This window comes from Kitasatospora viridis, assembly GCF_007829815.1.
In the GTDB taxonomy this organism is placed as follows: domain Bacteria; phylum Actinomycetota; class Actinomycetes; order Streptomycetales; family Streptomycetaceae; genus Kitasatospora; species Kitasatospora viridis.
This window is the reverse complement of sequence record NZ_VIWT01000001.1, coordinates 3698269-3810908: the sequence shown is the minus strand read 5'-3', so window position 1 is coordinate 3810908 and position 112640 is coordinate 3698269. Positions and strand designations below refer to the sequence as shown.

Below are 112640 nucleotides of genomic sequence, written 5' to 3'. Positions count from 1 at the left end.
ACTCCGCGGCGGTGCCGAAGCCGGCGTACTGGCGCATGGTCCACGGCCGGCCGGTGTACATCGACGGGTAGACGCCGCGGGTGAACGGGTACTCCCCCGGCGCGCCGAGCCGCTCGACGGGCTCGGCGGGCCCGTAGAGCGGTTCGATCGGGAACCCCGACTCGCTGCGGCGTGGTTCGGGCGCCATGGAACCTCCAGAGAGTTCGACCTTCCGGAACCTTGCTTACCGGCTGCTGCGATGATGGCAGCGGACAGGACTCCAACCAGACACGACGGGGAGTACGGCGATGGGTACCGGTCAGAAGGTCGCGGTGGTCACCGGCGCGAGCAGCGGGATCGGCGCGGCGACCGCGCGGCGGCTGGCGGCCGAGGGCTTCTCGGTGGTGCTGACGGCGCGGCGCACCGAGCGGATCACCGAGCTGGCCAAGGAGATCGAGGCCGCGGGCGGCACCGCGAGCGCGATCACCCTGGACGTCACCGACCGGACGGCGGTGGACGAGTTCGCCCGCACCGTCGGCCGGGTCGACGTCCTGGTCAACAACGCCGGCGGCGCCTTCGGCGCGGAGTCGGTGGAGAAGGGCGACCCGGCCGACTGGCTGGCGATGTACCAGGTGAACGTGCTGGGCGTGCTGCACATGACCCAGGCGCTGCTGCCGGCGCTGCGGGAGAGCGGCGACGGCACCGTGCTGATCCTCTCCTCCACCGCCGCGCTGGCCGCCTACGAGGGCGGCGGCGGCTACGTGGCCGCCAAGCACGCCGCGCACACCATCGCCGCGACCCTGCGCCTGGAGCTGGTGGGCGAGCCCATCCGGGTGATCGAGATCGCCCCCGGCATGGTGAAGTCGGAGGGCTTCGCGCTCACCCGGTTCGGCGGCGACGAGGCCAAGGCCGCCGCCGTCTACCAGGGCGTGGCCCACCCGCTCAGCTCGGAGGACATCGCCGACACCGTCGCCTGGGCGGTCACCCGGCCCTCGCACGTCAACATCGACCTGCTGGTGGTCCGGCCGCGCGCCCAGGCCTCCAACTACAAGGTGCACCGGGACTAGCGGGTGTCCTCCGGGCCGCTGCGGCGGCGTCAGCTGCGGCGACTCGCGCCGGCCGTGCTGGCCGGCGCGCTGCTGCTGGCCGGCTGCACCAGCGGCCCGACCCCCTCGGCCGCTGCCGGCGCCGGCGCCGCCGGGGCGATCCGCTGGACCGACTGCGGCGGCGGCCTGCAGTGCGGCGAGCTGCGGGTGCCGCTGGACTGGAGCAGACCGGGCGGCGACACGCTGGAGCTGGCGCTGATCCGCCAGCCGGCCGCCGACCCGGCGCACCGGGTCGGCTCACTGGTCGTCAACCCGGGCGGCCCCGGCGAGTCCGGGGTCGCCATGGTCCGCGACGACGGCGCGCTCTTCACCGGCCCGCTGCACGACCACTACGACATCGTCGGCTTCGACCCGCGCGGCACCGGCGCCAGCTCGCCGATCCACTGCCTGACCGACCGGCAGCGGGACGCCCAGGACCAGCAGGACGACCCGGCCGACCCGAACGCCCGGGCCGCCCGGCAGGCCCAGAAGGCCGAGCAGTACGCGGCGGCCTGCGAGAAGGCGGCCGGCAAGCTGCTGCCGTTCGTCGGCACCCGCAGCACCGCCCGGGACATGGACGCGCTGCGCCAGGCCCTCGGCCAGCCCAAGCTGGACTACCTCGGCGTCTCCTACGGCACCTACCTGGGCGCGCTCTACGCCGAGCAGTTCCCGCAGAACACCGGCCGGCTGGTGCTGGACGGCGCGGTGGACCCGGCCGCCGACCGGCTGCAGACCTCGGTCAGCCAGCAGATCGGCTTCGAGAAGTCGCTGGAGGCCTTCGCCGCCGACTGCGCCACCCGGCACGCCGACCAGTGCCCGCTGGGCACCGACCCGGCCGCCGCCGGCGAGCGCGCCGCCGAGTTCCTGGACGGACTGCGCGACCACCCGCTGGCCACCGGCGACCCGGACCACCGCAAGCTCACCTCCACGCTCGGCTGGACCGGCACCCTGCTCTTCCTCTACGGCGACCAGAACACCGCCTGGCCCCAACTGCGTTCGGCCCTCGCCGCCGCGATGCAACGGGGCGACGGGTCCGAGCTGCTGGCCGCCGCGGACGGCTACAACGGCCGGCTGAACGGCCACTACACCGCCTCCGACGACGCGCAGACCGCGATCAGCTGCGCCGACTCGCCAGCCGTCGCGCCCGACCCGCAGCAGGTCCAGCAGGCGCTCACCGCGCTGAAGACGCAGGCCCCGCTGCTCAACCGGGACACCACCGCGCAGGACCTGGCGCTGCCGGGCTGCGCGGACTGGCCGTACCGGACCACCGAGCGCCCGCACACCGTCCGGGCCGAGGGCAGCGCGCCGATCCTGGTGGTCGGCAGCACCGACGACCCGGCCACCCCGTACCAGCAGGCCGTCAACCTGGCCGCCGGGCTCGCCGACGGGGTGCTGCTGACCCGTCAGGGCCAGGGGCACGCGGCCTTCGGCAGCGGGAACGCCTGCACCACGGCGGCGATCGACGCGTACCTGGTCAGCGGCACGCTGCCGGCCGAGGGCACCAGCTGCCCCGCCTGAACCGGAGTAGCCCGGGCCGGTCCCGTTCATGGTCCGGTCGCCCGCCGGTCACAACTTGATAGCTCGTCAGGGTGAATTCGGCCAGCACCCTCCCCAACTGATGAGCGCTCAACTACCGTGGTGGCGCTGCCCGGGAGGAGCACGGCCCCGCGTGGGCGACCCCGTCCGCGTCCTGCCGTGATCCATGCTGGTTACGACCTCACTGTGCTCACCCTCATGCCCACCCGCCCTCCTGAGGAGGACCCGCTGGCCAGCGACATCCCGACTGACCACTCCCCTGATCACGTCGGTATCCCCGCACCCCGCCCGACCGAAGCCGACTGCCCCGCACTCCCCGCGGTCGGCCTGCACCGCTTCAACGAGGCCGACCCCGGCGCGGCCGAGGAAGCCCTGCTCGCCTGTTGCGGCAGCCACCGCTGGGCCCTGCGGCTGACCGCCCACCGCCCCTACCCCGACCTGGAGTCCCTGCTCGCCGCGGCCAGCGAGGCCTCCTACGACCTGCGCCCCAGCGACCTGGCCGAGGCGCTGGCCGACGAGAGCTGGATGCCGCAGCCGCTGCTCGGCATGCGGGCACCCGGCAGCCAGGCCGCGCACACCGCCCTGCGGGCGGCGCACGCGGCCTACGAGTCCCGGTTCGGCCACGTCTTCGTGGTCAGCCTCTTCGGCATCGAACCGGAGGAGATGCTGGACACCGTGCTCACCTCGATCCGCACCCGGCTGACCAACGAGCCGGACGAGGAGCGCCTGGTGGCCGCCGAGGAACTGCGCCGGATCGCGCTGCACCGGCTGGAGCACCTGGTCGCGAGCAGCAGCTCCGCCTGACCGCCGGCGGCCCGGGCCGGATCGATCACCCCTGGGCCGCCCGCAGCCGGCGGGTCTGCGCCCGCACGGCCGCCGGGTCCGGCGCACCGGCCGGCTCCTTCGCCGTGCCGACCGTGGAGAAGACCGCCAGCACCGTGCCGACCCGGGCCACTTCGGCCCGCTGGGAGAGCGCGCCCGCCCCGTCACCACTCAGCAGGGTGAATCCGGTCAGCGCGTCGGCTCCCCCGTCCGTGGGCGTGTCGCCGCTCGGCTGCTCCGCCCGGGCCAGCTGGTGGTGCGTCCGCCCGGGCACGCCCGGCACACCCGAGGTGAACGAGGCGCACTGCGCCAGCACCTGGTCCAGCATCGACTGCAGCGCCGCGGCCCGGCCGGCCGGGTAGCCGAGCAGGCCGACGTAGAGGGCCGTCCGGGGGGCCGCCGTCCGGGTCAACGTCAGGTCGGACTCGGCCGCCGGGGCCGCCGCCGGGTCGCCCGGACCGATCGCGTCCAGCACCGGCTGACAGGCCGGCACGTCGGAGACCCGGCGCTGCACCGCCCCGGCCGGCGGGCCGCCCTGACCGGCCGGCAGCAGGCTGACGGTGTATCCGCCGCCCAGGTCGGCCGCCGTCACCGCGGCCGCCCGCAGCTCGGCCGCGGTCAGCACCCGCCCCGCCGACGCGGTGGCCGACGCGCCGGCCGCGTCGCCGGCCGGCCCCGGCCGGACCGTGGCGCAGCCGGCCAGCAGCAGCGGGAGGGCCAGCAGGGCCGGCAGGAGCGGACGGGGGCACAGCGGCATGGCGGCCTCGGGGGACGAACGGGGTCGGGCCCGTCACGCTACTCCGGTGCGCTGGTGACTGTGCGTCATCCGAAAGGCCGTTAAAGCCGAGCCATTAGCCCGTGCGTGCCTGATTGATCACACTCAAACCCCCCGGAGGCGGTTCACTCAGCGGCGTCGATAGGATGACCGCGGCCGGTGGACCGTACCCGGCCGGGCTGACCGACACCGAAGCCGGCCGAGCCCTTCAACCGCTTCCGGAGGGTTTTCCGTGCCGGCTGGAACGCTGTACCGCGGCCGCGAAGGCATGTGGTCCTGGGTGGCTCATCGAGTCACTGGCGTCCTCATCTTCTTCTTCCTGCTCGTCCACGTCCTGGACACCGCACTGGTGCGGGTCTCGCCACAGGCGTACGACTCGACCATCTCGACGTACAAGACCCCGCTGGTGAACCTGATGGAGTACGGCCTCACCGCCGCCATCCTGTTCCACGCGCTCAACGGTCTGCGCGTGATCGCGGTGGACTTCTGGTCCAAGGGCCCCAAGTACCAGAAGCAGATGCTGTGGAGCGTCGTCGGCATCTGGGTGGTCCTGATGGCCGGGGCGTTCTGGGGCATCCTGCAGCACACCCTGCTCACCTGGTTCGGGAAGTGATCCGGCATGTCCACTGACACCACCGACGTGGAGCTGGTCTCCTCCTCGCAGGCGCACACCGGCAAGGGCCTGGGCACCGGCAACCCCGCCGACGCCTTCGTCATCGAGCCGCCCCGGGTCCGCACCAAGAAGACCCCGCGCCGCACCCGGACCAACTTCGAGATGCTCGCCTGGCTCTTCATGCGCCTGTCCGGCGTGGTGCTGGTGGTCCTGATCCTGGGCCACCTGATCATCATGCTGCTCCTGGACGGCGGCGTGTCGAAGATCAACTTCGCCTTCGTCGCCGGCCGCTGGGCCTCTCCGCTGTGGCAGGGCTGGGACCTGCTGATGCTCTGGCTCGCCATGCTCCACGGCGCCAACGGCATGCGCACAGTCATCAACGACTACGCGGAGAAGGACTCCACCCGGCTCTGGCTGAAGACCCTGATGGGTGCCGCGACCGTCTTCACGGTCCTGCTCGGCACCCTGGTGATCTTCACCTTCGACCCGAACATCTAATCGGCGCAGGACCAGAGGCGAGTCAACTCTCATGCAGATTCACCAGTACGACACCGTCATCGTCGGCGCCGGCGGCGCCGGCATGCGCGCGGCCATCGAGTCCACGCAGCGCAGCCGCACCGCGGTGCTCACCAAGCTCTACCCCACCCGGTCCCACACCGGCGCGGCCCAGGGCGGCATGTGCGCCGCCCTCGCCAACGTCGAGGAGGACAACTGGGAGTGGCACACCTTCGACACGGTCAAGGGCGGTGACTACCTGGTCGACCAGGACGCCGCCGAGATCATGTGCAAGGAGGCCATCGACGCCGTCCTCGACCTGGAGAAGATGGGCCTGCCCTTCTCCCGCACCGAGGCCGGCCGGATCGACCAGCGCCGGTTCGGCGGTCACACCCGCAACCACGGCGAGGCCGCGGTCCGCCGCTCCTGCTACGCGGCCGACCGCACCGGCCACATGATCCTGCAGACGCTGTTCCAGAACTGCGTCAAGCACGGCGTCGAGTTCTTCAACGAGTTCTACGTCCTGGACCTGCTGATCAACGACGGCAAGACCGCGGGCGTCGTCGCCTACGAGCTGGCCACCGGCGAGATCCACGTCTTCCAGGCCAAGTCGGTGGTCTTCGCCTCCGGCGGCACCGGCAAGTTCTACAAGGTGACCTCCAACGCCCACACCCTCACCGGTGACGGCCAGGCGCTGGTCTACCGCCGCGGCCTGCCGCTGGAGGACATGGAGTTCTTCCAGTTCCACCCGACCGGCATCTGGCGCATGGGCATCCTGCTCACCGAGGGCGCCCGCGGCGAGGGCGGCATCCTGCGCAACAAGGACGGCGAGCGCTTCATGGAGCGCTACGCCCCGGTCATGAAGGACCTCGCGTCCCGTGACGTCTGCTCCCGCGCGATCTACACCGAGATCCGCGAGGGTCGCGGCTGCGGCCCCGACGGCGACCACGTCTACCTGGACCTGACGCACCTTCCGCCGGAGCAGCTGGACGCCAAGCTCCCGGACATCACCGAGTTCGCCCGCACCTACCTCGGCATCGAGCCCTACACGGACCCGATCCCGATCCAGCCCACCGCGCACTACGCCATGGGCGGCATCCCGACCAACGTCGAGGGTGAGGTGCTGCGCAACAACACCGACATCGTCCCGGGCCTGTACGCGGCCGGCGAGGTCGCCTGCGTCTCGGTGCACGGTGCCAACCGCCTGGGCACCAACTCGCTGCTGGACATCAACGTGTTCGGCAAGCGGGCCGGCATCGCCGCCGCGGACTACGCGAGCAACAACGAGTTCGTCGCGCTGCCCGCCGACCCGGCCGAGAAGGTGCAGGCCCTGGTCGACGGCCTGCGCGAGTCCACCGGCACCGAGTCGGTCGCGCAGATCCGCAAGGAGCTGCAGGAGACCATGGACGTCAACGCCATGGTCTACCGCACCGGCGCCACCCTGAAGCAGGCCAGCGAGGACATCGCGGCGCTGCGCGAGCGCTACAAGAACGTGGCGATCCAGGACAAGGGCTTCCGCTACAACACCGACCTGCTGGAGGCCGTCGAGCTGGGCAACCTGCTCGACCTGGCCGAGGTGCTGGTCGTCTCCGCGCTGGCCCGCGAGGAGTCGCGCGGCGGCCACTTCCGCGAGGACTTCCCGACCCGTGACGACGTGAAGTTCATGCAGCACACCATGGCGTACCAGGAGGTTGCCGAGGACGGCAGCACCTCGATCCGCCTCGACTACAAGCCGGTCGTCACGACCCGCTACCAGCCGATGGAGCGTAAGTACTGATGAGCGCCCCCACGATCGACGCGCCGCACTCGGCGGCGCTGGACGCGGCCGAGTCCGGCGCGGTCCAGCTGATCACCGTGACCCTGCGGATCCGCCGGTTCAACCCGGAGGAGCACCCGGACCCGGTGTGGGTGGACTACCAGCTCCTGATGGACCCGAAGGAGCGCGTCCTGGACGCGCTCAACAAGGTCAAGTGGGAGCAGGACGGCACCCTGACCTACCGCCGCTCCTGCGCGCACGGCATCTGCGGCTCGGACGCCATGCGGATCAACGGCCGCAACCGGCTGGCGTGCAAGACCCTGATCAAGGATGTCGACCCGGAGAAGCCGATCACCATCGAGGCCATCAAGGGCCTCACGGTCCTCAAGGACCTGGTGGTCGACATGGACCCGTTCTTCCAGGCGTACAAGGACGTCATGCCGTTCCTCATCACCAAGGGGAACGACCCGACCCGCGAGCGCCTGCAGTCCGCCGAGGACCGCGAGCGCTTCGACGACACCACCAAGTGCATCCTGTGCGCCGCGTGCACCTCGTCCTGCCCGGTCTTCTGGAACGACGGCCAGTACTTCGGCCCGGCCGCCATCGTCAACGCGCACCGCTTCATCTTCGACTCGCGCGACGAGGGTGCCGAGCAGCGCCTGGAGATCCTCAACGACCGCGAGGGCGTGTGGCGCTGCCGCACCACCTTCAACTGCTCGGAGGCCTGCCCCCGCGGCATCGAGGTCACCAAGGCGATCCAAGAAGTCAAGCGCGCCCTGGTGACGCGCCGCTTCTGATCCGTGGTCACGTACTGAGGGCCCGTCCGGTATCCACCGGACGGGCCCTCAGGCGTTCCCGCGGTTACTTCAGGACGCCGAGGTCCCTGGGGGCGGTCCAGCCGTTGAACACGTCCAGGTGACGGTCCGCGGTGACGGCCCACAGGTCGGGGTTGCCGTCGCCGTCCAGGTCGCCGGAGCTGCCGAGGGTGGGGTAGGCGGCGGTGGTGAAGAACGCGCCGGTGCCGTGAGCCGTCGGGTCCGCCAGCGCGGAGAAGTCGGCGATGCCGTTGGCCTTCAGCGGCAGCGGGTAGGCGTGCAGCTCGCCGGTGGCCCGGTCACGGGCCCAGAGCGAGAGGTTGCCCTTGGCGTCCTGGCCGGGGGCGACCAGGTCGTAGTTGCTCCAGTTGCCCGAGGTGGTGAGCTGCTGGGCGTTCTCGGTGCCGAACTGCAGCTGGCCGTCGCCGAAGAGCCACAGGTTGCCGTGCTCCACGGTGAGCAGCCAGGGTGCCTGCCCGCCGAACTTGTCCGCCGGGCCGAGCGCCACGAACTGCTCGACCGCCGACCAGTCCTGGGTGTAGTCGGCCGGGCAGCTGATCGGCTTCTCGTCGACGTCAGCACAGGAACTCGGCCGGTCCAGAACCTCCGCTCCGCCCGAGAAGTCCAGCGAACCGAAGTTGCGGTACACGTAGATCGTGCCGCCGCGGGTGTCCCGGGCGAAGACGGTGTCGGCCGGAGCGGTGTTGTCCCAGCCCCGGTGCGCGAACTGGAACGGCCCCCAGCCGGTTCCGCCCGGCGCCTGGTTCGCGGGGACCACCGTGGTCGGCGTGGTGCTGGTCGCCTGACCGCTGATCACCTGGAGGTTGCCCGCCCCGTCCGGCAGCACGATGTCCGGGATCCCGTCGTTGTCCACGTCGCCCGGGGCCTGCGGCGGGTTCGGGTTGGACAGCGCGTAGAACGAGTAGCTCGCCGCACCCACGTTCCCCGCGTTGTCCATCACCTGGACCTGAAGCACGTTGGTGCCCCACTGGGTCGGCTTGTAGGAAAGCTTCGCGGTCCCGTCCGCCCCCGGCACCACGGTCCCCGGGTCGCCGCAGTGGAAGACCGACGGAGAGCCGTTCAGCACCGGCCGGAAGCAGGCCACCCCCGAGGCCGCGCCGCCGGCCGGGGCCGGGTCGAGGCCGGAGAGGGTGAAGATGCCGGTCTGGCCCGCGTACTTGGTCGCTGCGGCAGTCGAGCCGGAGGCCGGGAAGTCGGTCGAGCTGACGCTGACGGTCGGCGCCGTGGTGTCCACCTTGAACGAGCAGAACGGTCCCACGGCGCGGCTGCCGTCGGCCGCGATCAGGTGTGCCCGCCAGGTGTAGGTGTGCCCGTTCTGCAGGCCGGTCAGGCCGAGCGAGGCGGTGCCGTTGACCACCGGCGCGGCCTGGTTCTCCACCAGCGTGACCGGGGTCGCGCCGGTCTCGTCCAGCACCCGGAAGCGCGGCTGCTCGGTGACCGAGGCCGGGGCCTGCACACCGACCGAGAGGGTCGGAGTGGCGCCGGTGGCACCGATCCAACCCGGGGTGCTGCCGTCGCAGGCCTGGGTAGTGGTGCCGTCGCCCGCGACCACCGGCGCGGGTGTGACCCGCGGGTCGGTCAGCGCCAGGGTGGTGCCGTCCGCGTAGGCCGCGGGCGCGACGGCCAGCCCGGCCGCCAGCCCCAGCACCCCGCCCGCGGCGAGCAGCCGGGAAGTAGCAGTGTTCAAGTCGAGTCCCCATCGATCGTGCGTACGACGCATGAAACAGGAGGACTCTGACAGCTGCTCAGGACTCGGGCAACGCGTTTCCTTCACGCGACACGCGCAGCCCCCGCACGCCCACCGAACCGACCACGAGCCCGAGCGCGAAGGAGGTGACGGCCAGCGCGAGGTGGATCCAGAAGAAGGCGGTGGGGTGGGAGTGGTTCCCGTCGGTGAAGGCCTGGTGGGCGGAGTCGGCCCAGAGGTTCTTGACGAAGGTGGTCCAGATGATGACGGACCAGACGCCGAAGGCGACGAGGAACCAGGAGGTGCGGCGGCTGAGCTTCATGGGTCCAGTATGGGCGGGCGGCCGTTCGGCCCAGTCGGGGGTACCCGTGCGGGGGATGGTGGCGGCGCGGCCGGGCGCCGGGCGTTGGACCGGGTATGGACACCGTGTGTATTCGAATGATCACCAGATGAGTCGTACGACCCGATGTGTGGTGGCGCTGACCGCGGCGCTGCTGCTGGCCGGCCCGGGCACCGCCGCCGCCGAGCCGCCCCCGCTGCCCGGGGCCCAGCCGGCCGCCGTCGGCGGCGCACGCCTGGGGCTGACGGACGTACAGGTCTCACTGGCCCAAGGGGCGCCCCGGCTGCCGGACGACCTGACCGGGAAGTCCTGGCTGGTCGCCGACGCCGACACCGGCGACGTGCTGGCCGCCTACCAGCCGCACCTGCGGCTGCCCCCGGCGAGCACCCTGAAGATGCTCTTCGCCGACACCGTGCTGCCCAAGTTCAACCGCGGCACCGTGCACCGCGTGGCGCCCGAGGAGCTGGCCGGGCTCGGCCAGGGCAGCAGCCTGGTGGGCATCAAGGAGGACCTGGACTACAAGGTCGAGGACCTGTGGCGCGGGGTCTTCCTCAGCTCCGGCAACGACGCGGTGCACGTGCTGGCCCACATGAACGGCGGCGTCGACGAGACCGTGCGGCAGATGAACGACGAGGCCCGGGAGCTCGGCGCGGCCGACACCCACGTGGTCTCGCCGGACGGCTACGACGAGGACGGACAGCTCACCTCCGCCTACGACCTCACCCTGTTCGCCCGCGAGGGCCTGCGCAACGCCGACTTCCGCTCCTACTGCGCCACCAAGGACGCCCAGTTCCCCGGCGCGGTGGACCGGACCACCGGCCAGCGCGGCACCTTCGGCATCCAGAACACCGACCGGCTGCTCGGCAAGTACCCCGGGCTGATCGGGGTGAAGAACGGCTACACCACCAACGCCGGCTCCACCTTCGTCGGCGCCGCCCAGCGCGACGGGCGCACCCTGCTGGTCGCCGTGATGCACCCGGACACCTACATGAAGGTGTACGACGAGACCGCCGAACTGCTCGACTGGGGCTTCGCGGCCGGCGCCCGGGCCCGCCCGATCGGCGCCCTGGTGGCACCGGCCGCGCTCTCCTCCGCCGCACCGGCCGCCCCGCCGAGCGCCGCCCCGGCCGCACCGCCGGCGCCGGACCAGGCGCGGACGCAGGCGCAGGCACAGGGCCGGCCGCAGGCGCTGCCGGCGCCCGGCCGCCCGGTGGCCGGCCGCTACCCCGGGCGCGGCGCCCGGGTGCTCGGGCCGGAGGGCTGGGCGGTGCTGGGCGCCCTGACGCTCTGCGCGGCCGCGGCCGGCTGGCTGCTCAACCACCGGCGCCGGGAGCTGGCCGCCGCGCTGGCCCGGCGCCGCCGCGCCGCACGCCGGACGGACGAACCCGCCCCCGACCCGCAGGCCGGCGGCGCCACCGCGGTGGGCCGGCGCTGATCCGCCGTCAGGCCGGCTGGCGCGGCCCGGTGCCCAGCTCGCCGGCCGCCCGGTAGGCGGCCTCCGCGGCGGCCCGGGCCCGCGCCCGGGCCGCCTCCGGGTCGCCCATCGCCGTCCAGGACACGCAGTACATCAGCAGCCGGCAGACGAAGTTGATCCACAGCAGCAGCGCCACCGGCACCCCGAACGCGCCGTACAGGCTCTTGCCGGCCACCGAGCCCAGGTACGAGGAGAGCCCGAGCTTCAGCAGCTCGAACCCGATCGCCCCGATCAGCGCGGCCCGCAGCAGGTCGCGGCGCCGCTCGTGCCGGATCCCCGGGAAGGGACCCAGCAGGTAGAGGAAGAGCAGCAGGTCGGCGCCGACCGCGATGACGAAGCCGGCCGCCGCCAGCAGCCAGTGCCCGGGCCCCCGGTCGGCCAGCCCGAGCGCGTCGGCCAGCCGCCCCGCCAGCTTGGTGGCCACCGCCGAGGCGCCCAGCGAGACCACCGAGACCAGGCCGAGCCCGAGCAGCACCAGGCAGTCGGCGAGCTTGTTCCGCAGGAAGTTGCCGTCGCCCTCGGGCAGTTGCCAGACGTCCCGGATCGAACCGCGCATGGTGTCGACCCAGCCCAGCCCGGAGGCCAGCAGCAGCACCCCGCCGATCAGCCCGACGGTGGCCGCGTTGGCGATCAGCGAGTCCAGCCCGAGCGCGTCGGCCAGCCCCGGCACCTGGTCGGCGATCCGGTGCTTGAGCGAGTCGACCTGGCCCGGGCTGAGCGTGGAGACGGCCACCGCCAGCGCCACCGTCAACAGCGGGAACAGCGCGAGGAACCCGAAGAAGGTGACAGCGCCGGCCAGCCGGTTGCCCTTGGCCGCCGAGAAGTGCAGGTACACCCGGAAGGGGCGGCTGCGCCGCACTGCGGCCACCGCCGGCCCGATCAGCGGCAGCCCGGAGAGGAATCCCATGGGCCAAGCCTGGCAGTCCGATCGGGCGGCGCGGCGCATTGCGGGCCCCGGGACCCGTTGTGCCAAAGGATAGGATTCCGGTAGTACGCCTGTGCCAGGCCACGCCCCGGTCGGCAGGTCGTCTCCGTTCGCCGATGAAAGGCCCGCGCAGCTGATGGCCCCCCGTCTCTCCGTCGTAGTCCCGATCTACAACGTCGAGCGATACCTCCAGGAGTGCCTGGAGTCCATCGCGGCCCAGACCATGAGCGACCTGGAATGCGTCATGGTCGACGACGGCTCAAAGGACGGCAGCGCGGCCATCGCCGAAGCCTTCGCTGCCCAGGACCCCCGGTTCCGGCTGGTCCGCAAGCAGAACGCCGGCCTCGGTGCCGCCCGCAACACCGGGCTGCTGCACCTGACCGAGGGCACCGAGTTCGTGGCCTTCGTGGACAGCGACGACACCCTGCCGCCCAGCGCCTACGAGCTGATGATCAGCACGCTGGACCAGACCGGCTCCGACTTCTGCACCGGCAACGTGCTCCGCTTCCGGGCCGTTGGCCACTACCCGTCCGGGGGCCACGCCAAGCCGTTCCGCGAGACCCGGCTGAAGACCCACATCACCGAGCTGCCGGCGCTGGTCACCGACCGCACCGCGTGGAACAAGGTCTACCGCCGCTCGTTCTGGGACATGGCCGACCTGCTCTACCCCGAGGGCATCCTCTACGAGGACGCGCCGGTCAGCGTGCCGCACCACTACCTCGCCAAGAGCGTGGACGTGCTCTCCGAGCCGATCTACCACTGGCGCGAGCGCGAGGTCGGCGAGATGTCGATCACTCAGATGCGCACCAACCCCAAGGGCCTGGTCGACCGGGTCACCTCGATGGAGCTGGTCCGCACCTGGCTGCTCAAGCAGACCGAGCCGAAGTACAAGGAGTACCTGGCCTCCTACGACGAGAACAACCTCGTCGAGGAGATCCCGATGTTCTTCTGGTCGGTGGTCGACGGCGAGCAGGACTACCGGGACGCCTACGTGAAGTGCGTCGGCCGGCTCCTGCGGGCGATCGGCCCCGAGCAGGTGCGCAAGCTGCGCGCCCCGCTGCGGCTGAAGTACCACCTGACCCTGCAGGGCCGGATCGACGAGCTGGTCGAGCAGATGCGCTTCGAGTCGGAGAGCAACGGCGCCGCCCCGGCCCGCGGCCTGCTCCGCCCGTACGCCGACTACCCGTTCCTGCGCGGCGGCCGCAAGAGCGTGCCCGCCGACGTGCTGCGGCTGGACAACGCGCTGGTGATGCGCAGCCGGGTCTACGACTCGGCCTGGGTGGACGGCAAGCTGCGGCTGAACGGCCACGCCTTCCCGGAGCACCTGGGCGCCGAGCACAAGCACGACCTGATGAAGATGATCGTGCTGCGCGAGGCCAAGGGGAAGCGGTTCGTCACCTTCTCGGCGCGCACCACCTACTCCCCCGAGGCCACCGCCTCCTCCCCGCACGACCTGTACAGCTGCGACTGGTCCGGTTTCAGCACCCTGATCGACCCGGCCCGGCTGAAGAAGCGCGGCCAGTGGCAGGAGGGCACCTGGCGGGTGCTGGTGGCCGGCGCCGGCAAGGCGGGCGTCTACAAGGGCCGGGTCACCGGCGGCTGGGCCGACACCGCGGAGAGCCTCCCCGCCCACTGGGTGGACGCCACCACCCGGGTGGTGCCGCGGCTGAAGGACAACTTCCTGCTGCTCTCGGTGGAGAAGCTGCGGGCCTCGGTCGACACGGTCGGCGAGCGGGACGGCGACATCGAGCTGACCGGCAGCGTGCGCGGCGGCGCCGACCCGGCCGGCATGCGGCTGGAACTCAAGCACGTCGAGTCCGGCAACACCACCGACTTCCCGGTGGAGTTCGGCACCCCGACCGGCCGACCGGTCCCGTTCACCGTGCGCTTCCCGGTCTCCGCGCTGGCCGCGATGCGCGAGCACTGGCTGGCCCTGGACCCGGCCGCCGACACCCGCACCAGCGACCACTGGCAGGTCCGGCTGCGGCTGGCCGACGGCAGCAAGCTGCGGGTGATCGTGGACGACCGGGTGGAGCTGACCCACCTGGAGCTGCCGCACGACACCCGCCAGGCCCCCGGCACCGCCCGCTGCCTGGTCACCTCCGCCGACCAGACCGGCCACCTGCAGTTCGAGGACCAGCTGGCGCAGCCGGTGATCGAGCAGCTGACCGGGGCCGACGAGGAGGGCTTCACGCTGACCGGCCGGTTCCCGCTGCCCGGTGAGCACGCCTACGAGCTGCTGCTGCGCCACCACTGGCGCGAGGAGGAGTACCGCGCCCCGCTGACCGTCCGGGACGGCCGCTTCGAGGTGGTCCTGCCGGCCGTGCCGCTGGGCGCCTCCACCGGCCGGGTGCCGCTGCACAAGGGCACCTGGCAGGTCTTCTTCCGGCCGATCGGCGGCGACCCGGAGTTCGCCTGGCCGATGGCCCGGGTCGCGGTCGAGGCGCACACCCGGCTGCCGCTGCGGGTCCGCGCCCGCGGCAAGGACGTGGCGCTGGAGCGCCGCCTCTTCGACACCCTGTCGCTGGAGGCGCACGCCGACCTCGGCCCGCACGAGCGCAGCGGCTACCGCCAGCGCCAGCAGCGCCGCGAGGCCTACCCGGCCGCCCAGCAGAAGCCGGTGCGCGACGCGGTGCTCTACATGACCAACGGCGGCGCCTACGCGGGCTCGCCGCGCGCCATCCACGAGGAACTGGCCCGCCGCGGGCTGCCGCTGGAGCACCTGTGGACGGTGGACGACGGCCAGAGCGAGCTGCCGGAGAGCGCCCGCGCGCTGCGCCAGTGGAGCCCGGAGTGGTTCGAGGCGCTGGCCACCGCGAAGTACCTGGTCACCAGCGCCCAGCTGCCGGACTTCTTCACCTCCCGGCCGGGCCAGACGGTGCTGCAGACCTGGGTCGGCACGCCGCTCAAGCGGATCGGGCACGACTTCGAGAAGATCTGGTTCATCGACAGCAACTACCTCAAGCACCTGGACCGCGAGGTCCCGCAGTGGGGCAAGCTGCTGTCCGGCAGCAGCTTCGCCTCCCCGGTGCTGCGCAACGCCTTCCGCTTCGAGGGCGACCTGGTGGAGTCCGGCTACCCGCACAACGACATCCTGTTCTCCGCCGACCGGGAGAAGCGGGCCGCCGAGGTGCGCCGCCGCCTCGGCCTGCCGGAGGGCAAGAAGGTGGTGCTGTACGCGCCGACCTACCGGGAGGACCGCAAGCGCCCGCAGGGCGGCTACCAGATCGACCTGCGGATCGACGTGGCGGCGGCCGAGGCCGCACTCGGCGACGACCAGGTGCTGCTGGTCCGCCCGCACAGCAACTGCTACGGCCCGATCCCGGGCGCGGGCGACGGCTACGTCCGGGACGTGGCCCGCTACCCCGACATGGCGGACCTGCTGCTGGTCGCCGACGTGCTGGTGACGGACTACTCGGCCTCGGTCTTCGACTTCGTCAACACCGGTCGCCCGGTGCTCTTCTTCGCCTACGACCTGGAGCACTACCGCGACAACCTGTGCGGGTTCACCTTCGACTTCGAGGCGGACGCGCCCGGCCCGCTGCTGCGCACCTCGGCCGAGCTGGTCGAGGCGCTGGGCCGGGTGGACGAGGTGGCCGCCGAGCACCGTGAGGCGTACCAGACCTTCCGGGCCCGCTACGCCGACCTGGACGACGGCCTGGCCGCCGCCCGGGTGGTCGACGACCTGCTGCGCTGACGGGCGCTGACTGACGGCACGCGAGAGGGCCCCCGCCGGTGGCGGGGGCCCTCTCGCGTGCTCCGACGGTGCGTCAGCCCGCCGCCACCGAGTGGCGGTCGGCCGGGCGGCCGGGCGCCGGCAGCGTGCCGCCGGGCTCGGGATCGTCCTCCTCGGCGCCGTCCTCCCCGTGGGCCGCGGGTGCCCCGTCCCGCTCGGCGGGCTCGTGGACCGGCTCCCGGGAGGCGGGTGCGGGCAGGCTGCGCTCCAGCGGGCCGGCCACCGGGAAGTAGTCCTGCAGGAAGACGGTGACCTGCCGGTCCTGCTCGGCCCTGGGCACCCGGTCGAGTTCGCCGTCGTTCAGGCAGAAGCTGTCCGCGTCCCGGTCGCGGAGCAGCGCGGGCAGCTGCTCCAGCGCGGCGAACCGGTCCACGTCCAGGTAGCGGTGGCCGAGCCGGCCCCAGGCGACCTTGCCGGTCAGGTAGCCGTGGCCGACCGCCAGGGTGATCGGGGCGATGTCGTCCCGGGAGCGGAACCGGGAGTGCGCGGTGGCGGCCAGGTCGGCGGCGAACAGCTCGGCGCTCTCGGCGAGCAGCGAGCGGGTGAGCGGGTGCGGGGCGTGGCTGAGCGCCTGGGCGGTGTCCCGGCCGTGCTCCCGGCGGACCAGGGCCCGGGTGTTCTTCTGCGGTGCGACGTATTCGTCGTCGTCGGCCGTGACCCCGCCCGGGGGAATCACCCGGGAGTCCAGGTTCAGCAGGGGCACGCCATTGCCTTGGAAGAACTGTTCGGGGCGGACCGATCGGCCGATGAAAACATCATCATTAAAATACAGAAAATGCTCGGAGAGGCCCGGAATTCGATGCAGCTGGGTTTCGATCGCGTGCGAGTTGAAGACCGGCAAAGCCCCTGGGTCGGCGAAGATCTGACCATGCGTCACCACCGTGACGTCCGGGTGGTCCACCGCCAACCAGTCCGGGCACTGGCCGTCGGTGAGCAGGAAGACGTGCCGGATCCACGGGGCGTACATGGCGATCGCCCGCAGGCAGTACCGCAGTTCGTCGCGGTTGCGGAAGCGCTCGGCGCCGTCCCCGGTGACCGGGCGCTCGGTCAGCGCGGCCAGGGTCTCGGCCCGCCGCTCCCGCCAGACCGGATCGGTGTCATCCACCCAGGTGACGACCGCGTCGATCGGAAAGGTGACATCACCGAGCAGGGGCTGCGCGAAGGCGGTCGGCGCCGGGTACTCGCGGCCGCCGACCAGCACCGAGGCGTCGGCCTCCAGCGAGGGCACCCACCAGCCGAACGGCGGCTCGTGGATCGCCGCGACCGCGCCGTCGTCGCCCTCCGCCGCGTCCCAGAAGTCCAGGTCGCAGCCGTGCCCGGCGCCGTAGGCCAGGGTCCGCCCGGAGGTCACCACCGGGCGGTACAGCCGCACGCCCTTGACCCGCGCCGGCTCCGCGCCGGGCTCCCCGGACGCCTCCAACCAGGCCACCGCGCCGGGCAGTTCCTCCGCCAGCACGGTCTGCAGGGTGACGTCGTGACCGAGCAGGTCGGCGTAGACCGGCAGGCCCTCGAAGGCCTCGGCGCAGGCCGCCAGCACCGCCTCCCGCTGCCCGGGCGCGATCGCCACCCACTGGCGCCGCCGCATCCCGTGCAGCGGCGCGAACCGCACCCCGGCGGCGGCCAGCACCTCGGCCGCCTCGGTGAAGCTGCGCAGGAAGGCCTCGCCGGAGAGCAGGTCGTCCCGCACCTCGGCGACCCGGCCGTAGGGGCCGCGGACCAGCGCGGGGTGGCGGTCCAGCAGCCACTGCTCACGAGCCGCGCGCAGCTCCTCGGGGGTGGGCGGCACGGGCTCCGGCTCGGGGAGCAGGGCGGGCGGCTCGGCCGCCCGCTGCGCCGGTGCGGCGGGCGCCGGCAGCAACCCGGCCCGATGGGCCACGGCGCGCAAGAGCCGCCGGACCGTTCGGGGACAGCGCATCATCTCTCCAGACGGTGTGCATTCTGGCCTCAGGCCCCCCGCAGCCCATGGGCCACGAGTATAACGTTCTGCACTCGCTGAAGTGAATAAGAAAGTAATGAAAGTTTATAGTGTTGGGAAAGCTGGGAGAATCCTGGGAATTCTCGTTCAAGAATTCGCGCAAGTATTCAGTGCCCGGTGAAGCGGTAGCCCTGCGCGGGGCGCCAGACCTGATCGTCGCCGAACCGGGAGAGCGTGAAGCCGACGACCGGGAAGGCGGCGTGGAACGACCGGGCGTCCGCCTGGGCCCGGTCCAGCACCTCGTCGGTCAGGCCGTGGGCCACCGTCACGTGCGGATGATAGGGGAAGGCCAGCTCCCGGGCCAACGGTCCCGACCGGACCTCGGCCTCCAGCTCGCGGCACTCCTGGGCGCCCTCCTCGACCCGGATGAAGACCACCGGGGAGACCGGGCGGAAGCTGCCGCTGCCGTGCAGGAGCATCCGGAACGGACGCCGGGCGGCCGCCACCGCCGCCAGGTGGGCGCGCACCCGCGGCAGCGCCTCGGCCGCCACCTCGGTCGGCGGCAGCAGGGTGACGTGGGTGGGTATCGCTCGCGCCAGCGGATCGCCGTGGCCGGCCCGGGTGTCCTGCACCACCGAGCCGTACGGCTCGGGAACGGTGACCGCGACCCCGATGGTCAGCACGGAGCCGGCGACGTCCGGTCGGCCGTCGCCGTCCCCCGGCGCGAGCGGCAGGGCCATCAGCGCTTGGCGGCCGGCACGAGGCCGATCCGGTCGTAGACCGTCTCCAGGGTCGCGCCGGCGATCTCGCGGGCCTTCTCGGCGCCGACCGCGAGCACCCGGTCGAGCTCGGCCGGGTCGTCCAGGAAGGTCCGGGTGCGCTGCTGGAACGGGGTCACCCAGTCGGTGAACAGCTCGGCCAGCTCGGTCTTGAGCGCGCCGTACATCTTGCCCTCGAAGTGCGCGACCAGCTGCTCCACGCTCTGGCCGCTGAGCGCCGAGTGGATCCGCAGCAGGTTGGCGACGCCCGGCTTCTTCTCCTCGTCGTAGGTCACCACGGTGTCGGTGTCGGTGACCGCGCTCTTGAACTTCTTCGCGCTCAGCTTCGGCTCGTCCAGCAGGCTGATCAGGCCCTTGGTGGTGGCCGCCGACTTGCTCATCTTGGCGGTCGGGTCCTGCAGGTCCATGATCTTCGCCGTCGCCTTGGGGATGTGCGGCTTCGGGACGGTGAAGGTGGGCGCGTACCGGGTGTTGAAGCGCTCGGCCAGGTCCCGGGTGAGCTCCAGGTGCTGGCGCTGGTCCTCGCCGACCGGCACCTCGTCGGCCTGGTAGAGCAGCACGTCGGCGACCATCAGCACCGGGTAGGTGAACAGGCCGACGGTGGCGGCCTCGTTGCCGTGCCGGGCGGTCTTGTCCTTGAACTGGGTCATCCGGGAGGCCTCGCCGAAGCCGGTGAGGCAGTTCATCACCCAGGCCAGCTGCGCGTGCTCGGGCACGTGGGACTGCACGAAGAGGGTGCAGCGCTCCGGGTCCAGGCCCGCGCCGAGGATCTGGGCCGCCGAGACCCGGGTGTTCTCGCGCAGCGCGGCCGGGTCCTGCGCAACGGTGATCGCGTGCAGGTCGACGACCATGTAGAAGGCGTCGGTGGTCTCCTGCAGCTCCACCCACTGGCGCACCGCGCCCAGGTAGTTGCCCAGGTGGAACGAGCCGGAAGTGGGCTGGATGCCGGAGAGCACCCGGGGGCGAGCCTTCGCCTCGGTGGTGAGCGCGTCGTTGACCATGCCCGCCATTCTTCCAGTTCCCGACCCGGCTCAGGACCCCGCTTCGGGATCCGGTTCCGCCGCCGCCCCTGCCGCCGTCCCCGCGGTCGGCGGCGCGCTGACCCGGATCCGGTCGATCCGCCGCCCGTCCAGCACCGCCACGGTGAGCAGCACCCCGTCCGCGGTGCGCACCGCGTCGCCGACCGCGGGCAGCGCGCCCAGCTCGGCGACCACGAAGCCGGCCACCGTCTCGTAGGGGCCCTCGGGCAGCTCCACCCCGGTCTCCTCGGCGAAGTCCGGCAGGTTGAGCAGGCCGTTGACCTCGACGCCGCCGCCGGCGAGGCGCCGGGTCGCGGTGGTCTCCTGGGCGTCGTACTCGTCCCGGATCTCCCCGATCACCTCCTCGACCAGGTCCTCCAGGGTGACGATGCCGGCGGTGCCGCCGTACTCGTCCACCACGATGGCCAGGTGGTGGCCCTCCCGGCGCATCTCGCTCATCGCCTCCAGCACCTTCTTGGTGGCCGGCAGCAGCTTGACCGGGCGGGCGATCTCGCGCACCCGCAGCGCCCGCTCGCCGCGGGCCCGGTAGAGGTCGCGCACGTGCACGAAGCCGACCACCGAGTCGTAGGAGCCGTCCACCACCGGGTAGCGGGAGTGCGGCGAGGTGCTGGTCTCCTCGCGGACCTCGCGCAGCGGCTGGTCGGCGTCGAGGAAGGTGACCTCGGTGCGCGGCACCATCACCTCGCGCAGCTGCCGCTCGCCGGCCGCGAAGACGTCGGCGATCAGCGCCCGCTCGTCGCTGCCCAGCTCGGTGTTGGCGGCGACCAGGCCGCGCAGTTCCTCGGAGCTCATGCTGCCCCGGCCGGCCTTGGGGTCGCCGCCGAGCAGCCGGACCATCAGGTTGGTGGAGCGGCCGAGCAGCCAGATCACCGGCCGCAGCACCACCGACATCACGTCCACCACCGGCGCGGCCAGCAGGGCGATCGACTCGGCCCGCTGCAGGCCGATCCGCTTGGGCGTCAGCTCGCCGAGCACCAGCGAGACGTAGGAGATCAGCAGGGTCAGCCCGACCAGCGCCACCGGGTCGGCGACGCCCTTGGACAGGCCCATCCGCACGAACACCGGGGAGAGCTTGCCGGCCAGCGTGTCGGCGCCGAAGGCGGCCGACAGGAAGCCCATGCAGGTGACCCCGACCTGGACGGCGGCCAGGAACCGGTTCGGGTCGGCGGCCAGGTGGGCGGCCCGCGCCGAGCGTTTCGTGCCGCGTTCGGCGAGCGAGCGGATCTGCCCCTCGCGCAGCGAGATCAGCGAGATCTCGGCGATGTTGAAGAGGCCGCCGAGCAGGATGAAGACCAGGACCAGGGCCGCGTCCTGGAGGGTTTCGTTCACGGTCGGCCAGTGTAGGCGGGTCGTGCAACGCCGGTGGCCCGGCGCCCCCGCAGGGGCGGCCGGGCCACCGGGCGGCCGCTCGGGCTCAGATCAGGCCGAGCTTGCTGACCTCGTCGCGCTCGGCGACCAGCTCGGCGACCGAGGCGTCGATCCGCGCACGGGAGAAGTCGGAGATCTCCAGGCCCTGGACGATCTCGAACTTGCCCTCCTTGGTGGTGACCGGGAAGGAGGAGATGATGCCCTCCGGCACGCCGTAGGAGCCGTCGGAGACGATGCCCATGGAGGTCCAGTCGCCCTCGGCGGTGCCGTTGACCCAGGTGTGCACGTGGTCGATGGCGGCGTTGGCGGCCGAGGCGGCCGAGGACGCGCCGCGGACCTCGATGATCTCGGCGCCGCGCTTGGCGACCTTGGGGATGAAGAACTCCTCCAGCCAGGCCTGGTCCGAGCCGATGGCCTCGAAGCCGGCCTTGCCGCCGACGACCGACTGGAACACGTCCGGGTACTGGGTGGCGGAGTGGTTGCCCCAGATGGTGACCCGCTTGACGTCCTCGACCGTGACGCCGGCCTTCTTGGCCAGCTGGGCGACGGCGCGGTTGTGGTCCAGGCGGGTCATCGCGGTGAACCGCTCGGCCGGCACGTCGGGGGCGTTGCGCTGGGCGATCAGGGCGTTGGTGTTGGCCGGGTTGCCGACCACCAGGACCTTGATGTCGTCCGCGGCGTTGTCGTTGATGGCCTTGCCCTGCGGGCCGAAGATGCCGCCGTTGGCCGCGAGCAGGTCGCCGCGCTCCATGCCGGCGGTGCGCGGACGGGCGCCGACCAGCAGCGCGACGTTGGTGCCGTCGAACGCGGTGTTCAGCTGGTCGGTGATGGTGATGTCGCGCAGCAGCGGGAAGGCGCAGTCGTCGAGCTCCATCGCGACGCCCTCGGCGGCCTTCAGCGCCGGGGTGATCTCCAGCAGGCGCAGGTTCACCGGCACGTCCGCGCCGAGCAGGTGGCCCGAGGCGATGCGGAACAGCAGGGCGTAGCCGATCTGGCCGGCCGCTCCGGTGATGGTGACGTTGACGGGGGTGCGAGTCATGGTTTCCTTCTCCAGCGATCGCCAGCATGCCCCAGGCACGTCGGCGCTCTGGAGCCGAGGATCGGTTGTCTCGACGTCGAGAGAACCGGCGTCAGGTTATCGCAAGGGCGGCCCGTGGAGCCGCGCGGCGCCGTGGCTGGTGCGTCACAGCCGGCGGCGGGGCCGCGGGACCCCCGTTCCGGGCGCCGGCGGCGTCAGTGCTGGCGGCCGACGTACTTGCCGATGTTCTCCAGCGCGGGCAGGTGCAGCCACGGGTTCTGCGGCGCCACCAGGGCGAGCAGCACGATCGCCGTGCCGAAGAAGAGCAGCACCAGGACGTCGGTGAAGCGGCTGCGCACCGCGAGCAGGCCGACCTCCGGCACCAGCAGCCGCAGCAGCGCGCCGATCCCGAAGCCGGCGCCGAGCACCAGCAGCCCGTACCGGAAGTCCACCGCCCAGGTGACGACCAGTCCGAGGCCGACGACGACGAACACCAGCGTTATCGGCCACTGCCGCACCGGCAGCGCGTGGTCGCGGTCCATCGCCGCGCCGGAGCCCTCGGGCGGCAGCGTGCCGCTGCTCCTGACGGTCCGTCGGCGGGCGGACCGGTTCGTGCGTACCGCGCTCATCTGCTGTTCCCTGCTGCGCTCGGCTGACCGGCGGGAGTCCGGACGCCCCATGGTCCCATCCTTCCGGAAAGGCGGCGCCGCCCATGATCCACGCGCGTAGCACCAGCAGGCCTTAACGGAACGTGTGGATCCGATTGCGGTTCCGCCACAGTTGCGTGCGGACCGCGCCAATGCGCTGGACACCGCGAGTCGGCGGCACCGACCATAGGCGCGAGCACCAGTCAGGGGGAAGTGGTCGTGAGCAATCCGTACCAGCAGCAGCCTGGGCCGTACGGCCAGCAGCCGCCGCCCGGATACGGGCCGAACCAGGCGCCGGGACCGTACGGCGCCCAGCAGCCCGGCTACGCCCACCCGCCCCAGGGCCCCTACCAGACCCCGCCGCCCTACCCGGTCCAGCCCGGCTACCAGACCCCGCCGCCCTACCCCGTGCCCGTGCCGCCGCCCTACCCGGGCGCGCCCGCGCCGGCCCAGCAGAACAACCCGGCCGTCGCCTCGGTCGCGCTCGGCGCGGTCGCGCTGGCCGGCATGTGCTTCTTCCCCGCCCTGCTGCTCAGCATGGTCGGCCTCGGCCTCGGCGTGGTCGGGCTCGGCCGGGCCAGGAGCACCGGGGTGGGCCGGGGCGCGGCGATCGGCGGGCTGGTGCTCAACTCGGTCGGGGTGCTGGTGCTGATCGGGCTGTCCGTCTTCTACGCCCTCGCCTACAAGAACCGCCTGTGACCGCCCCCGTCCGGGCCGCCCGGCCGGCCCCGGGCCCGCTGGGGGTCCGGCTGTCGCGGACCGCGCTGCGCCTGCTGCTGGCGGCCGGCGCGGCGGCCGGGGTCGCCGTCCTGCACGACGCGCACGACCCCGGGGTGCTCTGCCCGCTGCGCCGCCTCACCGGGATCCCGTGCCCGGCCTGCGGCAGCACCACGGTCTTCATCGAGGCCGGCCACGGCCACTGGCTGGCCGCCCTGACGGCCAATCCGGTCACCGTCCTGGCGGTGCTCGGCCTGCTCACCGCGCCGCTCGGCACCGGCGAGCGCTGGTGGCGGCTGACGGCGCGTCGGCGCACCGCGGTGATCGCCGCCGCCCTGGCCACCGCCTGGGTCTGGCAGCTCAACCGCCTCGGTGTCCACCTGTCCTGACGCTCCACTAGTCTCACCGTCCTGCCCAAAAGTCCCCGCAACACCTGACGTGCACGTCCGCCCGGAGGCTCGAAGTGTCCTACCCGCCCGACCCCAACAACCCGTACGGCCAGCCGCAGCAGCAGGCCCCCTACGGCGTCCCGCCGCAGCAGAGCCCGTACGCACAGCCGCCGACCTACGGCTACCCGCAGCAGCAGGCCATGCCGCCCTACGGCGGCTACCAGGCCCCGCCGGCCCCGCCGCAGTACGGGTACGCCCCGGTGCCGGCGCCGGTGCTGGCCAGCTGGGGCTCCCGGGTCGGCGCCTACTTCATCGACGGCCTGATCATGGGCCTGCCGGTGATCATCGCCTACGTGGTGGGCGGCGCCATGCTGGCGACCTCGATCCACACCACCACCTGCCCGCCGTACGACCCGAACGACCCGAACACCCTGAACTGCGTGCCGCAGGTGACCAGCTCGGGCGGCCAGACCGGCCTCGGCCTGGTGATCATCCTGTTCGGCATCGCGCTCGGCATCGGCCTGCTGCTCTGGCAGGTCGCCCGTGAGGGCAGCACCGGCCAGACGGTCGGCAAGAAGGCGGTGGGCATCCGCCTGGTCCGCGAGCTCGACGGCCGCCCGCTGGGCTTCGGCATGGCCTTCGTCCGCAAGCTCGCGCACTTCCTGGACAGCATGCTCTGCGGCCTCGGCTACCTGTGGCCGCTCTGGGACGACAAGGGCCAGTGCTTCGCCGACAAGGTGACCAGCTCGCTGGTGATCCGCGGCTGACGCCGGCTCCGCCCCGCCCCGCTCTCCCGGGGCCCGTACGCGCGGGCCCCGGGCGCACCACCCTCCGCACCACCGCCCAGCCCCGAGGGGAATGCCATGAGCAATCCGTACGAGCAGTACCCCGACCCCACCCGCGCCAACTCCCCGCAGCCGCAGGCACCGGCCCTGGCCGACTGGCCGCTGCGCGTCGGCTCCGCCCTGATCGACGGCCTGATCATCGCCGTCCCGTTCGCCATCGCCTACTACGCCATCGCCGCGGCGCTCGGCTTCCTCATCCTGCTGGCCGGGGTCGTCGGGTTCGGCTACCTGGAGGGCACCACCGGCCAGACGCCCGGCAAGCGGGTGGTCGGCCTGCGGACCGTCCGGCTCGCGGACGGCGCCCTGCTCGGCGCCGGCCTCGGCATCGCCCGCCGGCTCGCGCACGTCGTGGACGGCATTCCCTGCTACGTGGGCTACCTCTGGCCGCTGTGGGACGCGAAGCGGCAGACCTTCGCCGACAAGATCGTCAGCAGCGTGGTCATCCGCGTGCAGTGACGTTTCCTCGGCAGCCGAACGCCTGACGGGCCGTGGGATCGCGAGGATCCCACGGCCCGTCAGGCGTTCACACCGCGCCGGTCGGCGCGATCAGTGGAAGAAGTGCCGGGTCCCGGTGAAGTACATGGTCACCCCGGCCGCCGCGGCCGCCGCCACGACCTCCTCGTCACGGACCGAGCCGCCCGGCTGGACCACCGCGCGCACGCCCGCGTCCAGCAGGATCTGCAGGCCGTCGGCGAACGGGAAGAAGGCGTCCGAGGCCGCGAACGAGCCCTGCGCCCGCTCGCCCGCCCGGGCCACCGCCAGCTTGGCCGAGTCCACCCGGTTCACCTGGCCCATGCCGACGCCCACCGAGGCGCCGTCCTTGGCCAGCAGGATCGCGTTCGACTTGACGGCCCGGCAGGCGGTCCAGGCGAACGCCAGGTCGGCCAGCTCGGCCTCGGAGAGCGCGTCACCGGTGGCCAGGGTCCAGGTCGACGGGTCGTCGCCGGCGGCGTCCACCCGGTCCACCTGCTGCAGCAGCAGGCCGCCGCTGATCCGGCGGGCCTCCAGCCGCTCGCACGGCGCGCCGGGCGCGCGCAGCACCCGGATGTTCTTCTTGCGGGCCAGCACCTCGACCGCGCCGTCCTCGAAGTCCGGCGCCACCACGACCTCGGTGAAGATCGGGGCGATCTGCTCGGCCAGCTCGACGGTGACCGGGCGGTTGACCGCGATCACGCCGCCGAAGGCCGACAGCGGGTCGCAGGCGTGCGCCTTGCGGTGCGCCTCGGCGACGTCCGCGCCGACCGCGATGCCGCACGGGTTGGCGTGCTTGATGATCGCCACCGCCGGGGCCGCGTGGTCGTAGGCGGCGCGGCGGGCGGCGTCGGTGTCCACGAAGTTGTTGTAGGACATCTCCTTGCCGTGCAGCTGCTCGGCGGAGGCCAGGCCACCAGTGCCGTCGGTGTAGAGCGCGGCCTGCTGGTGCGGGTTCTCACCGTAGCGGAGCACGTTCGAGCGCTCCCAGGTGGCGCCGAGGAAGGACGGGAAGGCCTCCTCGCTCTCGGTGTAGCCGGAGGTCTCGAACCACTGCGCAACCGCGACGTCGTAGGCGGCGGTGTGGGCGAAGGCCGTCGCGGCCAGCCGCTTGCGGGTGAGCAGGTCGAAGCCGCCCTCGTTCGCGGCCTTGAGCACGTCGGCGTAGCGGGCCGGGTCCACCACCACGGCGACCGAGGGGTGGTTCTTGGCGGCCGCGCGGACCATCGACGGGCCGCCGATGTCGATCTGCTCCACGCACTCGTCGGGGGTGGCGCCGGAGGCGACGGTCGCGGTGAACGGGTAGAGGTTCACCACCACCAGGTCGAAGGGCTCGACGCCCAGCTCGGCCAGCTGCGCCCGGTGCGACTCCAGCCGCAGGTCGGCCAGCACGCCGGCGTGCACCCGCGGGTGCAGGGTCTTGACCCGGCCGTCCAGGCACTCGGGGAAGCCGGTCAGCTCGGAGACCTCGGTCACCGGCACGCCGGCGGCGGCGATCCGGCCGGCGGTCGAGCCGGTGGAGACGATCGCGACCCCGGCGGCGTGCAGGCCCTGGGCCAGCTCCTCCAGGCCCGTCTTGTCGTAGACGCTGATCAGCGCGCGACGGATCGGGCGGACGTTCTCTGAGACGGGAGGGGTGGCGTTGGGTGCCGCGCTCATGCGGGGATCCATACCTTTCGGTCTTCGATGCGGTGGCCGTGGCGGGCCAGCCGGCCCACGACCTCGACGAGCAGCTGGCGCTCGACGGTCTTGATGCGCTCGTGCAGCGCTTCGCCGCCATCGGCGTGGTCGGCGTCGAGCACCTCGACGACGCCCTGCGCGATGATCGGCCCGGTGTCCACCCCGGCATCCACCAGGTGGACGGTGCAGCCGGTGACCTTGACCCCGTACGCGAGCGCGTCGGTGACGCCGTGGGCGCCGGGGAAGGCGGGCAGCAGGGCGGGGTGGGTGTTGACGATCCGGCCCGCGAACGCCCCCAGGAAGGCGGGGCCGAGGATCTTCATGAAGCCGGCCGAGACCACCAGGTCGGGCTCCGCGGCGGCGGTGGCCGCGGTCAGCGCGGCGTCCCAGGCGGCCCGGTCCGGGTGGTCCTTCACCCGCTCGACGAAGGTCGGCACGCCGGCCCGCTCGGCCCGCTCCAGGCCGGCGATGCCGTCGCGGTCGGCGCCGACCGCGACGATCCGCACGCCGTAGGCGGGGTCGGCGGCGGCGTCGAGCAGGGCCTGCAGGTTGGTGCCGGAGCCGGACACCAGCACCACCAGGCGGGCGGGTCGGCCCGCCGGCGGCGGGGGGAAGGCGAGCGAGGAAGCGGCGGCCACGGGCTGCGGGTCTCCGTACGTTCGGGGTGCCCGCCCGCTGGTACATCCACCTGGTGGTGGGGCCACTACGGACAGGCGACGGGTCGGCGGTGCGGGCTCCGGGAACCCGTGGGAGCTGCCGACCGTCACCACGATAACGGCTGGCTGAACGGGGGCTGTACCTGGGATTCCGCTCTCCGCGCGTAGATCGTGAGCGGGCGGTGTGCGGCGTCCGCCCGGCTTCTTAACGGCAGGCCGACCGCGCTCGCCGGGCGGCCTGCGGGATCATGGGTCGCGGCACCCGCGCGCGGGCGCCGCCGACCCGGCACGGCCGCCCCACGACGATGAGGACCCCGACCGACATGAGCAGCGGAAACAGCAGCGACGAGCGCAACCCCTTCGCGCCGCCGCCGCAGGACGCCCCGGAGCAGCCGTGGCGCCCGCGGCTGCCGCAGCAGCCGGTCGGCCAGGAGAACGGCGGCGACCAGGACGGCGGGGCCCAGGGCACGGACGGCGAGACCGGCGGCGGCCGCCCGCCGGTGCCGCCGCCGCACCCGTGGAGCCCCAACTGGCAGGGCGGCGGCGGGCCCGGCTGGCCCACCCCGCAGGGCCCCCCGCCGCCGTCCTTCGACCCGACCGACCCCTCGCACCGGCGCTCCCGCTACGCGCTGGCCAGCGGCTTCGCCGCCATGTTCACCGGCTACTACAGCCTGCAGGAGCTCGCCCTGCTGTTCGGCGCGCTCGCCGTCTACTGGGCGATCAGCGCGCTGCGCGCCAAGCCGGCCGCCGAGCAGCCCGCGGCCGAGCAGCCGCCCGCCGCCGGGAACGGCGCCCCGCCCGCGGCCCCCGCCCCCTGGCCCTACGCCCAGCGCAGCCGCCCGCAGGTGCCCGCCGCGCTCGGCGGCCTGATCACCGGCGGCGTCGCGCTCGCCCTGGTGATCGGCTCCTTCGGCATCCAGCTCGCGTACAAGAACTACTACACCTGCATCAACGACGCCCTGACCACGCAGGCCTCGCAGAGCTGCAACACCCTCGCCCCGGCCTGGCTGGTGAGCGCGACCAACCCGCAGAACTGACGGTTCATCCGTCCGACCCGCCGTCAGCTTCGGCCGGCTGTTGCGTCGGCTGCTCCGCCGGGGTCGGCGGCCGACCGCGCAGCAGGTGCCGGCGCAGCGCCAGCGAGACCGGGAGCACCAGCAGCAGGAACCAGCCGCCCGCGGCCGGCCCGCAGAGCCCGGTCGGCCCGAGCTCGGTCATCCGGCCGGTCCCGACCGCGCCGCCGGACAGCCAGCCGAGCAGGGCGACCACCGCGGCGAGCAGGGCGGCCACCGCCGCCGCGGTGAGCCCGGTGGCGGTGGCGCTCCACGGCTGGTCGTCGGCCGGGCCCGCCGCCGCGTGGCCCAGCAGCACCGCGACCGTGCCGGCCGCCAGCAGCGGCCCCGCCACCACCAGGAACTGCCAGGCCGAGCCGCGGTCCGGGACCAGTGCCAGCAGCGGGAAGTCCGGCACCGCCCCCAGGTGCACCTGCCCCGGCGCGACCAGGGTGCCGGTGCCCAGCCGGAAGCCGGGCCCGAGCGCGTAGCCGACCGACCAGAGCACCGCGTTGGGCAGCAGCAGCAGGCAGCAGAAGAGCAGTTCCAGCTCGCCCGGGGGGCTGCCGCCGGCCAGTTCGCGGGCCGCCGCCTCGGTCACGTCGCCGCGCAGCACGCCCGCCGCGCCGACCAGCAGCGCCCCGCCGGCCAGCAGCGCGAGCAGCCCGGCCCCGGTGGCGGGCAGCAGCACGCCGGGCGGCAGCGGGCGGTGCCAGCGGCCGAGTCGGGCGACCAGCCGCCGGCGGGCGGGGGGCCACCAGCGCGGTCCGGTGCGGGCGCCGAGCGCGGCGCCGGTCCAGCCGAGCAGGGCGACGGCCAGCAGGTCCGGCAGCGGCTGCGAGCGCAGCGCCCCGGCGCCCCGGCAGCCGAGCGCGACCGGCAGCGCGACCGCCAGGTAGCCGGCGCAGAGCGCCCCGCAGGGCGCGCCGGCCCGCCCGGGCGCCCCGGGCACCGCGGTGCGGGCCCCGGCCCGGGCGAGCAGCAGCACGCAGAGCGCGGTGAGCGCGAGCGGGGTCACGGTGAGCGGCGCGCCGCCCGCGGAGCGGACCAGCGGTCCGCCGTGCGCGAGCAGCCAGAGCGAGCCGGCCAGCCGGGCGGCGTCGCCCACCCCGTCGCCGGGCGGGGCCGAGACCAGCCAGCAGGCGAGCACCGGGACGCCGGTGCAGGCGAGTCCGATCAGGGCCGCGGTGGCCCCGGCGAGGGCCGGCGCGGTGGCCGGCGCGCCGACGGGGCGCGCGAACGGACGGCCCGTCAGGTAGTGGGTCATGCCCGACATGGTCCAGCGTCACCCGTCCTGCCCTGTGCAGGAGCGGGCCGCCCGCCGTGTCTCTGATGATCTGACTATGCGCCAGGAGACCGTCCCCGCCTTCGACACCGTGCACGCCGCCTGCGCGCCCGACCTGCTCCAGCAGGCCTACCTGCTCACCGGCAGCCACCGCCGGGCCGCCCGCTCGGTGCGCCGGGCCTTCGCCGCCGCCTGGCCGCGCTGGCGCCAGGTGGCCGCCGAGCCGGACCCGGCGGCCTGGCTGCGGGCCCGCGCCTTCGACCACGCGCTGGCCCCGTGGCGCCCGCACCTGCCCCGGCCGCACCGGCCCAGCAGTCGGCAGCCGGCACCGGTGCCCGGCCCCGAGGACCCGGCGGGCCGGGACCGGGCGCTGCTGGCCGCGTTCGGCCGGCTCTCCGCGCCCCGCCGCCGCGCGGTGCTGCTGCACGACGCGCTCGGGCTGGAACCGGTGGAGATCGCCGCCGAGTGCGAGTCCAGCAGCCCGACCGCCGCCGCCCGGGTGGCGGCCGGCCGGGCCGAGCTGGCCCGGCTGGTGCCGGCCCTGGTCGGCACCGACCCGACGGCACCGGAGTTCGGCGAGCGGCTCGGCGGCCTGCTGCACCGCGCCGCCGAGCGGAGCTGCCCGCCCGCCGGGCCCCGCCCCACCCGGCTGCTGCGCGCCACCGGCCGGCTGCGCGCGCTGGCCGTGCCGACCGCCTGCGCCCTGCTGGTGCTGGCCACCGCGGGCGCCATCGGCACCCGGCTGACCGGGCACCCGCCGGTGCCGCCTGCGCCCTGCGCCGCCGGGTGCCCGGAGCAGTCCGCGCCCGAGCACTGACCCCGGGCACCGACCGCGCGCCCCGTTCGCACCCGCCCCACCGGCGGGCATCCCTGACGGTCCGTCAGCCCCCGGGGCCCGACGGTCCCGCACCGGTGCCCTGACCCGTCGCACGGGCGTGCCATAGACTCCGGCTGCCGTGCCGCCCCGGCACGCCCGTCACCCAGCGGTGGAGTGCTGCCAGTGAGTGCGATATCCAGCCCCTCCCAGCCGGACCGGGCACCCAGCCGCGACGAGGCCGGCGCCCCGCCGCCGGGAGCCGGCGGCTGGCCCGCCCTGCGGGCGGTCGGGCGGCGCGCCGCCCCGGCGCTCGCCGTGTTCACCGCCGCCAAGGCGAGCGGCTTCGCGGTCTTCCTGGCCCTGCTGGCCGGCAGCAAGTCGTACGCCGGCAAGAACGCCGCGTTCGGCGGCGGCGCGCACGCCTGGGAGGTGCTGGGCAGCTGGGACGGCAAGTGGTACCAGCGGATCGCGGTGCAGGGCTACCACCCCGAGTCGATCGCCGCCGTCGGCGGGATCCAGCACCTGCACCAGAACTCGGTGGCCTTCTTCCCGCTCTACCCGGCCCTGATCCGGCTGGTCGGCGAGTGCACCGGGCTCGGCGCGTTCGGCGCCGGCCTGGTGGTGGCGGTGCTCAGCTCGATGGTGGCCGCGGTGGCCCTGTACCTGATCGCCGAGAAGCTCGCCGGCCCCCGGACCGGCCTGATCACCGCCGCGCTCTGGGCGGTGCTGCCGGGCTCCGGGGTGGAGTGGGCGGTCTACTCGGACTCGCTGTTCGTCGCGCTGGCCGCGCTGGCCTGCTACTGCGTGATGACCCGCCGCTGGCTGCACGCCGGCGCGCTGACCTGCGTGGCCGGACTCAACCGGCCCACCTCGGCCGCGCTGATCGGCGCCGTCGTGCTGGCCGCCGCGATCGCGCTGGGCCGCCGCGAGGACGGCTGGCGGCCGCTCGGGGCGATCCTGATCGCCCCCTGGGGCCTGATCGGCTACCTCGGCTGGGTCGGCTACCGGATGGGCGCGCTGGACGCGTACACCACGCTGGAGCGCACCCAGTGGGGCCACTACTTCGACTGGGGCCAGTACACCTTCCACACCTCGGTGAGCCTGATGCTCGGCAAGCACCTGCTCTGGGCCGACTTCGAGGTGCCGAACCTGATCGCGCTGCTCCTGCTGCTCTCGCTGCCGGTGCTGGTCGTGCTGATGCTCCAGCTGCGGCTGCCGGCGGTGCTCAACGCCTACGCGCTGCTGACCATCGCGCTGGTGGTGCCGAACGCGGGCCTGTACTGCAACTACTCGCGCTACCTGCTGCCGGCCTTCCCGCTCTTCCTGGCGCTCGCCTACGGCCTGCGCCGGGTGCGGCTGCCCGCGCTGGCCGTCACGATCGGCGTGCTGGCGGCGGCCTCCGGCTGGTACGCCGGCTTCGCGCTCTTCGAGCTCGGCGCACCCTGATCCCGGGCGGCGAAACAGTCCGCCCCCGGACCGGGTGACCGGTCCGGGGGCGGACTGCTGTCCGGTTGACGGAGCGTCAGTCGTGCTGCTCCGTCAACCGTTCCGTGCTATCAGCCGATGAGCTCGCGCGCCAGGCGGGCGGTCTCCGACGGGGTCTTGCCGACCTTCACGCCGGCGGCCTCAAGGGCCTCCTTCTTGGCGGCCGCGGTGCCGGAGGAGCCGGAGACGATGGCGCCGGCGTGGCCCATGGTCTTGCCCTCGGGGGCGGTGAAGCCCGCGACGTAGCCGACGACCGGCTTGGTCACGTTCTCCTTGATGAAGGCCGCGGCCCGCTCCTCGGCGTCGCCGCCGATCTCACCGATCATCACGATGAGCTCGGTCTCCGGGTCGGCCTCGAAGGCCGCCAGGGCGTCGATGTGGGTGGTGCCGATGACCGGGTCGCCACCGATGCCGACGGCCGACGAGAAGCCGATGTCGCGCAGCTCGTACATCAGCTGGTAGGTCAGCGTGCCGGACTTGGAGACCAGGCCGATCTTGCCGGCCTTGGTGATGTCGGCCGGGATGATGCCCGCGTTCGACTTTCCGGGGCTGATCAGGCCGGGGCAGTTCGGGCCGATGATCCGGGTCTTGTTGCCCTTCTCACCCGCGTAGGCCCAGAACGAGGCCGAGTCGTGGACCGGGACACCCTCGGTGATGACGACCGCGAGCGGGATCTCGGCGTCGATCGCCTCGACCACGGCGCTCTTGGTGAACGCCGGCGGCACGAAGATGACGGTGACGTCGGCACCGGTCTTCTCGATCGCCTCGGCGACGGTGCCGAACACCGGAACCTCGGTGCCGTCCACGTCGACCGTGGTGCCGGCCTTGCGCGGGTTCACGCCACCGACGATCTTGGTGCCGGAGGCCAGCATGCGGCGGGTGTGCTTCATGCCCTCGGAGCCGGTCATGCCCTGGACGATGACCTTGCTGTCCTCGGTAAGGAAGATAGCCATGATTGAGTCCCCTTCCTTACTTCGCGTTGGCCAGCTCGGCGGCGCGCTCAGCGGCGCCGTCCATGGTGTCCACCTGCTCGACCAGCGGGTGGTTGGCGTCGGTGAGGATCTGGCGACCCAGCTCCGCGTTGTTGCCGTCCAGGCGGACGACCAGCGGCTTGGTCACGGCCTCGCCCTTGCTCTCCAGGAGCGCCAGGGCCTGCACGATGCCGTTGGCGACCGCGTCACACGCGGTGATGCCGCCGAAGACGTTGACGAAGACCGACTTGACGTCGGGGTCGCCCAGGATGATCTCCAGGCCGTTCGCCATCACCTCGGCGGAGGCGCCGCCACCGATGTCGAGGAAGTTGGCGGGCTTGACGCCACCGTGGTTCTCGCCGGCGTAGGCGACGACGTCCAGGGTGCTCATGACGAGACCCGCGCCGTTGCCGATGATGCCGACCTCGCCGTCGAGCTTGACGTAGTTCAGGCCCTTGGCCTTGGCCGCCGCCTCCAGCGGGTTGGCCGCGGCGTGGTCGACCAGCGCCTCGTGCTCCGCCTGGCGGAACTCGGCGTTCTCGTCCAGCGAGACCTTGCCGTCGAGCGCGACGATCCGGCCCTCGCCGGTCTTGACCAGCGGGTTGACCTCGACCAGGAGGGCGTCCTCCTTGATGAAGACGACCCAGAGCTTCTGCAGGACCTCGACGACCTGGTCGGCGATCTCGGCCGGGAACTTCGCGGCCTCGACGATCTCGCGGGCCTTGGCCTCGGTGCAGCCCTCGTTGGCGTCGACGGCGATCTTCGCCAGCGCCTCGGGGTTCTCCTCGGCGACGACCTCGATCTCGACGCCGCCCTCCTTGCTGGCCATCGCCAGGAAGGTGCGGTTGGCGCGGTCCAGCAGGAAGGAGACGTAGTACTCCTCCTTGATGTCCGCGGTCTGGGCCAGCATCACCTTGTGGACGGTGTGGCCCTTGATGTCCATGCCGAGGATGGCGCCGGCCTTGGTGACGGCGTCCGCCGGGTCGGCGGCGAGCTTGACGCCGCCGGCCTTGCCACGGCCGCCGACCTTCACCTGAGCCTTGACGACGGCACGGCCGCCGAAGCGCTCGGCGATCGCCGCAGCGTCCTCGGCCTTCTCGATGACCTCGCCGTCAAGCACGGGCACGCCGTGCTTGGCGAAGAGGTCCCTCGCCTGGTACTCGAACAGGTCCACGTGTGTTCGTCCTTGTTCGTGGTCGCGGATTGTGTCTCTACGAGCGTGCCACGGCAGGATCTTCGCTGCGGGTCGTCGGGGCGGTGCGGGTACGCAGAGATACGGCCTTGCGGCCCACACAGCCACGGGCGCACACGTCAATCAACACGCGCGTCACGTCCGCATGGCAGGTTATCCCCGCCGGACCGGACAGTTTCGCCCGGGACCGCCGCCGCCATGGTGAGAACCGTCACAACGGGTGGTAGCCGGGCGTGTCGTCCGCCCGCCGTTCACCCCGCGGACCACCCCTGCGGGTCAACCCGCCGTCCGTCCCGGCGGTGCCGCCACCGGCACCGGCAGCTCGCGCCGCTCCAGCGCGGCGGCCATCAACTCCGGGAAGGCGTCCGGCGGGCAGGCGAAGGCGGGGACGCCCAGCGCGGCCAGCTCGGCGGCCGTGGTCCGGTCGTAGGCCGGCGCCCCCTCGTCGGAGAGCGCCAGCAGCACCACCAGCTGCACCCCGGCCGCGGTCAGCGCCGCCGCCCGGCGCAGCAGCGCCTCCCGGGGGCCGCCCTCGAACAGGTCGCTGACCAGGACCAGCACGGTGTCGGCCGGGTTGGCGATCCGCTGCTCGCAGTAGGCCAGCGCGCGGCCGATGTCGGTGCCGCCGCCGAGCTGCGCGGCGAACAGCAGCTCCACCGGGTCGTCCAGCCGGTCCGTCAGGTCGGCCACCGCGGTGTCGAAGACCAGCAGCCGGGTGGCGAGCGCGGGCAGCGAGGCCAGCACCGCGCCGAACAGCGCGGCGTGCACCAGCGAGGCCGCCATCGAGGCCGACTGGTCCACGCAGAGCACCACCTCCCGCCGCACCCCCTGCCGGGCCCGCGCGCGCCCCAGCAGGCGCTCGGGCACCACCGTGCGCCGCTCGGGGACCCAGTGCCGCAGGTTCGCCCGAACGGTGCGGTCCCAGTCGATGTCCCCCGGCCGCGGGCGCTCCGTCCTGGCCCCCCGGTCCAGCGCGCCGCCCAGCACCGACCTGGTCCGCTCGGCCAGCCGGGCGGAGAGCTCGGCCAGCACCGCGGCCACCACCTGCCGGGCGCTCTCCCGGGTGGTCTCCGGGAGCGCGTGCCGCAGCGCGAGCAGCGCCGCCACCAGCGGCACGTCCGGCTCCACCGCGGCGAGCACCTCGGGCTCCAGCAGCAGCCGCTCCAGGCCCAGCCGGTCGATCGCGTCCTGCTGCATCAACTGCACCACACCGGTGGGGAAGTACTCCCGGATGTCGCCCAGCCAGCGGGCCAGCCGGGGCGCGCTCGCGCCGAGCCCGGCGGAGCGCCGGGCGCCCTCGGGCGCCGGGTCGTAGAGCGCGCCGAGCGCGCGGTCCAGGCCGGCGTCGCGCCCGGTGGGCGTCCAGCCGGTGCCGCCGCCGGGCTCACCGGGCTGTGCGCCGAGCACCAGCCGCCAGCGGCGCAGGCGCTCCTCGGTCTGACGGGTGCTCACGGGAGGCTCCTGTTCGTGTTCCGGTGCTGCGGGTTCAGGGGTTCCAGGGGTTCCAGGGGTTGCGCTGACGGGCGCTCAGGCCGCGGGCCTGCCGAGCAGCCGCAGCACGGTGGGCAGCGCCGCGTCGGCCCGGGCCTCGTCCAACTCCTCGGCCGTCCCGGCCCGCCCGGCGCGGCCGCCGGGCACCGGCCCGGCCGCGATCCGCTCGCCGATCCCCCGGCGCACCGCCGGCTCCAGCCCGGCGAAGGCCCGGCGCAGCAGCGGCAGCAGGTCCGTGAAGGCCGGCTCGGGCAGGCCGGCCAGCCAGTCGTCCAGCAGCGCGAGCAGCCGCGGATCGTGCAGCAGCAGCGCGCCGCCGCCGGCCAGGAAGCCCTCCAGCCAGCCCGCCGCGTCGGCCGGCACGGCGGCCCGGGAGAGCGCGGGCCGCAACCGCAGCAGGGCCTGCGCCGAGCCGATCCGCCCGTCGTCCAGCAGCAGCCGCACCGCCCGCCCGCGCAGCAGCCCCGGCACCGCCCCGCTCAGCGACAGACCGTCCAGCGCGGCGGCCCAGCGCTCGGCCAGGGCGGCCCCGCCCTCCCGGGCGAGCAGCCCGATCGCCGGGTGCGCGGCCTCCAGCCGGTCCCGCATCGCCGCCGCGCCGTCCGCCGCCAGGCCGGTGCAGGCCGGGGCCAACCCGAGGCAGAGCCGGTCGGCCAGGCTGCGGGCCACGTCGGCGAGCGCGCCGCGGTCGGTGCCCCGGACGTCGCCGTAGCGCAGCGCCCGGGCCAGCGCGGGCAGCGCCTCGGCGAGGTGGGCGACGTCGGTGTCCAGCGCGGCCCGCTCGGCCAGCGCCCGCAGCACGGCCGGCAGCGCGCCCGGGAGTTGGGCGGCCAGGCAGCGCTCGGCCAGGTCGGTCAGCTCGGCCAGCCGCCCGGCCTCGGCGGCCAGCGCCGCCGCCCGGGCGGTGGCGGCCCGCTCCACGGTGGTGCCCCAGGGCGCCGCGGCGACCACCCGGACCGCCGACTCCGGCTCCCAGCGCAGCTGCCAGCGCTCCCGGAAGGTGCCGCTGCCCGCCTGGGCGGTGGCGCAGCGGGCGGCGGGGCGGCCCCACTCCACGCCCAGCAGGCGCAGCCGGTGCAGCAGCCGGGAGCGCCCGGCGTCCAGCTCGCGCCGCAGGTCCAGGGCGAGTTCGCGCTGCTCGGCCTGCGGCTTGAGGCGCAGCGAGCGGCTCAGCCGGTCCAGGTCGCGCTGCAGCGGCACGACGGGCGAGGCGGCCGGCACCCGGCCGACCGCCTCGCCCACCACCAGCCGCTCGCGCACCAGGGCGAGCGCGACCTCGGAGCCCTGGCAGAGCACGCTGAGCACCGCGTCCATCGTCTCGGCCAGGCCGGGGCCCGGCCGGCCGCGCAGGGCGGCCAGCGCCTCGGCGGTGCGGACGGCATCGATCAGTTGGGCCGGCGGCACCGGGTGGTCGGCCGCGCGCAGCAGGGCGGCGGCCCGGGCCAGCCAGCCGGGCAGCACCCGCTCGGGCTCGGTCTCGAAGAGGTGCTGGTACCAGCCGGGTGCCTGGACGCCGGCGCCGTAGCCGGAGCGCTGGGTGAGCCGGCGGTTGGTCCACGGCACCCAGGCGGCCGCGGTGCGCGGCCCGCGCGGCAGGCCGGCCAGGAGTTCCCGGTCGACGCGCGCGGCGCCCGGCGCGTCCACCGCGGCGAGCGCGGGGACGTGCCAGGCGCCGCAGACCACGGCGATCCGCCGGTGGCCGGCCCGCCGGGCGGCGCGCAGCCGCTGGCGCATGTGCGCCTCGCGCAGCCGCTCGCGCCGCCCGGCGGGCCCGGTGGGGGCGGCCCCGGGCGAGCCGGGGGTGCCGACCCGGTCGTCCCGCACCGCCGTCATCGCCTCGGCGATGGCGGCGAACCGGGCGAGCGGGTCCGCCTCCGCGCCCCGGTGCTCCACCACGTCCTCCCACCAGGCCTCGGAGTCGGTCCGGCCGGCGGCCGCGGCGAGCCGGGCGATCGGGTCGTCACCGGACGGCTCGTCGACTGACGCTTCGTCAGTTTCCTTGTCCAGCGCGAAGCCCGCGCCGGCCGGCAGGTCGGCGAACCGCACCGGCACCCCGGCGTCCAGCGCGTGGCGGATCGCCACCCACTCCGGCGACCAGGCGGCGAACGGCCAGAAGGCCGCCCGTGCCGGGTCGTCCGCCGCGTGCACCAGCAGGGCCACCGGCGGCTCCATCCCCGCCGTCCCCGCCAGGCCGACGATCGGGTCGGCCTCCGGCGGCCCCTCCACCAGGACCGCGTCGGGCCGCAGTTCGGTCAGTGCCGCCCCCACGGCGCGGGCCGATCCCGGCCCGTGGTGCCGGATGCCCAGCAGTGTCACCTCTCCAGTCATCTTCGTCGTCCTCTCCCCCTCGGTGTTCCGTTCCCCCGGTTCGGTCCGCCGGGGTTCAGTCCGTGCAGTCGCGGGCCGCCCGGTAGAAGTCCTGCCAACCGTCGCGGTCACGCAGCACCCCCTCCAGGTAGTCGCGCCAGACGGCACGGTCCGCCGCCAGGTCGCGGACCACCGCCCCGTGCACCCCCACCGCCACGTCCGCCGCGCGCAGCACGCCGTCCCCGAAGTGCGCGGCGAGCGCGAGTCCGTTGGTCACCACCGAGATCGCCTCGGCGGTGGAGAGGGTGCCGGACGGGGTCCGGACCCTGGTCCGGCCGTCGGCGGTCAGGCCGTCGCGCAGCTCGCGGAAGACCGTCACCACGCGACGGATCTCCTGCGCGCCGCCCGGCAGCTCGGGCAGCTCCAGTGCGCGGCCGAGCTGGCCCACCCGCCGGCTGACGATCTCGACCTCCTCGTCGAGGGTCGCCGGGAGCGGCAGCACCACCGTGCTGAAACGGCGGCGCAGCGCACTGGAGAGTTCATGGATGCCGCGGTCGCGATCGTTGGCGGTGGCGATCAGGTTGAACCCGCGGACAGCCTGAGTTTCGCCACTCAACTCCGGTATCGGCAACGTCTTTTCCGACAGGACGGTGATCAGGCTGTCCTGGACGTCGGCCGGGATCCGGGTGAGCTCCTCGATCCTGGCGAGCTTGCCCTGGGCCATCGCCCGCAGCACCGGCGAGGGCACCAGGGCCGCCCGGCTCGGCCCCTCGGCGAGCAGCCGGGCGTAGTTCCAGCCGTACCGCAGCGACTCCTCGCCGGTCCCCGCGGTGCCCTGCACCAGCAGCGTGGAGTCGCCGCTGACGGCGGCGGCCAGGTGCTCGGACACCCAGGTCTTGGCCGTGCCCGGGACGCCGACCAGCAGCAGCGCCCGGTCGGTGGCCAGGGTGGCCACCGCGACCTCGACGATCCGGCGCGGGCCCACGTACTTGGGGCTCACCAGCGTGCCGTCCGGCAGCTCGCCGCCCAGCAGGTAGACCGCCACCGCCCACGGCGAGAGCCGCCAACTCGGCGGCCTGGGACGGTCGTCCCACTTCGCCAGGGCGGCCAGCTCGCCGGCGAAGGCCTCCTCCGCATGGGCTCGCAGAACCGGGAGTCCGGTCATCTCATCACTCATTCGGGGGCTCCTTCTGGTCGCCCGCGACGGCACACGGCGGTACCGGGGCGGTGGCATGGCAGGGAGCATCGGCGCAGATGGCAGGGCGTCCCGCGGGAGCCGCGGCGGCCTTGCGAGAACAACTCTGCCCGGGACCACTGACAATCGGCCGGCCCATGGCAAGCCCTGGCTACCATGAAGACGGACGAGAGAAGGTGCAGCGATGAGCTCAACGGTGCCGACCGACGCACACGGCCTGGTGCGCCTGCTCGAATCGCTCCCGGAGTTCGACGCCTACCGCGTCGAACTCATCGACGGAAAGATCGTGCTGCTCCCGTCCGCCACACCGTTCCACAACCTGATCCAGGTCTCGGTCTCCGCCCAACTGCACCAGCAGGGCTGGGCGGCCATGACCGAACAGGCCCTCTGCTCGCCGGACCGCTCCTTCGAGCCCAAGCCGGACGTCATCGCGACCGGCTTCGAGCAGATCGAGGACAACGCCAACCCCCTCCCTGCCGAGCGGGTCCTGCTCACCGTCGAGATCGTCTCCACCGACCGGGACAGCGACTACGCCAAGAAGCGCCTCTGGTACGCCGCGAGCGGCGTACCGCTGTACCTGATCATCGACCCCAACGACGGCCTTTGGGAGCTGCACTCGGGCCCTCGCGGCGCTCTCTACCGGATCGTCGAGCGAGGGGAGTTCGGCGAGGCGGTCGAGCTGCCCGCACCGTTCACGTTCGCGCTGGACACTGCGCAGTTCAAGCTCTACCCGCCCCGCCCCGGGTTCTGACCGCCTGTCAGTGCGCCGCCCTAGCGTGGCGGGCATGGTGGATCGCAGCAGCAGGCGGGCCGAACAGCGCGCCGCGCGGGTCGCGGCCGGCGCGCGGGAACTGCGGCTGCGGCTGGCCGACCGGGTGCGGCGCGGGCTGGCCGAGGGCGGTGCGGGCGACTGGGCCGAGGTGGCGGCCCGGATGGTGGACGCACAGGCCCCCGGACTCGCCGCCGGAGCACGGGAGTTGGCCGACCTCACCGGCGAGCGCCAGCTGGCCGGCTACGCCCTGCTGGACCTGCTGGCCGCCGCCTGCGAGCGGATCGACGAGCTGCCCGGGCCGCTCGCCGCCACCGTGCGCACCCGGGTCGGCTACACCGTCGAGGCGGCCGACCTGCTCGCCGGGCCGACGGTGCGGGACAGCTGGCTGGTGCTCGGCGGCGACCGCAGCGAGACGCCGGAGAAACTGACCCGCCGTCGGACCTGGCTGCTCGGCGCCCGCACCGGCCGCACCGCCCTGCTGCTCGACTACGCGCGCCCGGACGCCCCCGCCGGCCCCGCCCTGCCGCCCGGCACCCGGCTGGACGCCGAACTCGCCTTCCACCCGGCCGCCGTGCCGCTGCGCGCCGTGCTCGGCACCCGGCACGGCGAACCCGCACCCGGCCCGCCCTTCCCCCCACCCGGCGCCGGCCTGCTCGACGCCACCGCCCGCTACGGCGAGGCGGTGGCCGCCGACCCGTGGACCGAGGCGGTGCCCGTGCTGCTCGACGCGGTGGTGCCCGTGCCGGGCGAGCTCCCAAAGGACTGGCTGCTGACCGACGGCCACCACGCGCTGCCGGTGCACCCCGCGACCACCGGGCCCGCCCGCTGGCTGCTCGCCGCCGTCTCGGCCGGCCACCCGGTCACCGTCTTCGGCGAGTGCGGCCACCAGGGCTTCGCGCCCGTCACCGTCTGGGACGAGGCCGGCGACCCGGTACCGCTCGGAGCCGCCCGGTGAACCCGCACACCGACCCGTGGGCCGACCTGCAGCGCACCGCACTGCTCGGCACCGACCGCCTCCCGCACCCCGGGCCCGCCGAGCCGGACCCGGCCACCGCCCTGCTGGAGCGGGCCGCGCTGGCCACCGTGCGGCGCCGGGCCGGCCTGCTGCCGCTGCCCGCGCCCGAGCCGGCCCCCGGCCCGGCGGCCGACCCCGACCCGCGCCCGCCGCTGCCGCCCGCCGCCGCCCGCCGGCTCGACCTGCTGCTGGCCGGCCCGGTCGGCGGCCCGGCCAGCCCGGCCGAGCTGCTGCCGCAGTGGCTGACCGAGGCCCGGCAGCGGGGCTACCGCCCGCCGGCCGCGCTGGTGCCCGCCCTGCTGGCCGCCGGCCGGGCCCGCACCGAGCTGCGCGGCGACGTGGCGGCGCTGGCCGGGCCGCTCGGCCACTGGCTGGCCGAACGCAACCCGGACTGGCGGTACCTGCTGCGCACGGCCGGCGCGGACCGCCCGGCGGGAGCCGAAGACCCTTGGCAGCACGGGCTGTTCGCCGAACGGGTCACCCACCTGACCCGGCTGCGCCGACGCGACCCGGCCGCCGCGCTGGCCCTGCTGGAGTCCACCTGGGCCGGCGAGCGCGCCGAGGACCGGCTGCTCTTCCTGGACGCGCTGCAGGAGCGCCTCGGCCCCGCCGACGAGGCCTTCCTGGAGGCCGCGCTGGACGACCGCAGCCGGGGCGTGCGGGCCACCGCCGCCGAGCTGCTCTCCGGCCTGCCCGGCTCCGCGCTGGGCGCCCGGATGGCCGGCCGGGCGCTGACCGCCGTCCGGCTCGCCCCCGGGCGGGACCGGCTGCTGGTCAGCCCGCCGCCGGCCGTCACGGCCGACCTGCGGCGGGACGGGGTGGCGCCCAACTCGCCCACCGGGCGCGGCGAGCGGGCCTGGCGGCTCGGCGAGGTGGTGGCCGCGACCCCACTGGCGAGCTGGACCGACGGGTTCGGGCTGACGCCGGCTCAGCTGCTGGCGCTGCCGGTGGTGGGCCCCGGGGAGGGCGGGGAGCCGTGGCGGGAGGAACTGCACGAGGCCTGGGCCCGGGCGGCGGTGCGCCAGCGGGACGCCGGGTGGGCCCGGGTGCTGCTCGGCCCGGCCCCGCACGGGGGGAGCCGGCCGCTGCCCCGGGCCGGCGCGCCGGCCCGGCTGCTCGCCGTGCTGCCGGCCGCCGAGCGGGCGCGCTGGACGGCGGCGTTCCTGCGCGGCCACGGCCTGGGCGACGCCTTCCAACTGCTGGGCGCCTGCGCGGTGCCGTGGACGCCGCCGCTCTCCACCGCGGTGGTGGCCGCGCTGGAGCGGGCGGCCGCCTCCGGGTCGTACCCGTGGAGCCACAGCGGGGTGCTCGGGCTCACCGAGCGCTCGCTGGCGCCGGCCACCGCCCCCGCCCTGGCGGCGCTGGCGGCCGACGCGGCGCCCGACTCGGCCTGGGCCGAGACCTTCGACCGGCTGGCCCGGACCCTGCGGTTCCGGGCCGAGATGCTGGCCGAGCTGGCGGGCTGAGCGGTCAGCCGGCCTGGCGCAGGTTCGCCTCGACCCAGGCGATGACCTCGCTGGTCGGGGTGCCGGGGGTGAAGATGTCCGCGACGCCCATCGCCTTCAGCTCGGCGATGTCCTCGTCCGGGACGATGCCGCCGCAGAACACCTTGATGTCGGCCGCCTCGCGCTCCTTCAGCAGTTCGATCACCTTGGCGCAGAGCGTCATGTGCGCGCCGGAGAGGATGGACAGGCCGATGCCGTCCGCGTCCTCCTGGATGGCGGTGTCGACGATCTGCTCCGGCGTCTGGTGCAGGCCGGTGTAGATCACCTCCATGCCCGCGTCGCGCAGCGCGCGCGCGATGACCTTGGCGCCCCGGTCGTGGCCGTCGAGCCCCGGCTTCGCGACCACGACCCGGATCGGGCCAGACACACCCATCACTGCCTCCACGTTAACCAGCGATAACCGATCTGAGGGGAGGTTAGCGCCCCGCCCCCGGGGTCCACGCGTCCCGGGCCAAAGTGACGGAAAAATCACAGCCCGGGCGCCTCGAACGAGGTCCCGGGCCGTGCTTCGAGCGACGGTCGGTCAGAGCTTCTCCACCGGCGCGTAGCGCAGCAGCAGCACCTTGCGGCCGGAGGACCCGAAGTCGATGGTCGCCTTGGCGTTGTCGCCGCTGCCGGCCACCTCGGCCACCGTGCCCAGGCCGAACTTGTCGTGGCTGACCCGGTCGCCGACCGCCAGGCTGACCACCGGGCGGTCGGTGGCGGCCCGGGCCGAGCGGCCCCAGCCCGCCTTCGGCCCGGCCGTGCTGCTCAGCCCGCCCGAGGACGAGCCGCCGGAGCGCGAACCGGAGGCCGACAGCCCGCGCGAGACGGGCGCGGCGGCGGCGCCGGTGCGCTTCCACTCGACCAGCTCGGCGGGGATCTCGTCGAGGAACCGGGAGGCCGGGTTGTAGGCCGGCTGCCCCCAGGCGCTGCGCAGCACCGAGCGGGTCAGGTAGAGCCGCTGCTCGGCCCGGGTCAGGCCGACGTAGGCCAGCCGGCGCTCCTCCTCCAGCTCCTTGACCTGGCTGAGCGCCCGCATGTGCGGGAAGATCCCGTCCTCCATGCCGGTCAGGAAGACCACCGGGAACTCCAGGCCCTTGGCGGTGTGCAGGGTCATCATCGTGATGACGCCCTGGCCCTCCTCGTCGTCGGGGATCTGGTCGGAGTCGGCGACCAGCGCGACCCGCTCCAGGAAGTCGGCCAGCGAGCCGACCGGCGGCGCGCCGTCCTCCCCCGCGTCCGGCCGCTCGCCCGGGTCCTGCTCGTACTCCAGGGCGACCGAGGCGAGCTCCTGGAGGTTCTCGACCCGGGTCTCGTCCTGCGGGTCGGTCGAGGCCTGCAGCTCCGCCAGGTACCCGGTCTCCTCCAGCACCGCCTCCAGCACCGCGGCCGGACCGGCGCCCGACTCGACCACGGCCCGCAGCGAGGCGAGCAGCGCGTTGAACTTCTTCACCGCGTTGGCCGAGCGCGCGGCCATGCCGTACGCCTCGTCCACCCGCAGCAGCGCCTGGGCGAACGAGAGCCGCTCCCGGGCGGCCAGCGACTCGATCATCGCCTCGGCCCGGTCGCCGATCCCGCGCTTGGGCACGTTGAGGATCCGGCGCAGCGGCACGGTGTCCTCCGGGTTGGACAGCACCCGCAGGTAGGCCAGCACGTCCCGGACCTCGCGGCGCTCGTAGAAGCGCACCCCGCCGACCACCTTGTACGGCAGGCCGACCCGGATGAACACCTCCTCGAACACCCGGGACTGCGCGTTGGTCCGGTAGAAGATCGCCACGTCGCCCGGTCGGGCGTCGCCCGCGTCGGTCAGCCGGTCGATCTCGTCGGCGATGAACTGCGCCTCGCCGTGCTCGTCGTCGGCGACGTAGCCGATCACCTTCTCGCCGTGGTCGCCGGCCGTCCAGAGCTTCTTCTCCCGGCGGCTGGTGTTGCGCTCGATCACCGCGTTGGCGGCGGAGAGGATGGTCTGGGTGGAGCGGTAGTTCTGCTCCAGCAGGATCGTGACGGCGTCCGGGTAGTCCTCCTCGAACTGGAGGATGTTGCGGATGGTCGCGCCGCGGAACGCGTAGATCGACTGGTCCGCGTCACCCACCACGCAGAGCTCGGCGGCCGGCAGCTCGGCCAGGCCGGCCTGCGCCGGGTTCACGAACTCGCCGTCCACCGTCCGCTTCGGCGCGCTGCCCGCGGCGCCGCCGGTCAGCTCGCGGATCAGCATGTACTGGGCGTGGTTGGTGTCCTGGTACTCGTCGACCAGGATGTGCCGGAACCGGCGCCGGTAGTGCTCCGCCGCGTCCGGGAAGGCCTGCAGCAGGTTGACCGTGGTCATGATGATGTCGTCGAAGTCCAGCGCGTTGGCCTCGCGCAGCCGGGCCTGGTAGAGCGCGTAGGCCTCGGCCAGCTTGCGCTCCATCGGGTTGGCCGCCTGCGCCGCGTAGCTCTCCTCGTCGACCAGCTCGTTCTTGAGGTTGGAGACCTTGGCGCTGAACGACTTCGGCGGGAACTGCTTCGGGTCCAGGTCCAGGTCGCGGCAGACCAGCGACATCAGCCGCTGCGAGTCGGCCGAGTCGTAGATCGAGAAGCTGGAGGTGAAGCCGAGCCGCTTGCTCTCCCGGCGCAGGATCCGCACGCAGGCGCTGTGGAAGGTGGAGACCCACATCGCCCGGGCCCGCGGGCCGACCAGCTGCTCCACCCGCTCGCGCATCTCGCCGGCGGCCTTGTTGGTGAAGGTGATCGCCAGGATCTCGCCCGGCTGCACGCCGCGGGCGCCCAGCAGGTGGGCGATCCGGTGGGTCAGCACCCGGGTCTTGCCGGAGCCGGCGCCGGCCACGATCAGCAGCGGGGAGCCGGAGTGCAGCACCGCCTCGCGCTGCGGGTCGTTCATCCCGGCCAGCAGCTGGGCCGGGTCGATCACCGGCCGGTGGGCGCCGTTGCGGTAGAACGCGTCCCGCTCGGCCTGCGCCGCGTAGTCGGTGCGGAAGAGGTCCGCGGGGAGGTCCTCCTCGTAGGCGTCCTCGCCGCCGTAGTACTCGGGCGGCGGCTCCTCGCCCGGCTCGGCGGGCAGCGGATCGACGGACTTGGCCTGGGAGCCGACCCGGACGGGGTCCGGGAGGGGCTCGAAGCCGGGCAGCGGCAGGTCGTCAAAGAGGCTACTCATGGCCCTTCGAGTCTATGGCCCGCCGCCGACAGCCCGGACCGGCCGGGACCGGAAAGGCGAACGGCCCGGCTCCCCTTCGGGGAACCGGGCCGGGCACGCGTCAGCGGGGCGTTCCGGGGCGGGCCCGCGGGCCCGGGCGTCGGGTCGGCTCAGACGCCGACGTCCACCCGCTCGTCCTGCTCGGCGCCGCGCGGCCGCGCGACCTTCGCCGAGTCGTAGCCGATGAAGAAGGTCGGGCGCTTCTGCACGGCGGTGTAGATCCGGCCGATGTACTCGCCGAGCAGGCCGACGCAGATCAGCTGGATGCCGCCGAGGAAGAGCATCGCGACGAAGAGCGAGGTCCAGCCGGGCACCGTGTGGCCGCCCAGGTAGATGCCCACGGTGGCGGCCAGCATCGCGAAGCAGCCGAAGAAGCTGGCGACGCCCAGCCAGGTGGCGATCCGCAGCGGCGAGGCCGAGAAGTTGGTGATGCTGTCGATCGCCAGCCGGATCATCTTGCTGAGCGGGTACTTGGTCTCGCCCGCCACCCGCTCCTCGCGGAAGTAGGTGACCTGGCCGCTCGGGAAGCCCAGCCACGGCACCAGCAGGCGGTAGACCTGCTGCTGGTCCGGCAGCGACTTGAGCGCCTCGACGGCCTCCCGGCTCAGCAGGCGGAAGTCACCGGCCTGCGAGGGGACCCGCTTGCCGACCATCCGGCGCATCAGCCAGTAGTAGGCGCCGGCGGTCCAGCGCTTGAAGCCGGAGTCGGTGCTGCGGTCGTTGCGGACGCCGTAGACGATGTCCAGGTTGTCCTTGCGGGCCAGGTCGAGCATCTCCGGAATCTTCTCCGGCGGGTCCTGCAGGTCCGCGTCGATGCTCGCCACGTAGTCGCCGACGGAGCTGTGCAGGCCGGCGGTCAGCGCCGCCTGGTGCCCGGAGTTGCGGCGCAGCTTGACGATGCGCAGCTCGGACCAGCCGAGCCGGATCTCCTCCAGCAGCTCGGCGGTGCGGTCGGCGCTGCCGTCGTCGACGGCGACGACCTCGTAGGAGACACCGGTACCGTCCAGCGCCGGACGGAGCCGGGCGACGAGGGCAGGCAGCGCGGCCTCCTCGTTGTACATGGGTATGACGACCGACAGCGTCGTCGGAGCTGGTGCAGCCACCACTGGATATCCCGCCCGCTTTGAGGAGTTGAGAAAAACGGTCAACGAGGTTTAAACCGGCAGAGCGAATCCTAGCAACAGCCGTTGTCGGGAAGTCGCATGGAACGATCAGCGAATGATCATTACGGGGTGCCGAGCTCGAACATCACGTAGCCGGCGTACCAACCCGAGATGGCGCCCACCAGCACCAGCGTCGGCAGCAGCCAGCGCCAGCTGACCCGCTTCAGCACCAGGGCCGGGGCGATCAGCAGCGGGAAGGCCGGCAGCAGGTAGCGCGGGATGTTCGAGAAGATCTGCTGGCTGGTGGTGGTCGAGGCGATGGTCAGCAGGGTGAAGACGATCAGCACCAGCGGCGGGCGCAGCCGGAAGAAGAAGATCAGCAGGATCGGCACCGCGAGCAGCATCACCAGCGCGACCACGTCGGCGATCGGCGAGGGCCACAGGTAGTTGAAGCGGCCGATCATGACCTCGGGCACCGCGTGGACGGTGAACTTGCCCCAGTCGAAGTAGTGCGCCCAGGACTTCTGGATCAGGAAGTAGCCGTTCGCGTTGTGCATCTTCATGCCGACCCAGGCGATGTAGCCCAGCATGAACCACGGCGCGACCAGCATCGCGAACAGCGGCTTGGCGATCCCGTCGCGGCGCTTGACGAGCGCGATCAGCGCGGCCAGCCCGACCGCCCCGATCAGCGCCGCGGAGGTCGGCCGGCTCAGGCCGGAGAGCAGGGTCAGCAGGCCGGCGGCGATCCACTGACGGGTCATCACGCAGTAGCAGGCCCAGGCGACGATCGCCACGAACACGGTGTCGGAGTAGACCGCCCACTCGGCGCCGGAACCCGGCACCACCGCCCACAGCGCACCGGCGATCAGACCCGCGCGGTGACCGCCCATCAGCGTCACCACGGCGTAGATCCCGGCCACCGCGACGAACGCGAACACCACCGAGACCAGCAGGCCGGCGCCGAAGCCGCCGATCCCGGTGGTCTTCATCAGCAGGCGCATCAGGCCGGGGTAGAGCGGGAAGAACGCGGCCGAGTTGGTGTGCACGTCGGCCACCGTCGCGTTCGGCGGGAGCACCTGCGGGTGGTACCACTGGCTCGCCAGCTGCTGGTACCAGCGACCGTCGTAGGTGCCGAGCACCTCCCAGATCCGGTGGCCGCCGCCGAAGCCGATGTTCTTCTTCTTGTAGTCGCCCGAGTAGTGCAGCAGCCCCATGAAGACGGTCAGGCCGGCCAGCTTCACCAGGCCGTACAGCGCCAGGACCGGGCCGAACCGGCGGACCTGGGCCGCCATCCGGTGCTTCAGCTCGCGGCCCGCGGCTGCGGGTTCGGGAGCCGGGTCGTCGAGGCGCGGACTGTCGCCCGCGACCGCACCGGATATCGTTCCCATGAACTGGTCCCCTTGGTCTGCGTCGTGGCCGAGGCGTACGGATTCAATGCAGCCGCGAGCTTACGGCATGGCCGGATCCCGCCTGCCATCCGCGCTCGCGGCACCGGCGCGCGGACACCGGATCCTCACGGCGAGTAGCCGCTCACGTAGACCAGGTGGACGCCGTAGACGCCCGAGCAGACCGCCAGCGAACCGAGCACCACCCAGAGCGAGACCGCGGACCGGATCCGGGAGAGCCCGGCCGCCACCGGCAGCAGCAGCACGAAGGCCGGCAGCAGCAGCCGGGCGCGCGGGGCGTCCGCCGAGCCGTCGCCGAGCGCGATCACCAGCATGGCGCCGCCGTACACCAGGGCCGGCAGCGGCTGGCGCTGGACCACGGCCAGTACGAACAGCACCAGCGAGGCGGCCACCACCCCGGCCGCCACCACCTGGGCCAGCGTGGTGGCCGTCCCCTGGCGCAGCGTCAGGTCGGTGAACCACCGCAGGGTGGCGCGGCCGAAGTCGAACTGGCTGCCCCAGGCCGACTGCACGTCGAAGTAGCCGCGCGGGGTGCCCCGCACGTAGCCGACGTAGGCCACGTACCCGATCCAGCCGGCCGGGGCCAGCAGCACCGCCACCGGCAGCTGCGGGTCGAGCGGGCGCCGGGCGCGCAGCAGCCGCACCGCCTCGGCGGCGGCCGCCGCGGCCACGGCCGCCGCCACGGCCAGGCCGCTCGGCCGGGCCAGGCAGCTCAGGCAGCTGAGCAGGCCCGCGGCGATCCAGCGCCGGCGGACCACCGCGGCCAGCGCCCAGGCGGCGAAGGCGGTGAAGACCGGCTCCGAGTAGGCCAGGCTCTCCACCACCCCGTAGGGCAGCGCGGCCCAGACCACCACCGCGATCACCCCGGTCCTGGGCTTGTACACGTAGGCGGCGAAGCTGTAGATCCCGGCCGCCGCCAGCACCGCGAAGCACCAGGCCACCAGCAGCGCGGCGTGCGCGTAGGAGAGCGGGAGCACGGTGTGCGCGGCCCGGATGCACGCGGGGTAGAGCGGGAAGAAGGCCCGGGACGAGTAGGGCACGCCGTTCTGGTAGCCGCCGATGCCGAGGTCGTCGGAGTACCCGTGCTCGGCGACCCCCTGGTAGTAGGGCGCGTCCCAGAGGCCGGCGAGCCGGGCGAGCACCGACCCGTGGCCGGGGTGCAGCCACATCATCGCCAGCCCGGTCGCGCGCACCGCGACGAAGGCCAGCAGGGCCGGCAGGGCGGGGCCGAGGCCCCGCCGCAGCGTCCGGACCGGACCGGACGGCGAACGGCGTGCGGTCGTGGAACCGACCGGAACCGGACCCCCCGGCGCTTCCCCCGCCACCGCCCGCTGGCTCACGCCCTGGTCACCTCCCCGGCAGCGGCCGCCCGGGCCCGCTCGTCCGCCTCGGTCACCGAGGCGAAGGCGGCGCCCAGTCCGCGCTTGAGCAGGCCGGAGACCGGGGTCTCCACCAGCCGGTGCACCAGGTAGGAGAGCAGCAGCACGCCCAGCACGACCAGGGCGAGCGTGGTGCGCGGCGCCAGCCACTGGCGCAGCCAGTGGATGCCGGTGACGCCGAGCTCCTGGTGCAGCAGGTAGACCGGGTAGGTGAGCGCGCCGGCGACGGTCAGCCGGCGCCACTGGATCCGGTCGAAGAGGCCGAGCGCGGCGCCGAGCACCTGCAGGAAGCAGAGCGTCATCAGCGCGGTCGCGACGGTCCAGGAGATGTGCTGCGGCAGCCACTGCTGGTACATCTCGACGGTGCTCTGCAGCCGGTACTGGGCCACCATCCAGCAGAACCCGAGCATGCACCAGAGCAGCAGGTTCGGGCCGAACCGGTACATCAGGAACATGGTGATCCCGGCCGTGAAGAAGGGGGCGTAGTCGGCCTGCGCCAGGGTGCTGAGCAGCGGGAGGTCCACGGCCGGCGCGAGCACCGCCAGGAACATCCAGATTCCGCAGAACGCCACCACCCGACGGTACGTCAGGCCGACCACCACGACGACCGCGAACAGCACGTAGAAGAGCATTTCCACCCAGAGCGTCCAATAGCTCGGGTCCACCGAGGGCGCGCCGATCGGCGCCTGCAGCATCGTCAGGTTGGTGATCACCGCCCGCGGCGTCAGGTCCTTGGCGGTGGTGAAGGAGTAGCCGGCCGCGGCCACCACGCCGGTGGTGATCAGCACCGCCGTCCAGTACGCGGGGTAGAGCCGGACCACCCGGGAGACGAAGAAGTCCTGCGGCCGCTTGCCCCAGCAGGACATGCAGATGACGAAGCCGCTGATCAGGAAGAACAGCTCGACGCCGACCCAGCCGTAGATCGCCGCGTCGTGCAGGCCGGGCAGCAGCCGGTCCGGGCGCCCGCGCCAGGTCTGGTCCCAGCCCACCGGCTTGCCCACGTAGTGGAAGAGCATCACGCTCAGCGCCGCCAGCAGCCTTATGCCGTCGAGCACGTAGAGCCGCGGCCGCTTGCTGGTCCGGGTGGCGTCGCGGTCGGGCTCCCCCCCTTCCTGCGGGGCGCGGCTCGGCAGCAGGGACAGCGGCATGACGACGCCTTCCTTCGCGACGCGTGGCTCCTCGGCCTACGCGCTGGCGGGCTGGAGGGGGCCGGAACGACGCCGGCACCGCTCGTCGGATGACGAGCGGTGCCGGTGCGGTCCGGGGACGGGAGCCGGGCTCCCGCGGGTCAGGGCTTGGTGACCTTGATCAGGTCCTCGCCCTGCGGACTCGTGGTGACCACCTGGAACCCGGGGCCGGTCGGCACCACGCCGTCCTCGGGCCTGATGATCACCCAGCCGACGTGGTACTTGTCGATCAGCTGCCACTTGGTGTCATCGGTGGCCTCCTTGGAGAAGAAGACCCAGGTGTCGTGCGAACGCTCGTCGAGCACGCTCTGCGCCACCGCCGGGTCCGGGTAGCCGGCCTGCACGGTGAAGTAGCCGTAGGCGGGGAGCTGCGCGAGCGGGCGCTCACCGGTGGTCATGACTATGTCGCCGTACTTCAGGTACTTGGCGGTCCACTGGTAGCCGGGCCACGGGTTCCAGGTCTGGACGTTGTCGACCATGCCCTTGGGGAAGTCCGACTTCGGGATCAGGTAGAAGACCGTGCCGGCCTGCACCCACATGCCGAAGACCAGCGCCACCGAGACCAGCACGGTGTACTCGCGCTTGAACCACTGCTTCCACGGGACGTTCGCGGCCTCGATCGCGGTGGCGATCTGCAGCATCGCGATCAGGCCCGGGTAGGCCCGGCCGAAGCTGTAGTGGCCGCTGACCCAGCCGTAGCCGACGGCGGCGGCCACCAGCAGGAAGGTGAGCACCAGCGGGTCGAGCTTGTTGCGCCGGAACCGCATCACCAGCGCGGGCAGGCCGATCACCACCGCGAAGCCGAACCAGTTCAGCGGGTGGCTGTACAGGCCGCGGTGCATCGCGTCGAGCGCGGCGGACTGACCCTGGTTCAGCAGGTCCCAGTACGGCCAGGCCAGCACGGCGACCAGCACGACCAGCGCCGAGAAGGCCCAGAGCAGCCAGTTGCGCAGGGCCAGCCCGCGCAGCGAGCCGATCATGATGCCGGCCATGCCCATGCAGATCACGATGCCGGTGAACGGGTGCGAGAGCAGCACCACGAAGAGCCCGAGCCCGAGCACCAGGTGGAGCGGGACCCGCACCGCCAGGCTGTCGGAGAGCGGCGCGCGCTCCGGCACCCGGCCGAGCAGCCGCAGCGTGCCGGCCCAGATCCAGAACATCAGGCCGGCCGCGAAGGCACTCGGGTAGGACAGGCCCAGGCAGAAGGAGAGCCAGGACTCGTACCCGCTCCACACCGAGACGTCGACGCCCCAGAGGAAGAAGTAGCAGAACAGCGCCAGCACCGGGGCCCAGCGGCGCGGGGTCAGCGCCCGCACGAAGGCCCCGAGGCCGGTGATGATCAGCAGCGAGTTCATCACCGCGAGCAGGTGCAGCGTCTTCAGCGGCACCAGGCCGGTGGCCAGCGACACCAGGGCGCCGAACACCTGGTAGGGCGAGAAGTACGGGCTGCCGTTGCCGGGCACGTCGATCATCGGGCTGGTCGGGTGCGAGAGGTTCTCGCGCAGCCGCCATATGGTCGAGGCGTGCTGGCCGATGTCGCCGGACCAGGGCAGCCTGGCGGCCATCGGGACGAGCACCAGCATGAAGATGAACCCGGTCACCCGGTAGGGGGTGATCCGGAAGAGCCGGCGCAGGAAGGACTGCGGAGGAACGGCGCTGCCGTCACCGCCTGCGGCGGATTCGCCGGCCGGGTGGACGTCGGCGGACGTCCCGGGCGCGGGGGGGCTCGAAGCGGCGGTGTCGGTCACGGTGCTCCACGATACGGCAACTCTGGGACCCGGCTTCCCGGGTCCGGGGCGGCCTCCGGCCTGGTGGCCGGAGGTCTGGCAGCGGATGAGGCGTCAGCCGGACGGTTGTGGGAGCCCGCCGATCACCCGGCTGGTCGTACTGGAGCTCCCCCGGCGCGCTCAGTGCGCGCATATTATCCGCACATAATCACTAACTCCCCGGCGCCCCCGCCAGGTTCACCCGCCCCGCGCGGTCCGGTCAGACCAGCCGCCGCGCCGTCGCCCACCGGGTCAGCTCGTGACGGTTGCTCAGCTGCAGCTTGCGCAGCACCGCGGAGACGTGGCTCTCCACCGTCTTCACCGAGATGAAGAGCTGCTTGGCGATCTCCTTGTAGGCGTAGCCGCGGGCGATCAGCCGGAGCACCTCGCGCTCGCGCTGGGTCAACCGGTCGAGGTCCTCGTCCACCGGAGGAGTGTCCGTGGCGGCGAAGGCGTCCAGCACGAAGCCGGCCAGCCGGGGCGAGAAGACCGCGTCGCCGTCGGCGATCCGGAAGATCGCACCCACCAGGTCGGCGCCGGTGATGGTCTTGGTGACGTAGCCCCGGGCACCGCCGCGGATCACCCCGATCACGTCGTCGGCCGCGTCCGAGACGGAGAGCGCGAGGAACTTCACCCCGCCCGGCTCGCCCATCACCGCGGTCGAGCGGCGCAGCACCTCGACGCCGCCGCCACCGGGCAGGTGAACGTCGAGCAGCACCACGTCCGGGCGGGTCTCGGCGACCACCCGGACCGCGGACTCCACGTCGTCGGCCTCGCCGACCACGTCGATCCCGGTCACCTCGGTGCGGCCGATCTCGGCGCGCACGCCGGTGCGGAACATCCGGTGGTCGTCCACCAGCACCACGCGGGCGGTCCTGTCGGGCACGGACTCAGCGTCAGTCATCTGCGGCTCTCTCCATCTCCAGCTCGACCTCGGTACCGCCGTCCGGCGCGGGGCGGACCCGGGCGGTGCCGCCGTGCCGCTTCATCCGCCCGATGATCGACTCGCGGACGCCCATCCGGTCCTCGGGCACGGTGTCCGGGTCGAAGCCGGGGCCGTGGTCGCGCACGAACACCAGCACCGTCCTCCCCTCCACCTCGGCGTACACCTGCACCGGTGCCCCGCCACCGTACTTGGCGGCGTTCACCATCGCCTCGCGCGCGGCCTGCATCTGTGCGGCGATCCGCTCGTCCATCGGGCAGTCGCCGACGCAGACCAGCTCGATCGGCACCCCGTGCCGGTCCTCGACCTCGGCGACCACCTCGCGGATCCGCTCCGCCAGGGTATCGGGCGCGGCCTCGGCGGCGGCCTCCGGACGGTAGAGCCAGAGCCGCAGCTCGCGCTCCTGGGCCCGGGCCAGGCGCTGCACCTCCTTCGGGTCCTCCGCCCGGCGCTGGATCAGGGTCAGCGTGTGCAGCACCGAGTCGTGGATGTGCGCGGCGATCTCGGCCCGCTCCTGGGCCCGGATCCGGGCCGTCCGCTCGGCGCCCAGGTCCTGCCACATCCGCAGCGCGTACGGGCCGGTCAGCACCAGCACCCCGGCCAGCACCGCGAGCGACGCCTCCACCACCGAGCCGACCGCCGAGCCGGTGCCCTGCAGGATCAGGAACCCGACGATGCCGGCGGCGACCAGCAGCACGCCCGCGCCGACCCGGGCCACCGCGCTGCGCCGGCGGCCGCCGGTCAGGCCGAACCAGCGGGCCCAGCGGGAGTCGTCGGCCTGCCGCCAGACCAGCGCGACGCCGACGCCGATCGCCAGCAGCGGCCAGGCGTAGGGCTGCGAGGACTGCAGGTGCAGCGCGTTGAGCAGCCACATCACGCCGACCACCAGCATCAGCAGGGCGGCCAGCTGCCCGGCGTTGCGCCGGCTGGCGGCGGCCGGCGGCTCGCCCGGCACGGCCTGCTCGGCGATCACCGGCTCGCCCTGGAAGGTGCCCTGCAGCAGGTCGCGCAGCCGGCCGAGCCGGCCCCGGCGGCCCTTGCGCAGCGGCTCCGGGGTGACGCCGGAGGCGCCGGCCGGGACGAACTGGCCGCCCGCCCAGACCCATTCGGAGCCCAGCGCGGGCTCGCCGATGCCGATCGGCACCACGAACCAGAAGGCCGCGTAGAGCAGCACGCCGATCCCGTTGGCGAAGAAGAGCAGCACGAAGGCGGCCCGCACCCAGGTGACGGGCAGGCCGAGGTGGACCGCGAGGCCGTGCGCGACTCCGCCGAGCATGCGCGAGTGCGGGCTGCGGTAGAGCTTGCGGAACGGCGGGCGGTCGGGTTGCTCGGCGGCGGTGTCGCCGCCGGCCGGTCCGTCGGCGCCGGTGCTGGTCACGGGGTCGGGGCTTGCCACGCCACAGATGGTCACACGGCCGCAGGTCCGAATGCATCAGGGTCTTCCCCCTAGGTGCTGAACGGGGCCGGACCGGCGGTGTTTCGATCCGTCAGATCATCTGACTTTTTGACACAGTCACCTCCCCGGCACGGCCGCACCCGGTCCTGACCGGACGTCACACCCCTCGACCAGGGAGGTCCCGACGTGCCCCGACTCCTCCACCGCTCCCTCGCCGCCGTCCTCGGTGCCCTCTGCGGGCCGCTCCTGCTCACCGCCGCACCGGCCGCCGCCCGCACCGGACCACCGGTCGTGCGGGTGATGCCGCTCGGCGACTCGATCACCGCCGGCGTCGGCAGCCACGACGGGGCCGGCTACCGGTTGCCGCTGCGGCAGGACTGCGCCGAACAGTCCCGGTTCACCCTGCGGCTGGTCGGCTCGCAGCACGACACCCTCTTCCCCGGCGACCGGCACGAGGGCCACAGCGGCTGGATGGTCGCCGACCTCACCGCCCGGATCGACGGCTGGCTGGCCGCCGCCCGGCCCGACGTGGTGCTGCTGCACATCGGCATCAACGACCTGGACCGCGGCCCGGACAAGCCGCACGCCGCCGACCGGCTGGCCGCCCTGCTGGACCGGATCTACACCGACCGGCCCGGGGTGAGCGTGCTGCTGCTCGGCCTGCTGCCCACCACCGAGGGGCTGGAGCAGCCGGTCCGGACGTTCAACCGGCGGGTCGAGGACCTGTCCGCCACCGAGTGGCGGCTCGGCCGGGACTTCGACTACCTGCGGCCGCCCGAGCTGACCCCCGCCGAGTTCGCCGACCGGCTGCACCCCGACGACCTCGGCTACCAGCGGATCGCCGACCGCTTCTACCACGCGCTGACCGACGCCGTGGCCCGCCGGGCGGCCCGCCCCTGAGCCCGTCTCAGGGAGACTTCAGGGTCCGGCCGGGGGCCGCCCCGGTCCCCCGGCCGCCCCGCAGCCAGCAGGATAGGAACATGACCGAGGAGCAGAGCACACCGCCCGACCAGCCGGGCACCCAGGAGGGCGCCGCCGACGGCCGGCCCCCGCTCGCCCGCAGCGAGCGGCACCGCGTGGTGGCCGGGGTGTGCGGCGGGCTCGGCCGGCACCTGGACATCGACCCCGTGGTCTTCCGGGTGGTCACCGCGGTGCTCTGCCTCACCGGCGGCCTCGGGCTCTTCGTCTACGGGCTGGCCTGGCTGATCGTGCCCGACGAGCGGGAGGACCCCAAGCACGGGCGCACCGAGCTGCAGCGGGTGCTGACCGGGCGGGTCGACGGGCAGTCGATCGGCGCGGTGCTCATGACGGTGATCGGGACCGGCGTCTTCTTCTCCTGGATGGGCAGCGGCGACTCGATCCTGCCGCTGCTGCTGCTCGCCGCGATGGTCTTCTTCGCCGTCCGGCACGACCCGGAGCGCCGCCGCCGGGCCCGCGGCCAGGCCGCCCCGCCCCGCCCCGCCGGACCCTACGACCGGGCGACCGCCACCGCCGGCGGGCCCGGCGACGGCCCGGCGCTGACCGACTGGGACACCTGGCGGCAGGACTTCCACACCCAGTGGACGGCCCGCAAGGCCGAGTTCCACACCCGGGTCAACCTGGCGAAGGAGGGCTTCACCGCCCCCCTCCCGCCGGACGCCCCGACCAACGGCACCGACCGGCCCCCCACCGACGCGCCGCCGACCGGCCGCGGCGGCTACCACTGGGACCCCCGGCACCCCGAGCGCAACCCCTGGGGCGCCGGCCCCCCGCCCGGCATGCCCGCGCAGCCCTGGTGGCAGCGGACCGACCTGCCGGCCGGCGACCCGCTGCGCAAGACCACCCCGGACCTGCCGCCGAGGGCGCCGCGCCCCCGCCGGGAGCGCCGGCGGGGCTCCGGACTCGGCCTGCTCGGGCTGCTGCTGGCCGGCGGCGCCGGCTGGGCGGTCTGGGCCGGCGGGCACCAGGGCCGCACCGTGCCGGCCACCACCGTGCTGGCCACCGGCCTGCTGGTGCTCGGCCTGACCATGCTGGTCGGCTCCCGCTGGGGCCGGGCCCGCTGGCTCGCCGTGCCCGCGCTGGCCCTCACCCTCGCCCTGGCCGGCCTGGGCGACCAGGCGCGGATCTCCAACTTCGCGCTGGGCGACCGGAACTGGGCCCCGGCGACGGCGGCCGAGCTGCAGCCGAGGTACGCCCTGGGGCTGGGCGACATCCACCTCGACCTGACCTCGCTGGACCCGGCCGGCGCCACCCTGCGCAGCCAGGTGCAGCTCGGCGCGGGCAACGTCGAGGTGCAGCTGCCGCCCGGCACCGCGGCCGACCTGAACCTGCGGGTGGTGGCCGGCGACATCCAGACCCCCGACGACGACGGCTCGACCTCGGGCGGCCTCGGCACCCGCCGCACGGTCCACCTGGACCCGGTGGGCGGCGGCCCGGCCCACGGAACCATCGACCTCACCATCGAGGTCGGCTTCGGCGAGATCCAGGTGGTGCAGTGATGCGACGACACCGGTTCGACCTCTTCTCCTTCCTCGCGGGCGGCCTGTTCACCGTGCTCGCGGTGCTCTACCTGGTCGCCTCGCTGAACGGCTTCCGGCTCGACGGGCGGATCGTGCTGCCGATCACCTTCATCGTGCTCGGCACCGCGGGCCTGGCCGCGGCGGTCGCCGCGATGGCCCGCCGGCGCCGTCCCGACGACGATCGCTGATCCCCCGGGCGAACCGAATTCCCTGGTCAGGGGCGTGCCGGCCGTGGTACTCATACGCCGTGACGATCATGGGGGATGACGCCGTCCTGCGGCTCGAACAGGTCCAGCGCGGCTACGGAACCGGACCCGACGCGGTCCGGGCGCTCGCGGGGGTGGACACCGCCTTCGCCCGCGGCAGCTTCACCGCCGTGATGGGCCCCTCCGGCTCCGGCAAGAGCACCCTGCTGCAGTGCGCGGCCGGACTGGACCGCCCGGACGCGGGCCGGGTGGTGCTGGACGGCGTCGAGCTGGGCGGCCTGACCGAGACCCAGCTGACGGTGCTGCGGCGCGAACGGGTCGGCTTCGTCTTCCAGGCCTTCAACCTGGTCGGCTCGCTGACCGCCGAACAGAACGTCGGCCTCCCGCTGCGGCTGGCCGGGCGCCGCCCCGACCGCGCCGAGGTGCGCGCCGCGCTGGAGCAGGTCGGCCTCGGCCACCGCACCGGCCACCTGCCGGCCCAGCTCTCCGGCGGGCAGCAGCAGCGCGTGGCGATCGCCCGGGCGCTGATCACCCGCCCGAAGGTGCTCTTCGCCGACGAGCCCACCGGCGCGCTGGACAGCTCCAGCAGCCGCGAGGTGCTGAAACTGCTCCGCTCGCTGGTGGACCGCGAGGGCCAGAGCACCGTGATGGTCACCCACGACCCGGTGGCCGCCGCCCACGCCGACCGGGTGCTCTTCCTGGCCGACGGCCGGATCGTCGGCGACCTGGCCGCGCCCGGCGCCCAGCTGATCGCCGAGACGATGACCGCGCTGGAAGCGGAGCCGGTCGCGTGACCGACCTGCTCACCCTGCTGCCGGTCGCCACGGCCGGCCTGCGCCGCCGCAAGGCCGCCTTCGCCGGCGGCTACGTCGCGCTCACCCTCGGCGTCACCCTGGTCGCCACCACCGGGGTGCTGCTGAACGACACCATGGGCGACGACTCCCCGCTCGGCGCCCCCTCGCTGCACAAGGTGCTCACCTTCGCCGCCGGCATGGCCGCCTTCGTCGCCGTCTTCGTGGTCGCCTCCACCTTCGCCTTCGCGGTCGCCCAGCGGCAGCGGGAGACCGCCCTGCTGCGCGCCGTCGGGGCGACGCCCCGTCAGGTCGGCGCGCTGGTCATGGGCGAGGCCACCGTGGTGGCCCTGGCCGCGGCGGTCTCCGGCTGCCTGCTGTCGCTGCCCGCCGCGCCCGCGCTGGCCGCCTGGCTGGTCGCCCGCGGCGCCGCACCGGCCGGCTTCACCGCCCGGACCACCGCGGCGCCGCTGCTGCTGGCGGCCGCCGTCGGCCTGCTGGTCGCACTGCTCGGAGCCGGCGCCGCCGCGCTGCGGGCCACCCGGGTCCGCCCGGTGGCGGCGCTCGGCGAGGCCGCCGTGGACCCCGGCGGCATGACCCGGGTGCGCTGGGTCTGCGCGGCGCTGCAGGCCGCCGGCCTGCTCGGCGCGGTCGGCTACTACCTGCTCGCGCCGCTGCTGCCGCCCGCCCCCGGCGGCGGGGACCAGACCGGCGACCCGCAGTTCGCCTCCCAGTGGGTGATGGCGGTGGACCTGATGGCGATCGTCACGCTCAGCCTGTTCGCCCCGCTGCTGGTGCCGCACCTGGTGCGGCTGCTCACCCTGCCGCTGGGCCGGGCGGCCGGCGCCACCGCCCTGCTGGCCCGGCAGAACGCGCTCACCGCCGTGCGCCGCACGGTCTCCACCGCCACCCCGGCCTTCCTGGTGATCGCCCTGCTCGGCACCGCGATCGGCTCCACCACGGCCTTCGCCGAGGCGATGACCGCCCAGGGCCGGGCCGCCACCGCCGCCCGCTTCGTGCTGCGCCCCGGCGCCGCGCCCCTGCCGGCCGACGCGGCCCGGCGGCTGACGGCCGGTCAGCCCGGGCTGCGGGCCACCGCCACCCTCCCCACCGTGATCACCGGGCTGGGCGCGGACACCCCCTCGTTCGCCGACCACTCCGAGGACTCGGCCGCCTCGGTGCCGTCCGCCGCCACCGTGGTCGAGGGCGGGCTGGCCGACGCGCTCGCCCTGCCCGCCGCCCAGGGCTCCCCCGCCGACCTGCACGGCGCCACCCTGGCCGCCGCCAGCGACCAGGTGCGGGCGCACGGCTGGCACCTGGGCGACCAGGTGAACCTGCGCCTCGCCGACGGCACCGTGACGGCGCTGCGGCTGGTGTTCGTCTTCCGCACCCAGCTCTCGCTCGACGAGGTGCTGCTCTCCGGCGACGCCGTCGCCCCCCACCTGGCCGGCGCCGGGCCGACCGCGGTCTACCTGAGCGACCGGCCGGCCGACCTGATGGGCGGTCGGCTCACCGACGCCAGCGCCCCGGGCCCGGACCCGAACGCGCACTACGCCTGGATCGCCACCAGCACCATCCTCGGCCCGGCCGTGCTCTACGCGCTGATCGCGATCGTCAACACCATGGTGATGGCGGCGGCCGACCGGCGGCGCGACTTCGCGGTGCTGCGCCTCGCCGGCGGGGTGCGCCGACAGGTGCTGGGCGTGGTCGCGCTGGAGGCGGTGCTGGTGGTGGCCGTCGCCGCGGTGCTGGCGCTGGCGGTCACCGCGGTCACCCAGCTGGGCACCACGCTGCTGCTGAACCACCGGATCCTGGCCGGCCAGGCGACCGTCGCGCTGCGGCTGCCGTGGGGCTGGCTGGCCGGCGGCGGGGCGGCCTGCCTGCTGCTGGCGCTGGCCGCCTCGCTGCTGCCCACCGGCCTGGCGCTGCGTCAGGGGGCCGCCCGGGCCTGAGGCCGGGTCAGCTCTGCTGCGGGCCGAGGTCGAGCCGGTCGCCGTTCCGGGTCACCGTGTACTTGGGCAGCGGCGTGACCGCCGGGCCGGCCAGCACCGCGCCGGTGGCCGCGTCGAACCGGGAGCCGTGGCACGGGCAGAGCAACTGCCCGCCCTGCGGCGGGTTCACGGTGCAGCCGGAGTGCGTGCAGATCGAGGAGAGCCCGCAGTACTGGCCGGCCGAGGGCTGCACCAGGTAGACCGCGTCGCCGGTGGCCGGGTCGGTCACGGTGGCCGAGCCGCCCACCGGCACCTGGCCGACCGCCACCGAGACGGCGCCCCCACCACTGGCTGTCGGGGCGCCGGCCTTCGGGGTGCCGGCCACCGCCGGCTTCGGCTTCCTGCGCAGGAAGGTCGCGGTCAGCGAGCCGAGCAGCAGCCCGCCGCCGCCGAGCGCGACCGCCGCGATCGAGCCGTCCACGAAGGTCCGCCGGCGCACCGCGTCCTCGGTCATCCCGCGGGTCCGGTCCCGTTCGGCCCGCCGGGCCAGGTAGCCGTCCACCGAGAGGTAGGGGGTGCCGGCCAGCAGCAGCGCGGTCCAGGCCATCAGGTAGGGCAGGTCGTTGCCCAGGTAGTAGGGCGAGACGTTGTAGCTGACGGTCAGGAAGAGGGTCAGGCTGAGCGCCGCGCCGCCCAGCGCGGCCACCCGGCCCCAGAGCCCGAACAGCGTGCCGAGCCCGACCGCCAGCTCGCCGAAGGCGATCAGCAGCGCGAAGAAGGTGGGCGCGTGCAGCGCCGGCTGGAGGAGCGCGCCGACCGGGCTGTGCGCCTTGGCGGCCAGCGTCTGGGCGTAGAAGGACTGCAGGTCGCCGCGGCCGGCCAGGTAGTGGCGGTCGGCCAGCTTGTCCAGGCCCGCGTAGCTGAAGGTGACACCGAGGAAGAGCCGCAGCGGCAGCAGCGCGTACCCGCTCGCCAGGGCGCGGCGCCGGGCGGCCCGCTCCCGTCGGCCGGGCGGTGCGGGGGGCTGTTCGGAGCCGGAGCCCTCGGACTCCACCGAGTCCCGGGTGCCCTCCATCATCGCGTCACCTTCCCGTTTCCCGTCACCGCGTCGCTTCCCGACCGGTCCGATCCGCATTCTGCCCGCTCCGGCTTGCTTTCGACGGTATCCGGTGCCGTCCGCGTCACCCCCGACCGCACCCGCGACCCGGCCGGAACCGACGCGAACGGCCGCACCGCCACCCACGGGTACGCGGGCGGCGGTGCGGCCGTTCAACTCGGTCTGCGGGAGGTCACTCCCACTCGATGGTGCCCGGCGGCTTGCTGGTCACGTCCAGCACCACGCGGTTGACGTCGCGCACCTCGTTGGTGATCCGGGTCGAGATCCGGGCCAGCACCTCGTAGGGCAGCCGCGACCAGTCGGCGGTCATGGCGTCCTCGGAGGAGACCGGACGCAGCACGATCGGGTGACCGTAGGTGCGGCCGTCGCCCTGCACGCCGACGCTGCGGACGTCGGCCAGCAGCACCACCGGGCACTGCCAGATCTCCCGGTCCAGGCCGGCCGCGGTCAGCTCCTCGCGGGCGATCGCGTCGGCCTCGCGCAGCAGGTCCAGGCGCTCCTTGGTGACCTCGCCGACGATCCGGATGCCCAGGCCCGGGCCCGGGAACGGCTGCCGCTGGACGATCTCCTCCGGCAGGCCCAGCTCCTGGCCGACCATCCGGACCTCGTCCTTGAACAGCTGGCGCAGCGGCTCGACCAGCTGGAACTCAAGGTCCTCGGGCAGGCCGCCGACGTTGTGGTGCGACTTGATGTTGGCGGTGCCGGTACCGCCGCCGGACTCCACCACGTCCGGGTACAGGGTGCCCTGCACCAGGAACTCCACCGCCGGACCCTCGTCCGCGATGATCTCGGCCTGCGCCTGCTCGAAGACCCGGATGAACTCCCGGCCGATGATCTTGCGCTTCTCCTCCGGGTCGCTGACGCCCTTGAGCGCGTTCAGGAACCGCTCCTCGGCGTCCACCACCTTCAGCTTGACGCCGGTGGCGGCCACGAAGTCCTTCTCGACCTGCTCGGTCTCGCCCTTGCGCATCAGGCCGTGGTCCACGTACACGCAGGTCAGCTGGTCGCCGATGGCCCGGGCCACCAGCGCGGCCGCGACCGCGGAGTCCACCCCGCCGGACAGGCCGCAGATCGCGCGCTTGTCGCCCACCTGGGCCTTGATCAGCGCGACCTGCTCGTCCACCACGTTGTGGGTGGTCCAGGTCGGCGCGATGCCGGCGCCGCGGTAGAGGAAGTGCTCCAGGATCTGCTGGCCGTGCGTGGAGTGCAGCACCTCGGGGTGGTACTGGACGCCGTACAGCCGGCGCTCGTCGTTCTCGAACGCGGCGACCGGCACCACGTCGGTCGAGGCCGTCACGGCGAAGCCCTCGGGGGCGGCCGAGCAGGCGTCGCCGTGCGACATCCAGACCGACTGCTCGTCCGGCGTGCCCTCGAAGAGGGTCGAGCCGGACCGGCTGACGTGCAGCGGGGTCCGGCCGTACTCGCGGGCACCGGAGTTGTCCACGGTGCCGCCGAGGGTGATCGCCATCAGCTGGAAGCCGTAGCACATGCCGAAGACCGGCACACCGGCCTCGAAGATCGCGCGGTCCAGGCGCGGCGCGCCCTCCTCGTAGACCGAGGACGGCCCGCCGGAGAGGATGATCGCCTTCGGGTTCTTGGCGAGCATCTCGGCGACCGGCATGGTGCTCGGCACGATCTCGCTGTAGACCCGCGCCTCACGCACCCGGCGGGCGATGAGCTGGGCGTACTGGGCGCCGAAGTCGACCACCAGGACGGTGTCGACCGACGGTGCGGACTGGTCGGGGGTAGCAGGGGACACAGACGGCCTTCCGGCGGCGATGTGGGGAGTCACCCCCGAGTCTACCGGGAGCGGCGTTCACCCCTTTGCCACGGCGCCCGTGTCCGCGCGGCCCGCCGGCTCGTTCTCCCGGCGACCGCACGACCGCGGCCGCACCCGCCAGGTGCGACGGCAGCCGGCGCCCGGGCCCGCGCCCGTGCGGTCCGCAGGACCACGCGTGGAAACTCCAGTCCGCCCGTGCGCGAGGCGCCCCGATCCCGGCCGGTGGCCGGGGGCGGACGTGCCGTGGGACCGCGCACGGGGTCAAACGGCGCCGGCGGCAGGGGACAGCGGCCGGCCCGGGACTGAGCCGTGGAGGTGCGGTGGCCGGCTCCGGGGACGCCCGGCCGACCGCCGCGCCGCCCGGCGACGGTTGTACCCCAACTACGTTCCGTCACCGGATATCGGACCGCCCGCAGGCCCGCGCCGGCCTGCCGGAAGCCGGCCGCTAAGCGGACCGGCAGGAACCGGACTGCGGCAATGTCCGCAGAATCGCTTGCACAGCAAGGCCTCCGTCCACCACGATGCAGGGGTACGGGGTTCGCCGGCGGCCTGGACAGGTCGGTGTCCCCGCCGACTACCTGCTGGCGCCCACCGGTGGCCGCAGCGGTCACCTCCTCACGCTCAGTGAGACTCGGCGTCAACTGGCCACCCGCCGGACGCCCCCGGCACTGCTCCCGGGCGACCCGGGAAGCCGAAGAAGCCAACCGAATAGCGACGGCGCTCCTCCCCCGGCGCCGTCCATCCAGCACCGGCGCAGCCCTGACGCCGCGTGCTGAGCGACAAAGGGCCCCGTTCCCCCGCGGGGCCCTTTGCCCTTGCCCGGCCGGGCCGCGCTCAGCGCAGCCGCAGCTCGGCCACCGCGCCGCCCTCCGGATGGTTGGCCAGCCGCAGCCGCACGCCCAGCACCGCCGCCTGGCCCTGGGCGATGGTCAGCCCCAGGCCGTGGCCGTGCCCGCGCGCCGCGTCCCCGGTGCGGAACCGCTGCGGACCGTCCGCCAGCAGCTCGGCCGGGAAGCCCGGCCCGTGGTCCCGCACGGTCACCACCGGACCGTCCACCGTGACCAGCACCGGCGGCGCGCCGTGCCGCTCGGCGTTGGCCACCAGGTTGGCCAGCACCCGGTCGAGCCGGCGCGGATCGGTGCTCACCTCGGTGTCCGCACGCACCTCCAGCCGGGCCGACTCCGGCAGGATCCGGCGCAGCAGCGCCCCGAGCGGCAGCACGGACAGCTCGGCCCGCTCCGCCCCCGCGTCCAGCCGGGAGACCTCCAGCAGGTCCTCGGTGAGCCGGCAGAGCACCCGCACCCGGTCCTGCACCAGCTCGGTCGGCCGCCCCGGCGGCAGCAGCCCGGCCGCCGTGAGCAGACCGGTGAGCGGGGTGCGCAGCTCGTGCGCGACGTCCGCGGTGAACCGCTGCTCGCGGGCCAGCCTGCTGCTGAGCACGGCCGACATCGAGTCCACCGCGGCGGCCAGCTCCGCCACCTCGTCCCGGGCCCGGCCGAGCGGCCCGATCCGGGCCGCCAGATCGCCCTGCGCGATGGTCCTGGCGGTCCGCGCGGCGGTGCGCAGCCGGCGGCTGATCCGGTGCGCCACCAGCACCCCGGCCAGCACCGTGACGGTCACCGAGAGCGCGGCCGACACCGTGATGGTGCGGTCCAGGTCGGCGATCGCCCGCTGGTCGGCGGTGAAGTCGATCGAGACCGACAGCACCTGGCCGTCCGGCCCCGGCGCAGCCGCCCACATCCGCCCGCCGGTCAGCAGCGACCCCTGGTGCCCCTGGCCGGCCAGCCGGACCAGTGCCGGCGGCGCCGCCGAAGGGTCGAGCGAGGCGTTCCAGGCGTTGCTGGGCAGCTGGTCGGTGTTGTCGTAGTAGTCCCGCACCGCGTCCAGGGCGGCCTCGGCGTTGGCCCTGGACTGCCCGGTGTGCTGGGCCGCCGAGGCCCGGTGCACCAGCAGCCCGACCGAGAGCGCGACCAGGAAGGAGACCGCGGCGACGGTGACCGCGATCTGCCGGCGCAGGTTCATCCGGCGCTCCCGCGCGGCCGGCGCAGCTTGTAGCCGAAGCCGCGCACCGTCTCGATCCGGTCGGCGCCGATCTTCGCCCGCAGCCGCTGCACGTGCACGTCCACCACCCGGGTGTCGGCGTCCCAGCCGTAGTCCCAGACCCGCTCCAGCAGGCCCTGGCGCTCCAGCACGATGCCGGGCGCGGCGGTGAACTCCAGCAGCAGCCGCAGCTCGGTCGGCGTGAGCAGGACCGGGCGGCCGTCGACCCGCACCTCCATCGCCTCGGGGTCCACGGTCAGGCCGTCGATCTCGCGCAGCGGCCGGACCGGCTCGGCCGGTGGCACCGGCCCCACAGGCCCCACAGGCCCCACAGGTTCCGGCGCGGCCGGGGAGGCCGGAAGCACGGGCGGCAGGCCGGCGCGGCGCAGCACGGTGCGGATCCGGGCCACCAGCACGGACGTCTCGAAGGGCTTGGTGACGTAGTCGTCCGCGCCCGCCTCCAGGCCGGAGACGACGTCGATCGGGTCGGTGCGGGCCGACATCATCAGGATCGGCAGCTGGCTCTCCTCGCGGATCCGCCGGCAGAGCCCGACCCCGTCCAGCAGCGGCAGCATCACGTCGAGCAGCAGCAGGTCCGGGCGGTCCGCGCGGAACAGCTCCAGCCCCTCCAGCCCGTCGGCCGCGGTCCGCACCGGGAAGCCGTAGCGCTCCAGCGCCATCCGGGTCGCCTCCCGGATCACCTCGTCGTCCTCGACCAGCAGGATCCGGGCCGCCGCCGTCACCGGGCCGCCCCGCTCGGCGAGGCCTGCGGCGGGGCCGGGCTGGGCACCGGGCGCGGCCCCACGGGCACCGGGGCGGCCGACACGGCCGGCCCGGTGCCCGGGGGCTCGCCCTTCGGGGGCGGGCTGCTCGGCACCACCATGCCGGGCAGGCAGCCGTTCGCCGCCCCGCTCGGGCCGCTGGCGGCGGTCTGCCGGTCGAAGGCGGCCCGTTCGGGGTTCCAGTGGTAGGTGGTCCTGGTGTCGCCGCCCGGCGCGGACGGCTCGTCCACCACCAGGTCCTGCCCGACCGTGTCGGCCTGGAAGTCCGGCTGCACGACCAGCGCGAGCAGCGACACCACCCGGTGCTCGCGCAGCCGGTAGACGTGCAGGTAGCTGTGCTGGTCGGCGTCGCGCACCGCGGTGACCAGCTCCTCCTGCCCGTCGCCGGTCAGCTCCGGGTACTGCGGCTGGTAGACCCGGCAGCCGGTGCAGCCGCGCAACGCCGACAGCTCGGCCGCGGACACCTGCGGGTCCTTGGCCAGCACGGTGGCCGGGTCCAGGCCGCGGATCGAGTCGCCGGGGGCGACCAGGCCGGGGATCGGCTCCGCCGGGGCGGACGGCGTGGCGGTGGCGCTCGGCGACTTCACCGTGTCCGCGACCGGCCAGAGCGGCACCGGGCTCGGCCGCTGGTGCAGCGGCCGGGCCGGGCCGGCGTCGTGCACCCCGTCCGGGCCGCCGCACCCCGCCACCGACACCACCGCGGCCACCGACAGCAGCGCCGCCACCGCGAGTCCGAGCCGGCGGAGCACCCTCCGCACGCCGTCCATCCGTTCCTCCGTCCGTCGTCCTGCCGGCCCCGGGCCGGGCCTCCCGAGAGAGGAACACGGGGCACCGGCCGTGTCCGGTTGCGCTACGAACCGGCCGGGTCGGCGAAGACGATGATGTTGTCCGAGTAGTGGCCGTCCGCCTCCAGCACTCCCCCGCAGGTGATCAGCCGCAGCTGCGGGCCGGGCGTGTCCCCGTAGACCGCCGCGGTGGGGAAGGCGTCCTTGGGCGCCTTGCGCAGCTCCCGGACCCGGAAGAGCACGGTGCTGCCGTCGGCGCGGCGGATCTCGATCGGGTCGCCCGGGTGCAGCTGCGGCAGCCCGTGGAAGACGGCGTCGCCGGCCCGGGTGTCGTAGTGGCCGAGCAGCACGGCCGGTCCGGCCTCGCCCGGCCGGGGGCCGCCGTCGTACCAGTCCACCTCGGCCGGGCGGCTCAGCGGGGGCACCGGAACCGTGCCGTCCGGGTTGATCCCCGCGGCGACCACCGGGGCGGCCACCTTGATGCTCGGGATCAGCAGCTCGACCGGCGGCGCGACGGACGCGGCGGGCGCCGCGCTGGAGCCAGCCCCGGGCGCGCTCGCCGCTGTGCCCGCCGGAGTGCTCGCCGGAGCCGCCGCCACCGGCGCGATCCCCGCCCCCACCGGCGGCGGGGCGGACTGCCGGCTCAGCAGCAGCCCGGCCAGCCCGAGGGCCAGCACGCCGCCGACCGCGGCCGGCGCCCGCAGGGGGCGCCGGCCGCGACGGCGGTCAGTTCGCCGCGCCGACACGGCGCTTGCGGACCGCGTAGCCCACACCGCCCAGGCCGATCAGCGCCAGCACGGAGCCGCCGGCCAGCTCCGCGGTGGACGGGCCGCCGGTCGTGCCCTCACCGGTCTGCGCCCCGCCCTTGGGGATCACCTTGACCTGGCCGGAGTCCGGCGCCTTGCCGGGCACCGGGCCGACCGCCGGAGCGCCGTCGGACGCCACCGGGCTGGGCACCGCGCTGACGGCGGGCTTGCCGGGGACGGGGGCCGCGCTGGGCGCCGCGCTGACCGCGGGCTTGCCGGGGACGGGGGCCGCGCTCGGCACCGGGCCGTCGGCCTGGGCCGCCGTCGAGGACAGCAGCAGAGCCGCCGCGGCCCCGAGGCCGAGCACCGACCAGCGCACGGTCCTGATCGCACGTGACATGGGAAAACCTCCCGCTACAGCGCCCGGACCCGGTCGGTCCGAGCAGGCTGCGCCCACGCTAGGAAGCCCACCGCACTGCCGACCGGCGGTCGTGTAACGGCCACCGGCCGGCTCCGTAACAGTCCGCCCCGGTCAGTCCTCCCGCTTGGCCGGCACCTTCGGCACCGGCAGCAGCAGTTCGCCGAACGCGCCGGCCGGCACGGCGGGCCGCGCGGGGGCCACCGCGGCCACCCGGCGGTAGTCGGCGCCCTGCTCGGGGCGCGGGTCCGCCTCGCCCTTGTTCGGCCACATCGACATCGCCCGCTCGGCCTGCGCGGTGATCGTCAGCGACGGGTTGACGCCCAGGTTGGCGGAGACCGCCGAGCCGTCCACCACGCTGATCCCCGGGTGCCCCCAGAGCCGGTGGTACGGGTCGACCACGCCGTCCTCGGGCGTGTCGGAGATCGGGCAGCCGCCGAGGAAGTGCGCGGTCATCGGGATGTCGAAGACGTCGCCGACGGTGGAGCCGGCGAAGCCGTTGATCTCCGCGGCGAGCATCTTGGCGCCCTGCTCGGCGGCCGGGATCCAGTTCGGGTTGGGTTCGCCGTGCCCCTGGGTGGAGGTCAGCTTGCCCTTGCCCAGGCCCTTCTGCTTCAGCGAGACGGTGATCGAGTTGTCCAGCGACTGCATCACCAGGCCGATGATGGTCCGCTCCGACCACCGGTAGTTGCTGAGCGAGCGGGCGAGCACGGTCGGGTGCTTGACCGCCTCGGCGCCGGCCCGCAGCCAGCGCGGGCCGCTGCCGCCGCCCGGCACCTGGAGGATCGACAGCAGGCCCATGGCGTTGGAGCCCTTGCCGTAGCGCACCGGCTCGATGTGGGTGTTCTCGTCCGGGTGGATCGAGGAGGTGATCGCCACGCCCTTGGTGAAGTCCACCGGGCCGCCGTACCGCCGGGGCGTGGTCTGGGCGCCGACCAGGGCCTCCGAGTTGGTCCGGGTCAGCTCGCCGAGCCGGTCCGAGAGCCGGGGCAGCCGGCCCTGCTCGCGCATCCGGTGCAGCAGGGTCTGGGTGCCGTAGGTGCCGGCCGCGACCACCACCCGGGCGGCGGTCAGGGTCCGGGCGCCGGCCTTGCGGGCCTGCGCCGAGCGGGCGTTGGTGCGCTTCACGTCCACCGCGAAGCCGCCATCCAGCTCGCGGATCCGGGCCACCGTGGTGAGCGGGTGGATCTCGGCGCCGTTCGCCTCGGCCAGGAAGAGGTAGTTCTCGGTGAGCATGTTCTTGGCGCCGTGCCGGCAGCCGGTCATGCACTCGCCGCACTCGGTGCAGGCCTTGCGGCGCGGCCCGGCACCGCCGAAGTACGGGTCCTCGACCTCGCTGCCGGGCGCGGCCTTGGCGGTGCCGTCGCCGTCCCGGCCGTCGCCGAAGAACACCCCGACGGGGGCCGGGTGGTAGCTGTCGGCGACGCCCATCCGCTCGGCGGCCGCCTTGAGGTGGACGTCCGAGGGGGTGGTGGTGGGGTTGGTCCGCACGCCCAGCATCCGCTGCGCCTGGTCGTAGAAGGGGGCCAGCTCCTGCTGCCAGTCGGTGATGTGCCGCCACTGCCGGTCCTCGAAGAAGGCCTTCGGCGGCACGTAGAGGGTGTTGGCGTAGTTGAGCGAGCCGCCGCCCACCCCGGCGCCGCCGAGCACCACCACGTTGGCCAGCAGGTGGATCCGCTGGATGCCGTAGAGGCCCAGGCCCGGCGCCCAGAGGTAGTTCTTGACGTCCCAGGAGTTCTTCGGCAGCTCGTCCCGGGTGAACCGGCGGCCGGCCTCCAGCACCGCGACCCGGTAGCCCTTCTCGGTCAGCCGCAGCGCCGAGACGGAGCCGCCGAAGCCCGAGCCGATGACGATGACGTCGTAGTCGAAGTCCGCGTCCACATCCACGTCCACGTCCGTTTCCCCGCTCACTTGACGCCCATCGCCTTGAGCAGCTTCAGGCCGCTGGTGAACATGGCGGCGAACCGCTCCTCGGTCAGCCCGAAGGCGGGGGCCAGCGGCATCACCCGCTGGCTGGCGATGCTCTGCGCCTCGGTGAACCGCAGGATGCCCTCGGCGCCGTGCCGGCGGCCGAGCCCGGAGTCGCCCATGCCGCCCATCGGCGCGGCGATCGAGCCGTAGGCGGCCGCGTAGGCCTCGTTGACGTTCACCGTGCCGGTGTGCAGCCGGGCCGCGACCGCCCGGCCGCGCCGCAGGTCGCGGGTCCAGACGCTGGAGTTGAGGCCGTACGGGGTGGCGTTGGCCGCCTCGATCGCCTCTTCCTCGGTGTCGAAGCGGTAGATCGAGACCACCGGTCCGAAGGTCTCGTCGGCGCAGACGGACATCTCGGGGGTCACCCCGTCCAGGATGGTCGGCTCGTAGAAGAACGGGCCGATCTCCGGCCGGGCCTGACCACCGGTCAGCACGGTGGCGCCCGCCTTGACCGCCTCCTCGACGTGCCGGACCACGGTCTCCAGCTGCCGGCGCGAGGTGAGCGAGCCCATGTCGGCGCCGTAGGCGAGCCCGCTGCCGAGCCGCATCGCCTTGGCGCGGGCGGTGAACCGGGCCAGGAACTGCTCGGCCACCGAGCGGTGCACGTAGAGCCGCTCGATCGAGATGCAGAGCTGGCCGGCCGAGCGGAAGCAGGCCCGCACCGCGCCCTCGGCGGCCCGGTCCAGGTCGGCGTCGGGCAGCACCAGCATGGCGTTCTTGCCGCCCAGTTCGAGCGAGGCGCCGACCAGCCGGGCGGCGGCCCGCTGGGCCACGTCGCGCCCGGTGCGGGTGGAGCCGGTGAACGACACGTAGTCGGCGCGCTCCACCACGGCCGGGCCGATCACGGGGCCGTCGCCGACCACGATCTGCCACAGCTCGGCGGGCAGCCCGGCCTCGATCAGCAGCTCGCGGGCCCACAGCGCGGTCAGCGCGGTCTGCGTGTCCGGCTTGTTGACCACCGCGTTGCCGGCCGCGAAGGCGGGCAGCGCGTCGCTGACCGAGAGCTCCAGCGGGAAGTTCCAGGGCGAGATCAGGCCGACCACGCCCTTGGGGCGACGGCCCTCCACGGTGTGGGTGAGCACCGGCACCGCTCCGCCGCGCCGCCGGTCCCGCAGGTAGCCGGCCGCGCCGCGCCCGTAGTGCCGGGCCGCCATGGCGGTGGCCAGGATCTCGTCGAAGGCGTGCAGCCGGGCCTTGCCGGTCTCCGCCTGGATCAGGTCGAGCACCTCGTCCTGCCGCTTGAGCAGCAGGTCGTGGAAGCGCAGCAGCACCGCGGCCCGGCGCTGGACCGGCACCGCCGCCCAGGCCTGCTGGGCCTGCCGGGCCCGTGCGAAGGCGGCCTCCACGTCGGCGACGGTGGACTGCGGGAGCTCGGCCAGCGGCTCGCCGGTGAACGGCGCGAGGTTCTCCTGCCGCTCCGCCTCCTCCCCGGCGACGATGCCCCGGGTCAGCCGGGCGACCAGGGACTGGGGCACCGCCGACGCGACCGTACGGCCGGCGCCCGGGGCCACGGGATTGCGGCCGACGCCGCGGTTTTCTGCCGTGATGTCCGTCATGGGCGAAGCCTAGGACTTCCCGGGCCAGTTGTGTACCCGTCGGTAACAGGCTGTCGGCTCAGCCGCCGCCGGGGTGACCGATGACCTTGAAGTTGTTGACGATGGCGGTGAACCGCTGCTCCATCGCGGTCGCCTCGGACAGCGGGCCGGAGACCAGCATCGCGTAGGCGGTCCCGTCGGAGCCCTTGAACTCCTCCCAGAACACCTTGCGCGGGCCGGGCGTGCCGCAGGTGCCGCAGGTGAAGGTCCACACCCACTTGGCGGCCGGCTGACCGTAGAGCTGGGTCTCCCCCTCGCTCAACACGTGGTAGTCCTTGCGCAGGGACTCCGTGACCTCCATCGACTTCAGGTGGTCCAGCGGGGTGCCCAACTCGCCGGCGGTGACGGAGAACTGGATCAGGTGGTACTGCTTGTCCGCCGTGTAGTAGACGTTGTTGCCGTTGCCCACCGTGCGGACCCAGTTCTGGCCGTCGGCGGGCAGCGGGAAGCGGAAGCCCTGCTCGTCGTCGACCCACTTGTAGCCGACCGGCGGGGTGCCCGGGCTGTCCTGGGTGCCGGTGCTCGGGCTGGGCGCGCTCGAACCGCCGGGCTGCGGGGTCGGCGTGGAGTCGGCGACCGGCGCCGGCTGGTGGCGGTCGCGCTCCAGTCCGTAGACCACGCCACCGGCGGCCAGCAGCACGACCACCAGGCCGACCAGGCCGAGCCGCAGGCCCCGCCGGCGGCGCGGGGCGGCGGGCGGCACGGCGACCGGCGCGGTCACCGCCTCCGCGGCCAGCGGGCCGTGCGCCCCGGTGGCCGCGGACGGGTCGACCGGCTCCATCGGCAGCACCGGCACGCCGACCGGCTCCGGGGCCGGCTCCTGCTCCTCGACCAGCGGCCGCCGGTCCACCGCCGGCACCGCCTGGGTCGGCACCCGGTGCGGCTGCTGCGGCACGGCCATGCCGAGGGTGTGCCCCTCGGTCACCGCGCGTAGCATCCGCAGCGCCTCCTCGGCGCTCGGCCGCTCGGCCGGCTCCTTGGCCATCAGCGCGGCCAGCACCGGGCCGAGCGCGCCGGCCCGGCTGGACTCCGGCAGCGGCTCGTCCACCACGGCGGCCAGCGTGGAGAGCGGGGTGTCCCGGCGGAACGGGGAGCTGCCCTCGACCGCCGCGTACAGCGTGGCGCCCAGGCCCCACAGGTCGGAGGCCGGGCCGAACCGCTCGCCCTGGGCGCGCTCGGGCGCCAGGTAGTCGGGCGAGCCGACCAGGTCGCCGGGGCGGGTCAGCTCCGAGGAGCCCTCGAACTTGGCGATCCCGAAGTCCAGCAGCACGACCCGCCCGGTGCCGTGCTCCAGCAGCACGTTGGCCGGCTTGACGTCGCGGTGCAGCACGCCGAGCTGGTGCCCCCGGTGCAGTGCGGCGAGCACCTGGGCGCCGACCTCGGCGGCGGAGCGCGGCGAGACCGGCCCGTCCTGGGCGATCACGTCGGCCAGCGAGCGGCCGTCGATCAGCTCCATCACGATCCACGGCCGGCCGTCCTGCTCCAGCACGTCGTGGATGGTGATCACGCCGGAGTGCTTGATCCGCGCGGCGGCTCTCGCCTCCTGCTTCATCCGGGACTGGAGGATCGCCAGGTCCTCCTCCGGCAGGTGATTGACGGTCAGTTCCTTGACCGCCACCTCCCGGTCCAGCATCAGGTCCTGGGCCCGCCACACCGTGCCCATGCCGCCCCGGCCGAGACGCTCCCCCAGGGCGTAACGGCCGGCCAGCATGCGGCGTTCGGTGCCCTCCTGCTGCTGTGCGCTCACGGCGACCGCTCCCCCTCTTCGGTGCACCACGCAACTGATCACCGTTCGGACAATGTTCCGGGACCAAGCCTAGGCGGACTCCGCCGCACCACCCAGCGCGACCCGGGCACGTGACCGCCTCGTGACCCGGAACTGGCTGTTCCGCACGGGATTCAGTGAGCGAACGCCACCACGGCGGCCATCGCCAGCGCCATCGCCGCCAGCACCCCGCCGACCAGCAGCACCGGCAGCAGCTTGGACGGCCGCCGGGCCGCCGCCGCGTGCCGGTGGTGCGGTTCGGCGCGCGCCGGGCGCCCGGCGCGCGGGCGCGCCGCCGGGAGCCGGCGCGGCCGGGGCACCGGCAGGGTGCCGGCAGCCGGCTCGCTGCGGAAGGGCTCCGGCGCCTCGGCCAGCAGGCCGGCCAGCCAGGCCCGGGTCTGGGCCGCGGTCGGCCGGGCCGCCGGGTCGGGCGCGAGCAGCCGGTCCACCAGCGGGCCGAGCGGCCCGCACCCCGCGCGGTCGCCCCGGTTGCCGGAGCGCACGGCGGCGAAGAGCACGGTCTGGCTGTGCTCGGGGAACGGGCCGCGGCCGGTGAGCACCCGGTGCAGCAGCACGCCGAGCGCCCAGAGGTCGGCGGGTGGCCCGGCCGCGCCGAGGTCGGTGAGCAGTTCGGGCGGCCAGCGTTCGGCCCGGTCGCCGACCAGGCCGGCCCTGGCCTGCCCCCAGCGGCGCGGGTCGCCGCCGCCGAGCTCGCGGGCCAGTGCCTCCTGGGCGGTGCCGACGGCCAGTCCGCCGAGCAGCGCCGCGCCGTCCTCGCAGATCAGCACCTGCTCGGGCAGCACGTTGCCGTGCACCCGCCCGGCCCGGTGCACGGCGGCCAGTGCGCCGGCCAGGTCGGCGGCCAGCTCGGCGGCCCGGTAGGGCGAGGGCGGCGGCCCGCCGGCGAGCAGTTCGGTCAGCCGCACGGCGGCGGGCCGCTCGACGGCCAGCCAGACCACGCCGTCCTCGGCCACCGCCTCGAAGGACTGGCCGAGCCTGGGGTGTTCGGGCACGGCGGCGATCGCGGCGGCCAGTTCGGCCAGCACCGGCTCGGGGTCGAGCCAGCGGCTGGCCGCGAAGTCGTTGCTGCCGGTCAGTTCGGGCACCAGGAGCTCGGGCAGTTCGACCGGTTCCAGCAGCACCCGCACGCCGCTGCGCGCGTCGACCGCGACCCTGGCGAGCGCCTCGTCGCCCGCGGGCGGACGGTCCGTCACCTGGTACCGGCCGGCCACGGTCTGACCGGGGCCAGCTCTCATGGCCGTTCCCCTCTCGCTGGGCTCAGTTCGCCGGCTGGAAGCTGTCGAACGCGGTCTGCCGGGCCTGGCTGAGGTCGGCGGAGTTCCAGTCGCTGTCGTTCGCGGTCCAGTAGAGCGCGTAGCCGTACTTCCCGGTGACGAACCCCCGGTTCAGCGAGTGCTTGACGGTTCCCGTGCCGAAGGTCCACTCCCAGTCGGCGGCGTTGCTCCACCGCCAGCCGGTGACCGTCTGCAGCTGGATCCGGTGGTAGTTCGTCAGGGTCGGGGCGACCTGCCCCTCCTCGGCCTGCCAGGCCCCGACCGCGCTGGTGCCGGGGTGGTCGGTCCAGTCGATCTGCAGCCGCACGTTGTTGCCGGAGAGCACGTGGCTGTCCGGGCCGGAGGCGGCCGCGTCGTAGGCCAGCCAGCTCGGCAGTTGGAGGCTGAACCCGGCGGGGTCGGTGTAGAGCTGGTACCCGGCCGGCACCGTCGGGCCGGCCGGCGGCGCCTGGAGGCTGGCGGGCGCCGCGCTGCTGGGCGCCGCGGGGCTGCTCGCGGCGGCGGGGCTGGAGGGGGCGCCGCCGGCGGGGGCCGTGCCGGGGGCGGCGGGGCCGGACGGGGCGGGGCCGCTGCTCGCGGCGGTGGGGCTGCTGGGCGCCGCGCCGGTGGCGGGGGCGGCGGCCACCGAGCCGGCCGCCTTGGTGCTGTCCGAGCCGGGCTTGGCCCGGGAGTCGTCGCCCGAGCCCTGGGCCGCGGCGATCCACACCCCGCCGGCCACCAGCAGGACCAGGACGAGGACGGCGACCAGGAGTTGACGCCGCTTCGACCAGCGGCGGGCGGCGCCGAGGGTGGCGCTGCGGGTCCAGCCGCCGTGCGCCTGCGCCGCGGGTGCGGGCGCCGGTGCCGGGGCGGCGGGCTCCTCGGCGGCGGCCGCGGTGCTGCCCACCCGCACGGTGCTGAGCCCGGGTATCTTCTCGGTCGCCTTCTTCGGCTTCTTGGGCTTCTTCGGCCCGGCGGCCTGCTCCACCGCACCGTCGACGGCCGGCTGCTCGGCCGTGGCGGCGGTCGCGGCGACCGCCGTCTGGGTGGTGGACTCGGCCCGCAGGGTGGAGCCGGCGATGATCCGCTTGAGCATCGAGCGGGTGGCGGAGGCGTCCAGCCGCTTGGCCGGGTCCTTCTCCAGCAGGCCCGCGATCACCGGCTGCAGCGGCCCGGCGTTGGCGGCCGGCGGGAGTTCCTCGGTCATCACGGCGGTGAGGGTGGCCAGCGCGGAGCCCCGGTCGTAGGGCGGCTTGCCCTCCAGGGCGGCGTAGAGCGTGCCGCCGAGCGACCAGAGGTCGGCGGGCGGCCCGGGCTTCTGGCCGCGGGCCCGCTCGGGCGAGATGTACGAGGGCGCGCCGACCAGCATCCCGGTGGAGGTGACGGAGGCGTCGCCCTCGACGCTGGCGATGCCGAAGTCGGTGAGCACCACCCGGCCGTCCTCGCCGATCAGCACGTTGGACGGCTTGACGTCGCGGTGCAGGATGCCCTGGGCGTGCGCCGCGCCGAGCACTCCGAGCAGTTCCAGTCCGATCTCGGCGGCCCGCACGGGGGTGACCGGCCCGTCCTGCTTGACCACCTCGGCGAGCGAGCGCCCGTCGACCAGCTCCATCACGATCCACGGCCGGTCGTCCTCCTCGACCACGTCGAAGACGGTGACGGCGGCGGTGTGCCGGATCCGGGCGGTGGCCTTGGCCTCGCGCAGCGTGCGGACGATCAGCCGGTGCCGCTCGTCCTCGTCCACGCCGCCGTGCATCCGCAGTTCCTTGACCGCCACGATGCGGCCGAGCATCTCGTCCTCGGCCTTCCAGACGGTGCCCATGCCCCCGCTGCCGAGCACCGAATCGAGTCGGTAACGATCGGCCAGGACTCGGCCGGACGTGCCCTGCGGCTGGGTCATCTCGGGCGTTCCCCCATGTGCTGCTGCCGGTCAGGTGACGGACCGTCCGCTCGCGGCGCGCGGACCTGCGGAACGGTCGAACCCCCATCATCCCCTGTGCCGCGCGGTCCTGTTCACGCGACCCCGAAATAACCGTCAGCCGGGGTTCCGCCTCTCGGACGGCACCCCGGCTGACGGTGGTTCAGCTTCCGGTTCAGCGGGTGCTGACCGTGACCTCGACCCGCTGGAACTCCTTGAGCTCGGAGTAGCCGGTGGTGGCCATCGCCCGGCGCAGCGCGCCGAACAGGTTCATCGTGCCGTCCGGGGTGTGCGAGGGGCCGGTGAGGATCTCCTCGGTGGTGCCGACGGTGCCCAGGTTGACCCGCTTGCCGCGCGGCAGCTCCTCGTGGACCGCCTCCATGCCCCAGTGGTGGCCCTTGCCGGGCGCGTCGGTGGCCCGGGCCAGCGCGGCGCCGATCATCACCGCGTCGGCGCCGCAGGCCACCGCCTTGGCGATGTCACCGCTGTAGCCCACGCCGCCGTCGGCGATCACGTGCACGTAGCGGCCGCCGGACTCGTCCATGTAGTCGCGGCGGGCGGCGGCCACGTCGGCGACCGCGGTGGCCATCGGCACCTGGATGCCCAGCACGTTGCGGGTGGTGTGGGCGGCGCCGCCGCCGAAGCCGACCAGCACGCCGGCCGCGCCGGTGCGCATCAGGTGCAGCGCGGCGGTGTAGGTGGCGCAGCCGCCGACGATCACCGGCACGTCGAGCTCGTAGATGAACTGCTTGAGGTTGAGCGGCTCGGCGGCACCGGAGACGTGCTCGGCGGAGACCGTGGTGCCGCGGATCACGAAGACGTCGACGCCGGCGTCGACCACGGCCTTGGAGAACTCGGCGGTGCGCTGCGGGGAGAGCGCGGCGGCGGTCACCACGCCGGACTCGCGCACCTCCTTGATCCGACGGCCGATCAGCTCGGCCTGGATCGGCGCGGCGTAGATCTCCTGGAGGCGGCGGGTCGCGGCGGCCTCGTCCGGGATCTCCGCGATCTCGTCGAGCAGCGGCTGCGGGTCCTCGTACCGGGTCCACAGGCCTTCCAGGTTGAGCACCCCGAGGCCGCCCAGCTTGCCGATCGCGATGGCCTGCGCCGGCGAGACCACGCTGTCCATCGGGGCCGCCAGGAACGGCAGCTCGAAGCGGTAGGCGTCGATCTGCCAGGCGATCGAGACCTCCTTCGGGTCCCGGGTGCGGCGGCTGGGGACGACGGCGATGTCGTCGAAGGAGTACGCCCGGCGGCCGCGCTTGCCTCGCCCGATCTCGATCTCAGTCACTTCGAGCCTCTCTGCTGTGCTGCTCACGAACGCCCACCAGTATCCCGGACGGACGCGCGAAGGCCCGCCACCGGGTTGGTGGCGGGCCTTCGCGTCAGCTCAGCGGCTGGTGTAGTTCGGCGCCTCGACGGTCATCTGGATGTCGTGCGGGTGGCTCTCCTTGAGGCCCGCCGAGGTGATCCGGACGAACCGGCCCTTGGACTCCATCTCCGCGACGGTGGCCGCGCCGACGTAGCCCATGGTCTGGCGCAGGCCGCCGACCAGCTGGTAGAGCACGGCGGACAGCGGGCCGCGGTAGGGCACCTGGCCCTCGATGCCCTCGGCGATCAGCTTCTCGTCGGAGCTGACCTCGCCCTGGAAGTAGCGGTCCTTGGAGAAGGACTTGGCCTGGCCGCGGGTCTGCATCGCGCCCAGCGAGCCCATGCCGCGGTAGGACTTGAACTGCTTGCCGTTGATGAAGAGCAGCTCGCCGGGCGACTCCTCGCAGCCGGCCAGCAGCGAGCCGAGCATCACCGTGTCGGCGCCGGCGGCCAGCGCCTTGCCGATGTCGCCGGAGTACTGCAGGCCGCCGTCGCCGATCACCGGCACGCCGGCCTCCCGGCAGGCCAGCGCGGCCTCGTAGATCGCGGTGACCTGGGGCACGCCGATGCCGGCGACCACCCGGGTGGTGCAGATCGAGCCGGGGCCGACGCCGACCTTGACGCCGTCCACGCCGGCGTCGATCAGCGCCTGGGCGCCGTCCCGGGTGGCCACGTTGCCGCCGACCACGTCGACCCGCACGGCGGACTTGATCTTGGCGATCCAGTCCAGCGCGTTGTGGCTGTGGCCGTGCGAGGTGTCCACCACCAGGAAGTCCACGCCCGCCTCGACCAGCGCCTGGGCCCGGTCGAAGGCCTCGGCGCTGGCGCCGACGGCGGCCGCGACCAGCAGCCGGCCCTCGGAGTCCTTGGCGGCGTTGGGGTACTTCTCGGCCTTGACGAAGTCCTTGACCGTGATCAGGCCCTTGATCCGGCCCTGGTCGTCGACCAGCGGGAGCTTCTCGATCTTGTGCCGGCGCAGCAGGCCGATGGCCTCCTCGCCGGAGATCCCGACCTTGCCGGTGATCAGCGGCATCGGGGTCATGATGTCGCGGACCAGGATCGACCGGTTGGACTCGAAGGCCATGTCGCGGTTGGTCACGATGCCCAGCAGCTTGCCGTCCGGGTCGGCGACCGGCACGCCGCTGATCCGGAACTTGGCGCAGAGCGCGTCGGCCTCGGCCAGCGTGGTCTCGGGGCCGACCGTGATCGGGTCGGTGACCATGCCGGACTCGGAGCGCTTCACCAGGTCGACCTGGTTGGCCTGGTCCTCGATCGACAGGTTGCGGTGCAGCACGCCGACGCCGCCCTGGCGGGCCATGGCGATCGCCATCCGGGACTCGGTGACCTTGTCCATGGCGGCGGAGAGCAGCGGGATGTTGATCCGGACGTTGCGGGAGACCCGCGACGAGGTGTCGACCTGGTTGGGCAGGACGTGCGACTCCCCGGGCAGCAGCAGAACGTCGTCGTAGGTGAGTCCGAGCATGGCGAACTTCTCGGGTACGCCTGCGGCGTTGAGAGACATGTGGGGGGCTACCTTCCCGTGGCCGGCCGTGTCGTTCCATGCGCGCCCTCAGAGGGTCGCGGGGCGCGTTCACCGGCACACGCAGGAGAGCCAGAAGCACCGCCATTTGGATGAACCTACGAGGTGACGCCGCTCATCCGGGCGGATCTTTGGCAACCTGTCCAGGCGCCGATACCCCATGGTACTGGCACTCGGAGCGCGTGCGACGCGCCCTCTTGACAACCGCGCCCCCGGCCTACCGATTCCACCGGCCCGGGGTCACGGCCTCAGGCCGACTCCTCGGCCAGCGCACGCAGCCGGCTGAGCGCCCGGTGCTGGGCCACCCGGACCGCGCCCGGCGACATGCCGAGCATCTCGCCGGTCTCCTCGGCGGAGAGTCCGGCGGCGATCCGCAGCAGCACCAGCTCGCGCTGACGGGCCGGCAGATTGGACAGCAGCTCGCGCATCCAGGCCGCGTCGCTGCTGAGCAGCGCCCGCTCCTCCGGGCCGAGCGCCTCGTCCGGCACCTCGGGCATGTCGTCCGGCGGGATCACCGTGGAGCCGGGCCCGCGCATCGCGGCCCGCTGCAGATCGGCGATCTTGTGCGCGGCGATGGAGTAGACGAAGGCCTCGAACGGCCGCCCCTCGTCCCGGTAGCGCGGCAGCGCGCAGAGCACCGCCACGCAGACCTCCTGGGCCACGTCGTCCACGTGGTGCCGGGCGCCGCCGGGCAGCCGGACCAGCCGACCGCGGCAGTAGCGCTGCACCAGGGGGTGGACGTAGGCCAACAGTGCGTCAGTCGCCGGGCCCTCTCCGCGCACCGCCGCCGAGACCAGCTCGGCGACCAGCGGCGATGTCCCCGTGCCCGCCGACCGGCGGCGCCCACCCGTTCGGGGCTCCGGCTCGGCCGACGGCAGATCGCTCGTTCCGCGGTCGTCGTCGGGCTCGTCGTCACGCATCGGTCCATGGTGCCTGGTCGAGTCGGGAAACGTCGCACCGCGTCCGGAGTTGTGCACCGGAACGTTATCCGCTGCCGCGTCGTCCGTCGCCGTCACCGAGCCACCCCCGCTCCCGCCGCCATCGTGCTCCACCCCTCCATGGTGCAGCCTCCACCGCCGAACGACCTAGGCCCTCCCCCGTGAATCGCCACCGGTTCGGGAACCGGCGCGCCCCGCTCCCCGGCCGACCGGGGAAGGGGCGCGACTCCCCCGTGCGCCCGCCGTCAGCGGACCAGGCCCCAGCGGAAGCCCAGGGCCACCGCGTGCGCCCGGTCGGACGCGCCCAACTTCTTGAACAGGCGTCGGGCGTGGGTCTTCACGGTGTCCTCGGAGAGGAACAGCTCACGACCGATCTCGGCGTTGCTGCGACCGTGGCTCATCCCCTCCAGCACCTGGATCTCACGGGCCGTCAGGGTCGGTGCGGCGCCCATGTCGGGGCTGCGCAGCCGGCGCGGCGCGAGCCGCCAGGTCGGGTCGGCCAGCGCCTGGGTCACGGTGGCCCGCAGTTCCGCCCGGGAGGCGTCCTTGTGCAGGTACCCGCGGGCGCCGGCGGCCACCGCGAGGGCCACCCCGTCCAGGTCCTCGGCGACGGTGAGCATGATGATCCGGGCGCCGGGGTCGGCCGACAGCAGCCGGCGCACCGTCTCCACCCCGCCGAGCCCGGGCATCCGGACGTCCATCAGTACGAGGTCGGAACGGTCGGCCACCCAGCGGCGCAGGACCTCCTCACCGTTGGTCGCCGTGGTCACCCGGTCGACACCCGGCACGGTCGCCACCGCACGGCGCAGCGCCTCCCGGGCAAGCGGTGAATCGTCGCAAACGAGAACGGAAGTCATGACCGTCCTCCGCAGCTGATCCGCGTCACGTTGAGCCTCCTGGCTGGTACGAACACTCTCCGCACTTCCAACGACCGTCACTCGAATGAGTTACGGCCTTCAGGGCCATCTCCACCACTGTACGTGGCCGACCCATCACTGATCAGCCGCATCGCGGGGTGCACACCGCTCTTTTGCGCTCATCGACCGGGGAGGGCGCACAACCCAGCGCGCCACCGCGGACCGCTGCCACCCGATTGCCACAGCCCGGCCGACTTCCTTCTTGCCCGGTTCGTCCGTTTTTATAGCTTTTGTACGATCATTGACTGTTACGTGAGTCTGTGGGTGACTTGTCCCGTAGACAGCCGTAAGTCATATTTCCAGGTGTCCACCCCGGCGCCTCGCAGCCTCGCCGCACGGAACCCTCTTCGAAGGGAAATGAGCCATGGCAGATTTCTCCCGACTCCCCGGTCCGAACGCTGATCTATGGGACTGGCAGCTCTCCGCCGCGTGCCGCGGCGTGGACAGTTCGCTCTTCTTCCACCCGGAGGGCGAACGCGGCGCCGCCCGCAGTTCGCGCGAGCAGAGCGCCAAGGAGGTGTGCATGCGCTGCCCGGTCCGCACCCAGTGCGCGGCGCACGCGCTGGCGGTCCGCGAGCCGTACGGCGTCTGGGGCGGGCTGACCGAGGACGAGCGCGAGGAGCTGCAGGGCCGCGCCCGGCACCGCGCGGTCGAGGTCCCGCTGACCGTCCGTCAGTGAGGCGGGCCTGACGAAACGTTCCTGCTTGCGGGCGCCCCCGCCGCTACCGACCGGCCGCCGTTTCGGCGAGCCGGTCGAGCATGAGCGCGACGGCCGGCACCTCGGCCAGGTCCGGCAGGGTCAGCGCCACCACCTCGCGCCGGGCCGGCCCGCCGGCCGCCGTGTGCACCGGCACGGCCGCCACGGTGCCGGGCCGCACCGCCGAGAGCGCCAGCCCCGGCAGCACCGCCACACCGAGCCCGGCCGCCACCAGGCCGACCACCGCCGGGTAGTCGTCGGTGGCGAAGTCGATCCGCGGCTCGAAACCCGCCTGGCCGCACAGCTCCACCAGGTGCCCGCGGCACTGCGGGCAGCCCGCGATCCACTGCTCGCCGGCCAGCTCGTCCAGCCGCACCGGCTCGGCGCCGTCCCGGCCGGCCAGCGGGTGCCCGGGCGGCAGCAGCCCGACCATCGGATCGTCCAGCAGCGGACGGACCACCAGGTCGGACCAGTCCCCGGCGGCACTGCTCTCGGCCGCCGCCAGCACCGCCTGGGCCCGGGCCGCCCGGGAGGCCCCGTGCGCCGGCACCGCCGGCCCGGCACCGTCCGGGTAGCGGAAGGCCAGCGCGATCTCGCACTCACCGCCGCGCAGCATCGCCAGCGACTCGGGCGGCTCGGCCTCCACCAGCGACACGCGCACCCCCGGATGGGCGCCCCGCAGCCGGGCGACGGCCGGCGGCACCAGGGTGGAGCTCGCGGTCGGGAAGGAGACCAGCCGGACCCGGCCGGCCCGCAGCCCGGCGATCGCGGCCACCTCCTGCTCGGCGGCGCTCAGCCCGGCCAGGATCCCGGAGGCGTGCTTGAGCAGCACCTCGCCGGCCTCGCTCAGCTGCACCCCGCGCCCGGAGCGCACCACCAGCGGCAGCTCCACGGCCTTCTCCAGCGCCTTCATCTGCTGACTGATCGCCGGCTGGGTGCAGCCGAGCTCGCGGGCCGCCGCGGAGAACGAGCCGGTGCGCGCCACCGCGCGGAGGACCCTCAGATGCCGTGCCTCGATCATGCGCCCCAGGGTAGACGGCCCGCGCCGAACGGCCGGACGGCCCGGCGCCGCCCGCCGAAGCGGGGGCGCCGGGCCGTCCGGAGCCGTGCTCTGCCCTGCTGTGCCGTGCGTCAGTGCGAGTGGCCGTGGCCGCCGTGCGAGTGGCCGTGGCCCGCCTCGGCGTCGTCCTCGGGCTTCTCGACCACCAGGGTCTCGGTGGTGAGCAGCAGCGAGGCGATCGACGCGGCGTTCTCCAGCGCCGAGCGGGTGACCTTGACCGGGTCGATGACGCCGGCCTTCACCAGGTCGCCGTACTCGCCGGTGGCGGCGTTGAAGCCGAAGCCCGACTCCAGCTCGGCGACCTTGTGGGTGATGACGTAGCCCTCAAGGCCGGCGTTCTGGGCGATCCAGCGCAGCGGCTCGTGCAGCGCCTTGCGGACCACGGCGACACCGGTCGCCTCGTCGCCGGACAGGCCCAGGCCGCCGTCCAGCACCTTGGCGGCGTGCACCAGCGAGGCGCCACCGCCGGCCACGATGCCCTCCTCGACCGCGGCGCGGGTCGCGGAGATGGCGTCCTCCAGGCGGTGCTTGCGCTCCTTGAGCTCCACCTCGGTGGCGGCGCCGACCTTGATCACGCAGACGCCGCCGGCCAGCTTGGCCAGGCGCTCCTGCAGCTTCTCGCGGTCCCAGTCGGAGTCGGTGTTGGCGATCTCCGCCTTGATCTGGGCGACCCGGGCGGCGACGGCCTCGGAGTCACCGGCACCGTCGACGACGGTGGTCTCGTCCTTGGTGATGGTGACCCGGCGGGCGGTGCCGAGCACGTCCAGACCGGCCTGGTCGAGCTTGAGGCCGACCTCCTCGGAGATCACGGTGCCGCCGGTCAGGGTGGCCAGGTCGCCCAGGATCGCCTTGCGGCGGTCACCGAAGCCGGGGGCCTTGACGGCCACCGCGTTGAAGGTGCCGCGGATCTTGTTGACCACCAGGGTGGACAGCGCCTCGCCGTCCACGTCCTCGGCGATGATCAGCAGCGGCTTGGAGGCACCGGCCTGCAGGACCTTCTCCAGCAGCGGCAGCAGCTCCTGGATCGAGGAGATCTTGCCCTGGTTGATCAGGATGTACGGGTCCTCCAGGACCGCCTCCTGGCGCTCCTGGTCGGTCACGAAGTACGGCGACAGGTAGCCCTTGTCGAACTGCATGCCCTCGGTGAAGTCCAGCTCCACGCCGAAGGTGTTCGACTCCTCGACGGTGATGACACCGTCCTTGCCGACCTTGTCGATCGCCTCGGCGATCAGCTCGCCGACCTGCGGGTCCTGGGCGGAGAGGCTGGCGACCGCGGCGACGTCGTCCTTGCCCTCGATCTCCCGGGCGACCGAGAGCAGGTGCTCGGAGACGGCGGCGACGGCCTTGTCGATGCCCTTCTTCAGGGCGGCCGGGCCGGCACCCGCGGCGACGTTGCGCAGACCCTCGTTGACCAGCGCCTGGGCCAGCACGGTGGCGGTGGTGGTGCCGTCACCCGCGACGTCGTTGGTCTTGGTGGCGACCTCCTTGACCAGTTGCGCGCCGAGGTTCTCGTACGGGTCGTCCAGCTCGACCTCGCGGGCGATGGTGACACCGTCGTTGGTGATGGTCGGGGCACCGAACTTCTTGTCGATGACGACGTTGCGGCCCTTCGGACCGATGGTCACCTTGACGGTGTCGGCAAGCTTGTTGACACCGCGCTCCAGCGAGCGGCGGGCGTCCTCGTCGAACTGCAGGATCTTCGCCATGATTCCGTTCCTCGGGGTATCTGCGTTACGTGACGTGCGTGGAGCCAAACAGCCGCGCCCCGGGCCCCTGTCTTTGCGGACACGGATCCGGGGCGGGGCCGGGTGACGGACTATCGGTCCGCCGGGACGCTTACTTCTCGATGATGGCGAGAACGTCGCGGGCCGAGAGCACGAGGTACTCCTCGCCCTGGTACTTCACCTCGGTGCCGCCGTACTTCGAGTACAGGACGACGTCGCCGACGGCGACGTCCAGCGGAAGGCGCTGGCCGTCCTCGAAGCGGCCCGGGCCGACGGCCAGGACGACGCCCTCCTGGGGCTTCTCCTTGGCGGTGTCCGGGATAACCAGGCCGGAGGCCGTGGTGGTCTCGGCGTCGAGCGGCTGGACCACGATGCGGTCCTCAAGCGGCTTGATGGCAACCTTGCTGCTGGTGGTCACGTCCGAGCTCCCCTTCGGAGATTACGGGGTTGTCTAACAGGTAGGGGCGAAGCTCCGAGCCTGCCGTCGCGGGGGTCAGACCGGTATCGTCGCGTTAGCACTCCCCCAGGGGGGAGTGCCAAGAACGACCATAGGCGGCGGTTAGCACTCAGTCAACCAGAGTGCCAACGGCGCGCCCGGCGATTTCACCAGCCGGACCACCGGGACAATCATCTGGTGGACACCGAGAACTTCGACGCACTGCTCACCGACGAGGGACGCCAACTCCTGGACGAGGTCCGGGGATTGACCCCGAACGCGGAACTCGCCGCGGCCACCCGGCTGCGCCGGGCGCACCCGCCGGAGCTGGTGTCCGCCGCGATCGGCCAGGAACGGCTGCGCCAGCGCGCCCGCGCGAAGTTCGGCGCGGACGCCGAGCGGATGTTCTTCACCCCCGACGGCGTCGAACAGGCGACCAGGAGCAGCGTGGCCGACCTGCGGGCCGCCCGGTTCGCCGCCCTCGGGGTGCGCCGGCTGGCCGACCTGTGCGGCGGGATCGGCGGCGACGCGATCGCGCTGGCCCGGGCCGGCATCTCCGTGCTGGCCGTCGACCGGGACCCGCTCACCTGCGCGGTGGCCGCCGCCAACGCCGCCGCGCTCGGCCTGGCCGACCGGATCGAGGTGCGCCGCGCGGACGTCACCGAGACCGACACCAGCGGCTTCGACGCGGTCTTCACCGACCCGGCCCGGCGCGGCGCCCGGGGCCGGATCTTCGACCCCGAGGCCTACTCCCCGCCGCTCTCCTGGGCGATCGGGGCCGGCCGCTCCGCCCGGTTCGGCGCGCTCAAGGTGGCCCCCGGCATCCCGCACGAGGCGGTCCCCGAGGACGCCGAGGCCGAGTGGGTCTCGGACGGCGGGGACGTCAAGGAGGCCGTCCTCTGGTTCGGCACCGGCGCCGAACACCCGCACCGCGCCACCCTGCTGCCCGGCGGCCACACCCTCACCGGCGGCCGGCTGCCCGACGTCGCCGCCGGCCCGGTCCGCCGCTACCTCTACGAGCCGGACGGCGCCGTGATCCGCGCCCACCTGGTCGCCGAGACCGCCGAACTCCTCGGCGACGCCACCCTGCTCGACCCGCACATCGCCTACCTGACCTCCGACACCCTGACCCGCACCCCGTTCGCCACCCCGTACGAGATCACCGACGTGCTCCCGTTCAACGTCAAGAAGCTCAGGGCCCTGGTCCGCGAGCGCCAACTCGGCACCCTCACCATCAAGAAGCGCGGCTTCGCCGTCGAGCCCGACGAGTTGCGGAAGAAGCTCCGCCCCGAAGGGGTGAACTCCGCGGTGATCGTGCTCACCCGGATCGGAACGGCTCCGATGATGCTCCTGGGGCGCGGGCTGCCGGTCTGACCCCGGCTCAGCTCGGCGGCTGGATGTAGTCGTCCAGGCGGGCCACCGCGAAGCCCTGTTCCTGGATCCGGCTGAGCAGTTCGCCGAACATCTCGGTCATGGTCTCGCCCTTGAGGTCCTTGGGGCCGCGGAAGTGGACCAGGATGATGTCGCCAGGGTGGAGCTGCTTGGCGCCCTGGTACTGCATGTCGTGGATCTGCATGGTCTCGCGCCAGAGCACGACGGCGCGCGGACCGCACTGCTGCACGGCGTTGTTGAGGTTGGCGGTGTTGGCCCCGTCGCCGTAGGGCGGGCGGAACAGGAACGGCGCGGTGCCGTACTCCTTGGTCAGCACCTGCTGGTCGCCGCAGACCTCCTGCTTCTGCTGGTCGAAGGTCTTGGTGCTCATCGCCGGGTGGTGCAGGGTGTGGTTCTGGATGGAGTTGCCGGCGGCCTGCAGCGGCTTGAAGTAGCCGTAGTCGCTCTTGATCGCGTCGTCCATCAGGAACATGGTGATCGGGATCTTCAGGTCGTTCATCATGTCGATGAACTTGGGGTCCTTCTCCTGCCCGTCGTCGATGGTCACGAAGACCACCTTGTCGGTGGTGGGGACCGAGCTGAAGACCGGGACCTGGCCGGTCTTGGTGAGCTTGATCGGCTTGTCGGCGGGCGGGGCGGGCGGGGCCGGCAGCGGCTGGAGCTTCCACTTGGCCCAGGCGGCCGCCGAGACGGCGCCGCCGGCCGCCGGGCTGCCCGGGGCGGCCGGGGAGGCGCCCGCTGACGGGTTGTCGGCTGCGGCGCCGGTGGGCGCCGGGGCGGCGTTGGCCCCGCCGCCGGACGAGCTGCTGGAGCAGCCGCTCACCACGGCGATCAGCGCGAGGGCGCCGGCGGCGACGGCCGTGGCACGGCTCCTGGACTCGGTCTTCACGGTGCCGTGCTCTCCCCGGTGCTGTTGTCTGGTGATCTGACGAGCGGTCACCTGTCCGATTCGGCAGGCTGCTCCGAGACTACATACTCGCTGCGGAAGGACCAGCGGTGGACCGGACGCGCCAGCAACTCGGCCGGCGGCTCCACCGGTGCGCCCGGCTGGACCCCCTCCGGCCACCAGGCGATCACCAGCACCCGGTCACCGGGCGCGCTGAGCAGCTCCAGCCGACTCGCCCCGGCCAGCGCCGGCAGCAGCCGCTCCCGGGCCCAGCCGAGCAGTTCGGCCCCGCGCCCGTCGACGGCCCGGGCCTCCCACATCGCCGCCCGCACCGCTACTTCCCCAGCGCGCGGTACGCCTCGCCGTGCACGTCGGTGTGGACCGGCGCGGCGATCGACACCTCGGTGAGCGGCAGCGAGGAGTCGGCCGACAGGTCCAGCGCGGACGGCTCCCGGTTGCGCCACACCATCTCGGCGCCGAGCGCGGCCACCATCGCCCCGTTGTCGGTGCACAGGCCCGGGCGCGGCACCCGCAGCCGGATGCCGGCCCGCTCGCAGCGCTGCTCGGCCATCGCCCGCAGCCGGGAGTTGGCCGCCACCCCGCCGCCGATCATCAGGTGGTCCACGTCGTTGTCCTTGCAGGCCTTGACCGCCTTGCGGGTCAGCACGTCGGTGACCGCCTCCTGGAAGGAGGCCGCGACGTCCGCGACCGGCACGTCCTCGCCGGCCCGCCGCTTGGCCTCCACCCAGCGGGCCACCGCGGTCTTCAGGCCGGAGAACGAGAAGTCGTACTCCGGGTCCTTCGGTCCGCTCAGGCCGCGCGGGAAGTGGATCGCCTTGCGGTCGCCCTCGCGGGCCATCCGGTCCACCACCGGGCCGCCGGGGAAGCCCAGGCCCAGCACCCGGGCCACCTTGTCGAAGGCCTCGCCGGCCGCGTCGTCGATGGTGGCGCCGAGCGGGCGCACGTCGCTGGTGATGTCGCTGGTGAGCAGCAGCGAGGAGTGGCCGCCGGAGACCAGCAGCGCCATGGTCGGCTCGGGCAGCCGGCCGTGCTCCAGCTGGTCCACGCAGATGTGCGAGGCGAGGTGGTTGACCCCGTAGAGCGGCTTGTCCAGGGCCCAGGCGTAGGCCTTGGCCGCGCTGACCCCGACGAGCAGCGCGCCGGCCAGGCCGGGGCCGGCGGTGACCGCGATGCCGTCCAGGTCGCTCGCCTTGATCCCGGCGGTGTCCAGCGCCCGCTGGATGGTCGGGACCATCGCCTCCAGGTGGGCCCGGCTGGCGATCTCCGGCACCACCCCGCCGAACCGCGCGTGGTCGTTGACGCTGGAGGCCACCGCGTCGGCGAGCAGCGTGGTGCCGCGCACGATGCCGACGCCGGTCTCGTCGCAGGAGGTCTCGATGCCCAGGACGAGCGGTTCGTCAGCCATGGTCTTCCTCGGTGTGGTTCGTCGTCTGGTGGTCGAGGCGCATCACCAGCGCATCGACGTTGGCCGGCTGGTAGTAGCCGCGGCGGATGCCGACCGGGGCGAAGTCGTACCGCTCGTAGAGCCGCTGGGCCCGGGTGTTGTCCACCCGCACCTCCAGCAGCAGTTCGGCGCAGCCGCGCCGGGCCGACTCGGCGATCAGGTCCTCCAGCAGCAGCGCTCCGAGGCCCCGGCCCTGCTGCTGCTCGGCCACCGCGATGGTCTGCACGTCGCTCTCGGCGCCGACGGCCATCAGGCCGGCGTAGCCGACGATCGCGCCGTCCCCGTCGGTGGCGACGGTGTAGTGCCGGCTGCCGCCCTGGTGCGCGTCGGCCAGCTCGGACCAGTACATGCCGCGCGACCAGGCGTCCTCCGGGAAGAGCTGGTGCTCCAGCTCCATCACCGGTTCGATGTCCCACCAGCGCATCGGCCGCAGCGCGAGCCGCGCGCCGCGCGTACCGGGCCCGCTGCCCCGCCCCTCGGTGAGCTCGCTCACGCCGGCAGCACGGCCTTGTAGCCCGCCGGCACCTGAGCGTCCGGCCGGCGCAGGTAGAGCGGCGCGTTCGGCAGCAGCTCGCGCCCGGCCGCCAGCTCGGCGACCGCGAAGTCGGCGAGCGCGCCGGCCGAGAGGTGCTCGGGGCCGCCCGCGCCGGGGAAGGTGTCGGGGTAGAGCAGTGCCCCGGCGCCGACCGAGGCCGTGCGGACCTCCAGGTCGCCGGGCCGGTCCACGGCGGGGCCGGCGGTGCGCCGGCCGTCCGCGTCGTAGTCGGCCCAGTAGACCTCCTTGCGGCGCGCGTCGGTGGCCGCGGTGAACGGGCCGGTCAGGCCGCCGGTGCGGGCCTGGTGGGCGATCGCGTCCAGGCTGCACACGCCGTGCACCGGCAGGCCGAGCGCGTGGCCCAGCGCGGCGGCGGTGACCAGGCCGACCCGCAGCCCGGTGTACGGGCCGGGGCCGACCCCGACCGCGATCGCCGTCAGCTCCCGCTTGTCCACCCCCGCATCGGCCAGTACCTGCCCGATCGCGGGCAGCAGCAGTTCGCCGTGCCGGCGCGCGTCGACCGTGTAGGTCTCGGCGAGCACGGCGGCGCCGTCGTGGACGGCGGCGGTGACGGCGGGGGTAGCGGTGTCGAAGGCGAGCAGCAGCACGGCTCCAAGGTTAGAGGGTCGGCCGCGGCTTCCCGATGCCGACCATTCGTCCCAGCACGGAACACACGTTCGCGGCAGCCGGGAACGGCTCCGGGAACCTGGCACGATAGGGACGGTTCCGGCAACGGTCCTTCAGCAGACGGGAGCGCACGGTGGCGAAGACTGGTCCTGGGGTGGTCGTCGCGGGCCTGACCCTGGCCGCGCTCGCGGTGGTCACCGTGCTCGCCGTGCAGGCCGAGGGCACCGCCGCGACGGCCGTCGCCGCGCAGCCCGGTCCGAGCGCGAGCTCCGCCACGCCGTCCGCCCAGGCCAGCGCGGCGCCGGGCCCTAGCCTGGAGCCGCTGCCCTCCGCGGCGGCGGTCGGCAGCACCCGGCGGGTGGTCTACTCGATCTCCGCCAAGCAGGTCTGGCTGGTCGACCCGAAGAAGGACCCGCAGGTGGTGGCCGCCTTCACGGTGGAGCCCGGCTCGGCCAACCCGGCCCAGGGCAGCTACACGGTCTACTCGCGCGCGGCGGCGGCCAACGGCACCGACGGGCGGCCGGTCGAGCACGTGGTGCGGTTCACCCAGCAGGGTGGCACCGTCTTCGGTTTCAGCGCGGCGGTGGACGGCAGCACCCCGGCCGCCGACCCGAAGGCCAAGACCGGCGGCATCCGCTCCACCCGGCAGGACGGTCAGACGCTCTGGGACTTCGCCCCGGTCGGCACCCGGGTGCTGGTGGTCTCCTGATCCTCCGTCCGCTGACGGTCCGTCGGCTGCTCGTCGCCGGCCGGCGGGGTGCAGACGGCGGCGGCCGCGGCGCAGGAGGCGAGCAGTCGACGCATCGTCGGCTCGGCCTGCGGCACGGACCCGGTCGGCTCGGCGGCGGGGGTGCTGGCGGTCATCGCGACTCCCTAGTTAGGGTCACCTAACTTCAAAGACCATCCCATCACGGCCGCCGCCCGGGCCGCAACACCTTCCGGCAGGCCATCGGGGTCCTGTCCACCCGAAACGGCCCGCCCGAAGCGCCGTCAGGCGGCCAGGGCGGCCAGCCCGGCGTCCCCGGCCCAGCGGGCGCCGAGGCCGGTGACCACCACCCGGCGCGGATCGGCGTCCGGATCGTCCGCGTCCAGCCGGCCGTCGCCGCCCAGCGCGCGCTCGATCCGCACCTCCAGGCGGCTCTCGGCGAGGTCCTCGACCTTGCCCTCGCCCCACTCGACCACGACCACCGACTCGGGCAGCGAGACGTCCAGGTCGAGGTCCTCCATCTCGTCGAGGCCGCCGCCGAGCCGGTAGGCGTCCACGTGCACCAAGGCCGGGCCGCCGACCAGCGAGGGGTGCACCCGGGCGATCACGAAGGTCGGGGAGGTGACGGCGCCGCGCACGCCCAGTCCCTCGCCCAGTCCCCGGGTGAGCGTGGTCTTGCCGGCGCCCAGCTCGCCGGAGAGCAGCACCAGGTCGCCGGGGCGCAGCAGTGCGGCCAGCTGCCGCCCGAGGGCGGTCATGCGCTCCGGCGAAGGGACGGTGATGGTGGCGTGCGCGCCCATGGTGCCTCTCGTCTGCTCGGGTCCGGGACCTGTCCGCCAACCGTGCCACATCGGTGGACGCCCGCGCACGGCCGTCCGCCCGGGGTGGCCGGTGCGGCTTCCGGAGTCCGGCTGCTGGAGCCCGGCTGCCGGCGGCCGTCCGGCGGACGCTATGGTCCCCGGGAGATCTTGTGAACTTCTCATCGAACGATCAGTCAGCTTTGGGGGATTTTATGAACATCCGTCTTGCGGCTGCGGCCGTCCTGAGCGGCTCCGTGGCGCTGGCCGCGCTCGCCGCCCCGGCCGCACTGGCCGACACGCCGGCGCCGACCGCCGCGCCGACCCTGGCCAGCGCCGCGCCCAGCGGCCACCCGTCGGAGTCCGCCTCGTCCTCGGCGTCGTCCTCGGCGTCGTCCTCGGCCTCGTCGAGCAGCAGCTCGCGGCCGACCCAGCCGGCGCCCAGCAACTCCCCGAGCAACAGCACCCCGGCGAACCCGAGCACCGCGCCCGGCCAGCTGCCGACGGCCCCCGCGTCCGAGTGGCCGACCGTCAACCTGCCCGGCGTGGACGCCTCCACCAACTCGCGCGGCATCACCGGCGGCCCGCTGGTCCCCGGCGGCCAGCCGGTCGCGTTCACGGTGCGGATCAGCAACCCCGGCCCGCACAACGTGGCGCTGGCCCCGGGCATGGTGCTCGGCCCGATCGCCGGCAGCACGCTGAACCTGGCCCAGCAGAAGGTCGAGGTCCAGTGGGCCGACGGGTCGTGGCACACCGTCACCGCGCTGCGGGGCTCCGGCAACACCGCCGCGTCCTACCTGTTCGGCGCCTCGCCCGAGGACCTGCTGTTCATGGACCCCGATTCCTACATCGACCTCACCGTGCGGATCTCGGTGACGGCCGACGTCCCGGTGCCGGGTGTGGCGTTCGTCGACGTGCTGGCCCCGGGCTTCACGCTGGACGACCACGACAACCCGATCGGCCGGCTCCAGCCCGACAACACCGGCTTCCTGGGCATCCAGGCCGCCGCGCCCACTACCGCCCCGGCCTCCTCCAGCAGCTCGGCCGCTGCCGGCGACTCGCCGAGCAGCACGAGCAGCACGAGCAGCACGAGCAGCACCGCCGCCAACCCCCCGGTCCCCGCCCCGGTGGCCAGCGCGGCCGCCGCCCAGCAGGCCGCCCTCCCGGTGCCGGCCCCGGCCGCCGTGGCCGCCGCCAAGGCCGCCGACAAGTCGGTGCACGGCACCGGCGCCTCCCACTCGGCCGGCACCGGCCTGGCCTACACCGGCGGCGGCAGCGACAGCATGCCGCTGGCGGTGAGCGGCGCGGCCGCCATCGCGCTCGGCGCGGGCACCCTGGTGGCGCTGCGCCGCCGCCGCAAGGGCAACCACGCCTGACGCACCCGCAGCCGGCCCGGGGCCCCGGCCCCGGGCTACGGCCGCGCCAGCTCCCGCACCCCGTCCGGCAGCGGGAGCCCGGTGCGCACCAGCAGCCGGGCCAGCGCCCGGTCCACCTCGTCCGGGCGCTCCAGCTGCACCAGGTGCCCGGTCCGCGGCAGCAGCTCCAGCTCGGCCTGCGGCAGCGCCCGGGCGATCGACTCGCTGTGCGAGGCGGGGGTGAGCAGGTCCTCGGTGCCGGCCAGCACCAGCACCGGCAGGTCGCGCAGCGCGGCCAGCGCCGAGGCCTTCTCGTGCGCGGCGAAGACCGGGTAGAACTCGGCGACCACGTCGATCGGCGTGCCGTCCAGCAGCTGCTCGGCGAACCGCACCACCCCGGGGTCCACCTCCCGGCCGGCGTCGCCGAACGAGAACCGCCGGTAGAAGACCGCGGTGACGTCGGCGCCGACCCGGCGGGTGGCCTCCACCAGCCCGACCTGACTGCCCAGCAGCTTCACCACCCCGGGGCCGACCCGGCGCCAGACCTTGGTGCCGGTGGAGCTGAGTCCAAGGTCCACGGAGTTCCAGTCGCCCGCCGAGGTGCCGATCAGCGCCACCCCGGCCACCCGCCCGCCGCGCTCCGGCGGGCCGAACAGCTCCGGGCGCTGGTCGGCGAGGGCCATCACGGTCATCCCGCCCATCGAGTGGCCGACCAGCACCACCGGTCCCTCGGGCACCACCGCGTCCAGCACCGCGGACAGGTCGCCGCCGAGCTGGTCGATGCTGGCGGGGCGGCCGGCCAGGTAGGAGCGGGAGCGCTCGGAGCGCCCGTGGCTGCGCTGGTCCCACCAGACCAGCCGCAGCCCGCCGCGCAGCGCCGCGCGCTGGAAGTGGAAGCTGTCCTGGTTGAGGCAGTAGCCGTGGCAGAAGACCACGGTGGGGGCGCCGGGCAGCGGGCTCGCGGGCTCGTCCACCTCGACGTACAGCTCGGTGCCGTCCTCCCCCGGCACCCGCCGGGGCCGCCCGCGCAGCGAGCCGAACGGCGCCACGGCGTCCAGTTCCTCACGGGCCCGGCGGCGCGCCCGGCCCAGGGTGAGCCGCTCGACGGCCACCCCGGCGGCGGCGCCCGCGGCCAGCACACCGAGGCCGATCAGTCCGGCCCGTCCGAGGGCCGGGGAGGGGGCACCGCCGCTCTCGGTCATGGCCGGCTCACCCCTGGCTGGCGCCGTGGTAGCGGCGCGGCACCCGGGCGCCGATCCGGGTGACGATCTCGTAGGCGATGGTCCCGCAGGCCATGGCCCAGTCCTCGGCGGTCGGCTCGCCCCGCTCGCCGTTGCCGAAGAGCAGCACCTCCTCGCCGATCCCGGGGGTGTCGCCGCCCAGGTCCACCACGAACTGGTCCATCGCGACCCGGCCGGCCACGGTGTACCACTTGCCGGCGATCTGCACCGGCCCGGCGCTGCTGCCGTGCCGCGGGATGCCGTCGGCGTAGCCCACCGGCACCAGGCCCAGGGTGGTCTCGCCCGGGGTGTGGTAGCGGTGGCCGTAGCTGACGCCGTGTCCGCCCGGCACCTGCTTGACCAGCGCCAGCCGCGCGGACAGCGACATCACCGGGCGCAGGCCGAAGTCGGCGGGCGCGCCGAGCTCCGGGATCGGCGAGACGCCGTACATCGCCAGCCCGGTGCGGACCAGGTCGTAGTGCGCGTGCGGCAGCGTCAGGGTGGCCGGCGAGTTGGCGATGTGGCGCACCTCGGGCCGCACCCCGGCCCGCTCGGCGTAGGCCAGCGCGGTGTCGAAGGCGTCCAGCTGGGCCTGGATCGAGGGGTGGCCGGGCTCGTCGGCGGCGGCGAAGTGCGACCAGATGCCGACCACGTCGAGCTGGCCGGCGGCCTGGGCGCGCAGCGCGGCGTCCACCAGGTCGGGCCAGTCGTGCGGCTGGGCGCCGTTGCGGCCGAGGCCGGTGTCGGCCTTCAGGTGCACCCGGGCGGGTATGCCGGTCTCCCGGACGGCGGCGAGCAGCTCGTCCAGCGCCCACTGGCCGCTGACCGAGATGTCCAGCTGGCTGCGCAGGGCCGCGGCGAACGGGCCGCCGGGCGTCCACAGCCAGCACAGGATCCGGGCCCGGTCGGGGCCGATCCCGGCGGCGCGCAGCGCCAGCGCCTCCTCGGGGGTGGCGGTGCCGATCCAGCGGACGCCGGCGGCCAGCGCCTCCAGGGCGCAGGGCAGTGCGCCGTGTCCGTAGCCGTCGGCCTTGACCACCGCCATCAGGTCGGCGTGCTGCACCCGTTCGCGCAGGGCGGTCAGGTTGCCGTTCAGCGCCGACAGGTCTATCGCCGCCTCGGCGCGCACTCCGTCGGCGAGCATGGTGGTCCCGGTGGTGTTCGCGGTTGTCATCACTCTCAGTCTCCCAGACCTGCGGCGTCCTGCTGGCTGCCCCCCTGTGGTGCGGTCGCGTTCCGCCAGGCAGCGGGGAGTGCCGCGGCCACCTGCCGAGCCGTGACGGGTGCTTCACCCCGGTCACCCACGGTGCTGTGGACGCTGCCGAACGGCAGCCGGTTCCCGCCGGCGGCGGCCAGCCGGCCCGCCAGGCCGTGCAGGTAGGCGGCGGCCGAGGCGGCGTCGAACGGGTCCAGGCCGGCCGCCAGCAGCGCCCCGGCCAGGCCGGCCAGCACGTCGCCGCTGCCCGCGGTGGCCAGCCAGGAGGTGCCGGTCGGGTTCACCCGGGCGGTGCCGTCCGGTCGGGCGACGACGGTGGTGGAGCCCTTGAGCAGCACCGTGGCGCCGTACCGGTCGGCCAGTTCCCGGGCCGTGCGCAGCCGGGCCGCGGCGCACCGCTCGGCGGTCGCCGCGCCACCGAGCAGCCGGGCGGCCTCGCCGGTGTGCGGGGTGAGCAGGGTGGGCGCGGTGCGGCCGGCCAGCGCGCCGGGGCCGCGGCGGGCCAGTTCGGTCAGGCCGTCGGCGTCCACCAGCACCGGGACCTCGGCGGCCAAGGTGGCGTCCAGTGCCTCGACGGTGGCCTCGCCCGAGCCGGGGCCGACCACCCAGGCCTGCACCCGGCCGTCGCCGAGCAGCACCTCGGGGTGGCGGCGGACCACCTCGGCGCCCGGCCGGCCGAGGTAGCGCACGGCCCCCGCGCCGCCGTGCAGCGCGCCGGCCACCACCAGCTGGGCCGCGCCGGGGTAGCGCTCGGAGCCGGCCCGCACCCCGAGCACGCCGCGCCGGTACTTGTCGCTCTCCGCGCCGGGCCGGGGCAGCAGCGCGGCCAGGTCGGCGTGCTGCAGCGCCTGCACGGGTGCCGCGGGCGGGCGCAGTCCGATCGGCACCAGCTGGACCGGTCCGGCGTGGCCGGCGCCCGGGTCGATCAGCAGGCCGGGCTTGTGGGTGCCGAAGGTGACGGTGAGGTCGGCCCGCAGGGCCGCGCCGGCCACCTCGCCGGTGTCCGCGTCCACCCCGCTGGGCAGGTCGACGGCGACCAGCAGGCCGGTGCGCGGAGCGGTGGCGTAGGGCGCGGCCGCGGGGCGCAGCCCGCTCCGGCCGCCGATCCCGACGATGCCGTCCAGGATCAGGTCCGCCCGCGCGAAGTCCGCCAGGCCGACGTTCTGATCCGTGGTCACCTGACCCCCCGTCGCCCGCAGTGCGGCCAGCGCCGCCCGGTGCGCCTTCTCGGGCGAGAGCAGCACCGCCGAGACCGCCGCACCCCGGCGGGCCAGCGCGGCGCCGGCGAACAGGGCGTCACCACCGTTGTCGCCACTGCCGGCCAGCACCAGCACCCGGCTGCCGTAGACCCGGCCGCGCCGCTCCCGCAGCAGCCGGGCGCAGGTGGCGGCGAGGCCGGCCACCGCCCGGTCCATCAGCGGCTGGCCGGCCAGCTCGGCCTCGGCGGCCCGGACCTGTTCGACGGTGTGAGCGTGGCGCATGGGGTGACGCTACCCCTCCGCGACCACCATCGCAGTGGCGATGCCGGCGTCGTGGCTGAGCGACAGGTGCCAGCTGCGCACGCCGAGTTCGGCGGCCCGGGCCGCCACCGTGCCGCTGACGTGCAGCGTCGGCCGGCCCGACGGCTCGGTCCGGACCTCGGCGTCCTGCCAGGACAGCCCGGCCGGTGCGCCGAGCGCCTTGGCCACCGCCTCCTTGGCCGCGAACCGGGCGGCCAGTGAGGCGGCCGAGCGGGGCTCCCCGGAGGGCAGCACCCGCTCGGCGGGGGTGAAGAGCTTGTCCCGCAGCGACGGGGTGCGCGCCAGCGCGGCGGCGAACCGGTCGATCCCGGCGACGTCGATGCCCACGGCGATGATCACCCCGTCACGCTACCCCGTCACATCCGGCGGCCTACTCCACCGTCACCACGGCGCTCATCGGTCGGCTCCGGCTCCGCTCGCTTCGCTCACTCCACCGTCACCGACTTCGCCAGGTTCCGCGGCTGGTCCACCTCGTGCCCCTTGGCGGTGGCCAGCTCGCAGGCGAACACCTGCAGCGGCACGGTGGCCACCAGCGGCTGCAGCAGGGTCGGGGTGGCCGGGATCCGGATCAGGTGGTCGGCGTACGGCACCACCGCCTCGTCGCCCTCCTCCGCGATCACGATGGTCCGCGCACCGCGGGCCCGGATCTCCTGGATGTTGGAGACGATCTTGTCGTGCAGCAGCGACCGCCCGCGCGGCGAGGGCACCACCACGACCACCGGCAGCCCCTCCTCGATCAGCGCGATCGGACCGTGCTTCAGCTCGCCCGCCGCGAAGCCCTCGGCGTGCATGTAGGCGAGCTCCTTGAGCTTGAGCGCGCCCTCCAGCGCCACCGGGAACCCGACGTGCCGGCCGAGGAAGAGCACCGAGCGGGCGTCGGCCAGCGAGCGGGCCAGCTCGCGCACCGGCTCCATGGTCCGCAGCACCTGCTCGACCTGCTTCGGCGCCTCGGACAGCTCCTTGATGACGGCGTAGATCTCGTCGCCCCACTTGGTGCCGCGCACCTGGCCCAGGTAGAGCGCCACCAGGTAGCAGGCGACCAGCTGGGTCAGGAAGGCCTTGGTGGAGGCGACCGCCACCTCGGGCCCGGCGTGGGTGTAGAGCACCGCGTCGGACTCGCGCGGGATGGTCGAGCCGTTGGTGTTGCAGATCGCCAGCACCCGGGCGCCCTGCTCGCGGGCGTGCCGCAGCGCCATCAGGGTGTCCATGGTCTCGCCGGACTGGGAGATCGCGATCACCAGGGTGCGGGCGTCCAGGATCGGGTCCCGGTAGCGGAACTCCGAGGCCACCTCGACCTCGCAGGGGATCCGGGTCCAGTGCTCGATCGCGTACTTGGCGATCATCCCGGCGTGGAAGGCGGTGCCGCAGGCGACGATGACGACCTTGTCCACCTCGCGCAGCACCGCGTCCGGGATCCGCAGCTCGTCGAGGGTGAGCCGGCCGTCGGTGCCGATCCGGCCCAGCAGGGTGTCGGCCACCGCCTTCGGCTGCTCGGCGATCTCCTTGAGCATGAAGTAGTCGTAGCCGGCCTTCTCGGCCGCCGACGCGTCCCAGTCCACGTGGTAGGCCCGCACCTCGGCCGGCGCGCCGGCGAAGTCGGTCACCGTGACCCCGTCCGCGGTCAGCTCCACCACCTGGTCCTGGCCGAGCTCGATCGCCTCCCGGGTGTGCGCGATGAACGCGGCCACGTCCGAGGCGAGGAAGTTCTCGCCCTCGCCCACGCCCACCACCAGCGGGGAGTTGCGCCGGGCGCCGACCACCGTGCCGGGCTGATCGGCGTGCACGGCGACCAGCGTGAAGGCACCGTCCAGCTGCCGGCAGACGACCCGCATGGCCTCCGCCAGGTCGCCCTGGAAGGCCTCGCCGAGCAGGTGCGCGACCACCTCGGTGTCGGTCTCGGAGCGCAGCGAGTGGCCGCGGTCGGCCAGTTCGGCCCGCAGCTGGGCGAAGTTCTCGATGATGCCGTTGTGCACCACCGCCACCTTGCGGTGGTCATCCAGGTGGGGGTGGGCATTGGCGTCGGTCGGCCCGCCGTGGGTGGCCCAACGGGTGTGTCCGATGCCGGTGGTGCCGCCGGGGAGAGGGACCTCGGCGAGCGACTTCTCAAGGTTGACGAGCTTTCCGGCCCGCTTGTCGGTGGCCAGACTCCACTGCCCTCGGGAGTCTGCCGTCTGAATGGCCACGCCTGCCGAGTCGTACCCTCGGTACTCCAACCGCTGCAGACCGGCGATGACAACGTCCAGTGCGCTCTGCGAGCCCACATATCCAACAATTCCGCACATATGCGTCAGCATAAGGGCGGTTCCTTTTACGCAACCTGTCCGGTCTACCACAGTTGGTGACCGACGCCACAGGGCGGGGCGCTGGCTCGGCGGGCCACAATTGACCATGTGCTGACCGAACTCTGTACCCGGGGCGCCTCCTCGGCGCCCGCCCCGTCGCCGTCCCCGTACGTCGACCTCTCCCGGGCCGAGTGGAGCGCCCTGCGCGACCGCACCCCGCTGCCGTTGACCGCCGACGAGGTGGAACGGCTGAGGGGCCTGGGCACAGCACTCGACCTGGACGAGGTGCGCGACGTCTACCTGCCGCTCTCGCGGCTGCTGAACCTCTACATCCACGCCACCCACGAGCTGCGCGGTGCCCTGGGGACCTTCCTGGACACCCCGGACACCGAGCGCACCCGGACCCCGTTCATCATCGGCGTGGCCGGCTCGGTGGCGGTGGGCAAGTCCACCACCGCCCGTCTGCTGCAGGCCCTGCTGGCCCGCTGGCCCGAGCACCCGCGGGTCGAGCTGGTCACCACCGACGGCTTCCTGCTGCCCAACGAGGAGTTGCGCCGGCGCGGCCTGATGGCCCGCAAGGGCTTCCCGGAGTCCTACGACCGGCGGGCCCTGATGCGCTTCGTCGCGGACGTGAAGGCCGGCAAGCAGGAGGTCTCCGCCCCGGTCTACTCGCACCTGGTCTACGACATCGTCCCGGACCAGCGGCTCACCGTGCAGCGGCCGGACATCCTGATCGTCGAGGGCCTGAACGTGCTGCAGCCCGCCCTGCCCGGCAACGACGGCCGCACCCGGCTCGCGGTGGCCGACTACTTCGACTTCTCGATCTACGTCGACGCGCGCACCGACGACATCGAGAACTGGTACCTGTCCCGGTTCAAGAAGCTCCGGGACACCGCCTTCCTGGACCCCAGCTCCTACTTCCGCCGGTTCACCGAGGTGCCGGAGGAGGAGGCGATGGAGTACGGCCGCCAGGTCTGGCGCACCATCAACAAGCCCAACCTGCTGGAGAACGTGCTGCCCACCCGCGGCCGGGCCACCCTCGTGCTGCAGAAGGGCGCCGACCACAAGGTCCGCCGCGCCCGGCTCCGCAAGCTCTGACCGGTCGGGGCCGCCTGCCCACCGGGCGGCCCCGACGGCCCGTCAGACCGCCAGCTGCGACCGGACCACCGAGGCCAGCCGCTCGGCCACCGCCTTGGCCTGCTCCTGGTCCGCGGCCTCCACCATCACCCGGACCAGCGGCTCGGTGCCGGAGGGCCGCAGCAGCACCCGGCCGGTGGCGCCCAGCTCCTCGGTGGCCGCCTTGACCGCCAGGGTCAGCTCGCCGCAGTCGGCGACCCGGCTCTTGTCCACGTCCTTGACGTTGATCAGCACCTGCGGCAGCCGGGTCATCACCTGGGCCAGCTCGGCCAGCGGCTTGCGGGTGGCGGCCAGCCTGGCCCCCAGCATCAGGCCGGTCAGCGTGCCGTCGCCGGTGGTCGCGTGGTCCAGCAGGATCACGTGGCCGGACTGCTCGCCGCCCAGCGCGTAGCCGTGCTCCTTCATCGCCTCCAGCACGTAGCGGTCCCCCACCGCCGTCTCGACCAGGGCGATGCCCTCGCGCTCCATGGCCAGCTTGAAGCCCAGGTTGGCCATCACGGTGCCGACCGCGGTGTTCCCGCGCAGCGTGCCGGCCTCGCGCATGGCCACCGCCAGGATCGCGATGATCTGGTCGCCGTCCACCTCGTCGCCCTCGGCGTCGGCGGCCAGGCAGCGGTCGGCGTCGCCGTCCAGCGCGATGCCCAGGTCCGCCCGGTGCTCGCGCATCGCCCGGCGCAGGCCGTCCAGGTGGGTGGAGCCGACGCCGTCGTTGATGTTCAGGCCGGTCGGCTCGGCGCCCAGCGTGTAGACCACCTCGGCACCGGCCCGGGCGAAGGCCTCGGGGGCGACCCGGGCGGCCGCGCCGTGCGCGCCGTCGATGACCACCCGCACGCCGTCCAGCCGGTTCGGCAGCACCGCGACCAGGTGGGCGACGTACTTGTCGAAGCCCTCGGTGTACTCGTGCACTCGGCCGACCCCGGCGCCGGTAGGCCGCGGACGGTCCAGCGTGCCGTCCAGGTGGCCCCGGTAGTCGGCCTCGATCGCGTCCTCGATCGAATCGTCCAGCTTGTGGCCGCCGCGGGCCAGGAACTTGATCCCGTTGTCCGGCATCGCGTTGTGGCTGGCCGAGAGCATCACGCCGAAGTCGGCCCCGAGCGCCCCGGTGAGGTAGGCGACGGCCGGGGTGGGCAGCACCCCGACCCGCAGCACGTCCACGCCCGAGCCGGCCAGCCCGGCGATCACCGCGGCTTCGAGGAACTCGCCGCTGGCCCGCGGGTCACGCCCGACCACGGCGACCGGACGCCGGCCACCGAGGCCGCCCGCCTCGCCCAGTACATGAGCGGCGGCCATCGAGAGGCCGAGCGCCAGTTCGGCGGTGAGGCCCTCGTTGGCCACACCGCGTACGCCGTCGGTGCCGAAGAGTCGTGCCACAGTCCCGTCCTTCGCTGGAGGCCCACCGGTCGGGGGGGGGGGGGTGAGACCGACCGGCGGAGGAGTCGTCCCTGGCCGCCTGACCGTGCCAGGGAGCACAACGCCCCGAAGCACGTGAAGTGCTCCGGGGCGTGGATCCCACCTGCGGGGTGCGCACCAAGGGCGGTACGCACCCCGGGGCGTGGATTAGCGCTTGCTGTACTGCGGGGCCTTACGGGCCTTCTTGAGACCGGCCTTCTTGCGCTCGACGGCGCGGTCGTCACGGGTCAGGAAGCCGGCCTTCTTGAGGGCGCCGCGGTTGTTGTCCACGTCGGCCTCGTTCAGCGCACGGGCCACGCCGAGGCGCAGCGCGTAGGCCTGACCGGAGACACCGCCACCCGCGATGCGGGCGACGACGTCGTAACGGCCGTCCAGCTCAAGGAGCTTGAAGGGCTCGTTGACGGTCTGCTGGTGCACCTTGTTGGGGAAGTAGTTCTCCAGGGTGCGACCGTTGATCTTCCACTGGCCGGTGCCGGGGACGATGCGCACGCGGGCGATCGCCTCCTTGCGGCGGCCCAGGCCGGCGCCCGGCAGGGCCTCGCCGAAGCGGCCGGCGAGCGACTCGGTGGAGTAGGAGGTCTCGTCGCCCTCGGAGGTGTACTCGGTGAGCTCCTCGTCGAAGTCGACGTCCAGGGTGGTCTCGATGGCAGCGTTCTCGGCCACGATGTTCCTCAGCTTTTCTTAGTTAAGGGCTTGTGGCCGGGATTACTGCGCGACCTGGGTGATCTCGAACGGCACCGGCTGCTGGGCAGCGTGCGGGTGCTGGTCGCCCGAGTACACCTTGAGCTTCGAGAACATCTGACGGCCCAGGCTGTTCTTCGGGATCATGCCCTTGATGGCCTTCTCGACGGCCTTCTCCGGGTTGTTCGCCAGCAGGTCGTCGTAGCGAACGGAACGCAGACCGCCCGGGAAACCGGAGTGGCGGTAGGCGAGCTTCTGGGTCCGCTTGTTGCCCGAGAGGTGCACCTTGTCCGCGTTGATGATGATGACGAAGTCACCCATGTCCATGTGCGGCGCGTAGGTGGGCTTGTGCTTGCCCCGGAGGAGGTTCGCGGCCTGGGAGGCCAGGCGGCCGAGCACGACGTCGGTCGCGTCGATGACGTGCCACTGACGCTGGACGTCGCCGGGCTTGGGGCTGTACGTACGCACGGTCGTAGCCTCTGCTTTTCAGTGAGTGAGTCCTGACAGGAGCACCTGAACGAGTGGATCAGCCAGGCCCCGCTTGGACGCAATCAAGGGGAAGCCGCTGGTCATCGACCGGATGTCTCCGGCGTACCGACCTCTCACGTGAGATGGAGCGAGCCAATACGCACAACAAGGGCCAACGATACCCGTCCGCCAGGCCAACTCCAAAACTCAGCGCTCGCGCTCCACCCGGCGCTCGTCCCAGACCGGCTCCGGGGACTCGTAGACCCGGCCGTCACTGCCGAAGACCAGGAAGCGGTCGAAGGTCCGGGCGAACCAGCGGTCGTGGGTCACGCAGAGCACCGTGCCGTCGAACGCCTCCAGCCCCTCCTGCAGCGCCTCGGCGCTCTCCAGGTCGAGGTTGTCGGTGGGCTCGTCGAGCAGCAGCGCCGTCACCCCGGAGAGCTCCAGCTTGAGGATCATCAGCCGGGCCTGCTGGCCGCCGGAGAGCGACTCGAACTTCTGCTCCTCCTGCTTGTCCAGCTCGTAGCGGCGCAGCGCGCCCATCGCGGCGCCGCGGCTGAGCGCGTGCTCCTCCTCGACGATCGAGCGCACGGTGCGGCCGAAGAGCTCCGGGTGGGCGTGGGTCTGCCGGAAGTGGCCCGGCACCACCCGGGCGCCGAGCTTGAAGCCGCCGGTGTGCCCGACCGTCTGGTCACCGGCCAGCAGCCGCAGGAAGTGCGACTTGCCCGACCCGTTGGAGCCCAGCACCGCGACCCGCTGGCCGTAGTAGACCTCCAGGTCGAAGGGCTTCATCAAGCCGGTCAGCTCCAGCTGCTCGATGGTCAGCGCGCGCACGCCGGTGCGGCCGCCCTTGAGCCGCATGGTGATGTTCTGCTCGCGGGGCGGCTCCTCCGGGCGGCCGGCCTCCTCGAACTTCTTCAGCCGGGTCTGCGCGGCGGCGTACCGGGTGGCCAGCGCGTGGCTGACCGCCGCGGCCTGACGGAGCGTCACGACCAGCTTCTTCAGCTTGGCGTGCTCCTCGTCCCAGCGCCGGCCGAGCTCCTCGAACCGGGCGAACCGCTCCTTGCGGGCCTCGTGGAAGGAGTCGAAGCCGCCGCCGTGCACCCAGACCGAGCTGCCGCCGCCCCCGAAGCCGGACTCGACGCTGATGATCTTGTCGGCGGTCCGGGAGAGCAGCTCGCGGTCGTGCGAGATGAAGAGCACGGTCTTGGCGCTGGCCTTGACCGCCTCCTCCAGCCAGCGCTTCCCGGGCACGTCCAGGTAGTTGTCCGGCTCGTCGAGCAGCAGCACCTCGTCCGGGCCGCGCAGCAGCGTCTCCAGCACCAGGCGCTTCTGCTCACCGCCGGAGAGCGTGTTCAGGCCGCGGAACTGGGCCCGGTCGAAGGGCATCCCGAGGGCCGAGGTGGTGCACACGTCCCAGTCGGTCTCGTAGTCGTAGCCGCCCGCGTCGGCCCAGTCGGAGAGCGCCTGGGCGTAGGCCATCTGCGACTTCTCGTCGTCCTGGGCCAGCATCGCCAGCTCGGCGGCGTCCACCGCGCGGGCGGCGGTGGCGATCCGGGCCGGGGCGACCGAGACCAGCAGGTCACGCACCGAGGCGTCCGGGGCCAGCGCGCCCGGCGTCTCGCGCTGGTCCTCCCGCCCGGTGGTGCCGACGAACTGGCGCATCACGCCGAGGCCGCCGCTGACCGTCACGGTGCCGCCGTGCGGCTGCACGTCCCCGGCGATCATCCGCAGCAGGGTGGTCTTGCCGGCCCCGTTCGCGCCGACCAGGGCGGCCTTGGCGCCCTCGCCGACCCGGAAGGACGCGTCGTCGAACAACACCCGACCGTCCGGCAGGTAGTACTCCAGGTGTGAAATCTCGACGTGTCCCATGGGTGGAGATTGTCCTACGGGCCCGGCACCCGGCCCAAACGGATTACCCGGCCTGACCGGGCAGGGTGCGCATCCGGCGGGCCTGCCTGCTGCGCTCGGCCAGCTGGTCGTCGGCCGGGTACCCGACCTCCTCCAGGGTCAGCCCGTAGGGCCGGATCACGTTGACCGCGCTGTTGCGCACCCCGCCGCGCAGCACCTCGCCGGGGAACTCCACCGGCCGGTGCCCGTCGCCGACCAGCAGCATCGCGCCGACCAGGGCCCGCACCATGTTGTGGCAGAACGCGTCGGCCCGCACCGTGGCCACCGCCAGCGAGCCCTCCTGGGCCGCGTACGGGTCCATCGGCACCCGGTCCCAGCGCAGGTCGAGCAGGGTGCGGATGGTGGTGGCGCCCTCGCGCTTCTTGCAGTAGGCCGCGAAGTCGTGCTCGCCGAGCAGGAGTTCGGCCGCGGCGTTCATCTTCGCCAGGTCCAGCGGCCGGTCGTGCCAGAGCACGTGGCCGCGCAGCAGCGGGTCGACCCCGCCCGGGTGGTCGGCCACCCGGTAGGCGTACCGGCGCCAGACCGCCGAGAAGCGCGCGTCGAAGCCGGCCGGCGCCTCGGCCGCCCGGTAGATCCGCACGTCGGCCGGCAGCCGCCCGGCCAACCGGCGCAGCAGCTTCTCGCCGTGCACGGCCCACAGTTCGTCCGGCAGGTCCACGTGGGCCACCTGGCCGCGCGCGTGCACCCCGGCGTCGGTGCGGCCGGCCACGGTCAGCGGGTAGAGCTCCTGGCTGCGGGTGACCACCTGCAGCGCGCTCTCGATCTCCTCCTGCACCGTGCGCCGCCCGCCCTTCTGGCGGGCCCAGCCGGAGAACTCGGCTCCGTGGTAGCTCAGGTCCAGCCGGATCCGGGTGTGCCCGGCGGCCGGTCCGTCCACCCGCTGCGGCTTCTCCTCGGCGCAGTCGTTCACCGCTCACCTCTCGTCGAACTCATGGACATGCGAACGGGCCCGCTCCCCCGCCGAAGCGGAGAAGCGGGCCCGTTGTCACCTGGCGGTGCGTCAGGCCTGCTCGGCCTCGTCCGCCGGGGCGGCGTCGGCCGGAGCCTCGTCGGCGACCGGGGCGGCAGCCTCGGTCTCCTTGACGGCGCGCTTGGTGGCGGCCTCGGCCTCGCCGACCGCGGTCTGGGCCACGGTCAGCGCCTCGACCAGCTCGATCACGGCCATCGGGGCGTTGTCGCCACGACGGGGACCGATCTTGGTGATGCGGGTGTAGCCACCCGGGCGGTTCTCGTACCGCGGCGCGATCTCGGTGAAGAGGGTGTGCAGCACGGCGATGTCGGTGATCGTCTTGCGGACGATGCGACGGTTGTGGATGTCACCGGCCTTGGCCTTGGTGATCAGCTTCTCCGCCAGCGGGCGCATCCGACGGGCCTTGGCCTCGGTCGTGGTGATGCGGCCGTACTGGAACAGCTCGCGGCACAGGCCGGCGAGCAGCAGCGGCTCGTGGTGCGGGCCGCCGCCGAGGCGGGCGCCCTTCGCGGGACGGGGCATGGTTGCTCCTTGGATCTCCGAATCCGGCCGTGTCAGGTACCGGAACGGGCGGCCGGGCACAGTTGCCCGGACGGCTTAGTTCACTGCATTGAAGCGGGGGCGACCCGCAGGGAGTCGCCCCCACCGCAAACTCTGGGTACAGCTCAGTACTGCTCGGTCTCCGCGTAACCCGCGTCGTCCAGGTCGTCGGCGCCGAAGGCGTCGGCGGCGGCGGTCGGGTCGAACCCGGGCGGGCTGTCCTTGAGGGCCAGGCCCATGCCGGCCAGCTTCGCCTTGACCTCGTCGATCGACTTCGCACCGAAGTTGCGGATGTCGAGCAGGTCGGCCTCCGAGCGGGCGACGAGCTCACCCACGGTGTGGATGCCCTCGCGCTTGAGGCAGTTGTAGGAGCGGACGGTGAGCTCCAGCTCCTCGATCGGCAGCGCCAGGTCGGCGGCCAGGGCGGCGTCCGTCGGGGACGGGCCCATGTCGATGCCCTCGGCGTCGATGTTCAGCTCGCGAGCGAGGCCGAACAGCTCCACCAGGGTCTTGCCGGCCGAGGCCATGGCGTCGCGCGGACGCATGGCGGGCTTGGTCTCGACGTCGACGATCAGCTTGTCGAAGTCGGTCCGCTGCTCGACACGGGTGGCCTCGACCTTGTAGGTGACCTTCAGCACGGGGCTGTAGATCGAGTCGACCGGGATCCGGCCGATCTCCTGGCCGGAGGCCTTGTTCTGCACGGCGGAGACGTAGCCGCGACCGCGCTCGACGGTCAGCTCCATCTCCAGCTTGCCCTTGCCGTTCAGCGTGGCCAGGACCAGCTCGGGGTTGTGCACCTCGACACCGGCCGGGGGCGCGATGTCGGCGGCGGTGACCACACCCGGACCCTGCTTGCGCAGGTACATCACGACCGGCTCGTCGTGCTCCGAGGAGACGACCAGTTGCTTGATGTTCAGGATGAGGTCGGTGACGTCCTCCTTGACGCCCGGCACGGTGGTGAACTCGTGCAGGACACCGTCGACCCGGATGCTGGTGACAGCGGCGCCCGGGATCGAGGAGAGGAGCGTGCGGCGAAGCGAGTTGCCGAGGGTGTAGCCGAAGCCCGGCTCCAGCGGCTCGATGACGAACCGCGAGCGGTACTCGTCGACAACCTCTTCGGTCAGCGACGGACGCTGAGCGATAAGCATGTTTCAGATCCTCCAGTTGTGTCGGCGCCCACTATTTGACGCCGTACGACACCAAGAGTACGGGGTCCCGCAAGCAGCACCAATGAACTGCGTGGGACCCCGTACCAGGATTACAACACCGACCAGATGGTCAGCCGCAGGTCAGACGCGGCGACGCTTCGGCGGACGGCAGCCGTTGTGCGGGGTGGGGGTGACGTCCTGGATCGAACCCACCTCCAGGCCGGTGGCCTGGAGCGAGCGGATCGCGGTCTCGCGGCCGGAGCCCGGACCCTTGACGAAGACGTCGACCTTGCGCATGCCGTGCTCCTGCGCACGACGCGCGGCGGCCTCGGCGGCCATCTGCGCGGCGAACGGGGTGGACTTGCGCGAGCCCTTGAAGCCGACGTGGCCGGCAGAGGCCCAGGAGATCACGTTGCCCGCGGGGTCGGTGATCGAAACGATGGTGTTGTTGAACGTGCTCTTGATGTGGGCGTGCCCGTGAGCGACGTTCTTCTTTTCCTTGCGGCGGATCTTCTTCGCGCCGGCAGCCTGACGACCCTTGGGGGGCATAAGTCTGTTCTCCTACTGAGGTGGTCGGTCCGCTAACCCGCGGGCCGGAGGGATGTCCGGTTAACGGGCGGACTACTTCTTGCCCGGCTTCTTCTTGCCGGCAATCGCGCGACGCGGGCCCTTGCGGGTACGCGCGTTGGTGTGGGTGCGCTGACCGCGGACCGGCAGGCCACGGCGGTGACGCAGACCCTCGTAGCAGCCGATCTCGACCTTGCGGCGGATGTCGGCGGCGACCTCGCGGCGGAGGTCACCCTCGACGCGGAAGTTGGCGTCGATGAACCGCTGCAGGGCGACGAGGTCGTCCTCGGAGATGTCGCGGACGCGGATGGACGGGTCCACACCGGTCTCGGCCAGCGTCAGCTGGGCGCGGGTGCGGCCGATGCCGTAGACGTACGTGAGGGCGATCTCGATCCGCTTCTCGCGGGGGAGATCAACGCCGGAGAGGCGTGCCATTCAAGGCTCCTGTGGTGTTCCTCAGAGGTCTGACGTGCCGCCTACCCGGACACCTCTCGGTGTGCGAGCCCCGGCCTCTGAACCGGGGGTGGCAGTCCGTTCCAGCGGGGAACGGATCGGGCGGCCCGCTTATGACGTTGTGCGCGTCGCGCGAAGTACTACGAGAAATGCGGGACGATCAGCCCTGGCGCTGCTTGTGGCGCAGGTTGTCGCAGATCACCATGACCCGGCCGTGACGGCGGATCACCTTGCACTTGTCGCAGATCTTCTTGACGCTCGGCTTGACCTTCATGTTTCAGGTTCTCCGGGTCTAGATCTGACGGGGGCCCCTCGCTGGGCGAGGGAAGTTACTACTTGTACCGGTAGACGATCCGGCCGCGGGTCAGGTCGTAGGGGCTCAGCTCCACGACGACCCGGTCATCCGGGAGGATGCGGATGTAGTGCATGCGCATCTTGCCGCTGATGTGGGCGAGGACCTTGTGACCGTTCTGCAGCTCGACCTTGAACATCGCGTTCGGAAGAGACTCGATCACGGTGCCCTCGATCTCAATGGCGCCTTGCTTCTTAGCCATGAACTGCGAGAACCACCCTTCGGGTCCGGCTACCGTATGCGGAACGCTCGTGCGAACCAGCCTTCACCTCACACCCCGAGGGGGATGAGGGCGTGCCTGGGCACGCTACGAGAGAGCCGACGGTCCATCGTACGTTACCGGTACCCTCTCGCAAAAACTCAGCCGCCCACCGGAACCGCCACCGGCTGCACCACCGCGGTGCACGCGGAGCAACGGGTGGCGGCCTCCGGTATCTCGGTCAGGCACTCGGGGCAGGGGCGCTTGGCGGCCTTCGGCTTCTTCGGCAGGTAGCGGGCGCTGGCCTTGGTGACGGGGAGCACCACGCAGAAGTAGAGCACCGCGGCGGTCATCAGGAACGAGATCAGGGTGTTGACGAAGTCGCCGTACGGGAACGTCACCCCGCCCACGTGGAAGACCTTGCTGCTGTAGTCGCCGGTGGCGCCGGTGACCAGCCCGACCAGCGGCGTCAGGAAGGCCTTGACGAAGCCGTTCACCACGCCGGTGAACGCGGCGCCGATCACGATGCCGACTCCCATGTCGACGACGTTGCCGCGCATCATGAAGTCGCGGAAGCCCTTCAGCACTGTTTCCCCTATTGTCCGATTTCGTCTGGCGGTCGAGGCCCAGAGGATACCGGTTCGGGTCAACGGCCCGGCCAACCAGAGGCCGCCGGACTAACCCAGCGGGTCCGGAGCGGCGGTCACACCGAGCGCGGCGAGCTGCGCCTTGCCGCCGTCGAAGGCGGTGAGCACCAGCGGGCCCTGCTCGGTGACGGCCACCGAGTGCTCCCAGTGCGCGGCCCAGGTGCCGTCGGTCGTGACGACGGTCCAGTCGTCCTCCAGCACCTCGGTGTGCGGGGTGCCCAGCGAGACCATCGGCTCGATCGCCAGCACGGTGCCGGGCACCAGCTTCGGGCCCTTGCCCCGGCCGCGCTCGACGTAGTTCAGCACGTGCGGCTCCATGTGCATCGAGGTGCCGATGCCGTGGCCGCCATAGCCCTCGGTGATGCCCCACTTGCCCTTGGGCGGCAGCGGGTGGCGGCGGATGAAGCCCTCGATCGCCTTGGAGACGTCGACCAGCCGGTTGCCCTTCTTCATCTGCGCGATGCCGGCCCACATCGAGCCCTCGGTCACCCGGCTGAGCATCTCCACCTCGGGCGCCACCTCGCCGACCCCGACGCTGATCGCCGCGTCGCCGTGCCAGCCGTCGACGATCGCACCGCAGTCGATGGAGATCAGGTCGCCCTCCTGGAGCACCCGTCCACCGGGGATGCCGTGCACCACCTCGTTGTTGACCGAGGCGCAGATCACCCCGGGGAACCAGAGTCCGCCGTGGTGGGCGCGGAAGTTGGAGGTGGCACCGTGCTCGGTGATCACCTTGTCCGCGATGTCGTTGAGCTCCTGGGTGCTCACCCCGGGGGCGACCGCCTCGCGGCAGGCCTTGAGCGCCTCGGCCACGACCAGCCCGGCAGCCCGCATCTTGGCGATCTGCTCGGGGGTCTTGATCTCCACCATCTGGCCAGTGCCTTTCGTCCGAAATCGCGCCCGGTCCTTGCCGGGCGCCCGTTCCACTCCCCCACGGTACGACGCCGCACGGCCGCGGCACCCCGCTCCCGGGGTGCCGCGGCCGTGGGGCACGCGGAGGCGTCTGTTCTTCCGTTGTCCCGCCGGGGCGGGTCAGCTCTGCTTGCCGGCCTTCAGCGCGTCGACCGCGCGCTGGGTGACCTCCTCGACCTTGCCGAGGGCCGGGATCGTGGTCACCAGCTTCTGCTCGGTGTAGTACCCGATGATCGGCTCGGTCTTCGAGTGGTACTCCTCCAGCCGCACCCGCACCGAGTCCTCGGTGTCGTCCGAGCGCTGGTACAGCTCGCCGCCGCACTCGTCGCAGACGCCCTCGGTCTTCGGCGGGTTGTAGGAGACGTGGAAGACGTGCGCGCCGTTGTTGCGGCAGAGGCGGCGGCCGGCGATCCGCTTGACCACCTCGTCCTCGGGGACCTCCAGGTCGAGCACGCCGTCCAGGGCGATGCCCTGCTCGGCGAGGAACTCGTCGAGCGCCTGGGCCTGCTCCAGGTTCCGCGGGAACCCGTCGAGCAGGAAGCCGGGGGCGGTGTCCGGCTGCAGCAGCCGGTCCTTCGCCATCCCGATGGTCACCTCGTCCGGCACCAGGAGGCCCTGGTCCATGTAGCTCTTGGCCTCCAGCCCGAGCGGGGTGCCCTGGCTGATGTTGGCCCGGAAGAGGTCACCGGTCGAGATGTGGGGAATGGACAGGGTCTTGGCGAGCACGTGCGCCTGAGTACCCTTCCCGGCCCCGGGAGGTCCGACGAGGACGATACGCATCAGCGGAGGAACCCTTCGTAATTACGCTGCTGGAGCTGGCTCTCGATCTGCTTCACAGTTTCGAGTCCGACGCCGACGATGATGAGGATGCTGGTGCCGCCGAACGGGATGGTGGTGCTCGCGTTGAGGGCGACCAGGCCGATCATCGGGATCAACGCGATCAGGCCAAGGTAGAGCGAACCCGGCCACGTGATGCGGGTGAGCACGTAGTTCAGGTACTCGGCCGTCGGTCGGCCGGCCCGGATGCCCGGGATGAAGCCACCATACTTCTTCATATTGTCGGCAACTTCCTCGGGGTTGAAGGAGATCGCGACGTAGAAGAAGGCGAAGAACACGATCAGTACGAAGTACGCGATCATGTAGACCGGGTGGTCGCCCTTGGTGAAGTTGTTGTTGATCCAGGTTGCCCAGCTCGCCTTGCTACTGGTCAGCTGCGCGACCAGCGAAGGGATGTACAGCAGCGAGGAGGCGAAGATGACCGGGATCACACCGGCCTGGTTGACCTTCAGGGGGATGTAGGTCGAGGTCCCGCCGAAGGCCCGGCGGCCGATCATGCGCTTCGCGTACTGCACCGGGATCCGGCGCTGCGCCTGCTCGACGAAGATCACCAGGATCACCACGACGATGCCGACCGCGATCACCGAGAAGAACTCGAACCAACCGCCGGCGATCTTGCCGAGCTTCTTGATGGTCCACACGTTGCCCGGGAAGCCGGAGGCGATCGAGGTGAACATCAGGATCGACATGCCGTTGCCGATGCCGCGGTCGGTGATGAGCTCACCCAGCCACATGATCACCGTGGTGCCGGCGGTCATCGTGATGACCATGACGGCGATCCGGAACACACCGGTGTCGGGCACGACCTGGTTGCCCACCGCGCAGCTCGAGAAGAGCGCGCCGTTGGAGGCGGTGGCCACGATGCCGGTGCCCTGGAGGATCGCCAGCGCGATCGTCAGGTAACGCGTGTACTGGGTGATCTTCGTCTGGCCGGCCTGGCCCTCCTTCTTCAGCGCTTCGAGTCGCGGAATCACGACGGTCAGCAGCTGCAGGATGATGCTGGCGGTGATGTACGGCATGATGCCGAGGGCGAAGATCGTCAGCTGCAGGAGTGCGCCACCACTGAACAGGTTGACCAGGC

General features: G+C 73.4%; 104 protein-coding genes and 1 pseudogene (2 of these 105 only partly in view). 29 read left to right on the top strand and 76 right to left on the bottom strand.

From position 1 onward, the window contains the following. Window positions 1-187: the 5' end (the start) of an acyl-CoA mutase large subunit family protein gene (locus FHX73_RS17100; RefSeq protein ID WP_145905818.1), read on the bottom strand. The gene continues 1388 nt to the left of window position 1, outside the view; only the first 187 of its 1575 coding nucleotides appear in the window; the start codon lies at window positions 185-187; its stop codon lies beyond the left edge, outside the window. Window positions 188-287: 100 nt separating this feature from the next. On the opposite strand from FHX73_RS17100, the gene FHX73_RS17095 reads away from it, so the two are divergent. The 3 genes from FHX73_RS17095 (at window position 288) to FHX73_RS17085 (ending at window position 3404) form a co-directional block, all read left to right on the top strand. Then, on the top strand, window positions 288-1046 hold the full coding sequence (locus FHX73_RS17095) for an SDR family oxidoreductase (protein ID WP_145905817.1): 759 nt from the start codon (window positions 288-290) through the stop codon (window positions 1044-1046). Window positions 1047-1049: 3 nt separating this feature from the next. Beyond that, the gene (locus FHX73_RS17090) at window positions 1050-2582 is read left to right on the top strand and encodes an alpha/beta hydrolase (protein WP_246213570.1); all 1533 of its coding nucleotides are present in this window, start codon (window positions 1050-1052) and stop codon (window positions 2580-2582) included. 216 nt (window positions 2583-2798) lie between these two features. Next, window positions 2799-3404: a 2-oxo-4-hydroxy-4-carboxy-5-ureidoimidazoline decarboxylase gene (locus FHX73_RS17085; RefSeq protein WP_145905816.1), complete on the top strand. Its 606-nt coding sequence runs from the start codon at window positions 2799-2801 to the stop codon at window positions 3402-3404. 25 nt (window positions 3405-3429) lie between these two features. Here FHX73_RS17085 and FHX73_RS17080 read toward each other — a convergent pair whose 3' ends face one another. Further along, window positions 3430-4179 carry a hypothetical protein gene (locus FHX73_RS17080; protein WP_145905815.1) on the bottom strand — a complete coding sequence of 250 codons (750 nt, stop codon included), beginning with the start codon at window positions 4177-4179 and terminating at the stop codon, window positions 3430-3432. A gap of 250 nt (window positions 4180-4429) precedes the next feature. On the opposite strand from FHX73_RS17080, the gene sdhC reads away from it, so the two are divergent. Genes sdhC through FHX73_RS17060 form a run of 4 tightly spaced genes read left to right on the top strand, consistent with a single transcriptional unit; the run spans window position 4430 to window position 7858 of the window. Continuing rightward, window positions 4430-4810 carry a succinate dehydrogenase, cytochrome b556 subunit gene (gene sdhC, locus FHX73_RS17075; protein ID WP_145905814.1) on the top strand — a complete coding sequence of 127 codons (381 nt, stop codon included), beginning with the start codon at window positions 4430-4432 and terminating at the stop codon, window positions 4808-4810. Between the two features lie 6 nt (window positions 4811-4816). Continuing rightward, window positions 4817-5308: a succinate dehydrogenase, hydrophobic membrane anchor protein gene (gene sdhD, locus FHX73_RS17070; RefSeq protein WP_145905813.1), complete on the top strand. Its 492-nt coding sequence runs from the start codon at window positions 4817-4819 to the stop codon at window positions 5306-5308. A gap of 31 nt (window positions 5309-5339) precedes the next feature. Then, window positions 5340-7082 carry a succinate dehydrogenase flavoprotein subunit gene (gene sdhA, locus FHX73_RS17065; protein WP_145905812.1) on the top strand — a complete coding sequence of 581 codons (1743 nt, stop codon included), beginning with the start codon at window positions 5340-5342 and terminating at the stop codon, window positions 7080-7082. Further along, the gene (locus FHX73_RS17060; RefSeq protein WP_145905811.1) at window positions 7082-7858 is read left to right on the top strand and encodes a succinate dehydrogenase iron-sulfur subunit; all 777 of its coding nucleotides are present in this window, start codon (window positions 7082-7084) and stop codon (window positions 7856-7858) included. Before sdhA ends, FHX73_RS17060 begins: the two co-directional genes overlap by 1 nt. 64 nt (window positions 7859-7922) lie before the next feature. On the opposite strand, the gene FHX73_RS17055 is transcribed toward FHX73_RS17060, so the two are convergent. Next, the gene (locus FHX73_RS17055; protein ID WP_145905810.1) at window positions 7923-9584 is read right to left on the bottom strand and encodes a hypothetical protein; all 1662 of its coding nucleotides are present in this window, start codon (window positions 9582-9584) and stop codon (window positions 7923-7925) included. Between the two features lie 58 nt (window positions 9585-9642). Further along, a complete protein-coding gene (locus FHX73_RS17050; RefSeq protein ID WP_145905809.1) occupies window positions 9643-9906 on the bottom strand; it encodes an SCO4848 family membrane protein in 264 nt (87 codons plus the stop codon). A 127-nt stretch (window positions 9907-10033) separates the two neighbouring features. Here FHX73_RS17050 and FHX73_RS17045 point away from each other — a divergent pair, with 127 nt between their 5' ends. Then, window positions 10034-11359 (top strand): D-alanyl-D-alanine carboxypeptidase family protein, encoded by a 1326-nt coding sequence (locus FHX73_RS17045; RefSeq protein ID WP_246213569.1) that lies wholly within the window; start codon window positions 10034-10036, stop codon window positions 11357-11359. A gap of 7 nt (window positions 11360-11366) precedes the next feature. On the opposite strand, the gene FHX73_RS17040 is transcribed toward FHX73_RS17045, so the two are convergent. Then, window positions 11367-12305, bottom strand: coding sequence for a YihY/virulence factor BrkB family protein (locus FHX73_RS17040; RefSeq protein WP_145905807.1), 939 nt, complete (start codon window positions 12303-12305; stop codon window positions 11367-11369). A 154-nt stretch (window positions 12306-12459) separates the two neighbouring features. On the opposite strand from FHX73_RS17040, the gene FHX73_RS17035 reads away from it, so the two are divergent. Further along, window positions 12460-16020 carry a bifunctional glycosyltransferase/CDP-glycerol:glycerophosphate glycerophosphotransferase gene (locus tag FHX73_RS17035; protein ID WP_145905806.1) on the top strand — a complete coding sequence of 1187 codons (3561 nt, stop codon included), beginning with the start codon at window positions 12460-12462 and terminating at the stop codon, window positions 16018-16020. A gap of 73 nt (window positions 16021-16093) precedes the next feature. Here FHX73_RS17035 and FHX73_RS17030 read toward each other — a convergent pair whose 3' ends face one another. From FHX73_RS17030 to FHX73_RS17005, 6 genes are all read right to left on the bottom strand, one after another. Then, window positions 16094-17935: a stealth family protein gene (locus tag FHX73_RS17030; RefSeq protein WP_145905805.1), complete on the bottom strand. Its 1842-nt coding sequence runs from the start codon at window positions 17933-17935 to the stop codon at window positions 16094-16096. A 206-nt stretch (window positions 17936-18141) separates the two neighbouring features. Continuing rightward, window positions 18142-18714, bottom strand: coding sequence for a 2'-5' RNA ligase family protein (locus tag FHX73_RS17025; protein ID WP_145905804.1), 573 nt, complete (start codon window positions 18712-18714; stop codon window positions 18142-18144). Further along, the gene (gene trpS / locus FHX73_RS17020) at window positions 18714-19754 is read right to left on the bottom strand and encodes a tryptophan--tRNA ligase (RefSeq protein WP_145905803.1); all 1041 of its coding nucleotides are present in this window, start codon (window positions 19752-19754) and stop codon (window positions 18714-18716) included. Before trpS ends, FHX73_RS17025 begins: the two co-directional genes overlap by 1 nt. A 30-nt stretch (window positions 19755-19784) precedes the next feature. Next, window positions 19785-21122, bottom strand: a complete 1338-nt coding sequence (locus FHX73_RS17015; RefSeq protein WP_145905802.1) for a hemolysin family protein — start codon at window positions 21120-21122, stop codon at window positions 19785-19787. Between the two features lie 85 nt (window positions 21123-21207). Next, window positions 21208-22200: a malate dehydrogenase gene (locus FHX73_RS17010; protein ID WP_145905801.1), complete on the bottom strand. Its 993-nt coding sequence runs from the start codon at window positions 22198-22200 to the stop codon at window positions 21208-21210. Between the two features lie 194 nt (window positions 22201-22394). After that, entirely contained in the window at window positions 22395-22808 is a 414-nt protein-coding gene (locus FHX73_RS17005) for a DUF3017 domain-containing protein (protein ID WP_145905800.1), read from the bottom strand. A 237-nt stretch (window positions 22809-23045) separates the two neighbouring features. Here FHX73_RS17005 and FHX73_RS17000 point away from each other — a divergent pair, with 237 nt between their 5' ends. The 4 genes from FHX73_RS17000 to FHX73_RS16985 all read left to right on the top strand — a co-directional run bounded on the left by FHX73_RS17000 (window position 23046) and on the right by FHX73_RS16985 (window position 25233). Then, window positions 23046-23525 carry a hypothetical protein gene (locus FHX73_RS17000; RefSeq protein WP_145905799.1) on the top strand — a complete coding sequence of 160 codons (480 nt, stop codon included), beginning with the start codon at window positions 23046-23048 and terminating at the stop codon, window positions 23523-23525. After that, entirely contained in the window at window positions 23522-23932 is a 411-nt protein-coding gene (locus FHX73_RS16995; protein ID WP_211786215.1) for a DUF2752 domain-containing protein, read from the top strand. The genes FHX73_RS17000 and FHX73_RS16995 overlap by 4 nt, the downstream gene beginning before the upstream one ends. Window positions 23933-24006: 74 nt before the next feature. Beyond that, window positions 24007-24699 (top strand): RDD family protein, encoded by a 693-nt coding sequence (locus tag FHX73_RS16990; protein WP_246213568.1) that lies wholly within the window; start codon window positions 24007-24009, stop codon window positions 24697-24699. Between the two features lie 96 nt (window positions 24700-24795). Beyond that, complete coding sequence (locus FHX73_RS16985; protein ID WP_145905798.1) at window positions 24796-25233, top strand: RDD family protein; 438 nt, start codon at window positions 24796-24798, stop codon at window positions 25231-25233. 90 nt (window positions 25234-25323) lie between these two features. Here the strand turns inward: FHX73_RS16985 and purH are convergent, their stop codons facing one another. Then, complete coding sequence (purH, locus tag FHX73_RS16980) at window positions 25324-26907, bottom strand: bifunctional phosphoribosylaminoimidazolecarboxamide formyltransferase/IMP cyclohydrolase (RefSeq protein WP_145905797.1); 1584 nt, start codon at window positions 26905-26907, stop codon at window positions 25324-25326. Continuing rightward, window positions 26904-27566 (bottom strand): phosphoribosylglycinamide formyltransferase, encoded by a 663-nt coding sequence (gene purN, locus FHX73_RS16975; RefSeq protein WP_145905796.1) that lies wholly within the window; start codon window positions 27564-27566, stop codon window positions 26904-26906. Before purN ends, purH begins: the two co-directional genes overlap by 4 nt. Window positions 27567-27907: 341 nt before the next feature. Between purN and FHX73_RS16970 the strand changes: the two genes are divergently transcribed. Further along, complete coding sequence (locus FHX73_RS16970; protein ID WP_145905795.1) at window positions 27908-28621, top strand: hypothetical protein; 714 nt, start codon at window positions 27908-27910, stop codon at window positions 28619-28621. 4 nt (window positions 28622-28625) lie between these two features. Here FHX73_RS16970 and FHX73_RS16965 read toward each other — a convergent pair whose 3' ends face one another. After that, window positions 28626-29903 (bottom strand): cell division protein PerM, encoded by a 1278-nt coding sequence (locus FHX73_RS16965; RefSeq protein ID WP_145905794.1) that lies wholly within the window; start codon window positions 29901-29903, stop codon window positions 28626-28628. Between the two features lie 76 nt (window positions 29904-29979). On the opposite strand from FHX73_RS16965, the gene FHX73_RS16960 reads away from it, so the two are divergent. Next, window positions 29980-30738 (top strand): sigma factor-like helix-turn-helix DNA-binding protein, encoded by a 759-nt coding sequence (locus FHX73_RS16960; protein WP_170304943.1) that lies wholly within the window; start codon window positions 29980-29982, stop codon window positions 30736-30738. 183 nt (window positions 30739-30921) lie between these two features. Further along, window positions 30922-32184 carry a glycosyltransferase family 39 protein gene (locus FHX73_RS16955; protein WP_246213567.1) on the top strand — a complete coding sequence of 421 codons (1263 nt, stop codon included), beginning with the start codon at window positions 30922-30924 and terminating at the stop codon, window positions 32182-32184. Between the two features lie 110 nt (window positions 32185-32294). Here the strand turns inward: FHX73_RS16955 and sucD are convergent, their stop codons facing one another. The 5 genes from sucD to FHX73_RS16930 all read right to left on the bottom strand — a co-directional run bounded on the left by sucD (window position 32295) and on the right by FHX73_RS16930 (window position 39361). Beyond that, complete coding sequence (sucD, locus tag FHX73_RS16950) at window positions 32295-33176, bottom strand: succinate--CoA ligase subunit alpha (RefSeq protein WP_145905792.1); 882 nt, start codon at window positions 33174-33176, stop codon at window positions 32295-32297. Between the two features lie 16 nt (window positions 33177-33192). Continuing rightward, window positions 33193-34368 carry an ADP-forming succinate--CoA ligase subunit beta gene (gene sucC / locus FHX73_RS16945; protein ID WP_145905791.1) on the bottom strand — a complete coding sequence of 392 codons (1176 nt, stop codon included), beginning with the start codon at window positions 34366-34368 and terminating at the stop codon, window positions 33193-33195. A gap of 294 nt (window positions 34369-34662) precedes the next feature. Next, a complete protein-coding gene (locus tag FHX73_RS16940; protein ID WP_145905790.1) occupies window positions 34663-35838 on the bottom strand; it encodes a VWA domain-containing protein in 1176 nt (391 codons plus the stop codon). Between the two features lie 75 nt (window positions 35839-35913). Next, a complete protein-coding gene (locus FHX73_RS16935) occupies window positions 35914-38205 on the bottom strand; it encodes a DUF5682 family protein (protein ID WP_145905789.1) in 2292 nt (763 codons plus the stop codon). 55 nt (window positions 38206-38260) lie between these two features. Next, complete coding sequence (locus tag FHX73_RS16930) at window positions 38261-39361, bottom strand: ATP-binding protein (protein ID WP_145905788.1); 1101 nt, start codon at window positions 39359-39361, stop codon at window positions 38261-38263. A gap of 202 nt (window positions 39362-39563) precedes the next feature. On the opposite strand from FHX73_RS16930, the gene FHX73_RS16925 reads away from it, so the two are divergent. Genes FHX73_RS16925 through FHX73_RS16915 form a run of 3 tightly spaced genes read left to right on the top strand, consistent with a single transcriptional unit; the run spans window position 39564 to window position 42632 of the window. Beyond that, window positions 39564-40130, top strand: coding sequence for a Uma2 family endonuclease (locus FHX73_RS16925; protein WP_145905787.1), 567 nt, complete (start codon window positions 39564-39566; stop codon window positions 40128-40130). A 34-nt stretch (window positions 40131-40164) separates the two neighbouring features. Next, a complete protein-coding gene (locus tag FHX73_RS16920) occupies window positions 40165-41106 on the top strand; it encodes an SWIM zinc finger family protein (protein ID WP_145905786.1) in 942 nt (313 codons plus the stop codon). After that, window positions 41103-42632: a DUF5691 domain-containing protein gene (locus FHX73_RS16915; protein ID WP_145905785.1), complete on the top strand. Its 1530-nt coding sequence runs from the start codon at window positions 41103-41105 to the stop codon at window positions 42630-42632. Before FHX73_RS16920 ends, FHX73_RS16915 begins: the two co-directional genes overlap by 4 nt. Window positions 42633-42636: 4 nt before the next feature. Here the strand turns inward: FHX73_RS16915 and icmB are convergent, their stop codons facing one another. From icmB to FHX73_RS16870, 9 genes are all read right to left on the bottom strand, one after another. Further along, the gene (gene icmB / locus FHX73_RS16910) at window positions 42637-43044 is read right to left on the bottom strand and encodes a coenzyme B12-dependent isobutyryl CoA mutase small subunit (RefSeq protein ID WP_145905784.1); all 408 of its coding nucleotides are present in this window, start codon (window positions 43042-43044) and stop codon (window positions 42637-42639) included. Between the two features lie 150 nt (window positions 43045-43194). After that, entirely contained in the window at window positions 43195-45807 is a 2613-nt protein-coding gene (pcrA, locus tag FHX73_RS16905; protein WP_211786213.1) for a DNA helicase PcrA, read from the bottom strand. 149 nt (window positions 45808-45956) lie between these two features. Next, the gene (locus FHX73_RS16900; RefSeq protein WP_145905783.1) at window positions 45957-46907 is read right to left on the bottom strand and encodes a glycosyltransferase family 2 protein; all 951 of its coding nucleotides are present in this window, start codon (window positions 46905-46907) and stop codon (window positions 45957-45959) included. Between the two features lie 164 nt (window positions 46908-47071). Next, window positions 47072-48337 (bottom strand): glycosyltransferase family protein, encoded by a 1266-nt coding sequence (locus FHX73_RS16895; RefSeq protein WP_145905782.1) that lies wholly within the window; start codon window positions 48335-48337, stop codon window positions 47072-47074. A gap of 125 nt (window positions 48338-48462) precedes the next feature. Continuing rightward, a complete protein-coding gene (locus FHX73_RS16890; protein WP_145905781.1) occupies window positions 48463-49695 on the bottom strand; it encodes a hypothetical protein in 1233 nt (410 codons plus the stop codon). Further along, window positions 49692-50882, bottom strand: coding sequence for an acyltransferase family protein (locus FHX73_RS16885; RefSeq protein WP_145905780.1), 1191 nt, complete (start codon window positions 50880-50882; stop codon window positions 49692-49694). Before FHX73_RS16885 ends, FHX73_RS16890 begins: the two co-directional genes overlap by 4 nt. Window positions 50883-51022: 140 nt before the next feature. Next, window positions 51023-52669, bottom strand: coding sequence for a hypothetical protein (locus FHX73_RS16880; RefSeq protein ID WP_145905779.1), 1647 nt, complete (start codon window positions 52667-52669; stop codon window positions 51023-51025). Window positions 52670-52907: 238 nt separating this feature from the next. Continuing rightward, window positions 52908-53591 (bottom strand): LuxR C-terminal-related transcriptional regulator, encoded by a 684-nt coding sequence (locus FHX73_RS16875; protein ID WP_145905778.1) that lies wholly within the window; start codon window positions 53589-53591, stop codon window positions 52908-52910. Continuing rightward, window positions 53584-55026 carry an ATP-binding protein gene (locus FHX73_RS16870; RefSeq protein ID WP_145905777.1) on the bottom strand — a complete coding sequence of 481 codons (1443 nt, stop codon included), beginning with the start codon at window positions 55024-55026 and terminating at the stop codon, window positions 53584-53586. Before FHX73_RS16870 ends, FHX73_RS16875 begins: the two co-directional genes overlap by 8 nt. Before the next feature lie 186 nt (window positions 55027-55212). On the opposite strand from FHX73_RS16870, the gene FHX73_RS16865 reads away from it, so the two are divergent. The 5 genes from FHX73_RS16865 (at window position 55213) to FHX73_RS16845 (ending at window position 60473) form a co-directional block, all read left to right on the top strand. Continuing rightward, a complete protein-coding gene (locus tag FHX73_RS16865; RefSeq protein ID WP_145905776.1) occupies window positions 55213-55926 on the top strand; it encodes an SGNH/GDSL hydrolase family protein in 714 nt (237 codons plus the stop codon). 80 nt (window positions 55927-56006) lie between these two features. Then, entirely contained in the window at window positions 56007-57503 is a 1497-nt protein-coding gene (locus FHX73_RS16860; protein ID WP_145905775.1) for a PspC domain-containing protein, read from the top strand. Beyond that, window positions 57503-57712, top strand: a complete 210-nt coding sequence (locus FHX73_RS16855; protein ID WP_145905774.1) for a hypothetical protein — start codon at window positions 57503-57505, stop codon at window positions 57710-57712. The genes FHX73_RS16860 and FHX73_RS16855 overlap by 1 nt, the downstream gene beginning before the upstream one ends. A gap of 68 nt (window positions 57713-57780) precedes the next feature. Continuing rightward, window positions 57781-58524: an ABC transporter ATP-binding protein gene (locus tag FHX73_RS16850; RefSeq protein ID WP_145908334.1), complete on the top strand. Its 744-nt coding sequence runs from the start codon at window positions 57781-57783 to the stop codon at window positions 58522-58524. Beyond that, the gene (locus FHX73_RS16845) at window positions 58521-60473 is read left to right on the top strand and encodes an FtsX-like permease family protein (protein WP_145905773.1); all 1953 of its coding nucleotides are present in this window, start codon (window positions 58521-58523) and stop codon (window positions 60471-60473) included. Before FHX73_RS16850 ends, FHX73_RS16845 begins: the two co-directional genes overlap by 4 nt. A gap of 7 nt (window positions 60474-60480) precedes the next feature. Here the strand turns inward: FHX73_RS16845 and FHX73_RS46285 are convergent, their stop codons facing one another. From FHX73_RS46285 to FHX73_RS16765, 17 genes and pseudogenes are all read right to left on the bottom strand, one after another. Then, window positions 60481-60966 carry a QcrA and Rieske domain-containing protein gene (locus FHX73_RS46285; protein WP_246213846.1) on the bottom strand — a complete coding sequence of 162 codons (486 nt, stop codon included), beginning with the start codon at window positions 60964-60966 and terminating at the stop codon, window positions 60481-60483. A gap of 9 nt (window positions 60967-60975) precedes the next feature. After that, a pseudogene (locus FHX73_RS46280) lies at window positions 60976-61527 on the bottom strand (DoxX family protein); the annotation flags it as partial. A 214-nt stretch (window positions 61528-61741) separates the two neighbouring features. Next, entirely contained in the window at window positions 61742-63328 is a 1587-nt protein-coding gene (gene guaA / locus FHX73_RS16835; RefSeq protein ID WP_145905772.1) for a glutamine-hydrolyzing GMP synthase, read from the bottom strand. An 855-nt stretch (window positions 63329-64183) separates the two neighbouring features. Then, window positions 64184-65371 (bottom strand): sensor histidine kinase, encoded by a 1188-nt coding sequence (locus FHX73_RS16830; RefSeq protein WP_145905771.1) that lies wholly within the window; start codon window positions 65369-65371, stop codon window positions 64184-64186. Beyond that, window positions 65368-66132, bottom strand: a complete 765-nt coding sequence (gene cseB / locus FHX73_RS16825; RefSeq protein ID WP_281292684.1) for a two-component system response regulator CseB — start codon at window positions 66130-66132, stop codon at window positions 65368-65370. Before cseB ends, FHX73_RS16830 begins: the two co-directional genes overlap by 4 nt. Beyond that, window positions 66129-66938: a hypothetical protein gene (locus FHX73_RS16820; protein ID WP_145905770.1), complete on the bottom strand. Its 810-nt coding sequence runs from the start codon at window positions 66936-66938 to the stop codon at window positions 66129-66131. Before FHX73_RS16820 ends, cseB begins: the two co-directional genes overlap by 4 nt. 83 nt (window positions 66939-67021) lie before the next feature. Next, the gene (locus FHX73_RS16815) at window positions 67022-67702 is read right to left on the bottom strand and encodes a class F sortase (protein ID WP_211786212.1); all 681 of its coding nucleotides are present in this window, start codon (window positions 67700-67702) and stop codon (window positions 67022-67024) included. Then, the gene (locus FHX73_RS16810; RefSeq protein WP_145905768.1) at window positions 67683-68102 is read right to left on the bottom strand and encodes a hypothetical protein; all 420 of its coding nucleotides are present in this window, start codon (window positions 68100-68102) and stop codon (window positions 67683-67685) included. The genes FHX73_RS16815 and FHX73_RS16810 overlap by 20 nt, the downstream gene beginning before the upstream one ends. Window positions 68103-68234: 132 nt before the next feature. Next, window positions 68235-70031: a GMC oxidoreductase gene (locus FHX73_RS16805; RefSeq protein WP_145905767.1), complete on the bottom strand. Its 1797-nt coding sequence runs from the start codon at window positions 70029-70031 to the stop codon at window positions 68235-68237. Continuing rightward, window positions 70028-71647 (bottom strand): succinic semialdehyde dehydrogenase, encoded by a 1620-nt coding sequence (locus tag FHX73_RS16800; protein WP_145905766.1) that lies wholly within the window; start codon window positions 71645-71647, stop codon window positions 70028-70030. Before FHX73_RS16800 ends, FHX73_RS16805 begins: the two co-directional genes overlap by 4 nt. Window positions 71648-71705: 58 nt before the next feature. Continuing rightward, window positions 71706-73433, bottom strand: coding sequence for a serine/threonine-protein kinase (locus tag FHX73_RS46275; protein WP_246213566.1), 1728 nt, complete (start codon window positions 73431-73433; stop codon window positions 71706-71708). A gap of 152 nt (window positions 73434-73585) precedes the next feature. Next, entirely contained in the window at window positions 73586-74707 is a 1122-nt protein-coding gene (locus FHX73_RS16790) for a protein kinase domain-containing protein (RefSeq protein ID WP_145905765.1), read from the bottom strand. Window positions 74708-74729: 22 nt separating this feature from the next. Further along, window positions 74730-76625 (bottom strand): serine/threonine-protein kinase, encoded by a 1896-nt coding sequence (locus FHX73_RS16785; protein WP_145905764.1) that lies wholly within the window; start codon window positions 76623-76625, stop codon window positions 74730-74732. Between the two features lie 193 nt (window positions 76626-76818). After that, on the bottom strand, window positions 76819-77934 hold the full coding sequence (locus FHX73_RS16780; RefSeq protein WP_145905763.1) for a GuaB3 family IMP dehydrogenase-related protein: 1116 nt from the start codon (window positions 77932-77934) through the stop codon (window positions 76819-76821). A 99-nt stretch (window positions 77935-78033) separates the two neighbouring features. Further along, on the bottom strand, window positions 78034-79536 hold the full coding sequence (guaB, locus tag FHX73_RS16775) for an IMP dehydrogenase (protein WP_145905762.1): 1503 nt from the start codon (window positions 79534-79536) through the stop codon (window positions 78034-78036). 266 nt (window positions 79537-79802) lie between these two features. Then, on the bottom strand, window positions 79803-80474 hold the full coding sequence (gene shbA / locus FHX73_RS16770) for an RNA polymerase sigma factor ShbA (RefSeq protein WP_145905761.1): 672 nt from the start codon (window positions 80472-80474) through the stop codon (window positions 79803-79805). A gap of 263 nt (window positions 80475-80737) precedes the next feature. Continuing rightward, complete coding sequence (locus FHX73_RS16765) at window positions 80738-81349, bottom strand: response regulator transcription factor (RefSeq protein WP_014136228.1); 612 nt, start codon at window positions 81347-81349, stop codon at window positions 80738-80740. Window positions 81350-81773: 424 nt separating this feature from the next. Between FHX73_RS16765 and FHX73_RS16760 the strand changes: the two genes are divergently transcribed. After that, entirely contained in the window at window positions 81774-82088 is a 315-nt protein-coding gene (locus FHX73_RS16760; protein WP_145905760.1) for a WhiB family transcriptional regulator, read from the top strand. Between the two features lie 43 nt (window positions 82089-82131). Here FHX73_RS16760 and FHX73_RS16755 read toward each other — a convergent pair whose 3' ends face one another. The 3 genes from FHX73_RS16755 to groES form a co-directional block, all read right to left on the bottom strand. Further along, window positions 82132-83127: a LysR family transcriptional regulator gene (locus FHX73_RS16755; RefSeq protein WP_145905759.1), complete on the bottom strand. Its 996-nt coding sequence runs from the start codon at window positions 83125-83127 to the stop codon at window positions 82132-82134. A gap of 110 nt (window positions 83128-83237) precedes the next feature. Next, on the bottom strand, window positions 83238-84872 hold the full coding sequence (gene groL, locus FHX73_RS16750) for a chaperonin GroEL (RefSeq protein ID WP_145905758.1): 1635 nt from the start codon (window positions 84870-84872) through the stop codon (window positions 83238-83240). Window positions 84873-85002: 130 nt separating this feature from the next. After that, entirely contained in the window at window positions 85003-85308 is a 306-nt protein-coding gene (groES, locus tag FHX73_RS16745) for a co-chaperone GroES (RefSeq protein ID WP_110670585.1), read from the bottom strand. Between the two features lie 216 nt (window positions 85309-85524). Between groES and FHX73_RS16740 the strand changes: the two genes are divergently transcribed. Next, a complete protein-coding gene (locus FHX73_RS16740) occupies window positions 85525-86700 on the top strand; it encodes a THUMP-like domain-containing protein (protein ID WP_145905757.1) in 1176 nt (391 codons plus the stop codon). A gap of 7 nt (window positions 86701-86707) precedes the next feature. Here FHX73_RS16740 and FHX73_RS16735 read toward each other — a convergent pair whose 3' ends face one another. From FHX73_RS16735 to tsaB, 5 genes are read right to left on the bottom strand one after another with little or no spacing between them, the layout of a single operon-like run. Continuing rightward, the gene (locus FHX73_RS16735) at window positions 86708-87658 is read right to left on the bottom strand and encodes a polysaccharide deacetylase family protein (protein WP_246213565.1); all 951 of its coding nucleotides are present in this window, start codon (window positions 87656-87658) and stop codon (window positions 86708-86710) included. Continuing rightward, window positions 87655-87936 carry a hypothetical protein gene (locus tag FHX73_RS16730; RefSeq protein ID WP_425461390.1) on the bottom strand — a complete coding sequence of 94 codons (282 nt, stop codon included), beginning with the start codon at window positions 87934-87936 and terminating at the stop codon, window positions 87655-87657. Before FHX73_RS16730 ends, FHX73_RS16735 begins: the two co-directional genes overlap by 4 nt. 2 nt (window positions 87937-87938) lie before the next feature. Beyond that, window positions 87939-89030, bottom strand: coding sequence for a tRNA (adenosine(37)-N6)-threonylcarbamoyltransferase complex transferase subunit TsaD (gene tsaD, locus FHX73_RS16725; protein ID WP_246213564.1), 1092 nt, complete (start codon window positions 89028-89030; stop codon window positions 87939-87941). Then, on the bottom strand, window positions 89023-89562 hold the full coding sequence (rimI, locus tag FHX73_RS16720) for a ribosomal protein S18-alanine N-acetyltransferase (RefSeq protein WP_425461389.1): 540 nt from the start codon (window positions 89560-89562) through the stop codon (window positions 89023-89025). Before rimI ends, tsaD begins: the two co-directional genes overlap by 8 nt. Then, a complete protein-coding gene (tsaB, locus tag FHX73_RS16715; RefSeq protein ID WP_145905756.1) occupies window positions 89559-90212 on the bottom strand; it encodes a tRNA (adenosine(37)-N6)-threonylcarbamoyltransferase complex dimerization subunit type 1 TsaB in 654 nt (217 codons plus the stop codon). The genes rimI and tsaB overlap by 4 nt, the downstream gene beginning before the upstream one ends. A gap of 152 nt (window positions 90213-90364) precedes the next feature. Between tsaB and FHX73_RS16710 the strand changes: the two genes are divergently transcribed. Further along, window positions 90365-90940: a L,D-transpeptidase gene (locus tag FHX73_RS16710; RefSeq protein ID WP_145905755.1), complete on the top strand. Its 576-nt coding sequence runs from the start codon at window positions 90365-90367 to the stop codon at window positions 90938-90940. Here the strand turns inward: FHX73_RS16710 and FHX73_RS16705 are convergent. The 3 genes from FHX73_RS16705 to FHX73_RS16695 all read right to left on the bottom strand — a co-directional run bounded on the left by FHX73_RS16705 (window position 90886) and on the right by FHX73_RS16695 (window position 92269). Then, the gene (locus FHX73_RS16705) at window positions 90886-91095 is read right to left on the bottom strand and encodes a hypothetical protein (protein WP_145905754.1); all 210 of its coding nucleotides are present in this window, start codon (window positions 91093-91095) and stop codon (window positions 90886-90888) included. The genes FHX73_RS16710 and FHX73_RS16705 overlap by 55 nt on opposite strands. 126 nt (window positions 91096-91221) lie before the next feature. Then, the gene (gene tsaE, locus FHX73_RS16700) at window positions 91222-91737 is read right to left on the bottom strand and encodes a tRNA (adenosine(37)-N6)-threonylcarbamoyltransferase complex ATPase subunit type 1 TsaE (RefSeq protein ID WP_145905753.1); all 516 of its coding nucleotides are present in this window, start codon (window positions 91735-91737) and stop codon (window positions 91222-91224) included. A 190-nt stretch (window positions 91738-91927) separates the two neighbouring features. After that, window positions 91928-92269 carry a hypothetical protein gene (locus FHX73_RS16695; protein ID WP_145905752.1) on the bottom strand — a complete coding sequence of 114 codons (342 nt, stop codon included), beginning with the start codon at window positions 92267-92269 and terminating at the stop codon, window positions 91928-91930. A gap of 10 nt (window positions 92270-92279) precedes the next feature. Between FHX73_RS16695 and FHX73_RS16690 the strand changes: the two genes are divergently transcribed. Next, window positions 92280-93110: an LPXTG cell wall anchor domain-containing protein gene (locus tag FHX73_RS16690; RefSeq protein WP_145905751.1), complete on the top strand. Its 831-nt coding sequence runs from the start codon at window positions 92280-92282 to the stop codon at window positions 93108-93110. 35 nt (window positions 93111-93145) lie between these two features. On the opposite strand, the gene FHX73_RS16685 is transcribed toward FHX73_RS16690, so the two are convergent. The 5 genes from FHX73_RS16685 to glmS all read right to left on the bottom strand — a co-directional run bounded on the left by FHX73_RS16685 (window position 93146) and on the right by glmS (window position 99327). Continuing rightward, entirely contained in the window at window positions 93146-94291 is a 1146-nt protein-coding gene (locus tag FHX73_RS16685) for an alpha/beta fold hydrolase (protein WP_145905750.1), read from the bottom strand. 7 nt (window positions 94292-94298) lie between these two features. Beyond that, the gene (gene alr, locus FHX73_RS16680) at window positions 94299-95483 is read right to left on the bottom strand and encodes an alanine racemase (protein WP_145905749.1); all 1185 of its coding nucleotides are present in this window, start codon (window positions 95481-95483) and stop codon (window positions 94299-94301) included. A gap of 5 nt (window positions 95484-95488) precedes the next feature. Then, window positions 95489-97006, bottom strand: coding sequence for an NAD(P)H-hydrate dehydratase (locus tag FHX73_RS16675; RefSeq protein WP_145905748.1), 1518 nt, complete (start codon window positions 97004-97006; stop codon window positions 95489-95491). Between the two features lie 9 nt (window positions 97007-97015). Continuing rightward, window positions 97016-97384, bottom strand: a complete 369-nt coding sequence (locus tag FHX73_RS16670) for a holo-ACP synthase (protein WP_145905747.1) — start codon at window positions 97382-97384, stop codon at window positions 97016-97018. A gap of 86 nt (window positions 97385-97470) precedes the next feature. After that, entirely contained in the window at window positions 97471-99327 is a 1857-nt protein-coding gene (gene glmS / locus FHX73_RS16665) for a glutamine--fructose-6-phosphate transaminase (isomerizing) (protein WP_145908329.1), read from the bottom strand. 111 nt (window positions 99328-99438) lie between these two features. On the opposite strand from glmS, the gene coaA reads away from it, so the two are divergent. After that, window positions 99439-100425, top strand: a complete 987-nt coding sequence (coaA, locus tag FHX73_RS16660; protein WP_145908328.1) for a type I pantothenate kinase — start codon at window positions 99439-99441, stop codon at window positions 100423-100425. A gap of 42 nt (window positions 100426-100467) precedes the next feature. On the opposite strand, the gene glmM is transcribed toward coaA, so the two are convergent. The 15 genes from glmM to secY all read right to left on the bottom strand — a co-directional run. Beyond that, window positions 100468-101835: a phosphoglucosamine mutase gene (glmM, locus tag FHX73_RS16655; protein WP_145905746.1), complete on the bottom strand. Its 1368-nt coding sequence runs from the start codon at window positions 101833-101835 to the stop codon at window positions 100468-100470. Window positions 101836-102021: 186 nt separating this feature from the next. After that, the gene (rpsI, locus tag FHX73_RS16650; RefSeq protein ID WP_145908327.1) at window positions 102022-102519 is read right to left on the bottom strand and encodes a 30S ribosomal protein S9; all 498 of its coding nucleotides are present in this window, start codon (window positions 102517-102519) and stop codon (window positions 102022-102024) included. Between the two features lie 60 nt (window positions 102520-102579). Further along, window positions 102580-103023 (bottom strand): 50S ribosomal protein L13, encoded by a 444-nt coding sequence (rplM, locus tag FHX73_RS16645; protein WP_145905745.1) that lies wholly within the window; start codon window positions 103021-103023, stop codon window positions 102580-102582. 207 nt (window positions 103024-103230) lie between these two features. Next, complete coding sequence (locus FHX73_RS16640) at window positions 103231-104895, bottom strand: ABC-F family ATP-binding cassette domain-containing protein (protein ID WP_145905744.1); 1665 nt, start codon at window positions 104893-104895, stop codon at window positions 103231-103233. A 43-nt stretch (window positions 104896-104938) separates the two neighbouring features. Next, on the bottom strand, window positions 104939-105844 hold the full coding sequence (gene truA / locus FHX73_RS16635) for a tRNA pseudouridine(38-40) synthase TruA (RefSeq protein ID WP_211786211.1): 906 nt from the start codon (window positions 105842-105844) through the stop codon (window positions 104939-104941). Window positions 105845-105934: 90 nt separating this feature from the next. Continuing rightward, on the bottom strand, window positions 105935-106426 hold the full coding sequence (rplQ, locus tag FHX73_RS16630) for a 50S ribosomal protein L17 (protein ID WP_145905743.1): 492 nt from the start codon (window positions 106424-106426) through the stop codon (window positions 105935-105937). 143 nt (window positions 106427-106569) lie between these two features. Then, complete coding sequence (locus tag FHX73_RS16625; RefSeq protein WP_035800873.1) at window positions 106570-107592, bottom strand: DNA-directed RNA polymerase subunit alpha; 1023 nt, start codon at window positions 107590-107592, stop codon at window positions 106570-106572. Between the two features lie 141 nt (window positions 107593-107733). Beyond that, entirely contained in the window at window positions 107734-108141 is a 408-nt protein-coding gene (gene rpsK, locus FHX73_RS16620) for a 30S ribosomal protein S11 (protein ID WP_030232513.1), read from the bottom strand. A 72-nt stretch (window positions 108142-108213) separates the two neighbouring features. Beyond that, the gene (gene rpsM, locus FHX73_RS16615; RefSeq protein WP_145905742.1) at window positions 108214-108594 is read right to left on the bottom strand and encodes a 30S ribosomal protein S13; all 381 of its coding nucleotides are present in this window, start codon (window positions 108592-108594) and stop codon (window positions 108214-108216) included. Window positions 108595-108772: 178 nt separating this feature from the next. Further along, entirely contained in the window at window positions 108773-108886 is a 114-nt protein-coding gene (gene rpmJ, locus FHX73_RS16610; protein ID WP_003956441.1) for a 50S ribosomal protein L36, read from the bottom strand. Window positions 108887-108944: 58 nt separating this feature from the next. After that, window positions 108945-109166, bottom strand: a complete 222-nt coding sequence (infA, locus tag FHX73_RS16605; RefSeq protein ID WP_003956442.1) for a translation initiation factor IF-1 — start codon at window positions 109164-109166, stop codon at window positions 108945-108947. Window positions 109167-109324: 158 nt separating this feature from the next. Then, on the bottom strand, window positions 109325-109750 hold the full coding sequence (gene mscL / locus FHX73_RS16600; RefSeq protein ID WP_145905741.1) for a large conductance mechanosensitive channel protein MscL: 426 nt from the start codon (window positions 109748-109750) through the stop codon (window positions 109325-109327). A gap of 90 nt (window positions 109751-109840) precedes the next feature. Then, window positions 109841-110680 carry a type I methionyl aminopeptidase gene (gene map, locus FHX73_RS16595; RefSeq protein WP_145905740.1) on the bottom strand — a complete coding sequence of 280 codons (840 nt, stop codon included), beginning with the start codon at window positions 110678-110680 and terminating at the stop codon, window positions 109841-109843. A gap of 162 nt (window positions 110681-110842) precedes the next feature. Beyond that, the gene (locus FHX73_RS16590) at window positions 110843-111502 is read right to left on the bottom strand and encodes an adenylate kinase (RefSeq protein ID WP_145905739.1); all 660 of its coding nucleotides are present in this window, start codon (window positions 111500-111502) and stop codon (window positions 110843-110845) included. After that, on the bottom strand, window positions 111502-112640 hold the 3' portion of the coding sequence (secY, locus tag FHX73_RS16585; RefSeq protein WP_145905738.1) for a preprotein translocase subunit SecY. It continues 169 nt past the right edge of the window; the window shows 1139 of its 1308 coding nt (coding positions 170-1308); its start codon lies off the right edge, out of view; its stop codon occupies window positions 111502-111504. Before secY ends, FHX73_RS16590 begins: the two co-directional genes overlap by 1 nt.

What these genes read in the sequence shown, in the direction of transcription:
- FHX73_RS17095 (WP_145905817.1), top strand. Translation starts at nt 288, where the DNA reads ATGGGTACCGGTCAGAAGGTCGCGGTGGTCACCGGCGCGAGCAGCGGG.
- FHX73_RS17085 (WP_145905816.1), top strand. Translation starts at nt 2,799, where the DNA reads ATGCCCACCCGCCCTCCTGAGGAGGACCCGCTGGCCAGCGACATCCCG.
- FHX73_RS17080 (WP_145905815.1), bottom strand. Translation starts at nt 4,179, where the DNA reads ATGCCGCTGTGCCCCCGTCCGCTCCTGCCGGCCCTGCTGGCCCTCCCG.
- sdhD (WP_145905813.1), top strand. Translation starts at nt 4,817, where the DNA reads ATGTCCACTGACACCACCGACGTGGAGCTGGTCTCCTCCTCGCAGGCG.
- sdhA (WP_145905812.1), top strand. Translation starts at nt 5,340, where the DNA reads ATGCAGATTCACCAGTACGACACCGTCATCGTCGGCGCCGGCGGCGCC.
- FHX73_RS17060 (WP_145905811.1), top strand. Translation starts at nt 7,082, where the DNA reads ATGAGCGCCCCCACGATCGACGCGCCGCACTCGGCGGCGCTGGACGCG.
- FHX73_RS17050 (WP_145905809.1), bottom strand. Translation starts at nt 9,906, where the DNA reads ATGAAGCTCAGCCGCCGCACCTCCTGGTTCCTCGTCGCCTTCGGCGTC.
- FHX73_RS17045 (WP_246213569.1), top strand. Translation starts at nt 10,034, where the DNA reads ATGAGTCGTACGACCCGATGTGTGGTGGCGCTGACCGCGGCGCTGCTG.
- FHX73_RS17040 (WP_145905807.1), bottom strand. Translation starts at nt 12,305, where the DNA reads ATGGGATTCCTCTCCGGGCTGCCGCTGATCGGGCCGGCGGTGGCCGCA.
- FHX73_RS17035 (WP_145905806.1), top strand. Translation starts at nt 12,460, where the DNA reads ATGGCCCCCCGTCTCTCCGTCGTAGTCCCGATCTACAACGTCGAGCGA.
- FHX73_RS17025 (WP_145905804.1), bottom strand. Translation starts at nt 18,714, where the DNA reads ATGGCCCTGCCGCTCGCGCCGGGGGACGGCGACGGCCGACCGGACGTC.
- trpS (WP_145905803.1), bottom strand. Translation starts at nt 19,754, where the DNA reads ATGGTCAACGACGCGCTCACCACCGAGGCGAAGGCTCGCCCCCGGGTG.
- FHX73_RS17010 (WP_145905801.1), bottom strand. Translation starts at nt 22,200, where the DNA reads ATGACTCGCACCCCCGTCAACGTCACCATCACCGGAGCGGCCGGCCAG.
- FHX73_RS17005 (WP_145905800.1), bottom strand. Translation starts at nt 22,808, where the DNA reads ATGAGCGCGGTACGCACGAACCGGTCCGCCCGCCGACGGACCGTCAGG.
- FHX73_RS16985 (WP_145905798.1), top strand. Translation starts at nt 24,796, where the DNA reads ATGAGCAATCCGTACGAGCAGTACCCCGACCCCACCCGCGCCAACTCC.
- purH (WP_145905797.1), bottom strand. Translation starts at nt 26,907, where the DNA reads ATGAGCGCGGCACCCAACGCCACCCCTCCCGTCTCAGAGAACGTCCGC.
- FHX73_RS16970 (WP_145905795.1), top strand. Translation starts at nt 27,908, where the DNA reads ATGAGCAGCGGAAACAGCAGCGACGAGCGCAACCCCTTCGCGCCGCCG.
- FHX73_RS16965 (WP_145905794.1), bottom strand. Translation starts at nt 29,903, where the DNA reads ATGACCCACTACCTGACGGGCCGTCCGTTCGCGCGCCCCGTCGGCGCG.
- FHX73_RS16960 (WP_170304943.1), top strand. Translation starts at nt 29,980, where the DNA reads ATGCGCCAGGAGACCGTCCCCGCCTTCGACACCGTGCACGCCGCCTGC.
- sucD (WP_145905792.1), bottom strand. Translation starts at nt 33,176, where the DNA reads ATGGCTATCTTCCTTACCGAGGACAGCAAGGTCATCGTCCAGGGCATG.
- FHX73_RS16935 (WP_145905789.1), bottom strand. Translation starts at nt 38,205, where the DNA reads ATGACTGGAGAGGTGACACTGCTGGGCATCCGGCACCACGGGCCGGGA.
- FHX73_RS16930 (WP_145905788.1), bottom strand. Translation starts at nt 39,361, where the DNA reads ATGAGTGATGAGATGACCGGACTCCCGGTTCTGCGAGCCCATGCGGAG.
- FHX73_RS16925 (WP_145905787.1), top strand. Translation starts at nt 39,564, where the DNA reads ATGAGCTCAACGGTGCCGACCGACGCACACGGCCTGGTGCGCCTGCTC.
- FHX73_RS16920 (WP_145905786.1), top strand. Translation starts at nt 40,165, where the DNA reads ATGGTGGATCGCAGCAGCAGGCGGGCCGAACAGCGCGCCGCGCGGGTC.
- icmB (WP_145905784.1), bottom strand. Translation starts at nt 43,044, where the DNA reads ATGGGTGTGTCTGGCCCGATCCGGGTCGTGGTCGCGAAGCCGGGGCTC.
- pcrA (WP_211786213.1), bottom strand. Translation starts at nt 45,807, where the DNA reads ATGAGTAGCCTCTTTGACGACCTGCCGCTGCCCGGCTTCGAGCCCCTC.
- FHX73_RS16900 (WP_145905783.1), bottom strand. Translation starts at nt 46,907, where the DNA reads ATGTACAACGAGGAGGCCGCGCTGCCTGCCCTCGTCGCCCGGCTCCGT.
- FHX73_RS16895 (WP_145905782.1), bottom strand. Translation starts at nt 48,337, where the DNA reads ATGGGAACGATATCCGGTGCGGTCGCGGGCGACAGTCCGCGCCTCGAC.
- FHX73_RS16885 (WP_145905780.1), bottom strand. Translation starts at nt 50,882, where the DNA reads ATGCCGCTGTCCCTGCTGCCGAGCCGCGCCCCGCAGGAAGGGGGGGAG.
- FHX73_RS16875 (WP_145905778.1), bottom strand. Translation starts at nt 53,591, where the DNA reads ATGACTGACGCTGAGTCCGTGCCCGACAGGACCGCCCGCGTGGTGCTG.
- FHX73_RS16860 (WP_145905775.1), top strand. Translation starts at nt 56,007, where the DNA reads ATGACCGAGGAGCAGAGCACACCGCCCGACCAGCCGGGCACCCAGGAG.
- FHX73_RS16855 (WP_145905774.1), top strand. Translation starts at nt 57,503, where the DNA reads ATGCGACGACACCGGTTCGACCTCTTCTCCTTCCTCGCGGGCGGCCTG.
- FHX73_RS16850 (WP_145908334.1), top strand. Translation starts at nt 57,781, where the DNA reads ATGGGGGATGACGCCGTCCTGCGGCTCGAACAGGTCCAGCGCGGCTAC.
- FHX73_RS46285 (WP_246213846.1), bottom strand. Translation starts at nt 60,966, where the DNA reads ATGACCGAGGACGCGGTGCGCCGGCGGACCTTCGTGGACGGCTCGATC.
- FHX73_RS16830 (WP_145905771.1), bottom strand. Translation starts at nt 65,371, where the DNA reads ATGAACCTGCGCCGGCAGATCGCGGTCACCGTCGCCGCGGTCTCCTTC.
- FHX73_RS16820 (WP_145905770.1), bottom strand. Translation starts at nt 66,938, where the DNA reads ATGGACGGCGTGCGGAGGGTGCTCCGCCGGCTCGGACTCGCGGTGGCG.
- FHX73_RS16810 (WP_145905768.1), bottom strand. Translation starts at nt 68,102, where the DNA reads ATGTCACGTGCGATCAGGACCGTGCGCTGGTCGGTGCTCGGCCTCGGG.
- FHX73_RS16800 (WP_145905766.1), bottom strand. Translation starts at nt 71,647, where the DNA reads ATGACGGACATCACGGCAGAAAACCGCGGCGTCGGCCGCAATCCCGTG.
- FHX73_RS16790 (WP_145905765.1), bottom strand. Translation starts at nt 74,707, where the DNA reads ATGAGAGCTGGCCCCGGTCAGACCGTGGCCGGCCGGTACCAGGTGACG.
- FHX73_RS16785 (WP_145905764.1), bottom strand. Translation starts at nt 76,625, where the DNA reads ATGACCCAGCCGCAGGGCACGTCCGGCCGAGTCCTGGCCGATCGTTAC.
- guaB (WP_145905762.1), bottom strand. Translation starts at nt 79,536, where the DNA reads ATGTCTCTCAACGCCGCAGGCGTACCCGAGAAGTTCGCCATGCTCGGA.
- shbA (WP_145905761.1), bottom strand. Translation starts at nt 80,474, where the DNA reads ATGCGTGACGACGAGCCCGACGACGACCGCGGAACGAGCGATCTGCCG.
- FHX73_RS16765 (WP_014136228.1), bottom strand. Translation starts at nt 81,349, where the DNA reads ATGACTTCCGTTCTCGTTTGCGACGATTCACCGCTTGCCCGGGAGGCG.
- FHX73_RS16760 (WP_145905760.1), top strand. Translation starts at nt 81,774, where the DNA reads ATGGCAGATTTCTCCCGACTCCCCGGTCCGAACGCTGATCTATGGGAC.
- FHX73_RS16755 (WP_145905759.1), bottom strand. Translation starts at nt 83,127, where the DNA reads ATGATCGAGGCACGGCATCTGAGGGTCCTCCGCGCGGTGGCGCGCACC.
- groL (WP_145905758.1), bottom strand. Translation starts at nt 84,872, where the DNA reads ATGGCGAAGATCCTGCAGTTCGACGAGGACGCCCGCCGCTCGCTGGAG.
- tsaD (WP_246213564.1), bottom strand. Translation starts at nt 89,030, where the DNA reads ATGGCTGACGAACCGCTCGTCCTGGGCATCGAGACCTCCTGCGACGAG.
- FHX73_RS16705 (WP_145905754.1), bottom strand. Translation starts at nt 91,095, where the DNA reads ATGACCGCCAGCACCCCCGCCGCCGAGCCGACCGGGTCCGTGCCGCAG.
- tsaE (WP_145905753.1), bottom strand. Translation starts at nt 91,737, where the DNA reads ATGGGCGCGCACGCCACCATCACCGTCCCTTCGCCGGAGCGCATGACC.
- FHX73_RS16685 (WP_145905750.1), bottom strand. Translation starts at nt 94,291, where the DNA reads ATGACCGAGAGCGGCGGTGCCCCCTCCCCGGCCCTCGGACGGGCCGGA.
- alr (WP_145905749.1), bottom strand. Translation starts at nt 95,483, where the DNA reads ATGACAACCGCGAACACCACCGGGACCACCATGCTCGCCGACGGAGTG.
- FHX73_RS16675 (WP_145905748.1), bottom strand. Translation starts at nt 97,006, where the DNA reads ATGCGCCACGCTCACACCGTCGAACAGGTCCGGGCCGCCGAGGCCGAG.
- glmS (WP_145908329.1), bottom strand. Translation starts at nt 99,327, where the DNA reads ATGTGCGGAATTGTTGGATATGTGGGCTCGCAGAGCGCACTGGACGTT.
- FHX73_RS16640 (WP_145905744.1), bottom strand. Translation starts at nt 104,895, where the DNA reads ATGGGACACGTCGAGATTTCACACCTGGAGTACTACCTGCCGGACGGT.
- rplQ (WP_145905743.1), bottom strand. Translation starts at nt 106,426, where the DNA reads ATGCCCCGTCCCGCGAAGGGCGCCCGCCTCGGCGGCGGCCCGCACCAC.
- FHX73_RS16625 (WP_035800873.1), bottom strand. Translation starts at nt 107,592, where the DNA reads ATGCTTATCGCTCAGCGTCCGTCGCTGACCGAAGAGGTTGTCGACGAG.
- rpsK (WP_030232513.1), bottom strand. Translation starts at nt 108,141, where the DNA reads ATGCCCCCCAAGGGTCGTCAGGCTGCCGGCGCGAAGAAGATCCGCCGC.
- rpsM (WP_145905742.1), bottom strand. Translation starts at nt 108,594, where the DNA reads ATGGCACGCCTCTCCGGCGTTGATCTCCCCCGCGAGAAGCGGATCGAG.
- rpmJ (WP_003956441.1), bottom strand. Translation starts at nt 108,886, where the DNA reads ATGAAGGTCAAGCCGAGCGTCAAGAAGATCTGCGACAAGTGCAAGGTG.
- infA (WP_003956442.1), bottom strand. Translation starts at nt 109,166, where the DNA reads ATGGCTAAGAAGCAAGGCGCCATTGAGATCGAGGGCACCGTGATCGAG.
- map (WP_145905740.1), bottom strand. Translation starts at nt 110,680, where the DNA reads ATGGTGGAGATCAAGACCCCCGAGCAGATCGCCAAGATGCGGGCTGCC.
- FHX73_RS16590 (WP_145905739.1), bottom strand. Translation starts at nt 111,502, where the DNA reads ATGCGTATCGTCCTCGTCGGACCTCCCGGGGCCGGGAAGGGTACTCAG.